A 115,343-nucleotide genomic window follows, 5' to 3' on the forward strand; every position below is an offset into this window, starting at 1 on the left:
TACTTTAACTGGAGGTACAAGTCTTACTAAATACTCTACTGGAGATAAAATCTTATTAGATTCTGGTCAAGGTGGTCTTAGGTTTTCGAATGAGTTTACTATAGCTAATTTTGAGCAAACTAATAATATCTCTCAATCTGTTTCTAATAGAGAAGTTCAATCTGTTTTTGGAGCTGCAAATATTGGTTATAAAAACATGCTATACTTGGATGTAACAGGCAGAACCGATTGGTCTTCTACTCTTGTTAACACAGCATCTTCTTCTTTCTTCTATCCTTCAGTTGGTTTAACTGGCGTATTATCTGAAATGTTTGAAATGCCAGAATATATCTCTTTTGCTAAAATAAGAGCTTCTTATGCAGAAGTGGGTAAAGATATTCCTGCATACGCAACAATACCTTTAAGAACAATAGGTGTAACTGGTTCTGCAGACCAAGCGGTTTTTGCACCTAGAATTGGTGAAACCTTAGAGCCTGAAAAACAAAAATCATTCGAAATTGGTACAGAATGGCGTTTCTTTGGAAACAGATTAGGTTTAGACTTAACATACTATAGCTCTACAACTGAAAATCAAATTTTCTTTATAGCAGCAGAACCAAATACTTTTGGTTATACACAAAACATAGTAAACGCTGGTGAGATTACAAATAAAGGAATTGAATTAGTTTTAAATGCAAAACCAATAGTTAATGATGATTTTAAATGGAATACAACTCTAAATTTCGCACAAAATAAAAATGAAGTAATATCAGTACATCCAGATTTAGAAAATGGAACAGCAGTTATAACTGCTCCTGGAGTTAATGGTTATGGTTATGCATTAGTAGAAGGTGAAGATTTTGGAAGTATTCAAGGTCGCTCTATACGAAGAGATGCAAATGGAACGCCTATAGTTACAAATGATGGAGGTGCTTTAACAATTGAAACTACAGATTTTGAAACTATAGCACACGCTCAACCAGATTTTACTTTAGGTTTTAGCAATACATTTAACTACAAAAATTTATCATTAAACATATTAATTGACGGGAAATTTGGAGGAGATGTAGTAAGTGTAACTGAAGCTGTAAATGATTTTTATGGTGTTTCTCAAGCTTCTGCAGATGCAAGAAATACTAATGGAGGAATGATAAATGTAGTAGACACTAATGGAAATCCATTACAGATGAGTGCCCAAGAGTACTACACTAAAATTGGAGGACGAGCTGGTTTATTAGGAGAATATGTTTATGATGCTACCAATGTTAGTTTACGAGAACTCTCTCTAGCATACAAGTTACCTACTAAAAGTAAGTACTTTGAGTCTATCGATTTATCATTAATTGCAAATAATCTTTTCTTTATATATAAAGATGCACCTTTTGACCCCAATATTGCTTCAAGTACTGGAATTGGGCTGCAAGGAGTTGATATCTTTGGTCAACCCTCAACAAGAAGTATAGGATTAAATCTTAACGTAAATTTCTAAGAAAATGAAAAAAATACTAAAATATACTCTAGCCACGTTTATGGTTGTTAGTTTTACGAATTGTACAGATGACTTTGAAAATGTAAATACTAATCCACATGGCATTACTGAACAAAGTTTAACGCAAATGTTTAATCACATAGGAAACGAATTTCAACCTATGTTTTTAAATGTATTTAATGTTACTCCAGCATGGAATTATCAATTACAACAAGGTCTAATAGGTGACGTTTATTCTGGTTACATGACTCCTCCAACACCGTTTGCAGGTAATGTAAATAATATGACATATTCATTAGTTGATGGATGGAACGGTTTTCCATGGTCTGATGCATATGGTAACGTAATGCCGCAAACATTAAATATTAAGAACTCTGTAGCTTTGCTAGATGGAAATAGTGCAGAAAAATTCACGCATATAGCTAACATCATTAAGGTAACAGCAATGCATCGCGTCTCAGACATCTACGGACCAATACGTTATACTAAATTTGAAGATCAAGCTACTACAGGTGAATATGATCCTCAGGATGTAGCATACCAAGCCTTTTTTGATGATTTAGCAACAGCAATTAATGAACTAGAACAATATGAAGGAGAAGGACAATTTACAAACTTTGATAAATCAAATTTAAATGGTAGTGTTGCTAAATGGAGACAATTTGCAAATAGTTTAAGATTAAGACTAGCAATACGTGTCGTTAAAGTAAATCCTTCACTTGCGCAAACACAAGGTGAATTAGCGCTAGCAAGTAATGCTGGTTTAATGCTAACAAATGATATGGTTATTAATACTGGATTTGTTCATCCTATTTCTGTAATTAGCAATTCATGGGGAGATATTAGAATGGGTGCAGAAATGGAATCTATTTTAACTGGTTATAATGATGGTAGAATGGAAGCCTATTTTAACCCTTCTGCAGACTCTTCTTTATCAGGAGATTATAAAGGCATAAGAATGGGAATAGATATTACAGCTAAATCTCAATATGTAGACCATGCTTCAATTGGAAGCGTAATTAATGATGAAACCTTAACTTGGATGACAGCAGCTGAAGTACATTTCTTAAAAGCTGAAGCAGCTTTAAGAGGTTGGGCCGGAGCTGGAACAGCCCAAGAAAACTACGAAGCTGGTGTGACCGCTTCTTTTACCCAACATAGTGTTTCTGGAGTAGGCGCATATCTTGCAGACAACTCTAGTACACCAGCAGATTTTGTTGATGCTTTATTTCCTGTTAATGATATTGCTTATGCAAGCGATGTAAAAATTGCATACAATCCAGCAGGAACAAACGAAGAGCAATTAGAGCAAATTATCACTCAAAAATGGATTGCTATGTTTCCTGACGGTCAAGAAGCCTGGAGTGAGTTTAGACGAACCGGTTATCCAAGAATTTTTCCTGTAGTTGTAAATAATAGTGGTGGAACTATTGATACAAACACGCAAATTAGAAGAATAAATTTTGTTGCCAATGAATTGAATACTAATGCTGCGAATGTAGCTACTGCTGTAGGCTATTTAGGTGGCCCAGATGATGGTGGAACAAGACTTTGGTGGGATACTGGAGGTCCAAATTTTTAATGACAAATAATTTATTTAATAGTTATTTTTTTGATTAGTTCTTAGAACAAGCGGGAGAACTACTTTTTCCCGCTTGTTCTTAATTAAAGTATTAAACAATATAAGAATGAGTATACAAATTGCTGATTATAACAGTATTTCATACAACAAGGCAGGGAAATTTGAAGACACACGTTTTGAGAAAATTCATAATGTTATATTCAAATCATCATTAAATGCTTCAATATTAGTGGCACAAGAAATTGCCACTTTAATTCGCTCTAAAGATTTAGCAAATGAAAATTGTGTTTTAGGTCTAGCAACTGGTTCTTCCCCTATAAAAGTATACGAAGAATTAGTTAGAATGCATAAGGAAGAAGGATTAAGTTTTGCAAACGTAATCACCTTTAATCTAGATGAATATTATCCAATGGATAAAAATAATATTCAAAGTTATTACTATTTTATGCATGAGCATTTATTTAATCATGTTGATATATTACCAGAACACATTAATATTCCAAATGGAAAAGTAAGTAATGAAAATCTTTATCAATATTGTATTGATTATGAAATGAAAATTAAAGAAGCTGGTGGTATAGATTTTCAGCTTCTTGGAATAGGAAGAACTGGTCATATTGGTTTTAATGAACCTGGTTCGCATTTAAACTCAGGTACTAGAATAATTACTTTAGATCACATAACAAGAATAGATGCAGCTCCTGTTTTTTTAGGAATAGATAATGTTCCTAGAAAAGCTATAACCATGGGTATTGGAACCGTCATGAGTGCAAAGAGAATTGTTTTACTAGCTTGGGGTCTCAATAAAGGAGAAATAATTAAAGAAACTGTTGAAAGTAAAATAAGTTCTAATGTTCCTGCCACATACTTACAGCAACATAACAATTGTACATTTGTATTGGATAGAGAAGCCTCATCAGAACTTACAAGAGTAAAAACACCTTGGTTAGTTACCTCGTGTATTTGGACAGATGCTTTAAAACTTAAAGCTGTTGTTTGGTTAAGTGAATTACTTAATAAACCTATTTTAAAACTTACAGACAAAGATTATAATGATAATAGTATGTCTGGTCTTTTAACAGAAGAAGGTACTGCCTACGATTTAAACATTAAGATGTTTAATAAACTTCAACACACTATTACTGGTTGGCCAGGAGGAAAACCAAATGCTGATGATTCTAATAGACCAGAAAGAACTAACCCCACAAAAAAAAGGGTTATTATTTTTAGTCCACATCCTGATGATGATGTTATTTCAATGGGTGGAACTTTTGATCGATTAGTAGATCAAGGTCATGAAGTACATATAGCTTATCAAACGTCTGGTAATATTGCAGTTTCAGATGAAGAAGCTCTAAAGTATGCAGAAATCTCTAATGAAATCAACACCAATTCAGACAAAGCAAATAGTATTATAAATTTCATTAAAAATAAAAAGGGAAATGATATTATTGACCCTATTGAAGTTAGAAATCTTAAAGGGCTTATACGTAAGAGCGAATCTCTTGCAGCAACAAGATATTTAGGTCTTCCAGATGAAAATGTTCATTTTTTAAATCTTCCATTTTATGAAACTGGTACTATTAAAAAAGGAGAACTTACTCAAGATGATATTAATCTAATGTGTAATATGATTGAGACAATAAAACCTCATCAAATATATGCTGCTGGTGATTTAGCAGATCCTCACGGAACACATAAAGTTTGTTTAGATGTTCTTTTTCTAGCTATTGAAGCCTTAAAAACACAAGTCTTTATGCAAGATTGTTGGGTATGGTTATACAGAGGTGCTTGGCATGAATGGGAATCCTATGAAATAGAAATGGCTGTTCCAATGAGTCCAGATCAAGTATTAAAGAAGAGACACGCTATATTTTTTCACCAATCTCAAAAAGATGGTGTTATGTTTCAAGGAGATGATTCTAGAGAATTTTGGGTAAGAGTAGAAGATAGAAATAGATTAACTGCAAAAAAATATAACGATTTTGGTTTAGCAAACTATGCTGCTATAGAAGCTTTTAAACGTTATCATTTTTAAAATGAGAAGAATAGTGTTCATCATTATTTTTACTCTTGGTTCTATTATATATTTTCTATTTATAAATAAAATAACAACATATACTACAACTCAAGCTATAGATGGAACTTGGAAAATGATATATGCTGAAATTAAAGAAAATGATTCAATAAAAATAAAGGATTTAACGCATACGAGTTTTATTAAAATTTTAAATAAAACACATTTCTCCTTTCTTAATCAAAATGATTTTGACTCAAAACAATTTTATAGTGGTGCTGGAATATACAGTCTAAATGGAAATAAGTATACAGAAACAATAACCCATACACCTATGGAAAACATTAGGGGTGTAAAATATACTTTTCTATTAAAATTTAAAGGAGATACTTTAATTCAATCCGGTATTGAAGAAATAAAAGGAGTAAAACGTAAGATTTTAGAAAAATATGTAAGATTGGATAATTCTATGTCTTTAAAAAAATGAAAAAAATGAAAAAACACATATTTCTATTAATACTACTTGGTGGGATTCAATTCACTTTATCGCAAAACGAGCTATCTAAGCGATATAATCTTATGCCATGGCCTCATAAAATACAAGAAAGTCATTCTAATTTTTTAATAAATAATGATATTACTCTTTCTATTAATGCAAATGATGAAGGCAGAGTATATAGTGCAGGTGTTAGGTTTTTAAGAAGACTTTCAAATAGGTCAGGTATTTTTATAGATAGAGGTTTTCCTTTAAAAAATACTTCTGCTTCAATAGAAATTAATTTCGATACTCTATCTAATCTTGATTTATCTGACGATGAATCCTATAATTTAAATATTACAAAAGATAAAGTTTTAATAAATACTATTACAGATGTTGGAGCACTACGTGCGCTTGAAACATTATTGCAATTAGTAAATTTTAATGAAACTGGATACTATTTTGAAGGTGTTATAATAAATGATACACCAAGATTTATTTGGAGAGGTTTAATGATTGATACAGCCAGACATTTTCAACCAATAGATGTTATAAAACGAAATTTAGATGCTATGGCATCTGTAAAATTAAATGTATTTCATTGGCACTTAACAGATGATCAAGGATTTAGAGTAGAATCTAAAATTTATCCAAAGTTACAAGAATTAGCTTCAGATGGATTGTATTACTCACAAGAACAAATAAAGGGTATTGTAGCATATGCTTCAAATTTAGGGATTAGAGTTATTCCTGAATTCGATGTACCTGGTCATGCTTCAGCAATTTTAACAGCTTATCCTAATTTAGGGAGTAAGGACAATTACAATTATACCATTGAACGTTACGCAGGTGTTTTCGATCCTACTATGGATCCAACAAACGAAGAAACCTATGTGTTTTTAGATCATTTGTTTACGGAAATGGCTGCTTTGTTTCCAGATAAATACTTCCATATTGGTGGAGATGAAAATGAAGGAAAACATTGGACAGAGAATAAAAAAATAGAGCGTTTTAAAGAAAAACATAAATTAAAAGATAATCACGAATTACAAACCTATTTTAATATTAGATTAGAAAAGATACTTAATAAATTAGGGAAGCATTTAATGGGATGGGATGAAATAATGACTCCAAACATGCCAACAACAGCAGTAATTCACTCTTGGCGAGGTAAAAATGAAGGCTTAAAAAGTAGCACTTTAATAGAAGCTGCAAAAAAAGGATATCAAACGGTGCTCTCAAATGGCTATTATATTGATAGAATGTTATCAGTAAAGCACCATTATAGTGTAGACCCTATTGGTGATGCAAAACTTACTCAAGAAGAACAAAAACGTATTCTGGGTGCCGAGGCAACTATGTGGAGTGAATTAGTAACTCCAGAGACTATAGATTCTAGAATATGGCCTAGAACAGCTGCAATAGCCGAACGTTTTTGGTCCGCTAAAGAAATAAATGATATTGATAACATGTTACACCGTTTACAAAGTGTAAATAATAGATTAGAAGAATTAGGAATTACTCATATAAAAAATAGAGCTGTTATTTTAAGAAACATTGCAAACTACCAAGATATAAGTGCATTACAAACATTAGCGGACCTATGTGAACCATTAAAAGTTTATTCTAGAAATGCTGGAGGCACTGAATACAAAACATTTTCACCATTTACATTATTTGCTGATGCTTGCACAGCAGACGCTATAAAAGCTGTTTCCTTTAACAATCTTGTAAAGAGCTATAATAAAACATACGACAAAGTCTTCTTAAACTTAATAATACAAGACCTTGAGACATGGTCTAAACATTATAATTGCTTTCTTAAAATAAGTAACAACCCTAATGTAAAACCTTTAGAATTATTATCTGAAAATTTATCGAAAATTTCTAAATTGTTAAGTAGTGCATTAGACAAAAAAACTATAAATAAAAAGGAGTTAAATGAATTAAACACTTGTATTTCTGTTTTAAGAACACCTTTTTTAGATACAGAATTAGCAATTGTTGACTCATTAGAAACATTAATAAAATACTGTGAAGCTAATTATCTAATTCAATAAAATTATGGGAACAAATACAATTAAATTAAAAGATATAGCCGCTATTTTAGGCGTTTCTGTTTCTACTGTTTCTAAAGCATTAAATAATAGTATAGATATAAGCGAATCTACAAAAAACAAAGTATTAGAACTTGCAGAATCACTTAACTATAAGCCAAATTTTCACGCTTCAGCATTAAGAAATAATAGAAGTTTAATACTGGGTGTACTCCTACCCGATTTAAAAGATAATTTCTTTTTAGATTCTTTAAATGGAATTACAGAAGAATCTATAAAAAACGATTATAAAATAATGGTATATCAATCTTGTAACGATTACAATAAAGAGATTACTTATGCTAATCTTTTAGCAGATAGTAATATTATAGATGGTTTAATTTTTTCTTCTACAAAAAATATAATTATACATAAAAAGGAAGAAAACCATATAAATAATTTTATAACTAAAGGTGTTCCTGTTATATATATAAATAAACAGAAAAAATCTAGTGTAAACAGCACCTATAAAGAAAGTGGTTTCAAAATAGGAAAAGAATGTGTTAAAGAACTACTTTCAAAAATAGAGCATACTAATTTAAGCGCATAAAAAACTATATATGTTATTAATTGCAGATAGTGGCTCAACAAAATGTGATTGGGTTATATACAAAGACATAAATCAAGAACCTTTTAAAATTAGGACAAAAGGTATAAATCCTGCAGTTTTAAGTAAAAAGAAATTAAAAGGTATAATTATAAAGAACTTAGAGCTTTATAAATACAAAGATTTAATAACCTCTATTTACTTTTTTGGAGCTGGTTGTGGCACTAAAAAAAATCAAAACAAAATAGATAATATATTAACCTCATTTTTTAAAAAAGCAAAATCAAATACAAAAGAAGATATTATGGCTGCAGTATATGCCACGACTAATACTCCAGCAGTAGTTTGCATATTAGGTACTGGCTCTAATTGTTGCTATTTTGATGGTACTAATATAACTTTAAAAACACCTGCGTTAGGTTATATTATTATGGATGAAGGAAGTGGTAATCATCTAGGAAAAAACCTTTTACAATCTTACTATTATAAAAAAATGCCTATAGAATTAAGGTTGAAATTTGAAAAAAAATTTAATTTAAAAGAAAAAAAGGTTATTAAAAAACTATACCATTCCTCTACTCCAAATAAATATTTAGCAGAGTTTTCTCTATTTTTATTTGAAAATAAAGACAACCCATTTATTAAAAATTTAATTATTGATGCGATGGATAAATTTATTGAAAATCACATCTTACAATATTCTGAAGAATTAAAAACTGTTCCTTTACATTTTGTTGGATCTATAGCATACTTTGCTAAAGATTATATTGAAATAGCTTTAAATAAAAAAGGATTAAAAGCCTCAAGTTTTATTAGAAGACCAATAGATAATTTAATTAATCATATAAAAACAGAAGGTGTAGCATAGTTTTAAGATTACTTAATATAAAAATGAAATTAACAACAACATACACTAACATAATATATTATTTAATTATACCAATATTACTATTTTCGGCTTGTAACAAGGCCGAAACAAAAACAAATGAATCCCTTTTTAGTTTATTAGATAGTAGCATATCTAATATACATTTTACAAATGAAGTAAAAGAAGATTTATACTTCAATTTTTTAAACTACCCGTATATCTATAATGGTGGTGGCGTTGCTTCTGGTGATATTAATAATGATGGATTAGAAGATTTATATTTTACTTCTAACCAAAACTCTAATAAACTCTACTTAAACAACGGCGCTTTTAAATTTCAAGATATTACAGAAACAGCTAATGTAGCAGATAAAAATGGTTGGACTACAGGCGTTACAATGATAGATATTAATAACGATGGCTGGCTAGATATTTATGTTTGTAAATCTGGTTCATTACAAAATAATGATGCTAGAAAAAACAAGTTATTTATAAATCAAAAAGATAATACTTTTAAAGAAAGTGCTTCACAATACGGACTAGATTTCTATGGTTTCTCTGTACAGTCCTATTTCTTTGATATGGATAATGATGGTGATTTAGATATGTATTTAGTTAATCATAGAGCAGACTTTAGAAATAATACAACTATTGATTTAAAAAGAGATGAACAGATTGAAGATTATGGTTCAGATCAATTATACAAAAATGAAAATGGAACATTTATTAATATAACCAAGAGTTCTGGCATAGCTAATAAAGCTTGGAGTTTATCTGCATCTATAGGTGATTTTAATAATGATGGTTGGTTAGATGTTTTTATAGCAAACGATTTTCTCCAACCAGATTATCTCTACATAAATAATAAAAACGGAACCTTTACAGATAAAGCTATAGAAACATTTAACCATATTTCTAATAATAGTATGGGTTCAGATTTTGAAGACATTAATAACGATTCAAAACCAGATTTATTAGTACTAGATATGATGGCAGAAGACCATGTAAGAAGCAAAGAAAATATGGCAACTATGAATACTCATAGTTTTAATACTATGGTTAATGCTAACTATCACTATCAATACATGTCTAATACTTTACAATTAAACAATGGCAATACTACTTTTAGTGAAATAGCGCAATTAGCTGGTATTGCAAAAACAGATTGGTCTTGGGCGCCTTTAATTGCAGATTTTGATAACGATGGTTTTAAAGATGTTTTTATTACTAATGGAATACAACACGATCTTTCTAATCAAGATTTTAGAACGCAAATGCGTCAAAATATAATGAATAGAAAAAAAGTAAGTTTAGAGCAAGCAATTGCAATGATGCCTTCAGAAAAATTACAAAACTACATTTATAAAAACAATGGAGATTTAACTTTTACAAAAACATCTAAAACTTGGGGTTTAGAACAAAAAACAAACTCAAATGGTGCCATCTATACAGATTTAGATAATGATGGAGATTTAGATATAATTACTAATAATCAAGCAGATAAAGCTTCTATATACAAAAACAACACTCGTAATAATTCGATTTCCTTTTCTCTTAAAGGTCCTGAACAAAATAAAAATGGAATTGGTAGTATAATTAATCTATATACTAAAAACTCACAGCAATCTAAAACTCTTTTTACTAGTAGAGGCTACCAATCTTCAGTTAGTAATAAGTTACACTTCGGTATAAAAGACATTACCTCTGTAGATAGTGCAGAAATTATATGGCCAAATGGAACAAAGCAATTACTTACCAATATTAAAGCTAATCAGACATTATATGTGGATTACAAAAAATCAAATATTGAAAAGCATATAAAAAAATCTAACGCTCTATTTCAAACCATAAATCCAACAGACATAGGTATAAACTATATACAAAAGGAAAATCAATTCAACGATTTTGATTTACAGCTTTTATTACCGCAAAAACAATCGGAAATGAGTTCTGCATTGACTGTAGGTGATGTTAATAATGATGGGATAGAAGACTTTTTTGTTGGTAATGCAAAGGACGCTTCTGCTAGTCTATATGTTCAAAATAAAGATGGCGGTTTTATTGAAACAAATAAAGAATTATTTGAATTAGATAAATCTTTTGAAGATACCAACGCAAAATTTATAGATATTGATAATGATGGTGATTTAGATTTGTATGTCGCTTCTGGCGGCTATGAAATTAAAGAAGGTAATCCCTTATTACAAGATAGGTTGTATATAAATAATGGACAAGGACTTTTCCATAGAGGTAATAATTTACCAAAAACATTAGTAAACTCTAAAAGCATTACTGTAGCAGATTACGATAATGATGGAGATTCAGATATTTTTATTGGAGCTCATGTAAAATATGCTAAATATCCTCTAGCCTATCCATCATATTTACTTGAAAATAAAAATGGTAAATTTATAGATGTTACTGATCCAAAAATAAATAGTATTTCTGAATTAAAAATAATTAATGATGCTGTTTTCTCAGATTTTGACAAGGATGGTGATCTAGACTTAATTGTTGTTGGAGAATGGATGTCAATCACCGTATTTGAAAATAACAATCAGCAATTTTATAAAAAAGAGATTGATATACTTAAAGATTTTAATGGTTGGTATCAAACCATTAAAGAAATTGATTTAAATAATGATGGGTATCCAGATTATATTGTAGGAAATTGGGGAGCAAATAATAAGTTTCACCCTTCCAAAACAAAACCTCTACATGTTTATGCAGATTATCTTGATACAAATAAAACGTTTGATATTGTTCTTAGCAAAGTATCAAAAACAGGACATTTAATCCCTGTAAGAGGTAAAGAATGTTCTTCACAACAAACACCTTTTATAAACAATAACGTAAATACATTTAAAGCATTTGCAGCTTCTACTCTACCAGAAATATATGGTTCCAACAAATTAGCTAATGCAACACATTATACGGCTCATAATTTTGAATCTTTAGCCTTAATTAATAATAAAAATGGTGGCTTTAAAATACAAAAGCTTCCAATTAGATCTCAATTCGGGCCCATTTTAAGTATAGATACCTATGATATTAATAACGATGGCTATTTGGATGTTTTTGGCGTTGGTAATGTGTTTGATTCTGAAGTAGAAACCATTCGCTATGATGCTTCAAAAGGCTTTATTCTTATGGGGAATAATAAAGGCACACTCAAATTTAAAGAAGATAGTAGTTATTTTAATAACCATGAAGCTAAGGCTATTAAAAAAATTATAATAAACGAAATTGTACACTTTATTATTTTAAACAAAAATAGTACGTTAAACATTTTAAAATTAAAATCATCTTGATAACTAATCTAGACATAGGTAACAAGATTCAATATTCATCAATAATGAATTCAAGAATAAACAACTTTTTTTCTAAACATTATTACGAATGGAGTTATATCGAGTCTTTTGCTGACTCTAAACTTTACAAGAAATTTTTAAACTGGATTAGTGGAGAATTTGATTTATTCTTGCAAGAGGAAAAAAATGGCTTGCAAATATTTTTTCCAAATGGATTCTTTTATATAAAAAAGCAAATTACAAGTTCTAAAGCCATTACAGTAGAAATTAGTATTAAAAGTAAATCTTCTACTATAGGAAATAATATATTTAATCAAATAATTTCTATTTCTAATCATTTAAACGAAGTATATTAGTTCAATTAATCATAACTATTATTTATGAGTCAAATTCAAATAAATTCTTTTCAAGACTATCAAGAAGCCTATCAAAAAAGCATTGAAAACCCTAGCCTATTTTGGGGGGAAATAGCAGAACATTTTGAATGGAATAAGAAATGGGATAACGTTTTAGAATATGATTGGCAAAAACCAGAAACAAAATGGTTTGTTGGTGGTAAATTAAATATTACAGAAAACTGTTTAGATAGACATTTAGCAACTAAAGGAGATCAAACAGCCATTATATGGGAACCTAATGATCCCAAAGAAGCTACACAACATGTGTCTTATAAAGAATTACACAGTAGAGTTTGTGCTTTTGCTAATGTTTTAAAAAATAATAATGTAAAAAAAGGAGATCGTGTGTGTATCTACATGCCTATGGTTTTAGAGTTATCTATTGCTGTATTAGCATGTGCAAGAATTGGTGCCATACACTCTGTTGTTTTTGCAGGATTTTCTGCCACAGCGTTGGCGGCTAGAATAAATGATGCTACGTGTACTGTTTTATTAACTGCAGATGGAGGCTTTAGAGGAAAAAAAACAACTCCGTTAAAAGATATAGCTGATGAAGCATTAAAAGAATGTCCAAGTATAAAAAGAACCATAGTATACCAAAGAACACATCAAAAAATTTCTTGGAATACAAAAATAGATACATGGTGGCATGAAGAATTAAAGAAAGTAGATGATGACTGCCCTGCAGAAATCATGGATTCTGAAGATATGCTTTTCATTTTATACACTTCTGGGTCTACTGGAAAACCAAAAGGCATGGTACATACTTGTGGTGGTTATATGGTCTATGCTACATATTCTTTTCAAAATGTCTTTCAATATAAAAACAATGATATCTATTGGTGCACTGCAGATATTGGTTGGATTACAGGTCACAGTTACATTGTATACGGCCCTTTATGTTCTGGAGCCACTACTGTAATGTTTGAAGGTGTACCTAGTTACCCAGATTTTGGCCGTTTTTGGGAGATTTGTGAGAAACTTAAAGTGACTCAATTCTATACTGCACCAACTGCAATTCGCGCTTTAGCAAAACACCCTAGTGAATTTGTAACTAAATATGATTTATCTAATTTAAAGGTTCTTGGTACTGTTGGAGAACCCATTAATGAAGAAGCATGGCATTGGTATGATGATAATGTTGGTAAAAATAATTGCCCAATAGTAGACACGTGGTGGCAAACAGAAACTGGAGGTATGATGATTTCTTCTTTAGCTGGTATAACTAAAGACAAGCCTACATTTGCTACGTTACCTTTACCTGGTATTCAACCCATTTTATTAGATGATAATGGCAATGAGTTAACTGAAACTAAGGCAGAAGGAATTTTAGCAATTAAATATCCTTGGCCATCATTAGCAAGAACTATTTATGGTAATCATGAACGCTATAAAAATGTTTATTTTTCGGCTTACCCAAATCATTATTTTCCTGGAGATGGCGCATTGAGAGATGCTCAAGGAAATTATAGAATTACTGGTCGTGTTGATGACGTAGTAATTGTTTCTGGGCATAATTTAGGAACAGCTCCTATAGAAAACGCAATAAATGAACATGAAAGCATTGTTGAAAGTGCTGTTGTAGGTTTTCCTCATGATATAAAAGGAAATGCCTTATATGCCTATGTTATAACTTATAATAATGTAGAAGAAAATGAAGATTTAACTAACGAAATTAGAACACTAGTTGCAAAAACAATTGGAGCAATAGCTAAACCTGATAAGATTCAATTTGTAAAAGGACTACCAAAAACACGTTCTGGCAAAATTATGCGTCGTATTTTACGTAAAATTGCTTCTAATGATATTTCAAATCTTGGAGATGTTTCAACATTATTAAATCCAGAAATAGTAAAAAGTATTATTGATGAAAAACTATAAATAGTAACTAATTAAAGGATTATCAAATAAACTATTAAAATTATTATCGATTCAAAATTAAACGCCTTGTTTCAATAAAACTGCCTACTTTAAAAACGCAGAAATATAAACCGCTATTTAAATTTTCGCCATTAAATACAACCTTATATTCTCCTGCTGGTTGCTTTTTATTAACTAAAGTAGATATCTCTTTCCCTAAAACATCATATACTTTTATTGATACTAAGCCTGTATCTCTTAATGAGTAACTAATAGTACTGGTCGAAGTAAAAGGATTAGGATAATTTTGATCTAAATGAAAATCATCAATAGATAATACATCTCCAAAATCTATATCACTTGTTGAATAAAATGCTTCTTGACTATCTGATCGCTGCCAAATACTATAAATAACATGTTTCCCTGTTCTAAAAGGTAATACAACTGGTATATCTACTATATATTCTGCTACACTTGCGCTGGTAGTAACAAGCGGTGTTAGGCTTTCCCATGTTAATACTTGATCTGGTGTCCAATCATCTTTTGTAATATAAACAGAATAGTAGGATGTTGCATGTGGCGCAGAATTTGTCCAGGTAACTGTATATGGTCCTGGTGAAACTGGAGTTGCTACCCAATCTGTTCTTACTTGATCCATTCCTCCATATTTGTCTGGTCTTCCTCCACTAGGTAAATTACCATTCATTACATATAACATATGTTCACTATTAGCATTGGCTTGGTTAATTTCATTCCAATCATAAAGTGGTTGAGTTCCATGAGATGCAACAGCATCTATACAGGCAGCAGAATCTGGACTCTCTGGTCCTTCTTGATAGCAATTCCAAACACGACTAGGAGGACTTGTTACTGTACCGTGAGGAAAAACATATTGAATAATAGTTAATACAAATATTATACAAATTATTTGTTGCTTTATTAATTTACTTCTATTAAAATCTATTGATTTTGAAATGCTTTTGGGTAATGTATTTTTTTTCATAATTAAAATAATTGATACTTTTCTTTATAATATTTTATCTCATTATAAAGCTTAGTAATAAACTCCCTTTTCCATAAAATTATATACGATAATCTATATAGCTATAGACTTCGAAGCATAAAATAATTACCTTCTTTACTAATAGAAATGAATTAAATTTTTAATAGCTACAATCTCTTAGCTAGATAAATTTATTAATATATAAGAATGCCTAGAATGCGTTTCCAATAAGAAAAGTTGAAGAATAAATAATTTAACTTTGAGCTTTAGCAAATTCACCTTTAAAGTCTAGGGTGATAATAAATTTAGTACCAACACCTAATTCACTCTCACAATGAATTTTACCATTCATAGCTTCTACATATTTTTTCACAATAGACAGACCAAGTCCTGTTGATGCTTCTCCAGCTGTAGGTTTTGCCGAGAGTTTCTGAAATCTTCCGAATAATTTTTTCTGATCATTTTCACTTATCCCAGGTCCATTGTCTTGAACCACAACATAAGTCTTTTCTTCTTGAGATTTTACATGCAATACTATTTTGCTTCCGCTTTCAGAAAATTTGATTGCATTAGAAATCAAATTTTCTAAAATCTGAATCATATAGTTTTTATCTATTTCTACTAAATGATCTCCGTCTTCAATTTCTAATATTATTTTAATATTTTTTCCTGATGAAGTAACATGAAAAGATTGGGCTACATACTCAACAACCTCGCCTAAGTTAACAACTTCATTAACTAATTGAATTTGTTTTGTTTCTAAGGCATGTACATTCAAAATACGACTAGTCATTTGTATTAATCGATCTGAAGAATTCTCTATTTCTGTTAGATATACTTCTTGATCCTCAGTCAATTTAGTTGGTGTCATATTAAATAACTGCACTAACATTTTAATTTGCCCCAAAGGTGTTCTAAGATCATGAGAAACGATATTTACTAACATATCTTTCTCCTTATTCAAATTAACTAATTCTTTATTTCTTATAGCAATCATAGCCGTTCTTTCCTCTACCTTCTTTTCCAATACTATGTTTTGCTCCTTAATTAATTTTTCATTTGCTTTAGCAGATAATAAAGCGTTTGCTTGTGCTTCTTCTTTTTCCTTTTTATACATATTAATTCTGTCACCTAAAGCAAAAGAAAGTAATAAGACTTCCATTGCAGAACCAATCTGCATAGCATTTAAATATGGCATTACAAAAACTAGATTTAAGGATTCTAGTATGGCAAAACAAATACCAATAATAAGCGCTCCCCATGCAAATAAATAGTACTTAGCTGGGCGATAACCTTTTAATTTAAATTGTACTCCAAGAATAAGAAAATATGCAGCCATAATTAGTAAACCGCCTTGAGCTAACTTAAGACCTTCTATTCTATATCCAAACACAACAAGTACACATACTAAAAGACCTACAACCAGAAATGCCATAGCACCTTTGTGCATCATAGGAGCAGATTTTTTAGTGTTTAAAAACTTTTGGGTAAATAACGTAGCGGTGATCATAGTCAATCCAGAACTTACCACTACTACTTTATTAATATAAGGAGCATTAGGCCAAAAGTATTCAAAGAAATAACCAAATACAGAAGCCATAAACCATGTAATGCTAAATACATATGAAATGTAGTAAAGGTATATTTTCTCTCTAGTTGAAAAATACAAGAAAAGGTTATAGAGAAAAATAAGAAGCATAAAACCAAAATAGATACCTTGGAGAAAGTCAAAATCATGTCCATATGCTACAAAATTAGAAAGAGCACCTACATTAAGAGGAAAAAATAATGGTTGATCACTCTTTACTCTAAGGTAAAATGTTCGTGTAACATCCTTATCAAAATCAAGTGCAAATAAATAATTACTAACTTCAATTTCTCGAGTATTAAAAGGTAAATCATCACCGGTATGACGCTTAGATATAAGTTTGTTTTCTTCATCAAATTCATAAAGACAGATAGAATCAATATAGGCAGAACCAACATTAAGATAAAAATTATCTGCTATTACCTTCGTAACTTTAAATTTTACCCAGTAAGCAGATGCAGTACTAGCAAAGTTTAAAGTTTCTTGAGCATATGCTTTAAACTTAATCTCTAGGTTTTCGTTTACAATGTCTTCTATAGACAATTCTAGAGAGGCATCTTCAAAATAATGGGTTTGTTTTCCAATATCACGTATTTCAGTTGTATTATCTAGGAGAATCTCTGCCTGCCCAAATGAGCAAAGAGGAAATACTAACATAATCGATAAAAATCCTAAATAATATTTGAAATATGATACCATTCTCAATACTTAATATTTTTAATAAATGAGCAAAATTATAAATTAAACCAATAGGATTTCCTAAAAAATTTGTTGTAGTTTTAGGTTGTAACTCGTAAGCAAATTAATGAATGCATGAACAAACTTAAAATACTGGAACAAAAAGCCAAGGATATTGTATCTAAAGTTTCTAATCACCCACAAGGTCGCTATCAATTACGTTATGAATTCTATCAAAAGTACGGAAATCCTCTCATTAAAGGAAAAGAAGGCTTAGGAAATTCTGAATTAGCTTTTATTAACTGGGAAATAAAAAGAGGAACACTTAATTCTATGAGTGACTCAAAACCTGGCAGCCTATGGTGGAGAGAAGTTAACAGTCATTTTCTTTACTTAGCAACACTAGCCCAATTGATTAAAGAATCTGGTAGTACTTTTCAAGAATTACCCATTCCTGTTAACTTTTGGTTAGATTACATTAATTCACCTAATGAGCAAACATGGTATCGCGCACACAATTCAAGTATAATTTCTGGATATTATGCAGCAGATGCTCTAGCTTTTAATGAAAATATTTATGAACAATATTTTATGAATATCGTTCTATATCGTGTGCTTTATGCGCAATCAATGGTTGAAGGTGTAAGTTTTGGCATATTGGGAAAAATATTTGGTAACCCTAGAGGTTGCGCCGTTTCAATAATCACACATATAGAATCTTTTTATCCAAGTCATTATCCGCTATCTAAAGAAGACATTAAATATGTTACTCATAATGCCCATAATTTCTTAGGATTGATTGAAGATGTTTTTGATAAAATATTTATTCTACCCCATTTAGATAAACTTTATGCAGAAGCTTCTCAATGGAATAGCTCTCCTGTTCTAAAAATGTTTATTAAAAATAATAAGCCAATCTATCCAATTACTCAAAGTGAATTAAATAAAAACCATTTCAATAAAAAAATAAAGACAAAAGAAATCCCTACGCTTTAAAACAACAAATCAATGCAAAACAAAGAACAAAACAGAAAGAAAATAGCCGTACTAGGCAGTGGTATGTCTGCTCTAGCAAGTGTTTATGAACTTACTTCTTACGAAAACTGGCAAGATCATTATGATATCACTATATATCAAATGGGCTGGAGACTAGGAGGCAAAACCGCAACTGGTAGAGGTCCAAAAGAAAGAATTCAAGAACATGGCATTCATATTGCGCAAGGTTGGTATGAAAATGCCTTTCGTTTAATACAAGATTCTTATAAAGAATGTGAAAAGCACAATTTAATGCCAAATAGCCCTTTCAAATCATGGGAAGATGGTTTTGATAGAGAAGACACTACATTATTAACTCATTTCGACCCTAAGACCAATCAATGGATTAAAAAGAATATTATTTTTCCTTCAAACGATTATATCCCTGGTCAAGGTGGACCATTGCCATTTTCAGCAATCGTACATAAAGCTCTAGGTCTTGTTATTGAAATTTTATTTGGAATAGACCCAAACAAAGATAGTCTCATGAGCATGGCTTCAGAATCTGCAAAAGATATAAAAGCGCCTGAACATCATTCGCTTTGGGGAGATTTTAAAGCTAAATTTGAAGCCTTTGGAAAAAATGCCCTTAAACATGAAGGTGAAAAGTTATTGAATTATTTAGCCGAATTAATTCAGAACATGAGCAACATGGAAGATCATGACCATGCTAAACGAAAAGAGCATCACTCTTTGATTAAAGAACTATTCGACTTGATTTCTAAATGGGTTACTAAGCTTATTAATTCAATAGCCGAACATAATGAATACTTTTATTGGCTAGCCGTATTTGTAGAATTTGGCTTAGTTAACATGAAAGGAACATTTGAAGATGTATATAACCCTGAAACTCATGAGCTGGATTATGAACGTATCAATGATTTAGATTACCGTGCATGGCTTAAAAAACATGGCGCAAGTGATCGACTATTAAGCTCTGCAATGGTAAGGTTTCTTTACACGGGAACATTTCATAATTTAACTGGAGCTGACAAACAAGGTAGCCTGGCTGCTGGAGTTGGACTTCACTTTTTAACAAATTCTGCAGGTTACAAAGGTTCTTTCGTCTGGAAGTTTAAAGCGGGAACTGCAGATACTATGATTACTCCAATTTATTTAGTATTAAAGAATAGAGGTGTAAATTTCAAGTTCTTCCATAAAGTAGAACAAGTACACTATTCAGATTCTGGTAACATTGAAAAAATATCTATGGCAGAACAAGTGACATTAAAAAACGGCACATATAACCCTACATACCCGCTCAAAGGTTTAGATGTTTGGCCTGGAGAACCGCTTTACGACCAAATAGATGATGAACAAGCGAAAGCTCTAAAAGAAGGCAAGTATGACATAGAAGAGTCTTGGTGTGCTTGGAAGAATGTAGGGCAAATTTCTTTAGAAAAAGGGACAGACTTTGATTATGTTATTTTAGGTATACCCATTGATGTTTTAGGAGGTAATGAAGGGATTTGTAAAGAAATTATTGCTAATAACGACGCTTGGAAGAATATGTACAATAATGTTAAAAGTATTCCTACAATGTCTATGCAATTATGGATTAAACCAACATTAAAAGAATTAGGTATGAACTTACCAGATTGGGGCTTTCCTGAAGGATCATTACCTAATTTAGTTACTTATGCAGATCCTCAATATTCATTTATAGATATGTCTCAAGTAATGCCTTATGAAGATTGGAATGAAGACGAACCTGGTGTATTAATATACTATACAGGCTCGTTCCTAGACCCAGAAATTATTCCTCCATTCTCGGATCATAACTATCCACATGAGCAACTAGAACGTATTATGCGTGTTTCAGAACAATGGCTAAAAGATAAAATGGGTTGGTTCTTCCCTAATGCTACGACATTAGAGTATCCAGAAGGCATGAAACTAGATGTCATTCATGATTTTTCAAAAAGTGCCAAAACTGATTATGCAAGATTAAAAACACAATTCTTTAGAGCTAATGTAAATCCAACAGATAGGTACACTCTATCGCTTCCTGGTTCCAACAAATACCGTCTAAAAGCTAACGAATCTGGCTTTGACAATCTTATTATTACTGGAGATTGGATTAATTTTGGTGTTAATGTAGGGTATTATGAAGGTGCAATTGTTTCTGGTCTTCAAGCTGGACAAGTAATGAGAGATAAACTTGGTTTGCCTTCTGAAACGGAAATTTTTAGTGGCGTGAAAATGAAGTAATAATAATAAAATGAAATAAGAGGGATTTTATCCCTCTTATTTCATTTTATTCTAAAACATAAACAATAGTTATCAAAGTGATATCTATAAGTTATAGAATATACTTAATCATTATTATTTTCAATAATCGCTATATTAGGTTTCATATTTAATAATGCTTCTATCTTACTCAATCTAGCTTCCAATGCTTTGTTCTCCTTAGATTTAATACCATTGATTGCTTTTAAGTCTTCAATTTCATTTTGTTGCTCTTTTACAGCTTCTAACAAAACTGCCGTAAGCGACATATAATCCATAGATTTATAACCTTCTTCATTAGTTTTCACTAACTCAGGATATACTTTTTCAACTTCTTGAGCTATTAAACCTATTTGCTTATCTGAAGTAAAGTTTTGATCGGGAAAATCTTCTGTTTTCCAGAAATAAGAAACACCTCTCATTTGTTTTATATTCTCAATAACATTAGGTAGTGTTCTAATGTTTTTTTTCCATCTTTCATCAGAGCTGCAAGTACCACCTGTACAATTTACAGAACCATTTACATCTAACTTTACAGATGGATTATTTCTTCCTATACCTACTTCTCCAGCGGCATCTATAACAAATCTTCTAGCTCCCGCTGTATTATCATATATATGAAATTCTCCAGGATTAGCATCAAAAGCACCTTGAACACCAACAAAAATTTCTCTTACACTATTTTTAGATACTATTCCTGCCCAACCATTACCTGTATTTTCTGTTCTTACTCGCGTACCATTACCTCCACTTGAAATATGAAGCATATCATCAGGACTAGTTTCATTAATTCCAACTTCTCCTCCTTGGTTAATAATCAATTGCGTATTCCAAGAGATTGGATCACCTGCATTACTAGATGCTCCATCTGCATGTTTAAACTCTATCCAAGCATCATTATTAGTACTAGCAGTACCATTAATATCAATAAAGGCAGCATCTTCATTCCCTTTAATATAAGTTTCATTAATTCCATAACTAGCATTCCATTTATGTTGTACTCTTCCATTTCCATCTTGAACACTAACAATATAATCTGAGGTACTTCCTGACATTATAATACCTTCTGCTCCATTAGGTACCATAGTGTTAACCGTTGCATTTGCTGCAGTTGAAAAGATGGTACCTGTAGTTAGAGTATTTGTACCAATTAAATTGTTATTTGCAAGATTTAAATCTTGTGTTGCTATATGGTTGCCAAGATTGTCTCCAATTTCTGTTGTTTTAGAATGCAGTGCATATGGTACACTTAGTAATTGTTGCGTACCAAGAGTTGTATAAGTTGTTCCTCCTGTAATATCTACACCAACCTTAAGAAAATAAGTGTTTGTAGACCAAGTAATAGTTGAAAAATCATCCATAGTTGTTCCTTGTCCCAACGCAAGTGTAACCATACCTATATCTGTTGTAGTCACATTTTGCGTTTCGGTGTATACTACGGTTCCTGATGCGCTTCCTTGATGGATTACAAATTGTAGTGCAATATCTGTATTTGTAATTGAGTTTCCAGAACTATCTTTTATTACAGCTTGATAGTTAACTTGTTGTGGCGTTTGAGCATAAAGTTTACATGCTAGCAAAAGGAGCATAGTAAAGAGTACTTTTTTCATATCATTAATAAGTTATAAGTTAATTATGATGCAAATATAGAGTACTAACTATTTATTATTGACATGGTTTTTATATTGTTATATATTAGGTAATAAAAAAACCACCCTTTTCAGGGTGGCCATAATAAGTAAAATGAACTGCTATTAATCAATCTACTTAAAAAAAGAATAAGTAAGAGTATATTCTTTTTTTAATCTTTCTAATGTTATTATTTATTTTTCATATTAAAACAATACTAAAGATATTTAGTTTCCTCCTTCAGGTAACTGTTGTATAAATAAGTATGTTGATGTTGGTGGCCCTCCAAAAACAGAGTTAGATGGATTATTAAATATATTGTTTCTAATATGCAATACATCACTAGTTCCTCCAGAATACACGGTTACGCCATCCATATCTATATCTGTTGTATTGTAGCCTGCAGATTGGTAACTTGCTACTGGTGGTCCTCCAAAAACTGAATTATCAGGATCATTAAATACTTGACTTCTTATGTTTGGCACATCAGATTCTCCTCCAGAATAATTTAGTTTCCCATCGCCATTGGCATCTCCTGCCCACATCGCTACGACTCCACTTGGCATATTAAAAGTAGTTTGAGCATCGGTACCATAAGTAATTTGATTATTAGCATCTGTAAAATCTACAGTAGTAACAGATTTTGATAATGCTATAACATTAGAACTCATAATTCCTAAATGATTTCTATGCTTGATTGTTACATAATAATTATCTTCAGAGGCACTAAAACTTAAAGCAGAAGTCCCATCTACATCTACTACATCTCCATCTCTTTGTAATAAAGCTGACTGACTATATAACACTGAAGTATTATCGTTTTTATCTCTTAATTCTACCCATATCCAATCTACAATAGCATCGCTGCCAGTAACTGTAAATACACTTGTATTACAAGTTAAGTTATCTACATATGGACTCTCTGTTGGTATATAGTTGGTCAAACGTAAATCATCACGCATTAAACTCTCTTCCCCTATATTAGGGTTTAAAATAGCTCCCTGTAACATTACTTTTGGTGACAGGTAAATAACATCACAACTAACATCATTAAAACTGGCGGTTCCATCTACATTACTTGTCCAGTTATTAGTACTCCATAAAGCGTCATCTACTAAAATACAAGTCAAACTTGGATTATTTAAAGCATTGAATACAGTAAAATTGATATTATTTCCGTTTTTGGAATTTAAACTAGTTAACAGATTATTAGATACATCTATGTATGTTAATACTGAATTCAAACTCAAATCTAAGTCTACGATATCATTGTTTTGACACAATACACTTTCAAGATTTACATTATTACTAAGATCTAAAGCTACTAGGTTATTATTAAAAATAGTTAAAATTTTTAATAATACATTATTACTAAAATCCACTACTGTTAATCCACTATTAGATGCAAATAATTCTTCTAAAACTGTATTACTTGTTATATTAATAGTTGTAAGATTTGCGTTATCTGTAATGTCTAGTATTTTTAGATTTAGATTAGTGCTTAAATTTAATGATGTCAATGCATTATCACCTACATACAAATTCTCTAATGCCACAAAATCTTCGATACCTGTTAAACTTGCAATATCCTGACTTGTAGCGTTTAAATTAGTTACTACCTCAATTAAAGCAGTAGGAACCAGACCATCATTATTAATATCGTCGTAACCCAAAGTACCTAACCATGCTTCAAAATTAGTATCTGGAATAGCTGTATAACGACAATAGGTATCAGAGAAAATTGCTGTAGCATCTTTAGTCCACCCACTATAATCATTTGCTAAATCATCTACTAAAATACAAGCTAAATTAGTGTTACCTAAAGCATTAAAATTTGTTACATTATTATTATTACCGTTTTTAATAGTTAAGTTTTCCAATTCATTGTTATATACATGTATTATTTCTAATGCTGTATTTAAGGAAAGATCTAAGGTTGATAGGTTTGTATTGTAGCTATATAGATCTTCTAATAAAAGATTCTGTGATAGATCTAAAGTAACAATATCTGTATCAAAACATATTAACCTTTTTAATAGCGTATTGTTAGTAAGGTCTAAAGTTGTTATATCTGTACTTCTACAATTTAACTCTTCCAATTGTGTATTGTTTGCCAAATTTAGAATTGTTATAGGATTTGCAGTACATTGTAACGCTGTTAAATTAACATTATTACTAACATCCAACGCAGCTATATTATTAAGATTACAATTAAATGTTTGTAAAGCTATAAAGTCTTCGATTCCAGTGATATCTGAAATACTTTTGTTTCTTACATCTAAGTCTGTAACAACTTCTATTAAAGCAGTTGGTACTTTTCCGTCATTTGTTGTACTATCGTCGTAACCTAACAATCTTAATTCTGCTTCGAAATTTGCATCTGGTATTAGAGTATAACGGCAATACGTATCTGAGAAACTTGTTGAAGCGTCTTTAGTCCATGTACTATAATCATTTGATAAATCATCTACTAAAATACATGATAAACTAGGGTTATTGTTCGCTGCAAAATTGGTGACATTCGTGTTATTGCCATTATTAACATTTAAGAAACTTAAATTACTGTTATTCTGACAGGTTAATTCTAGCAATGCAATATTACTACTCAAATCTAGATTTGAAATATTGTTATCTTCAACAAATAGTGTTTGCAATAAGACATTATTTGCTAAGTCTAATGCAGTTAGATCATTTGCAGCAAGGTCTAAATCTATTAACTGTGTATTCAATGAAACGTCTATGTTTGTTATTGAATTGCCATATACTTTCAAACTTTGTAAACTTGTATTATTTGTTACGCCTAGACTTGTTAAGCCACAATTGAAAGCACTTAATGATAGTAAATTTAAATTGTTAGAAAGATCTATAGATGTCAACGAATTATTATTTGTAGATAATAAAACTTCTAGGGCAGTAAAATCTTCTATTCCTGTTAAATCTGCAATTGATTGATTTGAAACATTTAGATTGGTTACAACTTCAATTAATCGTGTTGGTACTCTTCCATCTGCAGAAGCATCATCATAACCTAAAGCCTCTAATCTAGCTTCAAAATTAGCATCTGGAATTAATGTGTAATCACAATCTGTATCACTAAAGTTTACATTCCCGTCTATAATCAACCAATTAGTTGTTGAATATGCTGCATCATCTACTAAAACACATGCTAAATCTGCATTTCCTGTTAATTGGAAATTGGTACCTCCAGTAATATTTGTATTCGTACCATTTTTAAGGTTCAATGAGGCTAAACTATTACTGCTTGCTCTAAATGAATTTAGCGCTGGATTATTGGTTAAATCCAGTGTAACAAAGTCATTACCACTTCCCCAAAAAGAGGTTAAAGCAACATTATTACTTAAATCTATTGCAGTTAAATCATTACCTGAAAGCCATAACACCTTTAAATCTAGGTTATTTGTAATGTCTAAACTAGTTAGTGAGCAGTTTTCCGCTTTGAAGCCTACCAATAAGGTATTTGCTGAAAGGTCTATTGTAGTAAGGTTATTACTCCTAATAATTAACTGTCTTAATTCAATATTATTAGTAACATCTATAGTGCTTAGCGAGTTATAACCTACATCTAAACTTTTTAATGCTCGGAAATCTTCAATACCAGTTAAGTCTGCAATGCCTTTGCTTTCTACATTTAATGTTTCTATAACTTCAATAAGCTGTGTGGGTACTTGTCCGTCTCCAGAAATATCATCATAGCCCTGAGCTTCTAACTCTGCTTCAAAATTAGTATCAGGAATTGCTGTGTAACGACAATATGTACCATCATTAAAGGTTACTCCCGAATCAATATCAGTCCAGTTAGTTGTACTATATGTTGCGTCATCAACTAAAATACAGGTTAAATCTGGATTATTGTTGACTCTAAATGTAGTTACATTTGTATTATTTCCATTTTGGACATTTAAATAAGTTAACTCACAATCGACACATTCTAAATCTTCTAATAGTGTATGATTACTAAAATCTATATTGGCAATGGTATTATAAGATAAATACACTGCCCATAATTGAAGGTTATTTGATACATCTATCTCTACTAATGAATTGTTTATGACATCTAATGTCTCTAATACTGTATTTGCACTAATATCTAATGAGGTAAGAAAATTTGTATCAATATCTAAATCTACTAAATCCGTATTTTGAGATACATCAATCGTTATTAAGCTATTCTCGAAAGCAAATATTTGTTCTAAAGCCACATTGTTTGAAACATCTATAGATGCAATGCTATTTTTTGAAAAATTAAGGCTTTCTAAAGCTGTATTTGAAGTGATATTTAAAGCTGTTAATATATTTGACGAACAGTTTAAATTTGTAAGTGCTGTAAAATCTTCTATACCCGTTAAATCTGCAATAGATTTACTAGAGACACCTAAAGAAGTTACCACCTCTATTAAGACTGTTGGTACTTGTCCATCTGCAGTAATATCATCATAACCTAAGGCTTCTAAAGCTGCTTCAAAATTGACATCTGGTGTAGCTGTATAACGACAATACGTATCACTAAAGTTTGTTGTAACATCTTTAGTCCATGTGCTATAATCATTAGCAAGATCATCTACGACAATACAACTTAAGCTTGAATTTCCTGATGAATTATAATACGTAACATTAGTATTGTTTCCGTTTTTTACATTTAATCCAGTAAGATCGTTATCCTCAAAAGCTAGTATTGTTAACTGTGTATGGCTACTTAAATCAATAGATCCTGAAACATTATTTCTTTCAAAAGCAAGAAACGTTAAAGCTGTATTATTGGTAACGTCTAAACTAGTTAATTCGTTATCACTTAAATCTAATAACGTCAATGCTGTATTTTGAGATACATCTAGAGTTGTTAACGTGTTTTCATCTAAGTCTAATTCTTTTAAAGCGGTGTTTTGAGATACATCGATACTTGCAAGTCCATTATTTTCATAAAATAATTTTTCGAGTAAAAGATTATTACTAATATCAATAGTAAGTATACTGTTATCCGAAATATCTAAATCTACTAAGGCTGCAAAATCCTCAATTCCTGTTATAGCTGAAATATTTTCATTACGCACATCTAAGGATGTTACTACTTCAATAAGCGCTGTTGGTACTTGACCATCTGCTGAAATATCATCGTAGCCTAAAGCTTCTAAAGCAGCTTCAAAATTAGCATCTGGAATAGCTGTATAACGACAATATGTATCGCTAAAACTTGTTGTTGTATCTTTTATCCAGAAAGTATAATCTTTATTTAAATCATCAATCAAAATACAGCTTAGATTTGCATTTCCAGATGCATCAAAATCGGTTATAATTTGATTAAATCCGTTTTTAAAATTAAAAGAGATCAAATCATTGTCTGCACATTCAACTTGTGTCAAGGCAACGTTTGTGTTAAGATTTAATGTGGTTAAATTATTTCCCGAAAGTCTTAATATTCTTAACACTGTTTGATTTGATAAATCTATTGTAGTTAGATCATTATTGGTTAAGTTAATATTTTCTATTAACGGATTTTGTGAAATATCTAAACTTGTTAATGAATTATCAAGTAAATAAACATGTGACAAACTTGTATTATTAGTTATGTCTAGACTTGTTATACCTGTTTGATTAAGATTAAGAACAGTTAAGTTTGTATTGTTAGCAACATCTACAGTTGTAAAAGTATTGTTTCTTAAATTTAGATTATCTAAAGCAATATTAGCACTTACATCTACAGAAGTTAGTTGATTGTATCTTCCAGACACATCAGTTAAGTTTGTATTTGCACCAAGATTTAAAGTTGCTACATCATTATTATCAAAATTTATGATTTCTAGGTTTACATTATTACTAACATCTAAACTGGTTAACGTATTACCATTTAGATTTAAATCTATTAAAGCCGTAAAATCTTGAATTCCTGTTAAATCTGCTATAGATTGAGTATTTACATCCAAACTCGTTACTACTTCTATTAAAGCTGTTGGCACTTGACCATCATTTGTTGCACTGTCGTCGTAACCTAATGTTCTTAAAGCGGTTTCAAAATTTGCATCTGGTATAAGTGTATAATTACCACAGTATAAACTAAAATTAGAGGCCGCATCTATATTGGTCCAATTGAGAGCACTCCATGCAGGGTCATCAACTAAAATACAATTTACGGGTGTTCCTGACGTATTGAAACCTGTAATACTAGTATTCGTTCCGTTTTGAATGTTTAAACTTGATAAAGTTGTTATATCATTAGCTATTAAATTAGTTAAAGATGTATTATTGGATAAATCTAGCGCTGTAAGGTTAGTTGAATAAACATCTAGTACTTCAAGATTACTATTTAAGCTTAAATCTAGCGATGTGATTTTAGAATCCCATAAATCTAAGTTCACTAAGTTTGTGTTAGAGCTGGTATCTACAGTTAAAAAATCACAACTTGTACAGTTAAAACGGGTTAAAGCTGTATTTGCTGATAAATCTACTGTAGTTCCTGAATATTGTCGTAATCTAAAGTCTTCGAGTAGCGTATTATTACTCACATCTATTGTACTAAAAACATTTCCACTAGCTGCCCAAAGCGTTTTTAAATTTATAAGATTCGATACATCTAAGGATGTTAAGCTATTATTATTCAATTTTAATGATTCTAGAGCTACAAAATCCTGGATTCCGGTTAAATTAGCAATACCTTCATTAGATACATCCAAGCTCGTTAACACCTCTATTAAAGAAGTTGGCACTTGTCCATCACTAGAAATATCGTCATAGCCTAAAGCTTCTAGAGCAGCTTCAAAATTGGCATCTGGTATAAGTGTATAATCACAAAATGTACTGCTAAAAGTAGCGCCACCATCATTAGTCCAATTAGTAGTACTCCATACGGCATCATCTACTAAAATACATGTTAAGTTTGAATTTCCTCGTGCATCAAAATAAGTAAAATTGGTGTTATTTCCGTTTTGAATGTTTAGATCTGTTAGATCATTATTTTGAACGCTGAAATTGACTAATGCTGTATAACCTGAAAAATCGTAATCTCCTGATAAATTACAACCAGACAATGTAACTCTTGTTATTATTGAGGGATTTGCTACTGTAAAAGAAGATAAGTTAGCATTATTATAAGCTATTAACTGCTTAAGTGCCATATTACTACTAACATCAAGTGTCGTTAAATTATTATTATCTACATATAAATCTTCAAGAGCGGTAAATGCTTCAATACCTGTCAAATCAGTAATATTTTCTAACCGTACATTTAAAGAAGTGGCTGTATTAATTAGTGCTGTAGGTACTTTGTTATCTCCTAAATAATTATCATAAGTCAAATTATTTAATGCATTTTCAAAATTAGTGTCTGGTATTTGGGTATAAGCCATTTCATTCACCGTAAAGCTTCCCAGGCTTTTAGCACAAGATTCATCTCCAAACGCTACCCATACATCATATGTATCGGCAGCTAAACCTGTTAATTCTCCGGTACCTAAACTATCATTAAATACAAAAGCATATGAAACTCCTCCATCTATACTAAATTTTACATTTGTTTGTGTTGGCTCATCATTGAAGCTAACTTGTATAATTCCATCAATTTCAGCAATATCAGCTTCTATAATAGCATCTACCGTTGCAGTTACAGTAGGAACTGAAGTTATTGTGTAAATTCCTAATTGTCTAGGGCAATCATTATTTCCTCTTCTAACCCAAACATCATAATCACCTGCTGCCAAACCTGAAATTGTTTGTGAACTTGTAGTATCGTCATAGTTATAAGGATAACTAGCTCCACCATCTATACTAAACTCAAGGCTTGTCATGCCAGAAACATCATCAAAATTCACTATTAATGAACCATCCGTAGTACTTGAGCATCCTGCTCCATTTGAGACTATACTCGTCACATTAGGAAGTGTATCTACATAAAGATACCTGTTATTTGTTGTTGATTCTGTACCACAATCATTCGAAAATTCTAATCTAAAACGAACACCATCTAATGTTTCACTTGGATTTGTAATGGTTAAACTATTAGTTGTTACTCCTGCATAAGTTGAATCATCACTTAAATCTGCCCAACTACCACTTGCATCGTTTTGCCATATCATAGTATTAGCATAATCTGCTTCGGCAAAAAATGTTGCTGTTTGGTCTGTACAAACCGTTTGATTAGAGGTATCTGTAGTGATAGATGGAGTTTGCGAGCTATATACCGTTCCTACTCCAACAGCATAAAATGCATTGGTTACAGACTCTTCTTCTGGAGAGCAAAAACCATATAAGTCTTGAGATGCTTGTATAGCAGCATCTCTAGCTGCAGCATAATCTGATGTACTAGTTAAATAAATACTTTCCATTCTATATGCTATAGCTGCAGCTTTATCTATTCCTAACCCCGAAACAGAAAAAGCATTACCTATATCATTTGTTCCAGACCCACCATTTACTAATAAATAAAACCAATAATTTAAAACACCACTATTGGTATGTATGCCACAATAATCATTATTAGTGCCATTAGGTGTGCAACCTGCAACATCATACCAATATGTACCACCATAGGTATCTGGTTGTCCATAAGCGTTAGGATTTGACATAGATCTAATCACTCCACCTCCATTTTCATCATTAATTAACCAAGCATTTTTTGTTGTTCCATGATTAGCTGTAGCATAAGTATCTATTGCAGCTGCCCATATATCTGACATTCCTTCATTTAATGCTCCAGATTCTAATTCATAATCTAAATTAGAGTTTGCATTGGTAACACCATGTCCAATTTCATGACCAACAACATCTAAATTTGTTAAAGGTGTAAATGAACCTGCTCCATCACCGTAAATCATAAAACCTCTTTGACTATTAAAAGAAAGCCAAGCAGCATTAGTATAATTTGTATCAAAATGCACATAAGAAACTATGGCAGCATCGGCAGCATCATAACTATCTCTACTGTGTTCGTTTTTCCAATAATCATAAACTACTTGCGCACCCCAATGTGCATCTAAAGCATATTGATCTTCGTTAGCACTCATTTCTCCTGCTGTCCAATTATTATCATTATCTGTAAAATCTGAAACAAAAGCAGAATTGTAATCATTTACATCATCATGATTATTAAAATTAACAGTCACAACCCCATTACGCGTTCCTGCACCATGATTATGACCTTGCCCTGTATTCGCCCTAGTTTGATCGTATAATATATAATCTGTATCTAAAGTTGTTTCTATAGTTTGTGATCCTGAATATACTGTAGCAGCAGTTCCTGAAACAAATGGTCTAGCTAAATCATCTTCTAATTTATGGTCATGATTGGTAGGGTCGTGACTTTCATCACTGCTATCGAAACAATTGTAGACTTGATTTTTAAATTTTAATACTTCTCCTGATTGTGCATCAACATACACAATACCCATCTTTAATTCTGGTTTCGAGGCTCCAATTCCAATAGCATAAACCAAATGCATTGTTTTTTTTCTCCTATTAGGCAGAATCAATAATTCAGGCTCTGGAATAACAGTTTTTGAGATATCATTTTCACCTATCCAAAACACATCATTGCCTCTCATATATGTTTGAGCAATATTTTTAATACTCGAAATTGGAATACTTGGACTAGTTCTAACTTCATTTGGATTAAAATATGCGCCACCAAAAGTTTCTCTTACTCCATTTCTTTCATGCATTTTTAATATTCCGAAATGAACTTTAATACCATTATAATATTGTTGGTATGTTCGATGCCTCATTCCTAGCTTATCGGTTTCAGTTTTTATTAGTCGAAATTCTGTTCCTCCAACAGGCTTTAATTCAGAATTAAAAATACTTTGGTCAGTAGATTTTTGATTTAGTTCATCTACCTTTTTTAATCTTATCTGTCCAAAATTGTCTTGAGCTTTAATTAAATTAAAACTTAATAGTAATAACAATAGTAATACTCTATTCATAAGTTAGTTATTTTAGATCCTCTAATTCTTTTTATAAAAAAGGAAAATCAATATCGTTTATCTTGAAATCTATTTTTCAACTTTAATGGTAATGCTATTTTTTAGCCATTATTAACTCTTTAATTAATTTTATTTCTTTTTTTAAATTTTCTATTTCTACATTTTGATTATCTATTAGCTTCTGCTGTTCTTTAATTCCTTCTAATAAAGCGGGTATTAATTGTATATAATTAACACCATAATAGCCTTCTTTATCTTTAAGTTCTTTAACCATTTCTGGAAACACTTTTAGAACATCTTGAGCCATTACTCCATATTCACGTTGTTTACTTTTATCATTAATCATATTGTAGCTATAGCCATTAATTTGATTTAATTTATCTAAAACCTTTTCTACTGGCTTAATATTCTCTTTCAATCTCCTGTCTGAAACGTCTGTTATTGTTCCCGTGTATTCTATACTTCCTGCTACATATAATAAACCATCTGTGATATTAACTTGAGAATCGCCATCGGTAACAAAATGAATTTCATCATTTGCTCCATAATTCCCATCATTCCCTATAATTATAGATGTTGAACCTGTTCCTCTTTCACTTTGTGCTTCAATGGCATTTGTATAAATCCAAGGTGTTGTTATATATCCTAAACCACTATTGCCTGATGCTGCTTGATCTGTACTTTCTGATCCTATACTTATGTTTCCAATAACAGCCGTATCTACAACATCTAAACTTGTTTGCGGTACTGATTCTCCTATTCCAACATACCCATTAGCATCTATATACAATGCGTCTGCTCTAGCACCACTTTCTATTCTAAATGGTGAATTATCATTAAGACTATCATAAAAATTAAAACTATCATCAGTACTATTCGATCCTATATTCCAAGACACTGTACTTGTACCATCATCTTTATCAAACAAAATGCGTGGGTTATATCCAGCAGAAGGCGTTATTCTAATAGCAGTATTATTGGCAGCTGATGATACAACATGTAATTCTTCAGATGGAGAGTCGGTTCCTACACCAATGTTTCCTTCTGTATCTACATACATACCTTCATCTTCTCCATCACCAGAAATCCAATTTCCATTCATTTCTGAATTATGCTCTACAGTTCCTGGATGCGTTTGAGTTTGTATTGGAATAAAGTATACTGCACCAGAATCATTTGGGAAATTAGTATACTTCGCTCCTACTACTAATGTTCCGCTTGAAAAAGCAATAGCTTTCCCTCCAAACCATGTAAAATAGCCTGCTCCGTGAGTTATTTTTGCTATTTGAGCCCAATTATGATTACCATCATTTTCAAATACATAAACCGCATCTCCTTCTGTTCCAGAACCACCTCCAAAACAAGATACATACAGATAGTTACCATCTAAAACTACATCTGAAGCGAACTGTTGATTATTAAAACTATCTTTATCATCGTTTTGTACCATTACACGATTGGTATCTAAATAATCGCCATTTTCATCGGCTTTATAAATATATACTCGTCCGTCACAACTATCAGATTGACAAGCTGCACCTACTGCCATATATTCGCCATCTATTGCTATACTAGTTCCAAAAAAACGATAGCTAGCACTTCCTCTTAAATCTTGAGTTATGGACCAAGTACCATCTCCAGCTTGTTCGAATATTTGAACTGCACCTACTTGTGCACTACCGCTATTATAACGATCTGGTCCTCCTAGGTAAGCTTTTCCATTAGACAATACAACGGCTTCCCCAAATCGTGTTTGGTCATAGTTAGATGCTATGGTTGGCTCTAATGCGTTTTCTGTCCAGGTACCATTACCATTATCTTTATAAGAATAAGCACCTCCACCAACATAAGCATTTCGAGCACCTACTAATACCATATCTCCTTCTATATCAATATCTTCACCAAATCGATCTCCATCTGCTCCGTCACTTGGCTCAAAAATTGCTGTTTCAGTCCACGTACCTGCACCGTCATATTCAAATAAATAAGCTTTTCCACTAGCTATTCCGCTTGTATTGGTTTGAGATATTGCTCCAACTACTAATTTATTCCCTTCTATAGCTACACTTCTACCAAAATCATCATTTGCAAAAGCATCGCTTGCAGATAAAATGGTTTGTTCTGTCCAGTTCCCAACTCCATCATTTACAAAAATATAGACTTGACCTGCTATAGATGAATCAGCATATGCCGTTACAGCCGCTATATCGCCATCTATAGCAACACGATCACCAAAACGATCGTTAGTAGTCTCATTACTAGCTTGAACTTCTGAGGCTCCTAATACTAGGGCTGTCTGAGTTCCAGATAAGTTATTACTACCTAAAGAATATCCAGTTAATGAATACCATTTACCATTTTTATAGCCTTCAAAATCTTCTGTGTCTGGATTGTAACGAACAGAACCGACAGCATCACTTTCTACTTGGTTTTCTCCTAAAGTAATGACATTACTGGTTAGTACTCTACCTTCATCATCTATAGTTAAACCTTCATCATCTCCATCATTAGAGATATAATAGCTTCCCAATTGCACATTTTCTGTAGCTGTATGACTTCCTAAATCATCTCCATTTTCTACAGTTTTAGCATGTATTGCATAAGGTACACTTTGCAATTGTGTGGTTCCCATACTTACATATGAAGTTCCGCCAGACACATCTATACTAATTTCTATAAAGTATAAATCTGAAGACCAATCTATTGCTGTAAAATCATCTGAAGTTGTGCCTTGACCTACAATAGTTGACATCACACCATAAGTATTTGTTGTTAGCGTATGACTTTCAGTGTAAACAACTGTTCCTGTTACCGTAGCTTGACGTAATTCAAACTGAACACCAATTGTTGTATTAGGTAAAACATCACCTAAAGCATCTCTTATTACAGATTGATAATTAAAACCTTGCGGGGTTTGAGAAAAACTGATAATTGGAATTAGTATTATTAATATAATTATTGCTCTTTTCATTTTTTATTCTAGTTATTTTATATAACATTAACCTTCTGTTAATTAACATTATACTTTTTAGTATTTATTTTATCTTCTGGAAGTCTTTACCTAGTTAATGAATTATGGTTAATGACTAAAAAAGTTTATTATCTAATGAATGAATTTTGGAAATACTTTGGTCTTTATAAATATCTTTTAGATTCTATTGCCTTTTCAACTACACCAAAAGAATCTTGAGAATGAGATTTACATAAAAACATAAAAGAAAAAGGGAACAAAATTAGTTTCATATTTATAAGATTTGGGTTCTTAAAATTTATAAAGCGTAAAGACCTAAAAGAATTAAGTTCTAAAAAAGTATAATTGTACATGTGTAGGTTTTTATAATATTTAATGAATTTGGGAAAAATTTTAACTCAAAAGCCAAACATACTTTAATAGGTTAAAAATCTTATAGTGAACAAATAAAACCAAATATTAAATATTTGATTACTTTTTAAAGGGTACTAATGGGGTTTTACAACTTATCAACCTATCAAAACCCTTAAAAAATAAGAGTTTTGATATAAAATTAGTTTTAAATAAAAAAACACAAATTTTCATAAATCCTCATAAAAACAAGACTTCATAAGGGGTTTTAAAAGGGTATTTTAAAATAAAAAAACTTATTATTTTAAAATTCAATTTATTATTTGTTTTATTGTAGTGCATTTATGGCTTTTAAACCCAACATCTATTTTAATTTAAGAAGTGTACCAAAAACACTTGTTATATTATTCTTTTTATTTGCAAAACATACGCTGGCAAATACACAAGAGATTGATTTCTGTAAAATACCAAACCTTACTATAGAAGAATTAAATAGCTATGTTAATAAGGACTGGTTTAAAGTATTACACGAGGAGCTAGAAATAGTAAAACGAGAAAGGCAAAATACGTATACGTACCTTCAAGAAAATACAGCTACTAATATCGATGATTTTAAAACCATTGTACTCTACGTTTGGTACGCAGAACTTAGCAATAGAGTACAAGAATTTGAAGACACTAACCTTTATTTTCATAAAGCGTTATCTCTAGCATTAAAAAAGAACTCTAATCGTTACATCTATTTTGTTACTGTAAATTATGTAAGACACCTAAGAACACAAAAAATTTACCAACCTGCTCAAAAAATGCTGGAGGAACTTTTGGACATTTTTAATAACAACTGTAGTAATGATGATTTAATTAACTCTCTAAGAACTATGGAATTATTAAGTTCTATAGCTAATGAAACTGGTAAATGGACTACTTGTGAATCTTTACTCAAAGAGATGATTACTATTATAGAAGGAAAACAACTCAAATCGTTCAGGCTCTCTACTTTTTATAACAATCTTGGATATCTTCAGCTAAAACAATTACAAAATATAGTAAAAGCAGAAACTTACTTTAATAAGTCGCTAGAAACCTTATCACTTATGCCGCCTTCAAAAAATCCGCAAAGAGATACACTAGCTATGTGGAATGTAAGAGAGAACTTAGCACATGTTTATGTCAAGAAAAAAAACTATAAAGCGGCAGAAGACTTATATATTAATACGCAACGTTATAGAACTAAGCACAATATTAAATCTATTCGCGCTAAACTGTATTTAGCAGAATTATATTTAAACTATTACTCCGATTCCACATTTATTAATTACATGAATGACTTACTATTAACTTATAAAGACACACCTAATGTTATTAGTAAAAGCGATAAACTTAAGTTTAGTAATTTACTAAATTCATATTCAAAAAAGGATTTAAAGGATGAATCTAAAAGCAGTGCTTTAGATTTAAGTGCTGTATTGCTTCAGTCCTATTATGAAGAAAAATCTAAGGCACAAATCTCATTTTCTAAATCCTATTTTAGTACCATACAAAAAGATGTTGCCGAAAAACTAAAAATTGAATCTCAATTATTAAAAAATGAGAAAAGAAATAGTGATCAATCAAAAGTTATCTTAATACTACTTATAATTATTTTAATAAGTATTGCAATTGCAGCAAGAATTTATATTACAAGAATTAGAACACAAAAAAACAGTCAAAAAATAAAAGCTGAGCTTGCAGAAATGAAATTAGTACAATCAAAATTAGAATTGGATGCTAACAAATCTCTTTTAGACAATATTAAATCTGATAATTTAGTAAAAAATCAATTACTTAAAACTTGGTTAAAAGAACTTAAAGACATTGGTCGTACTAAAGATATTTTAGACATAAAAAAACATGTTAAATCTTTAATAATCAACACTAATGAACGTTTAAACGACACTAGCGCCTACAACCATATTATTGAAAATTTAGATGAAGCTAATCCTTTATTTCAAAAAAAATTAATTAGTAAATTCCCAAATCTTACAAAACGTGAGATTCAATTTTGTTTACTTATTCATTTAGATAGAAGTCGTAGTGAAATCATGAGTTTAATGAATGTAAATTTAAACGCCTATAAATCAACTCAAAATAGAATACGACGCAAATTAGAATTGGATAAATCTATTACGCTTAGAGATTTTATAAAAGACTTTTAATTTGGAATATTTTTTTAAATATTGAAGAAATACTGCTGTTACTAATAATGATTAATTAAGCTACTTACCAATACAATAAATAATAACACCCACTTTTAAAGACTTTACAGAGTTCGAGGTGTAAATATGGTGTAATCGTTTAGTTTCTTTTGTTAGTCTTTTGTTTGTTGATAAGTTATTTAGTATCGTTACACCATATAACAAAAAAATTGTTAAATATTATACTAATAACTCTTCCCGTTATAAAAGCTTTTATTTATTCCTTTATTTACTTCCTTAAACCTACACAATTTGCAAACTTTATGAAGCAATTCACAGTTTCGTATAAATTATTTAAATAGGATTAATAACTCTATCTATATCAATATTTATAGAGAAATACGCTCCTGATAACTTACTAGATTTACTGCCTTCAAATTTAAAAAATGGTGTTAATCCATAGTCAAATTTTAATTCAGCTTCTAAAAATTTCAAAAAACGTTGACCTATAGCCAATTCTAGACCTATGCTCATGTTTTCGAAATCAGACTTTACATCTTTTCCATTAAATTCAGCTTTACTTAATAATGCAAACTTAGGACCTAACAACATATAAAAACCTCTTCTGTATTCTTCTCCAAAATCGTATTTAAAATTAGGATTAATATCTATATAACTTAAATTATATATTTCATCTAGACTAGCATTAGCAAAACCTTTTTCAAAAGATTTTTTATTAAAAGATAATTCTAGTTTTACCCCGATATTCTTATTAAATCCATACTCAAAATAAGCTCCTAAATTTGGCACTACAAAATCACCATTTCCAGAATCGAAAAACACATCGTTTGGTCCTCCGCTTGAAAACTGATCATTGTATATATTAGCTCCTAAAATAACACCATAAGATAAGTCTTGCGCTTTACTAATTGCAATTGAAAATAAAAAAATGAGACCAAATAATACTTTTTTCATGTTGTAATTTTGTTTTTATTAAAATGTTTAATTATCGTGTAAACTTAATATTTATTTGGGATTATTATGTTTTATTTATTAAAGAATTGTTTAATAGTATACTTTCTTTTAAAAGCACTATTTTCTCCATTACTATATTCCTTTATAAAATCTTTCCTAAGTTGTTTTACTTACTCAAAAAATCGCAATAAGTATTTGTACACTTGCGTTAGCAATTGCTTTTTACACAAACTTAATTGCTCCATTTTTGGGGTTATTATCTTCTAAACACCTGAATATTAATTTAAACCCAACACTTGTATGAATTATTTTCCGTACCATATTTATTACTATACTAATTATTTTGCGTCTATTTTTAATAACACTAAGTCTTCACTACTATTAATACCTAAAACATAATAAGAATCACCTTTTTGTATTACTTTTAAATTAGGTATACCTTCTTCATTTATAATTTTATTCTTTTCTAAAGTAAATTCGTTTCCTATATATATATCTTTATTTAATTTATAGGTTTTTCTATCAAAAAAATAAAGTTTACTTCTATTGTCATAATAAAAGCCAATTATAAAATTTCGTGACATATATGCAATATGAAAGTTTTCAATATCATCTATACCTTTCATATATTCTAAAGGCCTTTGTTTTGTTAATTTTATTTTATTATTTCTAATAGAAAAATTATTTAAAGAATCAGTCACACTTTCAAAATAACTAAAACCAAAATTTGATTTTATATAAGATGTATCAATAAAATCCATTTTTATAGAATCAATTACTTCTAAATTTTTATTTAACAATTTCACTCCATTATAATCACATATAAGGCTATACTCATTTTCTAAAAAACTATATACAATATTTTCTTGTTGATAAACTTTATTCTTTGTATTTGTTTTTTCATTATATAAAACGACAGAATTAAAATTCTGAATTGTATAATCATCTTTCAAACCTTTATTAAAATTAAATATATAATCAAGATTATTCGTATTATCAAAAATAGATGGTCTAAAACTTAACTCACTATAAGTAGTGTTTTTAATATCTATTTTCATAATATGATTATTAATAACAAAAGATAAAGTATCTTTCTCTACCTCAAAATCATTTAAATTTTCTATAGAAAATTTTTCATTTTTGATTTTAATTCTAAATAATTCTTTACTTTTCAAATCATTACTTGGCTTCTTTTCAGTAGTACTAATTTTACTAATGTTTATTTCTTTTTTAGAAGAAATATTTTCCTTGATTATTCTTTTTTTACAAGATAAAGCAATAAAAAAGATAATGATAAGTCCTGTTTTTTTCATAAATATTTTAACGTCTTCCTAAACCAACAAATGGTTGATTAAACCCTCTCATTTCTCCATTTTTCATTAATCTCTGCACTTTTATTGATCCAGGTTTATAATTATTTTTTTGAGCTTGAATAACTTTTATCTTAACTCCATTAGCAGTAGTAGTAACACTCAAAACTATACCAGTATGATATGCTTTTTTTCCTCTTTTCCAAAATATATGGTCTCCAGGACTAGCGTTAGATAGATTATCTGACCAAACACCATTTTTTTGATACCAAACAGCTTGGTCAAATGCAACTCTAGGTATTGAATACCCTGCTTGACATGCTACATCTTGTGTAAATCTTGAACAATCAACTGTACCCTTTTTATTACTCATAGAATATATTCTTTGATCTCCTTTATAGAGTGCTGCAATAGATGATTCCGAGTTAGGAGGTTCAACACCTTCTTGCATAGGACCGACGAAATCATTTACTAATTTAGATTTAGAACTTGTTTGAGAAGGTGAAAACCAATTTGGAGGTTTACTATTGCCTACAATAGGTTGCATTATAACAGGTTGCACAACTATAGCTTTAAAATAACTCCCAGTATAACTATTTGAACCATCTAACCCTCCATAAAATTGATGCTCAATTATAGCTGGTGTACCCAGTGCAGCATTAATTTGTGCTCCTATAGGATCTGGGTCTGTCATACCTCCTGTAGGGTCTACTTTACTTATAGGGTTATTACCCATTCCTAAATATGGGCTATAAAATTCGTCCATTGGATCTGTCGTTAACCATCTCCCTATTCTACTATCCCATAAACGTAATTCAAAACCTTCCATTCCTGTTTCAGTATCTTCCTCTGCAAATTCGCCTTGGTAACCATAACGGTAATCTCCTTCGACATTTCTATCAGGCATTGATGAACCAAAAGGATAATAATCTGTTTTAGCAATTAAAGATACAGCATTTGTTCCATTTTTAGCTATTACTGCTCTTACATTTCCTAAATGATCTGTAATTTGATACACATAATTACCTCCTGTTTTACTACCACTTTCTCTATTAAAAACTCCAATTCTACTTAGTCCATATAATGGTAGAGGTGTAAATTTGGTGTAATGAAAGTACTAAAAAGAGATAAGCAAAGGCAAACTGAAAGCCCTATAGTTATTAACAAAATGAGTGATAGCAACCAAAGGAAAACTTTATACCATTAAAGGAAAACAACTCTACTTCCCAATACAGAAATTAGCAAAAATATTACCTAATAAATCATCACTTGTAATTTCTCCGGTAATTTCTCCAAAGTGATACAACGCCTGACGAATATCTATAGCCATTAAATCTCCTGAGAGCCCCATTTCGAGGCCAGATTTTACTTTATTCACTTCTTCAAAGGCTTTTAAAAGTGAATCGTAATGGCGTGTATTTGTTACAATCGTTTCATTATTACGAAGCGCTCCTGTATTTACAAAACCTATCAATTTTTCTTTAAGTTCTTCTACGCCTACTCCAGATTTAGCAGAGAGCAAATGGAGGTTTTCAAATTCAGATTTAAGAGTGTTTAATTCTGAATCATTTAAAGTATCAATCTTATTAGCAATAATAATTAAAGGTTTTAGTGGAAAACGATTTTTAATTTTTTCTATTTCTACTTTAAGACGTTTGCTTTCTGTTTTAAATTCTTCTGCAGAAAATAATAATACAACGACTTGCGCTTGTTCCATTTTCTCGAAAGTCTTTTTAATACCTATACTTTCTACAACATCTTTAGTTTCGCGTATTCCAGCAGTATCTATAAAACGAAATCCAATACCATCGATTACCAACTCGTCTTCAATAGTATCTCGTGTTGTCCCGGCAATATCACTAACTATAGCTCGTTCTTCATTTAAAAGCGCATTTAATAAGGTCGATTTACCAACGTTCGGCTCTCCAACAATTGCTACAGGAATCCCATTTTTAATAACATTACCAACGGCAAAAGAATCTATTAATCTTTTTAATACAAATATAATTCTGTTTATTAGTTCTTTAAACTGTGTTCTATCTGCAAATTCGACATCTTCTTCGGCAAAATCAAGTTCTAACTCTATTAACGATGCAAAATTCATTAATTCCTCACGAAGTTTAGCTATCTCACTTGAAAAACCACCACGCATTTGTTGCATCGCTATTTGATGTGATGCTTCATTATCACTAGCTATTAAATCGGCAACAGCCTCTGCTTGACTTAAATCTAATTTTCCATTTAAGAATGCTCTTAATGTAAACTCTCCTGCATCTGCCATGCGGCATCCTTTTCTAAGAAATAATTGTATTATTTCTTGTTGAATATATATAGATCCATGACACGATATTTCAACAACATTTTCGCCTGTGTAAGAATTAGGGTTTTTAAAAATGGACACTAAAACTTCATCAATAGTACGATCATTATCAATAATATGCCCTAAGTGAATTGTATGGGTTTTTTGATTACTAAGCGACTTTTTACTTTTAACAGACTTAAAATTAGCATCTGCAAACGCTATTGCTTTAGGTCCAGAAAGTCTAATTATAGCTACAGCTCCTGCTCCAGAAGCAGTAGCTAGTGCTACTATAGTGTCGTCATTATAATTCATAGCTGCAAAAATAGCGAATTGTTAATGAAATTTAATTTATACTTCAATTCAAAAATTGAATAAAAATGATAATATCTCTTATATTTGCGAAAAAAACAGAAACCTATTATGATTAAAAAGATCATCCTATTAACTCTAATTTCATTCATGTTTGCTTGTCAACAAGAACAAGACAATTTTCATATTGATGCAACTATAGATAGTAACTATAATAACAAAAAAGTAACTATATATAGAATGGAGAAACGCAATAAAATTGTATTAGATTCTGCAATAGTAAAAGACGGAAAATTCACTTTTGACGGTAAAGTAGATCTTATTGATGCCTACGCACTTAGAGTTGATAGTATAAGAGGTATGTTACCAGTTATAATGGAAAATGCAAACATGACTATTGAAATCTATGCAGACAGTATATATGCTTCAAAGATTACTGGAAGTAAAGAGAATGATATTACAAATATATATAAAGATAAAACTAAGGCGTATAGTCGCTTAAATAAAAAGCTTATAATGCGTTCTAAAGATTCATTAACGCATAGAAATGAAATCATTGGAATAAGAGCATCTTATGACAGCTTAATGCAAGTAGTTAAAGGATTTAACAAAGAATTTATAGCCGATTATAATGATTCTGCTTTTTCTGTTTTCACACTTGAAAGAATGGTTTATAATAAACAAATCTCTAAAGAAGTCGCTTTAAAACTTTATGAAAAATTAAGTGATAAAATGAAAAACTTAAGATCTGCAAAAGAGACTTTAAAATATATTAATGAGAAAATGTAATACTATATTTTTCCCATTCTTTTCATTACAAATAAAATAACGATAGGAATTGCTAAAAGAATTATCATTGTAAAACTAGATTGAAAAAGCCAAGTTGCTAATAAGAGCGTAAGAATATAACCTCCTATAGCTCCACCAAAATGTGCATCATGACCTATATTATCGTTTCTTGCTTTCATTCCATAAATAGAATATAATAAATACCCTATTCCAAATACATATGCAGGAATTGGGATTGGTATAAAAAACAAATACAAGCTCATACCTGGCTGTAATAATATAGCAGAATATATTATTCCCATTACTGCTCCACTAGCTCCTACTGCTGTATAATGGTATTCATTTTTATGAAAATAGTACGACAATATATTTCCTAACAAAAGGCTACCCAGATAAATAATTAAAAAATTCATTTCGCCTAATGTTCTTACTACTACCGGAGCAAAAAAGTATAATGAAAACATATTAAAAAATAAATGTTGTGGATTTACATGCAAAAACCCAGAGCTTACCATTCTTATTTTTTCTCCTCTATTAATTGCGCCAACACTAAATTTATATTTTTCAAAAAATGAGAAATCATTAAATCCTTTTATAGAAGCTAATACATTAGCACCAATAATAACAAGTGTTATAATATTTATATCCATTAAGTCTAAACGTTTATTTTAAATATAGCATATATTTGCAGCTGTAAATCTAAAACTTATTGATGCAACTTTTAGCATATATTCTAATTTATCCATTTTTATGGCTTATTTCCATACTGCCTTTTAGGTTATTGTATGCGTTTTCCGACTTTGTCTTTATTATCATATTTCGTGTCTTTAAGTACAGAAAAAAGGTTGTAAAGCAGAATTTAAGATTAGTATATCCAGAAAAATCTAACGAAGATATAGAGGAAATTACTCGAAAATTCTATCATCATTTATGCGATATGATTTTTGAATCTATTAAGTCTATGACTATTTCTGAAGCTGAAATGAAAAAACGCTATGTTTTTACTAACCTTGATGTTATACATGATATTGAGGCTAAAAATAGAAGTACTATTTTAATGTGCGCGCATTATGGTAGTTGGGAATGGATTTTCATTCTTCAAACTTATATAAAATCAAGAGGAAATGCTGTTTACAAACGTTTATCTAACAAATATTTTGATGCCTTAGTAAAACGTATTAGAGCACGTTATAACTCTTATTTAGTTACTACAAAAGAAACAATACCTGTACTTACTGAGTTAAAAGAGAAAGGTATATTAACCATTAACGGTTTTGTTTCCGATCAATCACCAAAACCAGACAAAGCACATCACTGGAATGAATTTATGGGTATAAAAGTACCTATACATACTGGAGCAGAAATGTTAGCAAAAAAACTAGACATGTCTGTTGTCTATTTTAGTGTTAAAAGATTAAAACGTGGCTATTATAAAACGACTTTTAAAACTTTAGCTGAGTATCCTAATGAGTATAAGAACTATGAAATAACAGATCAGTTTTTAAAACTCGTAGAACAACAAATTCATGAAGCACCAGAATATTATTTATGGACACATAAACGATGGAAACATCGTGATAAAGTACCTGTAGAATTCCTTTAAGAAATTCTTAATAATTAAAATTTTGAATACTCAATCAAAATTTCATTTTTATTATCTAATAAACTTAAATCACCATTACTTTTTAATTCATAACTCCAATCAAAAGGCTCCTTTTCTATACGGTAAAATTTAGAATCTGCTTGAGATTTTATGAACTCTAATTTTTGTAACCTCTTGTTTTTTCTATAGTATAGAGAATTATCAGACATTTTTACAAATTCAAAAAAACCATCTTCAATTACATCTTTAAAAAGTTCTCTTTGCCACTTTCCTATAACATTTACTTCTTTTAAGTTATTAATTTTTGTTTGATATTTTAAAGCCTCAAAAAGAGTTTTACTAACAGAGTCACTTTCAATTTTATTAAGTGTATTTAATAACTCATTATGCTTTAATTCCTGACTAGATACTGTATAATCATAAAAGGTTAAAGCCATCCCTTCCAATTGATATGCTGGATATAGTATAACTCGCTTTTCCCCTTTTACTTTTACACATTCTTTTATTATTGGCCAAAAAGCAATGTTTGATACTCCAAAGTAATTATGAGTAAAATGCAGCTCTGCAACTATATTATTATATTTATATGTCTTACTTCCATGAATTTCAAACATTAAAGCAGTTCTCAGCATATGAGTTATAGAAACAGAATCATGATATCTAACATCTTGTTTTTCTTTTTCAAGTGCTTTTTGGTCCATTTCATGTAGTTTCTTCCAATAAGCATCAATTTCTTCTTCTGTTTTAAGCGCAGAGATTTCAGCTTTGTATTGTTCTATAAGTGTTGGTTGTTGAGAACAACTAATTAATACAATCAAAGCAAGGCTAATAAACAGTTTTTTTGTCATGAATTTTAATTAACTGAGTTATAACTCAAACCAATCACTAACACGAGTATCTTGTTTAGGCACAAACGTTTTATGTATAAACTCATTATTAGCTTTATTGTATTCATAATCTTTAGCCCATTCTTCATGATTTTCAGCTAAAGCAATTAAACTTTCACAGACATAATCAATCTCATTACAAGTTGTTGTTGGATGAATAGACATACGTATCCAACCTGGTTTATGAGCTAGTTCACCTGCTGTTATCTCACAAGTTAATTGATTAGAAGTTTCGCGATCTACATTAAGTAAGAAATGACCATAAGTTCCAGCACAACTACAGCCTCCGCGTGTTTGTATTCCAAAACGATCATTTAATATTTTAACACCTAAATTAAAATGTAAATCTTCAATATAAAAAGACACTACACCTAATCTATCTTTTTGATTTGGCGCTAAAATTTTAATATTATCAATGTCGTCTAGATTATTAAATACTTGATGTAATAATTCATGTTCGCGATCCAACATGTTTTTTACACCCATTTGATCTTTAAGCTTAATAGCTAAAGCTGTTTTAATAGTTTGTAAAAAGCCTGGAGTACCTCCATCTTCTCTATCTTCAATACTATCAATATATTTATGTTCTCCCCAAGGGTTTGTCCATGATACAGTGCCTCCACCTGGACAATCTGGAATCATGTTTTTATATAATTTTTTATTAAATACTAACACACCAGATGTTCCTGGTCCACCCAAGAATTTATGAGGAGAAAAGAAAATAGCATCTAATGCTTCGTCTTCATTTTCCGGATGCATATTAATATCTACATACGGCGCAGAACAAGCAAAATCCACAAAACAAACACCTCCATGTTCATGCATTGTTTTCGCTATTTTATGATAAGGTGTTTGAATTCCTGTTACATTACTACCACCAATCACAGAAGCAATTTTAAGCGTACAATCTTTATACTTCTCTAATAGAATTTCTAAATTTTTCATACAAAACAAACCATCATCTCCTGCTGGAATCACTTCTACCTTAGCAATTGTTTCTAGCCATGACGTATGATTAGAATGATGCTCCATATGTGTTACAAAAACTACCGGACGAATAGCATCAGGAATATTAGCATATTGCGCTATATTCTCAGGCATTTTTAAACCTAAAATACGCTGAAACTTATTCACAACACTAGTCATTCCATTTCCTGCTACAATTAATACATCATCTGCATTACTATTAACATGTCCTTTAATAATATGCCTTGCTTTGTTATACGCATTAGTCATAGCTGTACCAGAAACGGTAGTTTCTGTATGTGTATTGGCAACAAAAGGCCCAAATTGATTTAATATTTTATCTTCAATTGGTCTATATAATCGTCCAGAAGCTGTCCAATCTGTATAGATAATTTTCTGTTTACCGTAAGGTGATTCAAATTCTTGATCTATACCAACAATATGTTTTCTAAATTGTAAAAAGTACTTTTCTAATTCAGAATGTCTTGCTCTTGGGGCTTTTGTGTTAATCATATTCTCCATTTTTGATACTGCTAAAATACTAAATATTAGCGATTTGTTTAATTTCTGAGATTATTTTATCTGCTAAATCATCTGCTATTTGTTGCGATTTTGCTTCGGTATATATTCTAATAATTGGTTCTGTATTACTTTTACGTAAGTGTACCCAATTTTCAGCAAAATCAATTTTAACACCATCAATAGTCGTTAAGTTTTCAGAGGCATATTTAGTTTCCATAGCTTTTAAAATAGCATCTACATCTATTTGAGGTGTTAATGCAATCTTCTTTTTACTCATAAAGTAACTAGTATACGTTTTTCTAAGCGCACTAACACTCATTTTCTTTTCTGCTAAAAGTGTTAAAAACAGAGCCACTCCTACTAAAGCATCACGTCCATAATGAGAAGCAGGATATATAATACCACCATTACCTTCTCCACCTATTACCGCATTATTCTTTTTCATTAGTGCTACTACATTTACTTCTCCTACAGCGCTCGCTTCATAAGTTCCCCCATGTTTTTCTGTAATATCTCTTAAAGCACGAGTAGAACTCATATTACTTACAGTATTTCCAGGGTTTTTACTTAATACATGATCTGCACAAGCGACCAAAGTATACTCTTCTCCAAACATCTCACCTGTCTCATCCATAAACGCTAATCTATCTACATCTGGATCTACTACAATTCCAAAATCTGCACGCTCTTTTTTAACTTCAGCAGACAAATCAGTTAAATGCTCTTTTAATGGTTCTGGATTATGAGGAAAATGACCATTAGGCTCACAATACAATTTTACAGCGTGCACACCTAATCGTTCTAACAATAAAGGAATAGCTATGCCGCCTGTAGAATTTACACCATCGACTACAACTTTAAAATTAGCAGCTTCAATAGCAGCTTTATCTACATATTCTAATTCTAAAACCTCATCAATATGCATATCAATATAAGCTTCATTTTTAGTTATTTTTCCTAAATCATCAACTTCCGCAAACTGCATAGCATCACTTTCTGCAATGTCTAAAATCTTTGCTCCTTCAACCGCATCTAAAAACTCTCCTTTCGCATTTAATAACTTTAGAGCATTCCATTGTTTTGGGTTATGACTAGCTGTTAAAATAATTCCACCATCTGCATGCTCCATTGGCACAGCTATCTCCACCGTTGGCGTTGTAGATAGTCCTAAATCAACTACATGTATCCCTAAACCAACTAATGTATTCATGACTAAATTTTGAATCATCTCTCCAGAAATTCTAGCATCACGACCAACTACAACTCTATAGTTTTCTTTACTACGTTGTGATTTTAACCATGTACCATATGCAGATGCAAATTTTACAGCATCTATTGGCGTTAAATTATCGCCAACGTTTCCGCCAATTGTACCTCTAATTCCTGAAATTGATTTTATAAGTGTCATTAACTGTATTTTAAAATTGAAGTACAAATATAGTATTTCAAAAGCGGAAAAATCTATTCTGAATTCGTAAATTCGGCTTATGAATTTTCTAGCTCACATTTATCTTTCTGGAGATAATGATAATATTACAATTGGCAATTTTATAGCTGATGGCATCCGTGGTAAAAAGTATTTAAAATACCCTAAAGATATTCAAGTTGGTATACTGCTCCATAGACATATTGACACATTTACAGATGCGCATAAAACAGTAAGATTAAGTACCAAAAGATTACACAAAAACTACGGCCATTATTCTGGTGTTATTGTAGACATTTTATACGATCATTTTTTAGCAAAAAACTGGAGTAATTATTCTAATATTCCTTTAGAAGAATACATTGATCATTTTTATGATATTTTAGAAGATAATTTTAAAATATTACCAGAGCGTATTCAAAAAATGATGCCCTATATGATAGCTGACAACTGGTTATTAAGCTACGCCTCTATTAATGGCATAGCTAAGGTTTTAGATGGCATGAATCGCCGTACAAAGAATAGATCTCAAATGAATTTAGCAATCAATGAGCTTCAAGAATTTTACAACGAGTTTGAAGATGAATTTACTCGATTTTTTGAAGAATTAATTCAGTCATCTAACGAAAAATTAACCGAATTACAACAATGAAAAAACTAATAACACTTCTTTTATTTATAGCATTTATTAGCTGTAAAAAAGAAGCACCAAAACATGGTTTAATAACTAAAAACGCTATGGTAGTTTCTGCCAGAGTTGAAGCTTCGAATATTGGGAAACAAATTTTACAACAAGGCGGAAATGTATTTGATGCTATGCTTGCTACAGATTTAGCACTAGCAGTTGCTTATCCATATGCTGGGAATCTTGGCGGTGGTGGCTTTATGATCTATAGGTTAAATAATGGAGATATTGGAGCCATAGATTATAGAGAAAAAGCACCTTTAGCTGCAACAAAAAACATGTATTTAGATTCTATTGGAAATGTTATTCCAGATATGAGTACTAGAGGTGCTATGGCCGTTGGCGTCCCTGGAACAATTGCAGGTATTTTTGAAGTACATAAAAGATTTGGAACATTACCGCTTGAAAAAATAATGCAACCAGTTATTGACCTAGCTAGAAAAGGTATTATTGTTACTAAAAAACAAGAAGACAGATTACTTGAAAAACGCCCAGATTTTCTTAACACAAATAAAGACACTATTCTTTTTGCTAAAGATTGGAAAGAAAATAATATTATTGTTCAAAATAACTTAGCAAACACCTTAACTGCGATCATGCAAAATGGTAGTGATGAGTTTTATAAAGGAGAAACTGCAAAAAAAATAGCAAAATTTATTCAAGCCAATGGCGGTATTATTACTGAAAATGATTTAGCTAATTACAAACCAAAATGGCGTACACCTATTACTTTTAACTATGATGATTTAAGAGTTATATCTATGTCTCCTCCTTCAAGCGGAGGAATTGCGATGGCTCAAGTACTTAAGTCAGTTGAGAATTATGACTTAAATACATTTGGACATAATTCTGTGAAAACAATCCAAGTTTTAGCAGAAGCTGAACGTCGTGCTTATGCAGATAGAAGTTATTATTTAGGAGATCCAGATTTTGTAAATGTACCACAAAACAAACTAATAAGTGATGCCTATTTAAGCAAAAGAATGAGTGACTTTTCATTTGAAAAAGCAACACCTTCTACAGCAATTTCCCATGGCACTGTAGCTATAGTAGAAAGTGATGAAACCACTCATTATTCAATCGTAGATCAATTTGGAAATGCTATTGCCGTAACAACTACATTAAATTCTGGTTATGGCTCAAAGCTATACTCTGAAGAATTAGGTTTTTTCTTTAACAATGAAATGGATGATTTTTCTAGTAAACCTGGAGTACCAAATGTTTATGGCTTAATTGGAGCTGAAGCAAATGCTATCCTACCAGAAAAACGAATGTTAAGTTCTATGACACCAACCATAGTTGAAAAAGACGGCAAGTTATTAATGAGTCTTGGAACACCTGGCGGTTCTACAATTATAACCTCTGTATTACAAACCATTCTAAATGTACACGAGTTCGATATGACTATGCAAGAAGCCGTTAATGCACCACGTTTTCATCATCAATGGCTACCAGACGAAATTAGAATGGAACCAAATCGTTTTAGCAAGGAAACTATAAAAGCACTAAAACAAAAAGGATACATTATAAACGAAGAGCGCTCACCTGTTATTGGTATAGTAGATGGTATTTTAGTTTTACCAGATGGCAAGCTAGAAGGTGGAGCAGATACACGAGGTGATGATACTGCTGCTGGATTTTAAATTATTCATTAAATCAAAAATAAGAATCAAATCAAAAAAACATGAAAAACAATTTTCTTTTACTTACACTTATATTTACTTCTATTGCCTTTTCCCAAGGCACGCAATTACTTAGACAACCAACAATATCAGATACTCATGTTGTTTTTGTATACGCCAACGATCTATGGAAAGCGCCAATAAATGGTGGAAATGCAATTAGATTAACCAGTGATGAAGGTGCAGAATATGAACCACATTTTTCTAATGATGGAAAACATATAGCTTTCACAGCTCAATATGATGGAAACTCAGACGTATATGTAATTCCAAGCGAAGGTGGAGAGCCAAAACGATTAACTTTTCACCCCAGTACTGATGCGGTTCAAGGCTGGACAAATGATAATAAAATACTGTTTAGATCTAGCAGAGCATCAAAACCAACAAAATCTAATAAATTTTACACTATAGGTATTGATGATAGTTTCCCAAATGATATTGACTTACCAAGAGCTGCTTACGGTGAAATGTCTTCAGATGGTAAATATATGGCGTACACTCCTATAACATCTTGGGATTCGGAATGGCGTAATTACAGAGGTGGTCAAGCCATGCCTATTTGGATTGTTAATTTAGAAACTAAAGATTTAATTACTACGCCTCAACCAACAAAGGAGCGCCATTTAACTCCTATTTGGTTAAATGATATTGTCTATTATATTTCTGAACGTGATTATACTAGTAACATTTGGTCTTTCAATCCAAATACAAAAGAAGAACAACAAATTACTTTTCACAAAAAGTTTGACGTAAAAAGTTTAGACGCTAACCAAAATAAAATTGTTTATGAGCAAGGCGGCTATTTACATCTTTTAGATCCAAATACTAAAACATCTAAACAGTTAAACATAAATGTTGCTGCAGATTTAAATTTTGCGCGTTCTAAATGGCAAAAAATTGAAGGTTCAGATTTAATTCACCCAAATATTTCGCCAAATGGAAAACGTGCGATTTTCGAACATAGAGGTGAGATTTTTACAGTTCCTAAAGAAAACGGAACATGGAGAAACATTACTAATTCTTCTGGAACTGCAGATAGAGATCCGATCTGGTCTCCAAAAGGCGACAAAATTGCATGGTTTTCTGATGCTAGTGATAATTATAAACTAGTTGTTGCAGATCAAAATGGGCAAAATAAACTACAAATCACATTACCAAACCCTACATTTTATTTTAAACCAGAATGGTCACCAGATGGCGAACATATTGCTTACACAGATACCGACTTTAATATTTGGATTATTAATCTAGCAACAAAATTATCTATCAAAGTAGACTCTGATAATTATGCACACCCAAATAGAAGTATGAATCCTGTGTGGTCTCCTGACAGTAAATGGATAGCTTATAGTAAGCAAAGTAAAAGTCATTTTAAAGCCATACATGTTTACAATATTACGACTAAAGAAATCATACAAATAACAGACGGAATTGCAGATGCAATTACACCAGTTTGGGACGCTTCAGGTAAATATATTTATACTTTAGCAAGTACTAATTATGGTCTAGCCAGTGGTTGGTTAGATATGAGCTCTTATGACCCAGAGACAACAAGAAGTCTGTATGCAATTGTTTTAAATAGTAAGGATAAAGCACCAAACCTTCCAAAAACTGATGAAGAGGTTAAAGACGAAGCGAATAAAGAAGATAAAAAGAAAGACAAAAAGAAGGGCAAGGACAAAAACTCTGATGAAAACAAAGAAAAAGTAAAAATTACAATCGTAGATAAAACTAATATTTTTGATCGAATAATTCCATTAAAATTACCCGAAGGCAATTATATTGCTTTAGAAAAGGCAAAAACAAATTTTGTTTATGTATTTGAAAATATAGATGATGAAAACGGCATTAAAGTTCATCAATACGACGTTGAGAAAAGCGAATCAAAAGATTTTGCATTAGGTGTTTCAGAATTAGTAGTATCTCAAGATCGTAAAAATATATTATTACAACAATCTGGTTCTTGGAAAATAACAAACTCTGAAGCTCCAATAACTCCAGAAACTAAAGCAATCAATACCAATTTAAAAATTAAAATAGATCCAAAAGCAGAATACCATCAAATTTTTAAAGAAGGCTGGCGCTTTATGCGTGATTTTCTTTATGTAAAAAATACTCATGGAGCACCTTGGGATGAAGTGTATAGTTGGTACTCTCCATGGATAAACCACGTAAGGCATCGTACAGATTTAAATTACGTTGTAGATATTATGAGTGGTGAAATTGCAATTGGTCATTCTTATGTTTATGGTGGAGATTTACCAGATATTAATCGTGTTCCTATCGGTCTATTAGGTTGTGATTTTAAAATTGAAAACAATAACTATCGTATCTCAAAAATCTTTAATGGAGAACGCTGGAACCCTGATATATATTCACCATTAAATTTACAAGATGTAAAAGAAGGCGATTATATTATAGCTATAAACGGAAAGTCATTAGACGCATCAACAAATATTTATAAACTATTAGAGCAAACTGCGGATAGAGAAATAACTATTACAGTAAACAGTACTAGTTTAAAAACTGGTGCTAGAACTATTTTAGTAAAACCTGTATCTAATGAATTTCAATTACGTTATATTGATTGGGTAGAGGAAAACCGTAGAAAAGTAGATAAGCTTTCTAACGGCAAACTAGCATATGTTTATGTTCCAAATACTTCTGGAAATGGCTTTGCTTCTTTCAATAGATATTATTTTTCGCAACAAGACAAGAAAGGCGTTATTATTGATGAACGTAACAATGGTGGTGGTTCTGCTGCAGATTATATGATAGACATTATGTCTAGAGAATTATTTGGCTATTTTAATAGTAAATCACATGACAATAGACCATGGACAACTCCTATGGCTGGAATATGGGGACCAAAAGTGATGATTATTAATGAACGAGCAGGCTCTGGTGGAGACTTACTACCGTACATGTTTAAAGCAAAGAAAATAGGTCCATTAATTGGAACCAGAACTTGGGGAGGATTAGTAGGTACTTGGGATACGCCTCGTTTTATTGATGGTGGTAGTATGGTCGCTCCAAGAGGAGGTTTTTATGACATTAATGGTAATTGGGCTGTAGAAGGTGATGGTGTTGCTCCTGATATAGAAGTTATTCAACATCCAAAGCAATCTTTAAATGATAGAGACCCACAACTAGAACGTGCTGTTGAAGAAGCTTTAAAACTACTTAAAACAAAAGAATTTCAATTAAAGCCTGAACCAAAAGCTCCTATAAAATTCAAAAGACCTATTGGTTATGAAAAAGAAAATTAAAAAGTATAAAGGTAGTCGTTGGCTACATAATACTTACTAAGTCTACTTTAGACTACCTTTAAAAACATAGGTAAACTTATAATAATGAGCTCGATATTGAATCGGGCTCATTATTTTTTAGATCTTAAAAAATAAACCTGCACTTAATGCAGCTTGCTTTGCTACGTTATTAGCCGAAAAAGCACCTCCAAAACCAACACTAAAACCTAAGTTATCTGTCAAACTATATAATCCTTTTAAACCATAAGCAGCATAGTCTTGATTATTAATATATAATGCCGTTTCTAAAGATGTTTGAGGTAAAATTATATCTCCATTATTAAATGATTCGATAATATCAACAAAAACAATTAATGTGGTCTTTTTTATAGAAGTTAAACCAAATTCTCCTCCAATTCTAAAATTAGAACTATAGTCATTAGTTCTTATATCTGCTCCTATAAAACCTTGAAAATAGTAGTTTTCATAACCTTTACCTACATTAACTGTTGGTGTAAACGTCCAAGCATCATATCCTGATCTTATACCAGATGTTTTATCGAAAAAAGAGGTATTAGCTTCTACTGTTAATTGACCAGAAACTATCATCTTACCTCTATATATGTTATGTTTTAGACCTATTTGTATATTACCAAATCCACTTTTTCTAGTTGAAACAATAGAAAGTGGTACTGTAGAGTTTTCAATTGCATCTCCTGTTTTTATTAATTTAAATGGAACATTAACTAGTAAAGTTAAATTATCATTTACTCCATATTCTCCATACAATTGAAGTGTGTTATCTGAAATACTTCTACTTGTTATATAATCTTTATCATTAAATATTTCACTATAATTAGGAATGGTAGAATATGAAATTTGAGAAAATAATTTCCCTTTCTTTTTTGTCCAAGCACTTTGTGCTTTAGCGTTTTGAATTGAGAAACAAAAAAAGGATAGAGATAAAACGAAAATACAATAGAGTTTAAAGTTATTCATTGTTAGAAAAAATTAAAATGCAAAATCATAAAAACAATTACTCCATTTGTCTCTAATTTTATCTAATGCTTACTAAGTTGTTTTAATAATACATTCATGACTTTAATTCGTAGATTTGTGTTGGTAATCAAAAAATAAAATGAGGAAAAGAAAGAAGCTAACACCAAAAAGAGTATTTAAATTTATTATAGGAGCAATTATATTTATAACACTACCAACACTACTCCTATTTGGTTTCTTATACTTTAAATACAACGAAGACTTACCAATTGGAGAAGAAACAGCACAAGCAGATATTTTAGCAAAAAACATGTTAGAATCTTTAAATTACGACGCCTACAAAGCCACAGACTATATAGAATGGACCTTTAAAAAGCGTCATCATTTTAAATGGAATAAAACAGAAAACACTTGTGAAGTCTACTGGAAGAATTACAAAGTCAATTTAGATTTAAACGATAATAGTAAAAGTGAAGCCTTTCAAAACGACATAAAAATAGAAACAGATCAAGCTAAGTACATAAAAAAAGCTACCAATCTATTTAATAATGATTCCTTTTGGGTTGTTGCGCCATACAAAGTATTTGATAAAGGTGTAAAGCGAAGTGTAGTGACTTTAAATAACAATGAAAAAGCTCTACTTGTAACCTATACTTCTGGAGGCTCAACTCCTGGAGATTCTTATTTATGGCAATTTGCTAAGGACGGAAAACCTAAAAGTTTTAAAATGTGGACGTCTCTTTTACCTATAGATGGTTTAGAAGCATCATGGAATGATTGGACAACTACTGAAACTGGAGCAATATTGCCAACATTTCACAAATTAATGGTTTTAGGATTAGAAATAAACAATATTAAAGGAATTAATCTAAACTAAAATCCTGTTCAAAAACCTAACATACATAACAATCACTATAACCATCTTCTTTTTATATTTTTTTTTAAACTCCTCTTTTTCAATAAAACTCAAAATAAGCAACTACTTAACTGGTTATTATGTTAAATTAGCCAAAGCTAATTACCATAACTAAACGCCCTAAAAAGATGAATAAAATTAAACTATTGTTTCTAATTTTAATATTAACCTATACATCACAAGCTCAAATATACCTACCAAATGAAACTTTCGATACAGGACTAGGAGCCTGGACCACTACAGACTTAGGAGGTGCTAATGGTGACACTTGGGCTTCGGGTTTTATTGATATTGATGCTAGCACAACTTTAAATGGATCTAATTGTGCATTTGTAGACAGTTTTAATAACGGGACGGGTACTCCTGCATTATTAGAGGTTTTAACTTCTCCTGTTTTTAATACAACCGGCAGCACAGTCCTTTTACTAGAATTCGAGCAATATTATAGGACCTCTTTACCTAATGATCCTGATGTAGGATATGTAGAAGTATGGGATGGGGTTACCTGGCAACAAGTATTACTAAATGATAATGAAAGTATTGGTGCTTTTTCTGCACCAAATATACAATCTATTGATATTTCAGCACATAGTAATGCTGAAATGCAAATACGTTTTATATATGATGATGGCGGTGAGTCTGGCTTTTATTGGGCCATAGATAATGTAAAAGTTATTGAACAAATAACTTGTGCTGCGCCAAATACTCTAAATGCTATTAATATAACCGATAATTCTGCAAATTTATCTTGGACAGAAACCGGAACTGCAACTTCATGGAATGTAGAGTTAGTAAATATTTCTGCCGGAGAAACAGTAACAGGTACTGCTACTACCACAAGTGTAACAAACACGTATGCAGCGACTAGCTTGTTATCTGGTAGCACTTACGAGTTTTATGTTCAAGCAGATTGTACTACTGGAGATTTTTCAACTTGGTCAGGTCCATTTATATTTACAACAGTAATTACTTGCCCAACACCTACAAATTTAGATGCTACAAATATAACAACAAGTTCTGCAAATTTATCTTGGACTCCTGGTAGTACCGAAACACTTTGGAATGTAGAACTTGTAAATATCACTGCTGGCGGTTTACAAACGCGCATAGCAACAAATGCGGGTGTTACAAGCCCTTTATTACTTACTGAGTTACCCGAAAACAATACTTATGAATACTATGTACAAGTAGATTGTGGTAGTGGAGATTTCTCAACTTGGTCGGGCCCATTTACATTTAGTACAGTAGCTAACTGTATAGCCCCTATTAATCTAGACGTTAGTTTTGCCTTTGGTAATGTAACTATGTCTTGGACAGAAGGTGGTGTAGCTACGCTATGGAATTTTCAGTTAATTGACATTACTACAGGAGGAACTGTAGTTGGTGCAAGTTATGATATTAACAATACTCAAAGTTTTGTTGCCGATTATACAATAGTCACTCCTAATCACGAGTATGAATTTTTAGTACAAGCAAATTGTGCTGCAAATGGTTTATCATCATGGGTAGGACTTCAGTTTACTCCTCCATACATATGCCTAACACCTCCTAATACTTTAACAGCTAATAATATTTCTAATAATACTGCAAATTTAAGTTGGACAGAAACTGGAACTGCAACATCATGGAATGTTGAGTTAGTTGACTTAACTGCAGGAAGTACTGCAACAGGAGTACCTACAGCTACGAATGTTACTAACTCATATAACGCAATGGGCTTAACAGGGGATAACAATTATGAATTTTATGTGCAAGCAATTTGTAATGTTAATGACGGACCATCAGTTTGGTCTGGACCTTTTGCTTTTAAAACTTTATGTGATCCTTTTACAATACCATATACAGAAAATTTTGAACAGTTTATAACAAGTCCGTCAGCTTTTAAAAAATATAATTGTTGGACAGCAGGTACAACGACGAATCCTACTAATCATTTTTGGGAATCTGCACCAGGAACAGATACTGGTTCAGCACAAACAGGACCATCTCCAGCAATTACCACAGGAAATTATTTTTATACTGAAAATTTAAGTTTAAATAGTACTGCTGGTGATACTGCAGAATTAAACTCACCTTTTATTGATTTATCTGCAACAACCGCACCAGTATTAATATTTGATTATCATATGTTTGGAACTCAAATAGGAACTTTAGATGTTATTGTAAATAGCACAGATAATATATTTTCTATTTCTGGACAACAACAAGCTACAGAAACTGATCCTTGGATTAATCAAATAGTAGATTTATCCTCTTACATAGGTCAAACTATAACAATAACTTTTAGAACGACAGCCAATAATGTAGCATTTACTACTAGAGGAGATATAGCTATTGATAATGTTTCTTTTGAAGAAGCTCCAACATGCCTTAAACCTTCTACATTAACAACTACTAATATTACTAATAATACTACCAACTTAGGTTGGACAGAAACCAGTTCCGCAACTTTATGGAATATTGAGTTAGTTGACTTAACAGCTGGGGATAGTGCAACTGGTATAGCTACAACTTATGACATCACTAATAATCAATACACAGAAACAAGTTTAGCAGCTAATAATGATTACGCATTTTATGTGCAGACAAATTGTGGAGCTGGTGATTTATCAACTTGGGTGGGGCCTCATTTTTTCACTACATTATGTGATCCTTTTTCTACACCTTATACAGAAGATTTTGAAACATTTACTGTAAGCACAAATCCCTTTACTAATGAAAACTGTTGGCTAGCAGACGCTATTTATACTAATTATTTTTGGGAATCTGCACCAGGAACCGATACTGGTTCAGCACAAACAGGACCGTCTCCTACAATTACTACAGGAAACTACTTTTATATTGAAGCTTCAAATAGTACTGTTGGAGATATTGCAGAATTAAACTTACCATTTATTGACTTATCAGACTTAACTACACCTTCATTAGTATTTGATTATCACATGTTTGGAACTCAAATAGGAACTTTAGATGTTATTGTAAACGGTACAGATAATGTGTTTTCCATTTCTGGAGAACAACAAGTTACAGAAACTGAACCTTGGGTAAGGCGAATAATTGATTTAACAGCATATACAGGTCAGACCGTTTTAATAACTTTTAGAGGTACTAGTAATGGAAGTTTTAGAGGTGATATCGCTATAGATAATGTCTCTTTTATAGAGCGTCCTTGTTTTGAACCTACAACATTAACAGCTTCTAATATTACAGATAACTCTGCTGATTTAAATTGGTTAGAAGCAGGTATAGCTATGCTATGGAATATTGAGTTAGTTAACGTTACTGCTGGCGATACTCCAACAGGTATAGCAACAGTAACTAGCGCTACTATTCCGTACATGGCTACTAATTTAACGCAAAACAATAATTACGAGTTTTATGTACAAACAGATTGTGGTACTAGTGGATTATCTAATTGGGCTGGACCATTTGCATTTACAACTTTAGAATCATGTCCTGCTCCTACCACATTAACAGCTACTAATATTACAAGTAGCTCTGCTACTTTAGGTTGGACAGAATCAGGAATTGCTACATTATGGAATATAGAGTTAGTAAATATTACTACAGGTGAATCTGTAACTGGTAACGCTACGCATACTGGTGTAACTAACTCCTTTTCTATAACTAATTTAACAAATGAAAATGCTTATGCATATTATGTGCAATCGAATTGTGGCTTAGGCGGTGTTTCTACATGGACTGGGCCCTTTAATTTTAGCACAGAGTACCTAGCTGTATCAGCAGATTGTACTTCTGCCATCTTTTTAGATGCTGGTGGTATGACAGGAAGTTACACTGCTAATTCTAATGAAACTACAACAATATTACCAGACATTACAGGTAATTCGGTTACACTTACATTTACCTATGTAGATATTGAAATTTCTGATTTTGCTGGATCTCAAGATGGATGTTGGGATTACTTAACAATTTATAATGGTCCAGATACAACTTATCCCGTTTTAGCGCAAACATTATGTGGTGAAGAAAGTGGTGACGGTGGCATTCCATCTGTTGGAACAAGTGAATTAAATATTGGTGATTCTTATACATCAACAGATGCCTCAGGAGCGTTAACTGTTGTGTTTTTCTCTGACGGAAGCATACAAGAAACAGGTTGGGCCGCAGACGTTACATGTGCCCCGACGCCTCCTGCAAATGACGATTGCTCAAGTGCAGAAGCACTTACTTTAGGTGTTATGGCTACAGGAAATACTATTAATGCTACAGATTCTGGTATTAGTCCAGGCTCTTGTGGTCCTACTGGTGGAGACGATGATATCTGGTATTCCTTTGTTTCCCCTGTAACTGAAGAAGTTATTGTAACAACAGATGCAGATGTTGTAGTTATATATGATGCCTGTACTGGTAATGAAATAACTTGTATTGGGACTGGAGTAACAAATGTCATAGGACTTACAAGTGGTACTACATACTACACAAGAGTTTATAACACTGGAGTTGCTAAAGTTGCTGGGCCAATTGAATTAACAATTTCGGAGTCTACATTAGCAACTACAAGTTTAATTAATAGCTCTGTATTCTCATATTATCCTAACCCAGTAAATAACACCTTAATACTAAACGCTCAGACTAAAATAACAAATGTTACTGTATTTAATATATTAGGTCAAGAAGTCATTCGTAACACTCCAAATAGAATATCTAGCGACATTGATATGTCTCACTTACAATCTGGCTCATACTTTGTAAAAGTAACTGTCGGCAATGTTACTGAAACTGTTTGGGTGATTAAAAACTAAATACGTTAAGATTTTAAAAAATATATTTAATATAAAAGGGCTATCTAAAAAAATCAAACTACTATGACTTTTTAGATAGCTTTTTTTTAAGTAAGCCAATTCGATGCAAACTTATGAAACATTCAACTTAAGAAAGTTTCTCATATTTCTATCATTAAATCAAAAGTTGAATTTCGGAAAATTATTTTAGATTAAACTGAAAAATATTTAAAACTACTACTTACTCTTCTGCCCTACAAAATGTTGTTCTTTCAACTTAAACAACACATTAAATGTGGTTAAACTCCCATAAATACGAGTTATATATTGTTGTAAATCTATCTTTCCTTGTTCGTCTAAATTACTAGAATTTACTTTTTGTTCCATAACACGCAAACGATCACGAACCATAGTAATTTTATGAAAGAAATCGTCAATTTTAATTTCTTTACTTTTTAAGTTAGTATCACCAGGTTCTAAAATTAATTTCCCACCTTTCCATTTATCTCCAATATGGACAATTTCAGACACATCACTATACTTCTTAAGCAAACGCATTACACTTTGTTCAACATCAAAAAAACTTACAGTATCTACATCTCCGTCTGCAGCTTCTATCACTTCTATTTCATCATCTAATGGAATTGTTTCTAATCCATTATCAATAAATGTTACCCAATATTGTTGATTATCAACATTAGTAACCACTCCTTTTCCATATTCATTGTGACTTATTCTTGAACCTATTCCTAATATTTTCATTTAAAATTTGTGTTTTTGTATTTCCGAAAAAACGAAAAATTATTTATTAAACTATAAAACTCTGTTTGTACAGAAGTCATAAAAAAAATCAATATCGAAGTTAAAAATATAATATTAAAACTCAACTTTATTTTAATAAAATCCGAATACAATCTACTTCATTTTTTGGGGTTAAAAACGTATCTTCGCAACTTTGCCATTCTATGACTAATTTCGAAGAAAACATTGAGGTACAAGGTGCCAGAGTACATAATCTAAAAAATATAGATGTAACAATTCCTCGTGAAAAACTAGTAGTTATTACTGGTTTATCTGGTAGCGGAAAATCATCATTAGCCTTCGATACTATTTATGCAGAAGGACAACGTCGCTATATAGAAACCTTTTCTGCTTATGCCAGACAATTTTTAGGTGGACTAGAACGACCAGATGTAGATAAAATAGACGGTTTATCTCCTGTAATTGCTATTGAACAAAAAACAACTAGTAAATCGCCTCGTTCTACGGTGGGAACTATTACAGAAATCTACGATTTTCTACGTTTATTATTTGCTCGTGCCAGCGATGCTTATAGTTACAATACTGGTCAAAAAATGGTAAGCTATAGTGATGAGCAAATTAAACAATTAATTATTCAAGATTTTAAAGGTAAACGTATTAATGTTTTAGCGCCTGTTGTTCGCTCTAGAAAAGGCCATTATCGTGAATTATTTGAACAAATTGCAAAACAAGGTTTTGTAAAAGTACGTACAGATGGAGAAATAAAAGATCTAGTAAAAGGCATGAAACTAGATCGCTACAAAAATCATGATATAGAAATAGTTATTGATAGATTAAAAATTGATGATTCCATAGAAAATGACAAGCGCTTAGACGAGACTATAAATACCGCAATGTATCATGGCGATGATGTATTAATGATTATCGATCAAGACACTCAAGACACACGCTATTTTAGCCGTAGTTTAATGTGCCCAACTTCTGGAATCTCTTATCCAAATCCAGAACCTAACAATTTTTCTTTTAATTCACCTAAAGGTGCATGTAACCATTGTAATGGTATTGGTGATTTATATCAGGTTAATGAAGAGAAAATTATACCAGATGATACTTTATCTATTAAAAATGGAGCCTTAGCACCTCATGGTCCAGAAAAGAAAAGTTGGATTTTTAAGCAGTTAGAGCTAATAGCTGAACGTTTTGAGTTTAAAATGACCGATGCGTATAAAGATATTCCAGAGGAAGCCAAACAGATTATTCTATATGGAGGAAATGACAAATTCTCTGTAGAAAGTAAAACATTAGGCATTACAAGAGATTATAAAATAGATTTTGAAGGCGTTGCTAACTTTATAGATAATCAATATAAAAATGCAGAATCTACTTCTCTTAAGCGCTGGGCTAAAGAATATATGGACAAAATTAAATGTCCTGTGTGTGAAGGTTCTCGTTTACGTAAAGAATCGCTATATTTTAAAGTTAACGGTAAAAATATAGCAGAACTAGCACATAAAGATATTGTTGATTTAGCAGAATGGTTTAGCGATATTACTAATCACTTGTCTGAAAAACAATATAAAATTGCTGAAGAGATAATAAAAGAGATTAAAACCAGACTTCAGTTTCTATTAGATGTTGGACTTAATTATCTATCATTAAACCGAAGTTCCAAGTCCCTGTCTGGTGGAGAAGCGCAACGTATTCGATTAGCGACGCAAATTGGCTCTCAATTAGTTGGCGTACTTTATATTTTAGATGAACCTAGTATTGGTTTACACCAGCGTGATAATGAAAAACTAATTAATTCATTAATTTCTCTTCGTGATATCGGAAATTCAGTTATTGTTGTAGAACATGATAAAGATATGATAGAACGAGCAGATCATGTAATAGATATTGGTCCTAGAGCAGGAAAGCATGGTGGTGAAATTATTAGTCAAGGCACACCAAAACAACTTTTAAAAGAACGTACTTTAACAGCCGAATACCTTAATGGTAAAAAAGAAATTGAAATTCCCAAAATACGCCGTAAAGGCAATGGAAAACATATAGAATTAAAAGGCTGCACAGGAAACAACTTAAAAAATGTAAACTTAAAAGTTCCCTTAGGAAAAATGATTGGCGTTACTGGTGTTTCTGGTAGTGGCAAGTCTACATTAATTAACGAAACACTCTACCCTATCCTTAATGCTTATTATTTTAATGGTGTAAAAAAGCCAATGCCATATAAAAGCATTAAAGGACTAGAACATTGTGATAAAGTGATAGATATTAATCAATCACCAATTGGTAGAACACCTCGTAGTAATCCAGCAACGTACACTGGAACTTTTAGCGAGATTAGAAGTTTATTTGCAAAAATCCCTGAAGCCATGATTCGGGGTTATAAACCTGGACGTTTTAGTTTTAATGTCGCTGGTGGACGTTGCGAAACCTGTAAAGGTGGTGGATTACGTGTTATTGAAATGAATTTTCTACCAGATGTCTATGTTGAATGTGAAACCTGTCAAGGCAAACGTTTTAATCGGGAAACATTAGAAATTAGATATAAAGGAAAAAGTATTAGTGATGTTTTAAACATGACCATTAATGAAAGTGTTGATTTCTTTGAGAATATCCCCAAAATCTTTAAAAAATTAAAAACGATTAAAGATGTTGGCTTAGGTTATATTACGCTTGGTCAACAAAGCACAACATTATCTGGCGGAGAAGCGCAACGCATAAAACTAGCTACAGAACTAAGTAAACGAGATACAGGAAACACTTTTTATATTCTAGATGAACCAACTACAGGACTGCATTTTGAAGACATTCGTGTACTTATGATTGTGCTTAATAAATTAGCAGATAAAGGTAATACTGTTCTTATAATAGAACATAATCTTGACGTTATAAAAACAGTAGATCATATTATAGATATTGGATATGAAGGTGGTCAAGGTGGCGGAGAAATCATTACTCAAGGCACTCCAGAACAAGTTGCAAAACATAAAAAAAGTTATACCGCTAAATTCTTAAAAAAAGAACTACATTAGCAAGCTTGTCTTTTGACAAAAAATTAAATTAAAAATTAAAATAAGTTTATAAATAATGAGAAAAGAACAACACCCTAAAGGTTGGAATGAAAATAAAACAAATGATTCTTGGGCAATCTTCAAGATTATGGGAGAATTTGTTAATGGATTTGAAAAAATGAGTCAAATAGGACCTTGTGTTTCTATTTTTGGATCTGCAAGAACAAAACCAGATCATAAATATTATAAATTAGCAGAAAGTGTTGCTAAAAGTATTTGCGAAGCGGGATATGGAGTTATTACTGGTGGTGGACCTGGTATAATGGAAGCGGGAAATAAAGGAGCGCATTTAGCAGGTGGTACTTCTGTTGGATTAAATATAGAATTACCTTTTGAACAACACGATAACCCATACATCGACAATGATAAAAGCCTAGATTTTGATTATTTCTTTGTTAGAAAAGTAATGTTTGTTAAATATTCTCAAGGATTTGTAGTAATGCCAGGAGGTTTTGGAACTTTAGATGAATTATTTGAAGCTATTACTCTAATTCAAACCAACAAAATTGAAAAATTCCCAATTATTTTAGTAGGAACAGATTTTTGGTCTGGTCTTATGGATTGGATAAAAGCAACAATGTTAGACAGATTTGCTAATGTAAGCCCTGGTGATTTAGATCTAATTCACTTGGTCGATACAGAAGATGAAGTTGTTAGCATATTAGATGCATTCTATAAAGAATATGGTTTAAGTCCTAATTTTTAAAAGTTAAACTATCTTAATAGTGTACATATCTAACAAATATTTGCGTTATTAGTAAAAAAAGCGCTGTAAATCCTTTGAGAAAGAATTTTACATTACATTTTCTATGCTTAATGTTTAGTGTTTTGGCTTATAGTCAAAACAGCATCGATATTAAAGCTTATTTTGATATTGAAACTAGAAGCATCAGTATTACGCAAAACATTGAATATTTCAATGCAACTAATACTGTTTTAGATACTGTATATCTCAATGATTGGAGTCACAGTTACTCTACCAAAACAACTCCTCTCGCAACAAGATTTGCTGAGGAGTTTAAAAATACGTTTCATTTTGCTAAGAATGAAGACCGTGGTTTTACAGTTATTACTTCTATAAAAGAAGATAATAGTGAAACTTTTTTCTCTAGACTTAAAGCGCATCCTGATGTCATTAAAGTTGCATTAAACAAACCTTTAGCTCCTAACAACTCATATAAGTTACAACTTACTTATAAAGTTCAAGTCCCTAATGATAAGTTTACCCGTTATGGTTTTACTCGCTATAATGATTTTGAATTACGTTATTGGTATATTACACCTGCTGTATTTAATGGCGAATGGCAATACTACAGTAATAAAGATTTAAACGACGCATTTATTCCAAAAGCCGATATAACTATTGAGGCAAACTTTGATCCAGTATATAATTTAATTTCCGAATTAGACGAAGTTAGTACAGTAGAATCTAACAAAAGAAGAATTACTAGACTAAACGGAAAAGACAGAGTAAATACTAAATTAATTTTAAGACGAATAAATGATTTTAATACTGTAGAAACAGACTTTTTTAGTATTCAATCTAATATAGATACAGAAAATCTTGAAAGTACTAAAGTAGCAATTGTTACAGATAGAATAGCAGGTTTTATAACTAAAAACATTGGCACATATCCTCATAAAAAACTTCTATTAACTTATATAGATTATAAGAAAGAGCCTATTTATGGACTAAATTTATTACCAGATTTCCTTCGCCCGTTTCCTGATACTTTTCAATATGAATTGAAAATTTTAAAAACAGCTCTACGTAATTCATTAGAGAATACCGTTTTAATTAACCCAAGAAAAAACCAATGGGTTATTGATGGTATACAAACATATTACTTAATGAAATATGTTAACGAATACTACCCTGAAACAAAATTAACTGGAACATTAGGAAACATATGGGGACTTAAATCTTTTTATGCTGCAGGTTTAAAATTTAATGAGCAATATAACTTTGCCTATTTACACATGGCTAGAACTAATTTAGACCAACCATTAACGATGGCTAAAGATTCTTTATTAAAATTCAATAAGAATATTGGTAATAAATATAAAGCTGGTGTTGGCCTACGTTATTTAAATGATTATACTGAAGGTAAAACTGTTGAAACTGCTATAAAAGCATTTATAAAAGATAAATCTTTATTACAAACAAATGATACAGAGTTTCAGGAGTATTTAAAACGTAATACAACAAAAAACATTGATTGGTTTTTTGATGATTATTTAACAACAAGTAAAAAAATAGATTATAGAATTAGTACTATTAAAAAGAAAGGTGATTCACTAGTAGTTACGCTAGAAAATGAATTAGACAATATTATGCCTGTCTCTCTTTATGCTATAAAAAATGATTCCGTTGTTTTAAAACAATGGGTTGACGGTTTTAAGGATAAAAAGACAATTACAATTAAAGGATCGGACGTTGATCGATTAGCTTTAAACTATGATAAAATCATCCCAGAAATTAAAGGTCGAAACAATTGGAAAAAAGTAAACAAGTTACTAAACAGACCTGTACAGTTTAGATTGTTTAAAGATGTAGAAGATCCAGATCAGGCCCAAGTTTTCTTTATGCCTGAGTTTGCATATAATATTTACGATGGTTTCTCTCCTGGTTTAAAACTATATAATAAAACTATTTTATCTAAAAACTTCCTATACAAATTTAGCCCAAAATACGGTTTAAGGAGTAATAGATTAGTTGGTAGCGCTTTTTTAAGTTACAAACACAGAAAAGAAAATGTAAGAAACTACACAACACGATATACTATTCGAGGAGAACAATACAATTATGCTAGGGACTTACTCTATACAACATTTACGCCTTCAATAAATTTTGCTTTTAGAGACCCAACAGACTTAAGAAAAAATGATAGACAGTATTTAAATTTTAGATATTTAAGTATTGATCGTGAAGTAGACCCAACTGGTGAATTTGAAACGGAAGGCGAACCAAAATACGGTGTTTTTAATGCAAGTTACGCTTCTATAAAACCTGATTTAAAAAGCTTTAGCTCAGTTATAACCGATCTACAACTCGCAAAAAACTTTGGTAAAATATCTGCCACTTTAGAATTTAGAAAATTAACCGAAAATAACAGACAATATAATTTACGTGCCTATATTGGTTCTTTCTTATATAATAAAACATACCAAGACACCGACTTCTTTAGCTTTGCTTTAGACAGACCAACAGATTATTTATTTGACTATGATTATATAGGTAGAACTGAAGATGAAGGCGTAACTAGCCAACAGCTTATATTAGCCGAGGGTGGTTTTAAATCTCAATTAGAGCCTGCTTTCGCAAACCAATGGATTTCTACTGTTAATACAAGTACAACTATATGGCGCTATATTATGGCATATGGAGATGTTGGACTTGTAAAAAACCACAATACTAGCCCTAAATTTGTATACGACGCAGGTATTCGTTTAAATCTTGTTGAAGATTATTTCGAATTGTATTTACCTGTATATTCAAATCTTGGTTGGGAAATTGCTCAACCTGAATACGATAAAAGCATTCGTTTTATAATTACCTTATCTCCAAATACTCTAATAAAGCTATTTACAAGACGTTGGTATTAGTAAAAAAGAACCCCTAAAGTCTTTGAATTATTTTCAACACATTTCTCTATTTGAATAAAAAAATAAATAATTCACAACAATAAACCTTTTTTACTATTAAATTATCATTTTTTTAAGATATTCCCCTGTTGCAAAACAGACATTTTTTTGCTAAATTTGCTAGAAATAAATCCACCAAAATGAGCACAAAATCCGACTTAAAAAACGACCTTTCTTTTCAAGACTTTAAAACTCAAGTTTTAGATGATTATAAGATAGCCGTAACTAGTCGTGAATGTAGCTTACTAGGGCGTAGAGAAGTACTTACTGGCAAAGCTAAGTTTGGTATTTTTGGTGATGGTAAAGAAGTGCCTCAATTAGCAATGGCCAAAGCTTTTCAAAATGGTGATTTTCGTTCTGGATATTACCGTGATCAAACATTTATGATGGCTATTGGAGCATTAACTATAGAACAGTTTTTCTCAGGCTTATATGCAAATACAGACATTACCTTAGAACCTATGTCTGCCGGTCGCCAAATGGGTGGTCATTTCTCTACTTTTAGCTTAGATGAGAACGGTAATTGGAACAATTTAACAAAACAAAAGAATTCTAGTTCTGACATTTCTCCTACTGCCGGACAAATGCCTAGATTATTAGGTTTAGCACAAGCCTCAAAAATCTACAGAAATGTAAAAGGTATTGATACTACAAAGTTCTCTATAGAGGGTAATGAAGTTGCTTGGGGAACTATAGGAAATGCAAGTACTAGTGAAGGCTTGTTTTTTGAAACTATAAACGCAGCTGGTGTTTTACAAGTTCCAATGGTAATTAGTGTTTGGGATGATGAATATGGAATATCAGTTCACGCAAAACATCAAACAACAAAAGAAAATATTTCTGAAATTCTTAGTGGTTTTCAACGTAATAAAGACTCTAAAGGCTATGAAATTCTACGCGTAAAAGGCTGGGATTATGTATCATTAATTGAAACTTATCAAGAAGCTTCAAAAATTGCTAGAACAGAGCATGTTCCAGTTTTAATTCATGTAAATGAATTAACACAACCTCAGGGTCATTCAACTTCTGGATCGCACGAGCGTTATAAAAATGCAGATCGATTAGCATGGGAAGCATCTAATGATTGTAATGTAAAGCTACGTGAATGGATGATAGAAACTGGTATTTCTACAGATGAAGAATTAGTAGTAATAGAAAAATCAATCAAAAAAAGTGTTCGTGAAGGGAAAAAAACGGCATGGAATAATTACTTAAACCCAATTCTAAAAGAAAGAAACGAAGCTTCTAGCATTATTTTGAATGTTGCAGCTTCTAGTAATAATAAAGTATTTATTGAAAAAATAAATACAGATTTAATGGCTATTGATGAGCCAACTAGACGAGATATTGCTTCTGCGACAAGACGCGCATTACGCTATGTTGTTTCTGAAGAATCTTCAGCTAAAACTCAACTATCTCAATGGATTGATGGTTTTTTCAATGTTATCCAGCCAAAATATAGCTCGCATTTACATAACGAGACCCAATCTGCAGCCACAAATATAAAAGAAGTAAAACCTACATATAGTACAGAAAATGAAGAAGTAGATGGGCGTATTGTATTAAGAGATAACTTCGATAAAATCTTTAGTAAATATCCTGAATCTTTAATTTTTGGAGAAGACTCAGGAACCATTGGAGATGTTAATCAAGGTTTAGAAGGTTTACAAGAAAAGTATGGAGAGCTAAGAATTAGCGATGCTGGTATTAGAGAAGCTACTATTCTAGGACAAGGAATAGGAATGGCTATGAGAGGCTTACGTCCTATTGCTGAAATTCAATACCTAGACTATATAATGTATGCTTTACAAATCATGAGTGATGATTTAGCTACGCTTTTATATAGAACTAAAGGAAGGCAAAAAGCGCCTTTAATTATACGTACACGTGGCCATCGATTAGAAGGTATTTGGCATTCTGGATCGCAAATGGGAGGTGTTTTAAATTTAATTCGTGGTATACATGTACTTGTCCCAAGAAATATGACTAAAGCCGCTGGTTTTTATAATACACTTTTAGAAAGTGATGAACCTGCTTTAGTAGTAGAGTGTTTAAATGGCTACCGTTTAAAAGAACAGAAACCAACAAACTTTGGTGAATTCAAAACTCCAATTGGTGTTGTTGAAATAGTAAAAGCAGGTAAAGACATTACTATATTATCTTATGGATCTACATTAAGAATAGTAGAAGAAGTTGCTAAAGAATTATTACAAGTAGGTATTGACATAGAAGTGATTGATGCTCAATCTCTATTACCTTTTGATTTAAATCATGATGTTGTAAAAAGTATTGCTAAAACGAATCGTTTAATGATTATTGATGAGGATGTTCCTGGTGGTGCCTCTGCATATCTTTTAGATAAAGTATTGAATGAACAAAATGCATACAATTATTTAGATAGCAAACCAAAAACATTGACAGCTAAGTCACACAGACCGGCATATGGTACAGACGGAGACTATTTCTCTAAACCTTCTTCTGAAGATATTTTTGAAGCCATATACGAAGTTATGCATGAAGTTAACCCTATTGACTATCCAAAATTAAGATAAAGCAATTAAACTTTTTTTATTATTTTTGGCAACTAACTAAGCTAACCTCTTTTGTTTAAGATAATTGAATAGCAAATTAATCAATGGAGACTTATAGTAAAATCAGCATAAATTTATCAATTATACTGTGCGCTATAAAATGATTGTTTATCAAATTAGTTAAAGTAGTTTTAGTCTACTTTTAGCGCTTACATTCTTGTAAGCGCTTTTTTATTCTATCTAAATTAAACCTTTTTCTTTTTATGCAGTCTTAGTAATTATAACATAAACCCCAATCTAATATGAGAAAATTGTTTTTTGTTTTAATTCTAATAACTTTAGCTGCATGTTCTAGTGATGAAACTACTTCAAATCAAGGCACAGAATTGGGAGAAACACCTGTAAATACTTTAGATTTTTCAGATATATTAAATATAAACTTCAACTCGCTTTTAAACTATAGCGAACAGTATATACCTGTATACATCACAAAAGATAATTTACCTGCAAATAATTTAATAACTAATGAAGGTGCAACTTTAGGCCGTGTACTATTTTATGATAAAAATCTATCTGTTAATAATACTATTTCTTGCGCTAGCTGCCATAAACAAGAATTTGCATTTGGAGATGATGATGCTGTAAGTACTGGTGTAAATGGCGTTACAGGAAGACATTCAATGCGTTTAATTAACACGCGTTTTTCTGATGAAGTTCAATTCTTTTGGGATGAGCGAGCAAATTCTCTAGAAGAACAAACTACAATGCCAATTCAAGACCATATAGAAATGGGGTTTAGTGGAGAAAATGGAGATTTAAGCTTTAATGATCTTATTGCAAAATTAGAAACAACGAGTTACTATCCAGATTTATTCAATTTTGCATTTGGAAGTACAGAGATATCAGAAGTAAGAATTCAAAATGCATTATCTCAATTTATAAGAAGTATTCAGTCTTTTGACAGTAAATTTGATACTGGTAGACTGCAAGCTAATAATAACGGGCAACCATTTACAAACTTTACAGACCAAGAAAATCAAGGCAAACAATTATTTTTACAACCACCAAGCTTTGACAATCAAGGCATTAGAACATCTGGAGGAATAGGTTGCGCAGGCTGTCACCAAGCGCCAGAATTTGATATAAATCCAATTTCTAGAAATAATGGTGTTGTTGAAAATGCAAATGGTATTGGTACAGATTTTACAAACACAAGATCTCCAAGTTTAAGAGATGTAGTAAAAGCTAATGGTGAAAGTAATGGGCCTTTTATGCATACAGGTACGAGTAATAATTTAACAGCTGTATTAAACCATTATAATAGTATTGAGATTAATGGGAATACAAATCTTGATCCAATATTAAGGCCAAATGGAAATGGTCAACAATTAAATTTAACGCAAGTAGAAATAGACGCAGTTATAGCCTTTATGCAAACCTTAGGTGGTACTGAAGTTTATACAGATGAAAAATGGAGTGATCCCTTTATAAATTAATAATAATTTATATAAACTGAAGAAGCGCTTACACCTAATAAGCGCTTTTTTTTATATCTTTAATTCAAACCAAAAGAAGATGCTAACTAAACAAGATAAAGTAAGATTAAGAGGTTCAATTTTTAGGCATTTAGACGGCATTGCTACTGCCACTACAGTGTTAGCACTATATAAAAAAGGCATTTTAAATTATCTCTTAAAAAACAAAGAAATAACACTAACTGAACTAACAAAGGCTTTTAATGCTAACGAAGGCTATTTAAATGTTGCATTACGTATTTTATGTTCTCAAGGATGGCTTACTCAAGATTTAAATAATCAAAAAAATATAGCAACCTATAGAATTAATAAAAAAAGTGAAACTGCTTTTTCTTTAGCTCACTTATATGAAGAAGCCGTAAACATATTAAATTATGCTGTACGTTTTCCAGAAGAACGTATTGGTAGTGATGCTTTTATAGTATTAGAGCGTATTTTTAAAAAATATGAAAAACGATATGATTTAAATATTACTAATGAAGATAGTGTTGAATTTCAATTATTAAAACATATTGAAGGCTGTATTGTTGCTCCAATTATTGTTCTATTAGGAGTTAATGGTATGTTTCATAAATATTTTATGGAAGCATCTTTTGCTGCTGAAGAGTATCATAAAGACCCAGAAAGTTTTAAAAAAATACTAGATTTTTTAGCACATTTGGGTTGGTTTAAAAAGAAAAATGGCAATTATCAATTTACAGATGAAGGCTTGTTCTTTGCAAAACGTGCTTCTGCATATGGTGTTACAGTCTCTTATTTACCTACTTTTTTACAGTTAGATGAATTATTGTTTGGTAATCCACTAATTTTAAATACTTCTGAAGGAGATACCGAAAAACATGTGCATAGAGAAATGAATGTATGGGGAAGCGGTGGCGCACACTCCACTTATTTTAAGGTTATAGATCAAGTTATTATTAAACTCTTTAATAAACCAATAGATGAGCAACCTAAAGGGATTCTAGATATGGGTTGCGGTAATGGGGCTTTTATTCAACATATTTTTGATGTCATTGAGCATCAAACAATACGAGGCAAAATGCTTGAAGAACATCCATTATTATTAGTAGGAGCAGATTTTAATAAAGCCGCGTTAAAAGTTACTAGAGCTAATTTAATTAAAGCAGATATATGGGCGAAAGTAATTTGGGGAGATATAGGTAGACCAGATTTATTAGCAAAAGATTTACGAGAAGATTATAATATAGAACTAAAAGACTTGCTCAATGTCCGTACCTTTTTAGACCATAATCGCATCTGGGAAACGCCAAAACAACCAACAAATAGAATAAGTGATTCTTCTGGTGCTTTTGCTCATAAAGGACACTATATTAGCAATGATTTAGTTGAAGACTCTCTATTAGAACATTTACAAAAATGGAAGCCGTATGTTGAACAATTTGGACTATTAATTATAGAATTGCATACTATAAACCCCAAACTAACATCTAATAATATTGGAAAAACTGCCGCCACTGCATACGATGCTACTCACGGTTATAGTGACCAATATATTTTAGAGGTAGATGTTTTTAATAAAATCGCTAATGAAGCAGGTTTAAAACCTGATCCCAATCATTTTTCAAGATTTCCAGATAACGAGTTAGCTACTGTTAGTGTTAATTTATTAAAAGGGTAATTATATGATAAAAGAAAATGACCTCACAACTAGAGATTGGTTAGCTATAGAACGCACAAAATTAGCAAACGAACGTACTTTTTTAGCTTATTTTAGAACATTTATAGTCTTTTTAGGTTCTGGTATAACAATATTAAAATTAGAATTTTTAACCGAGCTTAAAACATTTGGAATTATTTTAACTGCTATTTCACCTATAATACTCATTATTGGTTTATTTAGATTATTTAAAGTAAAAAAGACCATTAAAAAACATTATAAACTATAAACTTGTTATTCCTGCGAAAAGCAGGAATCCAAAAATAAAAGCCCTTTTTTTTAAAGGAATAAATATGAAAGCAGTCTCTGTAGTTACTATAAGAAAAGAATTAAAACATAAATCTAGTGAAGAATTGGCAGAGTTATGCTTACGATTATCTCGATTTAAAAAAGAAAATAAAGAGTTACTCACCTATTTATTATTTGAAGCCGATAGCGAAGCTGGTTACATAGAAACCGTAAAACAAGAAATGGATGAGCAATTTGAATTGATAAATACAGATAGCTATTTCTACATAAAAAAAAGTGTTCGTAAAATATTACGAAACACTAAAAAGTATATTCGTTATTCGCTTAATAAAGAAACTGAAGTAGAGCTACTACTCTACTTTTGTAAAAAACTGAAAGCGATGTCTCCTTCAATTAAAAACAATACAACACTACAAAATATTTACAATCGTAATATTGAAGCCGTAACCAAAAAAGTACTCAACTTACATGAAGATTTACAATATGATTTTAATATAGAATTAGAAGAATTAAACTAATATATAATGGAAAAACTAAACCTACCAACAGTATTCCTAAGAGTAAAAGCCGCTTTTATTGATACAATATTAATCATGATGATTATCTATACCGCTGCCTTTTTCTTAGGTATGTTTAACACTATAGATGCAACAGTAAAAGGTGTTATATATGTTTTCATTTTTATACTATACGAACCTCTTTTTGTAAGCTTATTTGGGGCTAGTTTAGGACATATATTTTGTGATTTAAGAGTACAAAAAGATGATAAAACTAAAAAGAACATAAGTCTACCAATGGCTATTATACGTTTTTTTCTTAAAACTTTTTTAGGCTGGATTTCCTTATTAAGTATAAATAGTGATTCTAAAAAAAGAGCGATTCACGATAAGGTAGTAAAGTCTGTTGTAATATATCTTGGTAAAGAGAACATCTAATTTATATTAGCTTACTAAAAACACCTAAAAGAACAAAAGCGTTATTTTTAATAATTAAAATACTAATTCAAAATCTTAACTAATAACTCCTTCAATAAATCTGCCTGAGGTACTGCATTAGAATTCACACCTTTTCCTTTAACATCAAATTCGCGAAGCGTAGCAATTATACCACTTACTTTTCGCATAGGAAAATTACGAGCTGCATCTAAATATTCGTTTACAAAATAAGGGTTTACACGTAAAGCAGAAGCCACACTTCTAGGCGATTTATCATTCATACCATGCAATTGCAATAATTGAGAGAAGAAATTAAACAATAAAGATACAGTAACAACCATTGGATTGTCTTTTGGGTTTTCACCAAAATAATTAACTATTTTAAAAGCTTTAGCATCGTTTCTAGAACCAATTGCCTTTCTTAACTCAAAATTATTGTAATCTTTACTTATACCAATATTTTCTTCTATATGCGAAGGAGAGATTTCTGTGCCTTCTGGTAATATAATTTGTAATTTTTCTAATTCATTATTTATTTTACTTAAATCTGTACCCAAAAACTCTACAAGCATTTGTGATGCTTTAGGAGCTATCTTATAGCCTTTTGTACTTAAAACTCGTCTTATCCAATCTGGAACTTGATTGTCATATAGACGTTTACTTTCAAAAACAACACCAGATTTCTTTATCTTTTTATAAACAGCTTTACGCTTATCTACAGTTTTATATTTATAGCAAAGAACTAATACTGTAGATGGTTGTGGATTTTCTGCGTAACTAGCCAATTTATCTATAGTACGTGCCAAATCTTGCGCTTCTTTTACAATCACAACTTGTCTATCTGCCATCATTGGAAAACGCTTGGCATTGCCAACTATATCTTCGACTGTAACATCACGGCCATATAGAACCATTTGATTAAAACCTTTTTCTTCTTCAGCAAGTACATTATTTTCAATAAAATCGCTAATCTTATCTATATAATAGGCTTCTTCGCCCATTAATAGATAAATAGGCTTTAAATTTTTATTTTTTATGTCGGTAACAAGCTGTTTGACTTCGTCCATTGAAAAAAAATCACCAAATTTGTGTAGTGCAAAAATTAAATTTCCCTACATATTCGTTTCGATTCAAAAATAGCGAAAATAAAGTATCTATATTCGATGCTATTCGTAAAAAATTTGTGGTTTTACAACCAGAAGAATGGGTACGCCAACATTGTGTAAACTATTTAATCGAAGAAAAAAAATATCCAAAATCATTAATAAACGTTGAAAAAGAACTAAAAATCAACGATTTAAAAAAACGCTATGATATTGTTATTTATAATCCAGATGGTAGTATACATTTAATTGTAGAGTGTAAATCTCCAAAAATTAAAATTAACCAAGCCACATTCGATCAAGTAGCGCGTTATAATTTAGCTTTAAATGCAAGTTATTTAATGGTGACTAATGGATTAAATCATTATTATTGCGTGATGGATTTTAAAGCAGAACAATATAATTTCTTACAAGATATTCCTGAGTATAATAAATGAAAATAGCTGTAGTTATATTAAATTGGAATGGAAAAGCGCTTTTAGAAAAGTTCTTACCTTCAATTATTATGCATTCGCAAGAAGCAATTGTTTATGTTGCCGATAATGCCTCAATAGACAATTCTGTGGCTTTTGTAAAAACCACTTTTCCTTCTGTAAAAATAATTCAAAATAAAAGTAACGGCGGTTATGCTAAAGGCTACAATGATGCTTTAAAATCTATTGATGCAGATATTTTCTGCTTAGTTAACAGTGATATCGAAGTCACTCCAAACTGGCTCTCTCCTATTGTAAAAACTTTTGAAAACGAACCAAATACAGCTATTATTCAACCTAAAATTTTAGACTATAAACAAAAAACAGATTTTGAATACGCTGGTGCAGCTGGAGGCTATATAGACAAATACGGCTATCCTTTTTGTCGTGGTCGCATCTTTGATACTATTGAAAAAGATAAAGGACAATACGACAATGACAAAGCTATTTTTTGGGCAACTGGCGCTTGTTTTTTTATAAGAAAAAATAGTTTTAACAACTTGAATGGTTTTGATGAATCTTTTTTCGCACATATGGAAGAAATAGATTTGTGTTGGAGAGCGTTTAATTTAGGTTATATATCTAAGTATATATATAAGTCTACTGTTTATCACGTAGGTGGTGCTACATTAAATGCTAGCAACCCTAAAAAAACATACCTCAACTTTAGAAATAGCCTATTTACCCTTACAAAAAATGCAAAAGGAGCAATATTTCTATTAATTTTTACGCGTTTAATTCTTGATGGCATAGCTGGTATAAAATTTTTATTAGAATTTAAATTAGGCCATATAATTGCTATTTTTAAAGCCCATTTTAATTTCTATTATAACCTACCAAGACTATTAAAGCAACGAAAACAATTAACACAAAAAGAAAACTACTACATAACAAAATCCATTGTATGGCGTTATTTCGTAAATAAAAAGAAGGTTTTTAATAGTTTATAAATTAGTTAGTAAAAGTTTTGTTAATGCTGCCATTAGCATACTAAAATTAGCTACTTTTGAAGTGTTAAAATTTAATTTTATCCATACAATAATTATGAAAAGAATAATCCTACTTGGTGCAGTAGCACTACTTACTTTAGGTTCTTGTGTTTCTAAAAAAGATTTTTTAGCACTAGAAGAAAAGCAAAAAACAACTCAAGATTTACTAAATAGCGCAACTATTAAACTTAATAAATGTTTAGCAGATGAAGCTGCTTCTGCTGCACGTTTACAAGAACTAAAACAACGTTTGGCAGATATGAAGTCTACCAACAAAGACTTGATTGAAAGTACAAAAGACATGACTGTATTGACTACAAAAGGTGCAGAAAACTTAGAAAAGTCTTTAGAAAGTTTAAAAGAAAAAGATTTAAAAATATCACGTTTACAAGACGCTTTAACTAAAAAAGATAGTGTAACATTAGCATTAGTTACTAGCTTGAAAAAAGAAGTTGGTTTAAATGATGAAGACATTGAAATTAATGTAGAAAAAAGTGTAGTGTTTATCTCTTTATCTGATAAATTATTATTTACTACTGGAAGCTATAATATTACTTCTAGAGCTAACGAAATTTTAGGTAAAGTTGCCACTGTAATTAATAGCAAACCTAATTTTGAAGCTATGGTGGAAGGTCACACGGATAACGTACCATATAAAAAAGGCGTTTTAATTGATAATTGGGATTTAAGTGTAAAGCGTAGTACTGCAATTGTTAGAGCATTACAAAGTTTAGGTGTAAAACCAGAACAACTTATAGCTGCAGGACGAGGAGATCATTTACCTTTAGTTGCTAATGACACGCCAGAAAATAGAGCTACAAACCGTAGAACAAAAATATATATCTTACCAAAAATCGATCAGTTCTACGAAATGATAGAAACAGAAATGAAAACACTTTCTGAAAACTAAAAAATATTAAACGAATCCTTAAAAGCTCAATCTCTCGATTGGGCTTTTTTTGTTAATAAATGACTCCTAGGTAACTATTTTTAAACGATGTAAACTTGTATTTAATCTAAAAAAAAAGAATAACCATAAATAAAATAATTAGATTTAAGCCTTAATAAAAATTACGCTATTTTTCAATTAAAACTATATAAGTCTGTCTATGCCTAAAAGTAAAATTCTCCATACCATATTAGTATCAACTATTATTTTGTCTTGTGCAAATGAACCCTATTATGAAGATGCTTCTAATATTGACAACCAATTATTAGCTTTAATTGATGAAAATTCAAATGGTATAGGAGTAGATTATTTCACACTACCAAGCTCAAACGATTACTTAAGTATTCCTCAAGATCCATTAAATCCATTAAATAATGCTAAAGTTGAATTAGGAAAAATGCTTGTACACGAGACGGCAACAGGCGGTAATCCTAAAATGAATAGCGTAATAAACACGTATTCATGTGCAAGCTGTCATCCCGTAGCTTCTGGTTTCTTCTCTGGAAATCGTCAAGGTATTGGTGAAGGCGGTACTGGGTTTGGTAGTCAAGGAGAAACAAGAACAGTAAATCTAGATATGCCTTTAGATTCTGTAGATATATTACCAATTAAAGTCCCTTCTCTTTTAAATACTGCTTATCAAAAAGTAATGTTATGGAATGGTGCTTTAGGTGGTACCGATATAAATGCCCCATTTACAACATTATACCCAGATGATATACCAGAAAACGCCTTAGGTTACCAAGGCTTAGAAGTGCAAGGAATGAATGGTCAAACTGCCCATAGATTAAAAATAGATGAAGAATTTGTTACTACATATGGTTACAAAGACTTATTTGATGCTGCATTTCCAGATTTTAATGAGAATGACCGTTATTCTAAACTTACGGGCGGCTTAGCTATAGCTGCTTTTAATAGAACATTATTGGCTAACGAAGCACCTTGGCAAGATTGGTTAAAAGGTAATTATAATGCTATGTCTACACAAGAAAAAAGAGGTGCTATCTTGTTTTTAGACAGAGCATTGTGTGTTAATTGTCATACTGGCCCATCGTTAAATTCTAATAATTTTTATGCTTTAGGTCTAAACGATATGGATGCTAGTGGAGCCATAGTTGTTAATCAAGAGCAATTAGCGGTCATGAAAAAAGGAAGAGGTGGTTTTACCAATAACTCTGAAGATGATTATAAATTTAAAGTCCCTAGTTTGTACAATTTAAAAGACAATCCAATATATGGACATGGTGGTTCTTACTCTTCTTTAAATGGTATTATAAGCTATATTGTTTCTGGAAATAAAGAAAATGATATAGTTCCTAATTCTCAATTAGCAGAAGAATTTATTAATTTAAATTTAACAACTCAAGAGATTAATGATATTACTGCTTTTGTTGAACATGCATTGTATGATAATAATCTAGAACGCTATGTACCAACATCTGTTTTTTCTGGAAATTGCATACCCAATGGTGATACACAATCACAAATAGATTTAGGTTGCAATTAATAAAAATAAGCCCAATCGAAAGATTGGGCTTATTTTTATTTAGTTTTCAAAATTACTTTTGTCAATAAAATCAAAAATTGTAATATTATCATTAAAATCAAAAGGTCTATCTGCAATATCTGTTGTCAATATTGGCTCAAATAATGTCTCATCATCTAATAAATTACAAGCATCTACATTAAAAGTATATTTCTCTTCTGATGTTTCAAATAAAAATTCCAATGTATTTTCTAAAACATCTTCTTCTTTTACAACATTGTATAAATTTATAAAATAAGATTCATCAAATGCCATTTCTTCTTCTGGAACTATATCTTTAATACTATTCTCAATATGCATATTAAATTCTTCAATAACCTTATCTATATTAGATTGATTATTAGGTGTTTCAAACAATGTATATTTTAATTTGCCAAGTAATACTTCAGAATTTTCTATAAATATATTTAAAGCTAAATGTTCTTTCAATAGCCCAGGCGCCATAAGAGGATTTCCTATTTCTGCTTTTAAATCGTGCAAAGCATGCTCTATATAATTAATACCGCTATTATGTCTACCTGCTTCACTTAACGGAATTAAAACATCTTCTATAGATTCTATAGTTATTTTTAATACTATTGTAATTGTGGCACTTGCTCCAGCATCTCCTCCACTAGCATTAACGATAAATTGTATCTGTTCTTCTTTTGTTTGAGTTTTATTATCAAACTTTATTGTTTTGGTTGTTGATCCATGATCATCGTATACTGGATCTTTTTCAGTTGCAGATATTTTTATCGTTTTTCCAATAGTTTTTAATTTGTTAGAAACAACTTCCTCTAAAATAGTAGCCTGATCGATATTTGTTTTTCTATTCCCTCTTCGTTTAATATCTAACTCTAATACAGTTTCTCCAATAGAAACATTTAAAAGCCAATCATTACCTATACCTTTACCTGAAATAGAGACAGATTCTACACTAATATTTATTGAATTAGTACTAGTAAACATGTTATTATCCATATCTGGATTCTGTACTAGACTAAGTCCGTTTTTAAGTTTATATAAGGAATTAGGAATTCTAAACCCAAAAAACCATTTTAAAACTGCTATCAATCTTAATAACCCACTTAAATTAGTCAAGATATTCCATAGGTCTCTTAAATCTTTAAAAAGTTGTTTAATATCATCTAGTATTTTCTTAAAATCTTTAACCAATTCTAATATAGCTCCAGTTATTTGCTTCAATCCTTTAGCCAAACCATCAATAATTCCTGTTTTATCTACTAGCCATTTTAATAAATCTTTAACTCCTGTTTTATCTACGAGCCAGTCTATAAACCTTCCTAACAATGCTAAAACATTAATTACGAAACCAATACCAGGAATTTTTTTTAAGAATTTTTCTATTTCCTCTAATATCCAATTAACTGTATCTGTAACCTCACTAACTTTTTTAAGAAAATCTTCTACTGCTTTAAATTGTTCTTTTAAATCATCTACTATTTCCTGTAACCCTAAAAGCTTTTTAATAAAAGCTTTTAAGGCCTCTACTATTTTTTTTGTTATTTTTTTAATTCGATCTAAAGGTTTTGAAATAGCTTTAACCAAATCCCACAACTTTTTTATAAATGCTGGAGGCAATATTTTTTCTAACCATTTTTGTTGTTTCTCTAGTTCCTTAGCTAATTCTTCTATTTCTTGTGCCTTTTTTCTTAATTTTTCAATAAACTCTCCTAACCTTTTTTTTAATGAACGAATATTTTCGTTAAGTATAAAAAGTAGTTTAAATGTTTGAACAGCCTCTGCTAAACTGCGCACAATTGTTTCAAATTGTTTTAATGCGTCTTGTAATGCCGATAAAATTATTCTAAGTGGTTTTATAATGACTTTTAATGGTCCCGCAAATTTCCCTGCTCGTTTTAATACGCTTAAAATAGCTCTAATAATTTTCCGTATTATTATTAAAACTCTACGACTCTTATTTAATAAAAATTCTATTCCTTTTAAGAATAACTTTATTAAAGAAAATACTTTTGTTAAATGTTTTACAATGAGTTCTACATTAAGTAAGATATTACTTATTGTATTCATTTTTTTTTCGATTGCTTTAAAGACTGCCATGATGTTTTTAGTTTAATTACCCAAAATTACAGTCCTAACAACCTGATTTCAAGAGGAAAAACACTATTTACCTGGCGGTAAAAACACTATTTATAACATTCGTATGTTTTGTATTAAATAAAAAACCACCTCTGACATGCTCTGTCGAAGTCCCAGATATATTTGTGGTATTATTAATTAATATCATACAAACATGAAAAATGCAATCAACTGGTTTGAAATACCGGTAAACAATTACGAAAGAGCTAAAAAATTCTATTCAGAAATCTTAGGTGTAGAGATTATAGATCATCACATGGAAGATAAAAATGTGAAATACGGTATTTTCCCATACGATATGGAAAACAATAATATTGGTGGTGCCATAATGCAAATGGAAGGCATGAATCCTTCTACAGATGGTTCTACCGTCTATTTAAATGGTGGAGAAGACTTAAGTATTCCTCTATCTAAAGTTGAAGCAGCTGGTGGCAAAATTATTATGCCAAAAATGGATATTCAAGAGAATGGATTTATAGCACAGTTTACAGATACAGAAGGAAATCGTGTAGCATTTCATTCTATGGGCTAATGTTTTAAATAGCGAATCCTATATGGGTTCGCTATATTTGTTTTTATATGTTACAATTACAGAGACTTATATCTATGTTGACCTTGTTAAAATCGAAGCGATTATTAACGGCTACTGAGTTGGCGAAAAAATACGATGTTAGTGTTAGAACGATCTATAGAGATATTAGGAAACTAGAAGAAGCTGGTGTTCCTGTATATACAATTGAAGGTAGAGGCTATAGTTTAGTAGACAACTACACTATTGCTCCTGTACAATTCACAGAGAAACAAGCTAATGCATTAGTTACTGCTCAACATATTATTAGTCAATCTAAAGATGTGTCTTTTGTTAGTGACTTTAATGATGCTTTAACCAAAATAAAATCTGTTTTTAGAACCTCAGTTCAAGAAAAAAGCGAATTATTAAGTGATAAAATTCATGTCTTTAACTGGAGTTATGAAGACTTTACTAGTGACGCATTATCAGAAATACAGTTAGCAATTACTAATTTTAATTTTATAGAAATAAATTATAAAAAAGCTAATGATCCAACAATCTCCTTCAGAAAAATAGAACCTTGTGCTATGTATTCTACAAATAATAAGTGGATTCTAATCGCTTGGTGTCATTTAAGAAATGAATTAAGAGCTTTTAGGATTGATAGGATTCAGTACTTTAAAATTTTAGAAGAGCAATTTGAAGATAGGCAATTTAATATTCAGGATTATTTTGCTTCTTGCCCTTATGATCATAAATAATTAAAGTTCTATTATACCTCATCTGCATGAGTCCATACTGCAAGTTCATTACCAGATGGATCTTTAAATTGAAAACGACTGCCTCCAGGAAAAGAGAATATATCTACAGTAATTTCACCTCCAGCTTCAATGATCGATTTCTTAATATTATTTAAGTTATCATGATAAAGAACAACTAAAGCGCCATTTATAATAGATTCCTCTGTTTTTTCAAAACCACCATCTAAACCAGATTCAGAAAAAGAAATATAACTATCACCATAATCAGTAAAACCCCAACCAAAAACTCTACTATAAAAAGTCTTAATTATATTTAAATCATGTGCTTTAAATTCAACGTAGTTTATTGTATTATTTTGAGGTGTTTTCATTCTTAAAAAATATTTAAATCGCCTTTACCTTCTCTAATAACTTCGGGTTCGCCATTAGACAAATCAATAATAGTAGATCCTTCATTACCTCCATAACCTCCATCTATTACCATATCTACTAAATTGTCCCATTTCTCTAATATCAATTCCGGATCTGTAGTATATTCTAAAATAACATCTTCATCACGAATTGACGTTGAAATTATAGGATTACCTAATGCTTTTACAATATCTAAAGTGATATTATTATCTGGAATACGAATCCCAACTTCTTTTTTCTTCTTAAAAACTGACGGTAAAGACCTAGATCCTGGCAAAATAAAAGTATATGGCCCAGGTAAAGCGCGTTTTAATATTTTAAACGTAGACGTATCTATCTGTTTGACATAATCACTTAAATTACTTAAATCGTGACATATAAATGATAAATTGGCTTTTTCCAACTTCACACCTTTTATTCTAGCAATTCGTTCTAAAGCTTTATTATTATTTATATCACACCCCAAACCATAAACCGTATCTGTTGGATAAATAATGAGACCGCCCCTTTTTAGAACGTCAATTACCTTTTTTATCTCTTTAGGATTCGGGTTTTCTTCATAAATCTTAATAAAGTCTGCCATAATAAGTATCTTACATTACCGTTTTATAAAGTAAACACAATTTTTTAGTATGCTAAAGTTTTCTAAACTCTTTTTTATAGGTTTCTTAATAATTTTTGGGTTAACTGGCTGTTCTGATGATGACACAAATCCCGAACCTCAAACGATTATTGATCCGTCTGAAAGTTATCAACTTTTAAATGTTTCTTATGGTAATGATAGCGATCAAGTTTATGACATTTATCTTCCTCCCAATAGGGATTTAAATACTAAAGTAATTGTATTAGTTCACGGTGGTGGTTGGACTTCTGGAGACAAAGCAGATATGGATGATATAAAAGATAGACTATTAATTGATTTACCAGAATATGCTATAGTAAATATAAATTACCGTTTGGCATCTCAAGGTGTATCTCCGTTTCCTATGCAATTAAATGATATTACGACAGTAATTAGTGAACTTAAAACAAAACAAACAGATTATACTATTTCTCAAGATTATGGTTTTTTAGGTATTAGTGCTGGTGCTCATTTATCAATGCTTTGGTCTTACAGTTATGATACTAATAATGATGTAAATATGGTTGGCAGTATTGTTGGGCCAACTAATTTCACAGATCCAGCGTATTCTTCTATAGTTAATCCTGCTTTTCTATTTTTTGGAGTTGCACCTTCAGTTGAATTTGCAGAACAATACAGTCCTTTTCATCAAGTACAAACGACTTCTCCACCAACTATTTTGTTTTACGGCGGTATGGATAATTTAATACCAACATCGCAAGGTGTAGATATGGATGCTAAACTAACAACTCTAAATGTACCTCATCAATTTACACTATACCCTAATGAAGGTCATGGTTGGGAAGGCACAAATTTATTAGATACTTGGACTAAGCTAAAAGCTTTTGTTGAAATACATCATTAGAAAAGTATAAATACATGTTTCTTTAATAAAACCCCATTTTTTATAATAAAAAGAACAGAATAAGCTCCGGCACCATCACTATTATGCATAACAATTATTATTCTTCCATCTTTTGTGCTATAAACCGAAGTTAAACCAAAATTTGGTTCGTACAAATCTTCTGTTTTTTCTTTAGGAATTTTAAATAAAATATTATTTTGAACAATCTCAAATGCTGAGTATTTCATATTAGGAAGATTACCATCTGCTCCATAAAACTCTTTACCATCTATAGATTCGACAATATTATTGTACTTTTCATTATACCCAATTTTATGGTTCGAAACATCAAAACTTGTTTTAGAAATATGCACACTAATATCTTCTTTTTTAAAAACAACAGAAGATTTGTCTTTATGAACTAATTTAATTTCATCATAATTAAAACTAGTATCCTGATACTCAAAATCAAAAAAAGAATCTAAGTCCTCAAGTCTAACAATTGTGTCTTTAGTTTTTTCTTCAGTAATCGAATTTATTGAATACGATTCATTAGTAGAAATAATCTTATTTATAGATAAACTATATAGCTTATCACTGTTCATTTTTTTTATTCTGTTTTTATATACGAACCCTACATTGCCATGCAAATCCTTTACTAAAAACCAATTTGAGTTAGTACTTTTATTATAGAAAAAATATTCGTTTTCTTTTATTATACTAATAATTTTAGAACTACTATTTTGTTGTTCTCTAATATTTGTATAACCATCCTTATCGTCAATTAATCCAATTTCAGTATCATTATTTTGAATAAAAACCGGTGTTATGTTTTTTTTAATTTTAAAAATAGAAAGCTGATTACCTATGTATTCTGTATATAGATAATCAGCTTTATTAATGGTTAAAACACTATCTGTTTTAGCCTCTATAATATATGAACAAAAAAGTAGAATTAAAATTAAGAAAAAACCTTTTTTCATAATCCTAACATTTACCCTATCAGCTCCAACTTAGCAAAACGTAATAACAATTTCTTTTTTCCACCAAATTCAAAATTAATTTCGGCTTTAACATCACTACCTTTACCTTCTATTTTAAGTACTTCTCCTCTACCAAACTTTAAATGCTTTACTCTATTACCCTCAACAAGTTCTCCTCCAAATAAATTGGCTTCTATTGGTGCTTCTATTTCTGAAGCTTTTTTCATTTTTTTTGGTGCACTTATTTCGAAATTTATCGGTTCTTTCTTTTTTGCCACTTTCTTTTGAAATTTTGGTTGTACTGGTTTTTTAAATCTTATTTTATTTGGTTGAACATCTCCAAAAATATCTGCAGATAACATTGGATTTATTCGGCGTTCTTCTATTGGAGTTATTATATCTAAAAACTCATCATCTATTTCTTCTATAAATCGACTTGGTTCAGAATCTACTAATTTCCCCCAACGATACCTTGATAATGCGTATGTTAAATACGCTTGTTTTTCCGCTCTTGTCAAAGCTACATAAAATAATCGTCTTTCTTCTTCTAGCTCGCTACGCGTATTCATACTCATAGCACTTGGAAATAAATCTTCCTCTAAGCCTACTATAAATACGTGATTGAACTCTAAGCCTTTAGATGAGTGAATGGTCATTAATGCCACGTGATTTGGATCTCCTTTATCTCCATCTAAATCTGTCGCTAAAGCGACATCTTCTAAAAACTCTGCTAAATCATCTTTAGAATCTGCAATTTCTAATTGACCTTCAACAAAATCTTTAATCCCATTTAAGAGCTCTTCTACATTTTCAAGTCTCATAACACCTTCAGGTGTTCCATCTTTGTTAAACTCTTTAATTAAGCCACTAGTTTTGGTAACATGTTCTGCCAAATCAAAAGCATTAGCTGTTTGATTCATGACTTGATAACTTTCAATTAAAGTAACAAAATCTCTAAGTTTATTTTTGGTACCATTATTTATATTAATAGCAATAGTATCAATTTCTTTTAAAAGAGCAAAAATAGTTTTTCCACTAGCATTAGCCGCTATAATTAATCGATCTATGGTTGTTTGACCAATACCACGCGCAGGATAATTAATAATACGTTTTAAAGCTTCTTCATCTGCTGAATTAAGTATTAAACGCAAATATGCTGTAACATCTTTTATTTCTTTACGTTGGTAGAATGACGTACCACCATAAATACGATAAGGAATATCCCGTTTACGCAAAGCGTCTTCCATAGCACGCGATTGTGAATTGGTACGATATAAAATTGCAAAATCACTATTTAGCAATTGATTGTTCATCTTTTCTTCCCAAATGGCACTGGCAACATAACGTCCTTCATCTCCATCTGTTAATGAGCGGTGTACTTTTACCTTTTCACCTTCATCATTAGCTGTCCAAACTATTTTATCTAACTTCGTTTTATTGTGCTCGATGACCGAGTTTGCTGCGCCAACGATATTTTTTGTTGAACGATAGTTTTGCTCTAATCGATACATTTTAACATCATCATAATCTTTCTGAAAATTCAAGATATTATTAATGTTCGCACCACGAAACGCATAAATACTTTGCGCATCATCTCCAACAACACAAATGTTTTGAAAACGATCTGCCAAGGCACGTACAATTAAATACTGTGAGTGATTTGTATCTTGATACTCATCAACTAATATATAACGAAACCTATCCTGATATTGCGCTAAAACTGATGGAAACCTAGTTAACAATTCATTAGTTCTCAACAATAAATCATCAAAATCCATTGCTCCAGCTTTAAAACATCGATCTACATATTCTGCATATATTTCTCCCATTTTTGGTCTGCGTGCCATAGCATCAGCTTCCATAAGTTCTGGGTTTTTAAAATAGGCTTTAACCGTTATTAAGCTGTTTTTATAAGAAGAGATTCTACCATAAACTTGTTTTGTTTTATAAATATCTTTCTCTAAACCCATCTCTTTAATAATAGACCCTAGAAGTTTTTGAGAATCTTGAGTATCATAAATAGTGAAGTTACTTGGAAATCCTAAATGATGTCCTTCAAAACGAAGTATTTTAGCAAAAACCGAGTGAAACGTTCCCATCCAAAGGTTCTTTGTTTCACTATCACCAACAATATCGGCAATTCTGCCTTTCATTTCTTTGGCCGCTTTATTGGTAAAGGTTAGTGCCAAAATATTAAAAGCATCTATACCTTGACTCATTAAATAAGCTATACGATAAGTTAACACACGCGTTTTACCAGAACCGGCGCCTGCAATTATAATCATAGGGCCATCTTTCTGTACTGTAGGCTCGTATTGTGCTTCGTTTAACTGACTTAAATACTTTTCCAAATTCGCTATCTTTTATAAGGGCATAAAAATACGTATTGTCACGGTTTTACGCCATCCGTTTTATTAATAATTATAAACAATTATCTATAATCTTTTACTTACTTTTTTTTGAATATATTTACAAGGCTATTACAAAAAACTAAATCTTAATAAAGTCTCAATGAATAAAAGTATTCTATACTTACTATTCTTTTATACAATTGTATCGTTTTCACAATCTAACAAACTGTACCATAAAACCTATACAAAGCAAGATGGTTTAGAATTAGACAATATAAATAGTTTATGTTTTGATAACGATGGTTTTTTATGGTTAGGTGGTAAAGATATAGATATTAGAACCATTATAGTTAACAATAAGAAATTAGCTTTACAGCGTTTTAATGGATTTAATTTTCATAGTATTCCACTTCCAGACTATGGTTTTGATTATACCGAAGTACATCAAATTTACAAACGTAAAGATGGGCTTTTTTACATAAAAACAGCTTTTAAGCCTAAACATGCACTGCTCCTATTCAATCCAAAAACAAGCGAATTTACACCTATAAAATTTTATGGTAATTTAAAAACCGACGCCTTATCAGATATTATAAATTATAATGGTAAAGATTATATTTTGTCTCAAAATAAAAGAACGATTACACTTAATATTTTAAATGAAGATTTAAGTATTAAAACTCTTTTCAGCTTTACAAGTAATGAAAATAAATTTTTACTTGATTCTTCAACTAAGCTTATTCCTTTTAAAGATTTCTGTATTATTGGTGATGATAATTTTCCAATTACTATTTTAGATTGGAATGGAACTATTATAAAACGATACTCACCAGATTCTTTTAAGAGAGATAGAGATTCTAAAAAGAATAAATTTTGGATTGATGAGTGTTTTGTAAAAAACAATATACTATATGCTTTTATAAATGGTACTCCAATTTTACATCGTTTTAATACAGAGAATTTTCAATTTACACCTTTAGATTCTGAAAAAACAACTCTAAATAACGAGCACTTAAATTGCTATACAGATACTAATAATAAGACCATAATTTTTGCTTCAGAAAATCAAACTATTAGTTTTAATGCTTTTAAAAATGATGTTTTTAAAACAATAGAATCTACAAACTATGATAAAGTTGGTCGTATAGAAGTAATTTCTAAAGATTTAAATGATGATTTATGGCTAAGCACAAATGGTGAATTACATTACTATAAATTTCCTAAAAAAACGATTAAAACATATTTAAAAGACAAACAATTAAGAGCCATTAAACCTTTAGATTCAACAAACTACATTATTGCTACAGACAATAATGGCTGGTATAAATTTAATACTATTAATGATTCTTTAACGTCTTTTAAAATTATAGAAAATGAAGAAGCTATTCTTCCACATTCATCAAGAAACTTTATTGTAGAAGACAGTATTATATGGAGTAATAGTGGCGGCAATATCTTGAAAGTAAATAAAAACACACATAAAGCAGATGCTTACAGACATTATCCCATTAATTGTTTAGAAAAAGTAAATGACAGCATTATTATTTATGGAACCAATGGCTACCATTTAATGCAGTTTAATAGCAATACAAACCAACATACATCTCTTGCTAAAACAGATTCTTTAGAAATTCATGATATTGAATTAAGTAAAGACAAACAATTTTTAGTTGCTGGAACACATAAAGGTCTACTAACCTATAATCTAAAAAATTCTGAAACAAAATTCTATACTAATTTAGAAGACTCCTTTATTTTAATGACAGATTACCATGAAGATTATGGCTATTTATTAGGAACACGTTCTGGACACATTATAGCATTTAAGCCAGAAAACAACAGCCTAAAAACTATATATCGTGATAATTTAAAAGCAGGTATTGCCACTATCTTATTTGAAGATGATTTATGGTGGATTAATACATTTAACGGCGTCGTCGCTTTTAACCCTGAAGACAAAACAACAACGCGCTTTTCTGAAAAAGATGGCTTTAGTCATTATGAAGGTAATAGATACAGTGCTATTAAAGCTGGCAAAAATTTCCTTATTGGCATGATAAAAGGGCTGAATTATTTTAACCCAAAAGCGTTAAAAAAACTAAATGATTCTGCCACATTAACACTACTAAAGGTAAAGCATTATGATAAAACTAAAAAAACGTTTGTAAACAACTTTAGTCAAGAGTTATTCAATAAAAACCATACTATTACTTTGCCTAGTGAAAATCGTGCTTTAGATATAGATTTTGGTTTAAAATATATTAATGCCGTTGATAAAGGTTACAATTACAAATACCGATTAAATAATAAAGACTGGGTAGCGCTAAAAGGCAAGAATAGTATCCAATTTCCAAATCTTGCAGCTGGATATTACACACTTGAAATTGAAGCTAAAGATTTTTCAGGACACAAAATTGGTAATTCCTTATTTGTAGATATAAACAGTAAAGCATTATTTTATAAAACATGGTGGTTTTACCTAATTATATCCTTAGCTGTTATCTCTTTTTTACTCTGGATGCTTAATCAAACTAATACTAGAAAGCGTTTACAAGAAGAGTTTTCTCAAGGCTTAATACAATCTCAAGAAAATGAACGTAAACGTATTGCTAAAGAGCTACATGATAGTATTAGTCAACAACTCACACTTATAAAAAAGAAGGCGCAACATACAGATCAAAAAGAAATTACGACATTAACTCATAATACTTTAGAAGAAGTACGTTCTATTTCTCGAGGTTTATATCCACCATTATTAAGACAATTAGGCTTAAGTGAAAGTATTGAGCAGTTGCTTCTTGAAGTAGACGAGCAAACCGAATTATTTGTATCTGTAGATATTGATAATATTGATCGTTTTTTTAACGAAGACCAAACATTAAATTGTTACAGGTTTATTCAAGAATGTATTAATAACTGTTTAAAACATTCGCAAGCTAAAGCTATAACTGTTAGTGCAATTATAGAAAACAATAGTGTCGATATTTCTATTCAAGACAATGGTAAAGGTTTTGATGCTATTAATGCACAAAAACAATATAGTTTAGGTTTAAAAACAATATCCGAACGTATTCGCATTTTAAAAGGCGAGCTTATTATAGATAGTAAACCTAATAATGGCACAAAAATCATTGCTAAAATCCCTATAAAACATGGCTAAAAATCTTAACATAATAGTAGCAGATGATCACCCAATGCTATTAAAAGGCTTAATAGAAGAACTCACAACTAATGGATACAAGGTTATTGATAGTGCTGGAAATGGAGCCATAGCCTTAGAATTGATTACAAAGCTAAACCCAGATATTGCTATTTTAGATATAGAAATGCCTTTACTTACTGGTTTTGAAGTTATAAAAAAATGCGAGGATAAAAACTTAAAAACTAAATTTATTGTACTAACCTCTCATAAAGAAAGCCGCTTTATATATAAAGCTAAGTCTTTAAACATTTCTGGTTATTTATTAAAAGATGAGCCTTTTATAGAAATACAAAAATGCATTGAAACCATACATAATGGCGGTCAATATTTTAGTTCTGTTTTTAATGCTATTTTTGAAACAGAAATCTCTCCCGAATTAGAAAAAATAAAGCGTTTATCTCCTTCCGAAAGAACCATTATTAGACTTATAGCTCAAGGTAAAACTTCTAATGACATTTCTGAATTACTCTTAATCTCTCCTAGAACAGTTCAAAAACATCGCGCAAATATTTTAAATAAACTTAATATTGAATCTTCTACAGATGCTTTATCCGTTTGGGCAAACGATAATAAAGAATTAATACTTACCCTTTAATTTGTTTTCATAAATACTCGTAAAATGTTGTCCGGTTAAATTAAAAATAAATCAAAAAATCATACAAATACATCTAAACAACTAATATTCAAGTAATTAAACAAAAGCCAACACTACGTACCCCTACGTATTTTTTGACACGACTACGTATTTCATAATTCCATAAGACACTATATCTTGCATTTGTAAATTAAGGCTATTAATCAATTATCTATAATCTATAAAAGCCATTGTTGACTTTAAAAGGTTTAATAGTGGCTTTTATTTTTTTTAAGTTAATAGCTGCTCCAAAAAAAACTGACTCATGAAAAGTATCAAACTATTATTTCTTTTATTTATCAGTAGTATTGTTAATAATACTTATGCCCAACAATCAAAACATTTTAACTATCAAACAGTAGTTCGTGAAATTTCGGGAACTGTAATTCAAAACGAACAAATTGGTGTTAAAATAAGTATCCTCAAGCAAGGAGGAATTGTACAATATACCGAGACTTTTAATCCAACAACAAACAATAGCGGTATTATATCACTAGCTATTGGAAACGGCACACCTACAGTAAGTAATTATCATGCTATTAATTGGGGATCTGGACTTCATTTTTTTGAGATATCTATCGATCGATCTGGAGGTACAAACTATGAAATTTACCAAACTGAGCTTATTACTGCTTCACCACATTCTAAATTTGCAATTACTACCAAAGGAGTTGTTCCTTATTCAGAATTACAGAGAGATCAAATATTAGCACCAGAAACTGGACAAGTTATTTTCTGTTCTAATTGTGGGACTAATGGTGAATTTCAAGTTTTTAATGGTACGAGTTGGACTAATGCACTTGGAGCACCAACAACAGATGGGCCAATTTTAGTAAACTCTATTACAGTAAATCTAGATTTTGACGACACAGCTACAGATCCAAACAATGCCTTTTCTTTATCCACTATAATTACTCCTGCAAATGCAGCAAACCAAACAGTAACATGGACGTCTAGTGATGAAAGTGTTATTACTATAGATGCTTCTGGAAATATAACACCTATTAGCAACGGCCCTGTGGTTGTTACTGCTACTTCAACAGATGGTGGTAATGTAACAGGCACCTTAGACTTAAATTTCACTACTACTCCAGGAGATCTAGAACCTACAAGCATAGAAATATACGGGCTTGTTCAAGTCTATGAAGACAACACCATAGAACTAACAGCAACATCTATTCCTTTAAATATTGAAGATGAAAACGCCACTTGGGTAAGTAGTGATACTGCTATTGCTACAATAGATAGTAACGGTATAGTAACAGGTGTTAGCCCTGGAGAAGTAACCATTACAGCTACTTCCAGTATTGTAAATACACTTACAGCTACATACCAAGTCACTGTGTCTGAAGTTATGGATGTAACTGCTCCAGTAATTGATATAGAAGGCAATACAGGAGATCCTATTCTTATATTACAACGTAGTCCAACAACAACAATACCAAATGCCACTGCCACAGACGATGTAGATGGCACTTTACCTGTTACCGTAACAAACACTAGTTTTAATGGTAATGTTTTTGGGGATTATCCTGCAAGTTATAAAGCAACAGATTCTTCAAATAATGAAACCTTAATAGAATTAACGCTTAGAGTACAAGATAGTGTTGCTCCAGTTATTACTGTAGAAACGTATGAATACGGAGCAACCATTTCTGCCGTTCAAGGTGCTGGTTTAACTATACCTACTGCAACAGCCGTTGATGATAATGGTGATACGATTCCTGTTATTGTTGCTAATGATGGTTTCGATCCAAATACTATAGGAGAATATAATATTACGTATACAGCTACAGATCCTTCAAATAATGCAGAAACGTTTATACTAACACTTGCTATTTTACGTGGAGACCCACCAACTATTGCTATAGATGGAGGAATAGTCAATGGAGATACTGTTAACACCGTACAGTTTCAACCATTCACTACGCCAATCGCAACAGCTACTGATGCTTTAGGAAATCCAGTAAACGTAATTATTGATGATAGTACTATAGACTTAAACACCGTAGGAGCTTACACTGCGACCTATACCGCTACAGATAGTTTTTTAGAAGAAACTACAAATCAAATTACTGTAAATGTAACAGATGGAGAAGCACCAATAATATTAAAAGAAAATACAGATCTTAGTATTGTAGCAGGCATACTAGATACACCTACTTTTATTAAACAAGTAATAGCTACAGACAATGTTGGTGTAACCAATTATACGATTACAGAGATTACAGAAGATGAAATACATGGTGGTCCGTTGTTGTTTCCAGATTTAATGTACGAATTCTTAACAAATAATGGAGGTACTATTACCATTGATAATAACGGAAATATACAGGCCACAAAACCTAGTTTTGAAGCACAATTCTATTTTAAAATTGAAGCTATTGATGCTGCTGGTAATTTAGACACGTCTTATATCTCAATAATACATTCTGAACTTATATTAAATGATGTTCGCGTATCTGAGGTATACAATGGAGACTGGATTCAAATAGGTTATAATGCAGGATACAATTATGGCATAGAGAAACAACCAGAATTATCTGTAGGGCAAGAGTTATTATATCTTACTAGTGCAGGTGCTGGTAGTGTTAATTACGAAGGATATGAAATCAATGCACAACCCAATGACGGTAGTGAAGATTTTCAAATTGTTCAAGATATTACCAATCCGGACATATACACACTAAAATTGGTAAATAGTTTTAATATAGCTATTAGACCCAATTACACATTAAACTTAAATCTATTAGGAAGACTCGATGGTACTACAACTAATATAGTTGTGCAAACCCTTACTATTAACATTAATCTTAAAAGCGTTACTGAAATTGATTCTGATTTCGCAGATATTATTACTAAACTAAATGGAGCACCAGCCACATTAAGAAACCTTTTTAGCTCCTGCTCTGTTGGTGTACCAACAACAGCCAGCAATACTGTTTTTGGACCTATAGACTCTGTTTTAGATGAAATTATAACAGCAGTACCTATTATTCCAGAAGGTATTACAGAAATAGCAGCAAAAGCGTTAATTGGCCTATCGCCTTATGTTATATGGGTAAGAAAAGATAATAGTATTTTACGTGTATTCTTTAAATTTACAAAAGCAAATAAAGTTGTAGAAATAGAATACATAGACAACCCAACAAGAGGTTGTTACTGGGCAGTTGCACTAAAATCCACACTTAAAGGTTCTGGGTTTGCTGCGTCTGATATTAGTTCTAACCTTTCATTCTTAGATCCTGGCATCGCTGCTATAGTGACTACCAATACAACAGTAACGTCTTCCGATTTCGATTGCGTTAAAATCCCCAATAATATTAGCCTATTAGCAGGAACACATTTGGTCGCAAGAACAAAACTATTAGGAAATGGTGTAGGCCTTAACTTACTCCTTAATCCTGAAGTAACCATAAGTATTGGAGTAACTCCTACTGGTTGGGCAGATCAAAACTTATCTATGAATGTTGCTTTAAACACCAATTTTTTAGAAGCTTTCGATGAAGCACTTCTAGACTATATTGTTATTGGAACCGATGCTGCACAACAAGGTATAGGTCAAGCTATTAATGGTCTACGAGCTGCAGAAGACGCTCTTCAACAAGCACAATGGGTGTTTGATCAAGCAAATAATCAATTTGTTAATGCACAAAATGCCATAGCTGTTTTTCAAGATCGTGTAAACTATCTACAAGGTCTAATTAATAACTACAATACAGATATTACAAATCTTGAAACAAATATTAATTATTTACTTAGTCAGGAAATCTGTACGCCTGCCGGTTGTATTCCATGTTATTATCCAAGTTTTTGTGGTTATAGTTGTGGTTTCTTTACCTGTTATTTCCCATGTATAAGATCTTGTGGTTGCGCAGAGTTTCCAGCTGTATGTGTACCAGATCCTGCAGCATTAATACAAGTACCGCCATTAGCAATAAGTTTAGCTGTTCTTCAATCTGCAAGATTAAGTACTATTGCTGCATTAGCTTCTGCAAATGCAACATTAACAGCTGTCTCTGTAAGTTTAAGTGGATTACAAGCTGCCGTTAATGCTTCGCAAATTTCCTTAGATGCTGCTTCACTTGCTTTTGATGCCGCAGAGGCTAATTTAAATGCAGTACAAGCTGGATTTGGTTATATTGGGGATGTTGCTAGATTTATATTAGATAATACAGGAAAACTTGTAGAAACTTCAAGCGCTTCTTTTCAAACAACTATTGGTTCTGCCAATAGTGGTAATTGGTCTGGAACTTTAACCTTTGGATTAAAATTTAGAGGAGGACCAAATAATACAATAAGTACTGGTTTTTCTTTTAGTGATGTTCCTGGATCTATTGGAAGTATTGGTGATTCCTTATTAAACCCATAAAAAGTAAAAAAATCAATTTTTTAAAAACTATTAAAATTAGCAGTTATGAAACTATATATATTAAGCATACTATCTTTATTTTTATTTGCCAGCGAGTTAAGCGCACAAACTAATAACGGTTTTAAATACCAAGGAGTTTTAAGAGATGCCTCTGGTAATATATTAGATGGACAAAACGTCAATTTAAATTTCTCGATAAGACAACAAACCATTAATGGTACTATTATTTACCAACAAACCATTAACCAAACAGTAAATGCCATAGGAGCTGTTACTGTTATAATTGGTGATGGCACAGCAACTATTGGTGATTTTAAAACTATAGATTGGAGTCAAGGGCCTTATTTTCTTGAAACTGCTGTAGATATTACTGGTGGTACAAACTATTCTACACTAGGAACAACAGAACTATTAAGCGTGCCTTACGCATTACACTCTAATACCGCAAGTAAAGTCCAAAATGTAACTGCTAGTGAGCGTATTGCTATTACAACACCAACACAAGGGCAGCTTGTTTTCTGTACAGATTGTGGTGCTAATGGAGAATTACAAGTATATAATGGTACGCTATGGACTAATATGGTTGGTGGTAGTATTCAAACGCCTTAGTATTTATAGTACTACTTAATTATAAGTACTTTAAACAAGGAGCAACACAAACAATAATAGAATAGATATATCATATTTGCTATTTTAAAATTGAAAGACAAAACTTTAGAATCGTATTAAAAACTAATTCCCTATGAAAACGAAACTACTTCTAACACTAGCATTACTAATAAATTTTGCAATACAAGCGCAAACAACATTTACAGCAATTGATGGCCCAGGCGAAGATTTGTGGTCAGAAGTAGAAAGCTGGCAGGGAGGTGTCATACCGGGCAGTATCATTGGTCCTGGGGATAGTGTTGTTATTCCTGTTGGGGTACTAACAACAATAGATATATCGATAACCAATAATGGAACTTTAACAAACCAAGGGACTTTAACAAATAATGAGACTTTAACAAACAATGGCAATTTAAACTTAACTCAAGATTCTCGGTTGCGTTTAGTAGATAATAGTACATTTACCAATACTAGTATAGTATTAGCCTCAAACACTTCTGTTATAGTAATAGAAGACGCAAATTCAAGTTTAACTAACGCAGCTACAGGCACATTAACTTTAGATAATTCTTCTGAAATACTAGCATTCGGGGGACAACTAATAAACAATGGGACACTAATACTAAATGATACCTCAGCGTTTAATCAATTTGAGGGGTTTTCTGGTTTTATTACGACTAATAATAACCTATTAACTATTACTAGTAGTGCAGTTTTTAGAGCAGGTATTCTAAATAATAATGGTAATTTAACAAATAATGGGGTATTAGAAATAGACAATAATTCAACAAATGCAGGAACTCTAACAAATACGGGGACTTTTGAAAATACTCAAACCCTAACAAATACTAGCAGTGCAAGCTTAATTAATACTAGCGCAGGTAGTTTTTATCTAAAATTTGGAGCTACACTTAGTAATACTGGTTTATTAGACAATAGTGGTTCATTAATTATTGAGGACAACCCTAGTAATGGTAGTGTTATAAACAACTCAGGCAATTTTAATAACTCAGGAATATTTCAAGATATTAATGGTTATAGCACATTGTCAGGAACTAATACAAGCCATACAGGAGATTTTAGTAATGCAGGTACATTAAGTCCTGGTAACTCAACAGGCACTTATACTTTTAACAATAACTATACACAACAAAGTACTGCAACCTTAACCACAGAACTAGAAACCACAAGTTCTTTTGATGTTGTAACAATTAATGGCACAGCAACCTTAGCTGGAACGTTAGATGTTAGCTTAGTAAATGGCTTTACACCAAGTGTCGGAGATACATTTACAATTTTAACAGCTAATTCTATATCTGGCACGTTTGATACCGTTAACTTACCAACTGGAACTGGTTATGATTGGAATATTAACTACACAGCAACAGAAGTTATTTTAGAAGTTGCACCCACATTTACAGCTCCAGCAGATGTCTGCGAGCAAACAGGAATACAAAATGGTCTCGATGGTGGTTTGCCTATAGGAGGCGTGTACTCAGGACCAGGAGTAACAGATGATGGTAACGGGATGACCTATAGCTTTAACCCAACAACATCAGGAGTTGGAACTCATACTATAACATACACGCAAAGTGGAACTAGTGCGATGGATGATATAGAAGTCTTTGCTGCACCAACAGTAGCCTTTACAGCACCAGAAGATCTATGTATTGATACAGGCATACAAACAGGGCTTAGTGGAGGAACTCCTGCGGTAAGTATTACAACAACTACAGTTACAGTAAATATTGGTTATGATGAAGTTGGCTTTTCAGGTTTTATAGGAGGAGATATCGTATTTAATAGCTCTGGAGCTATGCAATCAACAAACGTAACTGCTAGTAGTGGTGTTGCTGGCATAACAATTAATTTAACGAATGCAACTGCTTCGGGTGATACTATAACACTAACGTTTGATAATGGGCAAACACCAACTATCGTAGCAAATACTACTATTATAGGAGCTTCAGGAAATTTAAATTTCACCTCAGGTACTAGCTTCACTATTGATGGAGATTCTCAAGATTTTGTATCAGGTACAGGTACAGTAAGTACAGATATCCTAGGTTCTGGCGTATATTCTGGACCAGGTGTTATTGATGATGGTAATGTAGTGTCCTATAGTTTTGATCCAGCCGCAGCTGGTGTAGGAACACATACTATTACATATATATATACAAACGATAATGGTTGTGTTTCTAGTGCTAGTGATACCATAGAAATATTTGCTTTACCTACAATAACTTTTACTGCACCAGAAGATGTATGCCTAAGTGCTGGTGTGCAAATTGGTCTTGGCAACGCTACTCCATCTGGTGGTATCTATTCAGGACCAGGAGTTACCGACGATGGTAACGGGATGACCTATAGTTTTGACCCAGCAATAGCAGGCGCAGGTGTACACACTATAACTTACGATGTTACAATAGGCAATGGTTGCTCAAATTCAGCGTCAGATACAATAGAAGTCATTGCTCTTGATGATGCTTCTTTTAGCTATAGTGCTTCGGTGTATGGGTGTGATGTCACATATCCTACACCTACAATTACTGGCTTAACAGGTGGACTGTTTTCTTCAGGTACTGGACTTGCAATAGATCCTAACACAGGCGAAATTGATACAGCTGCAACACTAGCAGGAACCTATACCGTAACCTATACTACAACAGGAAATTGCGTTAATAGTTCGAGTGTTAGTATTACGTTTACTACAAGTTGTATGCCAGCAACAGCCTTTAACTTTGATGGTATAGATGATTATGCTGTAGCTGTTAATCCTTCTATTTTAGATATAACTACTGGTACTATAGAAATGCGTATTAAACCTCTAACTAAAACGACTAAGCAAACCATTTTAGGCTATCGCAGTAGTACTGGAGGTAGTACTAAATATCTATTCAATTTATTAGAAAACTTATCTGGTATTGGTTTCTGGAACGGAAGTAGTTTCTTAACAATTCCCTTTGCTTTTAACGAAGATCAATGGTATAACATTACCGTGACCGATGATGATTCTGGTAGTTCAAACCTGTATATAGATGGTCAATTCGTAGGTGCTTTTGCATCAGAGTTTGGTACAGCAACAGGAGCTGACCTCAACCTTTATGTTGGTGTCGCTTTTCCTGGAAGTGAATATTTTAAAGGCGATATTGGCGATATACGCATATGGAACACTGTTAAAGCAAACGGTACAGCTAGCTGTACACCTGGAGCATCTGGAGCAGATTTAATAGCTTATTATAATTTTAATCAAGGGTTTGAAAATTCAGACAATAGTTCTGTTGACAACATTTTAGATGCTACAAGCAACGCCAATAATTTACAATTAACCAATGTGGCGTTAACAAGTGCTACAAGTAACTGGGTAAATACAGACAATACTATTTTCGACACTGTTTTTCCAACAGTAATAACCCAAGACATTACCATAAACTTAACCTGTAGTGCATCTACAACAATAACCGCAGCAAACATAGATAATGGTTCTTTTGATAATTGTGGGATCGCATCACTAGCGATAGACATAGATACTTTTGACATTTCTATGCTAGGTGCTAATACAGTAACACTAACCGTGACAGATTTTTATGGAAACGAAAGCTCGCAAACAGCTCAAGTAACAGTTGTAGATAATATTCAGACCAGATTATATGTTAATCAATTCGCTACAAGTAATTTTGATGGAACCAGCTGGGAAACTGGTTTTTTTAATCTACAAGACGCTATTATTGCTTCACTTAGCTGTTCAACAATAACCGAAATTTGGGTAGCTAGCGGGACTTATTCCCCTAGTGCACTTCCAAGAAATAACACAATTACAGCTGGTATAAGTACTCGTGATAATACGTTTCATTTACCTAATGGCATAAAAATATATGGTGGCTTTAATGCTACTGACACCTCAATTGATCAACGCGATATTGCTGCAAACCCAACCATACTAAGTGGTAATATAGGCAATCCGTCATCTTCCACAGATAATACCTATCATGTGGTAACGTCGGTTTTAGACAATGCAGAAACACGACTTGACGGTTTTATTATAGAAGGTGGACTAACCACATTTAATGACGTAACCGGCCTTACTATTGAAGGGATAGATGTAAGACGACGACTTGGTGCTGGTATTAGTAACCATAATTCTAGTACAGTATTTGCTAATTTAATTATTCGTGATAACACTGCAGATATTGGTGCAGGTATTTATAATAAAGAAACCATTAATACGAGTTATACTAATATTGTAATACATAACAATAATACAGTAGGCTTTGGTATTGGCGGCGGTATGTACAACAAAGCTGCATCTTTTACTGCAACTAATGTATTAATAGCCAATAACTTTTCTGATGCAGGTCCAGCAATTTATAATGATTCATCAAGTAGTGCTACATTAACCAATCTTACTGTTTTTAATAATACCTCACCATCTACTTTTTTAAATGGGTCTGCACTTATTGCTAATAGTAATAGTACAATTACAATTACAAATACTGTAATGTATAACAATACCAGAGACATTGGTTTAGTAAATAACTCTACAGTATCAGGCACTAATAATTATGTTTTAACAGACCCAGCACAATTTGGTTCGCCTGCAGGTTTCACACAACTTATAGCAGACCCATTCATAAATAGTGCTGATATTGATGGTTTAGATGATATTTTTGGCACACCAGACGATGGATTAATGCCTTTAGAAACTGGAGTTTTAGTAGATGCTGGTAATACTTCTTTAAATGCTACTACAACAGATATCACAGGACACATAAGAAATCTTGGTGCCAATATAGATGTTGGTACTTATGAGTACCAATCTAAACTTATGGTAGCACCAAAAGTATTTTTACAAGGCGCTTTATTAGGCAACACTAACGGTTTAATGCGAGACGATTTACGTACTAATAACTACTTACCTACTACTTCGCCTTATGCAGATGGTTTAACTTGCGATGCTTCGGTATTTAATACTGGAGGAACTAGCGCAACAGGTTTACTAGAAGATGATATTGTAGATTGGATTTGGGTAGAATTAAGAGATGAAACAGATAATACCGCAGTTATAGTAAGTACTTCTGCCCTATTACAACGTGATGGCGATGTGGTTGCTGTAGATGGTGTTTCTAATCCAGACTTTTTAATCCCTTATAAAAATCATTATGTGACTTTAAAACATCGCAATCATTTAGGTGTAATGACAGCTAATACAATTGCTCTAAATGGCACGGCCGTACCAATAAATTTTACAGATGCTACTATGCCTATTACTTTTGGGACCAATGCACAAACTACTTTTGGAATACCAACAAACACTTTAGCAATGTGGGCTGGAGATAGTAATGGTGATGGTCGCATAAATTATTCTGGAGCTATAAGTGATGTTCCTTTTATAAGAAGTCAGGTTTTTAACGATCCCAATAACTCTGTGTTTGGTGGTCCACCAGTAGCGAGTTATTCTTCTGAAGGTTATTTTGGTACAGATGTTAATATGGACAGTAATTCGGTATATTCAGGAACTACCAGTGATGTATTGGAGGTAAGAAACAATATTTTTAATAACCCTTCAAATTCTGTTTTTGGTGGTCCACCAACATCAACTTATTTGTTTACACAACAATTACCTGAAGGTGCTAATGATTAGCAATTAGTGTAATTATCTAACATTAAAACGTCAAAACTATTAGTTTTGGCGTTTTTTTATTTTTAATGAAATGCATTAGAAATGAATTACAGATAATTCTTATTTTTGATAAAAATATTTTATCAAAATATGGATACCATTCTAACTTTTCTTTCCAACATTTCTTGGTGGCTTTGGATAATCATTGTTCTAGCCATTATTGCCATTAGAGATATTATTCAAAAAAAACATACTATAAGTCATAACTTTCCTATTGTTGGGCATGTTCGCTATATGTTTGAAAGTATTGGTCCAGAAATACGCCAATATTTTGTAGCAAATAATAGAGAAGAGTTACCATTTAACAGGATAGAACGTGGTTGGATTTATGCATCAGCTAAAAAAGAAAATAACTACGAAGGTTTTGGTACAGATCGCGATATTTATGCACACCAGCATATATTTATTAATAACGCGATGATGCCTTATCAAGTAAAAGAGAATCACCCAAACATAGCAGACAAAAGTTTTTTACCATGCGCTAAAGTTATGGGAGAATATAATAAACGTAAGCGACCATATCGTCCTGCATCTATAATAAATATTTCGGCAATGAGTTTTGGTTCATTATCAGCAAAAGCAGTAGAAAGTTTAAACAAAGGTGTAAAAATAGCAGATGCCTACCATAATACAGGCGAAGGTGGTTTATCTCCTTATCATAGCCATGGTGGCGATGTTGTGTTTCATTTTGGAACGGGCTATTTTGGTGTGCGTGCAGAAGATGGTGGTTTTTCTATGGAAAAAATGATAAAACTGGTTGATGACAATCCTTTTATTCGTGCTATAGAAGTAAAACTATCTCAAGGTGCAAAACCTGGCAAAGGTGGTGTATTACCAGGTGCAAAAATCACTCCTGAAATTGCTAAAATTAGAGGTGTTGAAATTGGAAAAGATGTATTATCACCTCCAAATCATAAAGCCTTTTCTAATGTACCAGAATTAGTAGATTTTATTGAAGCTATTGCTGAAAAAACAGGGTTACCTGTTGGTATAAAAGCGGCTATTGGTAAACTTGAACAATGGGAAGAGTTGGCAAACATTATGAAAACCACAGGAAAAGGGCCAGATTTTATAGCTGTTGATGGTGGCGAAGGTGGAACTGGCGCTGCGCCTCCAAGTTTTGCAGATCATGTAAGTTTACCGTGGGTGTATGGGTTTAGTGATTTGTATAGATTATTTCAGAAAAAAGGATTAAGCGAACGTATTGTATTTATTGGTAGCGGGAAACTTGGTTTTCCTGCTAAAGCAGCTATGGCATTCGCTATGGGAGCAGATTGTATAAATGTAGCCCGTGAAGCCATGATGAGTATTGGTTGTATACAAGCACAAATTTGCCATACTAATCGTTGCCCTGCTGGTATAGCTACGCAAAAGAAATGGACGCAGAATGGTATAAACATCCCTTTAAAATCTGAACGTTTAGCACAGTACTTTAAAACCTTTAAAAAAGAATTAGTCGAAATCACACACGCTGCTGGTTACGAGCATCCTTGTGAATTTAAAATGAGTGATATTGAAGTTAATGTAGACGACCATAACTTATCTAAAGAGTTAGATGGTACTTATGGTTATGTAAAAACACCTGTACCTTTTAATGGTATGGAAAGCTTAAAATCTTGCAGCCATCTGGGTGGTTCTAAAAAATAAAACAAAGAGGCTGTCTAAAAAGTCATTATAATTTTAATTGTCAAGTTGAGCTTGTCGAAACTGATATTGTTTACCAGTAGTTTAAAATATTTCGACAAGCTCAATATGACATTGAATTATTCTTTTAGACAGCCTCTTTGTGTTTTATAAAATATAATTTATTAATTATCTCTTATTACATGGATTGTTGCTGATAGATTTCTTATGTTACCACTAGTATCTGTATAAGTTCCTGTCACAGTCATATCTATATAACCACTTACTGCACCAAAGCTATTTAAGGTATACACTAAGTTATTTGGGATATTAAAATTCATATCTATTGTTGAAGATTCTAACCAAAAATTAGGAGCTGTATATGTTCCTGGCACAGTAGAATCGCCTCCTACATAAAAACCATTTCCATTAGAAGATTGAGATGAGATATTAAAATATCCTAATACAGATCCATTGGCTTCTGCATCAATATTAGTTAAATAATACTCTACAGGATTATTATCGACTTGTATTGTAACGAATTCTGTTATCGCATTACATGCTATAATGTTACCTACGTTTGTACTGCTAAAATTAAAAGGTAATACCGTTGTTGTTTGAAATGCATCATAATCAAACCCTTCTAAAGAAAATGTATTTAAAGAAGCACATTTAATAACACTCATATTAAACACGCCATTACTAACTGCTACTGTTGCATATTGACTTCCATAGGTTAAATTAACATAACCATTTACAACATTTGCATTAGAACAATCTACCAAATTTCCTGTTATTACTTCGGTTAAAACCCCTGGCATAGATAGGTTTCCAAAATTAGTATCTGAAGAAAAAGGGCCTATAGATGTTGTGTGTACTTCTACTCCACATTGATCATATGCTTTTAAAGTTAAAGTTTCATTAGAAGGAATCAATCCACAAATTTCACCATTACCATTTGAGTATCCAATTCTAGGATACGTAGCACCACTTCTCCACAATTCTACTTTCACATTAGATAATGGTGTATTTAAATTATCAACTACTGTCATACACAATGTTACTGTAGGAAACTGAGCATCACAATTCCACCATGAAAAGTGAGATACTTCACCTATGTACTTACCTCCTATTAAATTTGCTTCACCATCTTCAATCCAGTGACCAGCAACCTCATCAAAATGCCATAATGGTATCGTTGATGGCGCTACGCCACTTTGTGCTGGATCTAATGGTAATTCAATTTCTGCAACATGACCATCTGCTATATTTAGTTTTTGACCAGCATCTCCTTTTAATTCAACATTTAGCATACCATAAGTTTCAAGAACACGTTCTTCTTCATTAGCATTCTCTGCTTGTAAACTTCCAGGCATAAGCTCATTAACAGATGCGTTTGCTGGATCTAAATGATACATATATACTGCTACATTTCCAGAATACGCATTACCATTATCATCTTTAAAAGCACCATCAAAACTTACTTTTGTACCATTGCTTAAAGACACTTCACTTGCTATTCCAGAGGCTACAGTTCCTGCTAAATTCTCTGTAATAAGCATGATATTAACCATATTAGTATCTTGAGTTGGTACTATAGATCGCATCCCTTTTAAAAACCCTGGTTTTTCTGCAGTTATAAAAGCTTGTCTTTCTTTAACAGTTACATTATTAATAATGAAAATGCCGTTATTGTCTGTAATCGCTGTTTCATTTCCAATAGTAATATTCACATTATCTAATGGTAATGACGATTCATTAACAATTCGTCCCATAAAATCTCTTTGAATGTTTGCGCCTTGATCTAAAGTAGATTGTATTACATCATTCTGGTTGTTTTGATTGTTGTTGTTAAAGTCATCAATACCTTCATTTTTTTCACAAGAATTAAATAATGCACTAAACATTAGCATTAATGCTAATATAATTTTTGAAGTTGTTTTTTTTGTTTTCATAATTTATTGATTTAAAATATTTTTATTTTCTATTCAACCTTATATAAAAACAAGCCCTTTTTTGTTACCTCTTTATTTTATTTTTTTTTAAATTCTAAAAAAACAATAGTATTTACCAACTATTAGTACTTAGCTTGTACAATAAAATAAAACGTGTTAAGTTTGTTTAATTGTAAAAACTAAACTTAATGGAAGATCAATTATTAAATTTACTTATGTATGCCGTACCATCACTTATAGTGGGATCGGTTGCCTTTTTATTTTTTAGAGAGCATGTTCAAAATGAAGATGATAGACGTAAATTTTTAATACACAAACAACTACAAAGAGAATCTTTACCTCAAAGATTACAAGCTTACGAACGTTTGTCGTTGTTTTTAGAACGCATCAATCCCAATAAATTATTATTAAGAGTTGCTCCTGCTTCTACTAATAAGAATGATTACGAAACGCTTTTAATTAATACTATTGAAAATGAATTTGATCATAACCTCTCACAACAAATTTATTTAAGCGATAGCTGTTGGAGCATTATTAATGCATCTAAAAATGCCACAGTACAACTTATAAGAAAAGTTGCTATGAGCGACAAAATAGATACAGCATCAAAATTAAGAGAAGCTATAATAACAGAAATGATGGATAAATCTGCTCCTAGTAATGCTGGATTATCTTATATAAAAAAAGAAGTTAGTGAGCTGTGGTAATAGAATTTAATGGATCGCTTTCGTCCATAGATTGTCCTTTTTCATGTTTGCTTTCTGCATAATGATAACCTTCTTGCCACCATTTTTCCATTAAGCTTTTATTGAAAATAAGTGAGTTTTCTGTAAGCTTTGATGGTGTATAGTATAAATTAAGTTTTACGTTTCTATGCTCTGCTGCTAGTTTTCCAATAGCAATATCTCCTTTTTCTACTTGATCTAATAAATGACCAAATAGACTTATCATTAAAGAGAATGGGTTTTTACCTAATACTTTATTATAATCTAAATCTTCACTTTCTAAAACAATGGCGTCAACTTCTGTTGCACCACGTTTAATAGCTTCACGAATAGGTATTACACAACCTAAACCACCATCTGCATAGTCAAAACCATTTTTTTTAACTAAAGACATGAAAGGAATATAATTACAAGATATCCATATCCAGTCGCAAAATTCTTCGTAACTATAATCGTTAATAGACTTATATTCTGTTCTATTTTTAGACAAATTAGCTACAGTAACAACGACATCTTCCTTAGTATCACGAATACGATTAAATTCGTCTTTAGTAAAATGCTTCTTTATATGCCTTCTTAAAGCTTTACTCTCTCCAAATGTTCGTCGCTTCTTAATAAACTGAAGCATCGTATTAAAATAGTTAATAGAAACATATTCTCTTCCTTTTTTCTTTTTTACAACAAAAGGATTAATACTAAAAATTGAATGTTGATTTACATGAGTATAGATATCATAAAGTTTACCAATATCTTGAGTTGCTAAATGTGGAATTAACAAACTACCTGTAGATGTTCCTAAAAACATATCGTAATTTTTACCTTGTTGTTCTATAAGGTATTGTGCTACACCACCTGCAAATGCACCTTTACTACCACCTCCAGAAATTACTAATGCTTTCAAATTACTATTTATCTTTTGACTGCAAATTAGTAATTATCTTTTTATATTTTTCATTTTCAGATAGCGATTTTAGTAAATCTCTTGCAAAGCTTTTAAATCTCCAGTTATGGTGTTTAGATGCATTTATTAAATTGGTTAAAGCTGTTTCATTAAAAGCATTTATAGAATTTAAATACGAAAATGTATTTTGCCTTAGTTGAAAACCGTTTTTTGAAGACGTGTAATCTACTAATTCATTATAATAGAACTGTTTCTCTTGATCTCTATAACCTTGCGTATTTAAAGCCAAAACAAGCCACAGTGTCTTTATATTTTTATTATTAAAACCAATGATGTCTTTTGTTTTATCTAAGTATTTTTTACGCTCTTTTGGAAAGTTTAACCATAAATGATACAACGCAGCTTCTATTGTTAGATAAGATTTATCATTTAAAAGACTTTCATATTGCGCTTTAAGCTCTAAAGGTATTTTAGTAACGTTTTGTGCTATAGCTTGCCTAACTTTAATTGAATTTTTAAAATCTTTAGATTGAATTTTATTTGGCATTTGTTCAATTACCTTAACTTTAGATTCATCAAAAAGATATGAGGTTAGATACTCTGAACACTTTGAAGAATAGCCTTCACAATCTATTTTTAAATATCCATTTACTGCATTAGAAACCGTAGACAAATGTGTTTCCATTTCATTATAAAGCAGTGTATCAGAAAGTAACCAATCGTCAACAAACTTTGTTAAAGATATCCCTGAAGTATCTTCTATTTCCTGTATAAAATAATTAGTTTTTACATTCTTAAATTTATATTTCTGCAAATAGCTTTTTACTGCCTTTTTAAAAGCTTCATCACCTACTTTATCACGTAACATATGTAAAAGCCAAGCACCTTTTTTATAAAACGTTGCACTACTCGCTTTTGGATCCATTAAAGGTGTATTTTGACCTGCTTGCTCCTGCGCTAATAGTTCTAGAGCATACTCATATAATCTCCAATAGTAGTAGTCGTCTCCAAAAATATCGCGTTCTGCCAATAAAGCATAATACGTAGCAAAGCCTTCTTGCAGCCAATGATGTTTTCCTTCAGTTTCGGTTACTAGATCTCCAAACCATTGGTGTGCCAATTCGTGAGCATTAACGTTAACGTAATTTTTATCTATAAATGCTGTCTCATCAATCATGAAATCATCACTAAAAATAGTGAGACTCGTATTCTCCATCCCTGAATATAAAAAGTCTTTTACAGGCACTTGTTTATAGTTTTGCCATGGATATGGCACGCCTATTTCTTCTTCCAAGAAATCAAACATCTGCTTAGTATAACGATAGGTTGGCTCTACTTTTGAAGAGTCTTCAGGATAGTAATATAATTCTATTGGAATACCACTTTTAGAGGTTAACTCTTTTTTATCATATTTTCCAATAGCTAATGCCACTAAATAGCTGGACATTGGTTTTTGCATTTGAAAGTGCCATTTTACCATACCTGGCAAAGGAATATTTGCTGTTTGTAATCCATTAGAAATAACCTTATAATCTTCATTAAAAGTTAATGATATATTAAATATCATTTTCTCGTTCATATCATCAATACTAGGCAACCAATTGCTGGTATATTTACCTTGCCCTTGGGTCCATATTTGGTGAGTGCTTTCTCTTTCAACAAAATAAAGGGCCTTTTTAGGAATTACCTCATAATCAAAATATACTGTATATTTTTTATTTTTTTTAAAATCATGAATTAACCACAAACGTTTATTATCGTAATAAAAATCTAAATCTTGAGTATTAGAGTTTTCATATCTTATTTCAACATTCTTTATATCCATATTAACAGCATCAATGTATATTGAATCTGTTTCTTTTATTACATCTAAAACATACCAAACTTTTCCGCCTATACTTGAGTTATTGGGATTAATACCAAGAAGCGCGTTTGCTTTTTTAAAATCAACAAAATCAGTCTGTTGTGCTTGTGTAGAAAAGCACATTAAAGTAATTAATATATAAAGCAAGTGTTTCATAAATAATATATTGCAAATGCTAAGCCAAAATACAATTTTTAATGGTCTTATTATTTTGAATAAGTCTACAAATAGATCATTAAATCGAACAAATAGTACACTTCCACTTAAATTACTGCTTTTCAACGAAATATAGACAACAATGCTTTAGAATCTATCTATTAGGAGTACTTTTGCGCAAATTTTATCCTTTAAACAAAATAATATGAAAACATTCTTAGTGCCTATTAGCTCTTTAAAAGAGAAAAAAGCAACTATTATTTATGCTATTGACTATGCAAAATTAGTTGGAGCAGAAATGATTTATGGTATTCAACTTAACGAAATAAGAGAAGAAGACCACATAGAAGATATTATGTCTTATGCCAAAACACAAGGTATAGACATTAACTTTAGATTCTTTGAAGGCGATACTATAGAGTATATCAAAGAATTTTGTATAGATTTTAATGTAGATCTTATTATTGCTTCTGCCAGAGCTCCAAAAACTAACGATAAATTATTTTTAGACGATTTATCTGGTAGTATCGTTAGAAAAACAGACATGCCAGTTTTATTAATACCTGATAATTACGAATTTAAGGACGTAAACACTGTTTTGACGGCTGTAAAATCTGGGATAATAAAAATGGAAGGTGCTTTAGATCCATTAGAACACACATTAACACATTTAAAAGCATATATGACATTATTACAAGTAAAAACACCAACGTTTTTACCTGAAGATTTAATGTTTGATAAAGATTTAGCTAGAATAACGTCTAAATATTACTCTTCGGAAAACGCAACAGTATTTCAAGGTGTTTTAGAGTACATTCATGAGATTAAACCAGATATGATTTGCGTATTTAGACGTAAACGTGGTTTCTTCAAGAAATTATGGAGTGATGCAACATTAGATAATAGCGTTAGTAAATCTGATTTTGAAAGCCGTGTACCACTTTTAGTACTTAAAGGCGAACAATAATATATTAACAACATAAACATATAAAGGCTACCAGTAATGGTAGCCTTTTCTTTTTACTTTAAAGAGAAATGCATTAAATTCGTTCTCTTATGGCTACCAACCTTCAAACCCCTATAGATTATTTAAAAGGCGTTGGACCAAATCGTGCCGATTTGCTCCGCAAGGAACTTGGTATTCATACCTATCAAGATCTCATAAACCTATTCCCAAATCGCTATTTAGATCGCACCAAATATTATAAAATAAACCAATTACAAGCTAATAGTGCCGAAGTACAGATTATAGGAAAAATCACCAATTTTAAAGAAGTCGCTCAAAAAAGAGGCAAACGATTAGTAGCCACATTTCAAGACGATACAGGAGTGATGGAACTGGTTTGGTTTCGAGGTCAAAAATGGATTCGTGAGAGTTTAAAACTGAATACGGTTTACGTTATTTTTGGGAAAGTAAATAGATTTGGGGGTAAGTTTAATATGCCACATCCAGATGCCGAATTATTAGTCGAGCATGAGAAAAATTTACGTTCTTCTATGCAGGCCATTTATCCGTCTACAGAGAAATTATCTAACAAGGGAATCACCAATCGTGTGATGACAAAAATAATGCAAAATCTCTTCCTAGAAACTGGTGGGAAATTTGCAGAAACCTTACCAAAAAAATTACGCTTAGAATTAAAAATTATTTCAAAATCTGAAGCCCTTTTTAATGTGCATTTCCCTAAAGATTCTCAGTCACTTTTTAAAGCTCAATTTAGGTTGAAATTTGAAGAATTATTTTACATACAATTACAGCTCATTCTTAAAAATTTAATTCATAAATCTAAGATAAAAGGATTTCCTTTTGAAACCGTTGGAGCGCATTTTAATAGCTTTTTTAAAAACCATTTACCATTCGAATTAACTGGAGCACAAAAAAGAGTATTAAAAGAAATTCGTCACGATTTGGGTAGTAATGCCCAAATGAATCGCTTATTACAAGGTGATGTAGGCTCTGGAAAGACAATAGTAGCTCTAATGTCAATGTTAATAGCACTTGACAATGGATTCCAAGCTTGTTTAATGGCGCCGACTGAAATTTTGTCAGTTCAACACTACAACGGATTAGTTGAGTTATGTAAAGATTTAAAAATCAGCATTGAAATACTCACAGGTTCAAGTAAAACTTCAAAACGAAAAGAAATACATAAAATGCTTGAAAATGGTGATTTAGACATCCTAATTGGCACACATGCATTACTAGAAGATAAAGTTAAATTTAAAAACTTAGGTCTTGCCATTATTGATGAGCAACATAGATTTGGCGTTAAGCAACGCTCTAAGTTATGGAAAAAAAATAACTTTCCGCCACACGTTTTGGTCATGACCGCTACTCCAATTCCGCGTACATTAGCCATGTCTGTTTATGGTGATTTAGACATCTCTATAATTGACGAATTACCACCTGGTAGAAAGGCTATAAAAACAGTACATAGATACGACTCAAATCGACTCAAAGTTTTCCGTTTTATTCGTGAAGAAATTAACAAAGGAAGACAAGTCTATATCGTCTATCCTTTAATACAGGAAAGTGCTCAAATGGACTATAAAGATTTAATGGATGGTTACGAAAGTATTGCTCGAGATTTCCCTATGCCAGAGTATCAAATTTCGATTGTACATGGTAAAATGAAACCTGCAGATAAAGAGTTCGAAATGCAACGTTTTATAAAAGGAGAAACACAAATTATGGTTGCCACTACAGTTATAGAAGTTGGTGTAAATGTTCCTAATGCTTCTGTTATGATTATTGAAAGCGCAGAACGTTTTGGCTTATCTCAATTACACCAATTAAGAGGACGTGTTGGCCGCGGTGCAGAACAAAGTTATTGTATTTTAATGACCAGCCATAAACTCTCTGAAAATAGTAAAACACGTTTAGAAACAATGGTAAGAACTAATGATGGCTTCGAAATTGCCGAAGTAGATTTAAAACTACGTGGACCAGGAGATATTATGGGCACTCAACAAAGCGGTGTTTTAAACCTTCGCATTGCAGATATTATAAAAGATAACGACATCTTACAACATGCCCGTTATCACGCCAAACAATTACTAGAAAAAGATCCTTCTCTTGGTCACCCAGAAAATGAAGTAGTTTTAGAAACCTACAGACAAATGAGTAAATACAAGAACATCTGGAATTATATTAGTTGAGTTAATAGATTTTTTTCTGAAAAACTTATATCAAAAACAACTACTTATATATCAAAAAACAGCTTATTTAAATCATAATTATATAATTTTAAGCTTAATAACGCATCTTATAAAAATCATTTATTTTACTTACTGTAACAAAACAGAAATAAAACGCTTCATTAGGTAAATATGATAATTATTACTTTATATTTTTAATATGACTATTCTAATTGTAGACGACGAAGCTTTAGCAAGGCAACGTATTTTAAAACTCTTAAACACTACAGATTATTTTTCTAAAATAATAGAAGCATCATCTGGAAAAGAAGCAATAGAATCAATAAACAAACTACAAATTGATCTTGTTTTCTTAGATATTAAAATGACAGATTTGAATGGGTTTGACGTTTTAAAAAAGATTGATTCTAAGACAATGCCAATCATAATTTTTGTAACGGCTTTTGATAGTTTTGCCGTAAAAGCTTTTGAAGTAAAAGCTATTGATTTTTTATTAAAACCATATAAAACAGAACGCTTTTATGAGGCTTTAAATCGTGCTATTACTAAAATATCGCAAAAAGACTTAAAGCAACAATACAAATCTAAAATTGCTAATCTTATAAACTATATTGGAGAAATTGATACTAATATCAATACATCTCCAAGCAGCTACATAGAAAAAGTTGTACTAAAAACTGGTAAGAAATTCTATTTTATTAAAACAGAAACCATAAAATATATTACTTCTTCTGCTTATTATGCCGAAATATTTACAAAGGACAACAGTAAGCACATCTACAGAATTTCGATGAGTGACTTTATAAAAAAACTAGACCCTAATACATTTAATAGA

Annotated in this window: 70 protein-coding genes (2 of these 70 only partly in view); 46 read left to right on the top strand and 24 right to left on the bottom strand. The window is 31.3% G+C overall.

The features are described 5' to 3' along the window. From Q0997_RS06135 to acs, 10 genes are all read left to right on the top strand, one after another. A protein-coding gene (locus tag Q0997_RS06135) for a SusC/RagA family TonB-linked outer membrane protein (protein ID WP_299886118.1) crosses the window boundary here: on the top strand, positions 1-1,468 show its 3' portion. The gene continues 1,613 nt to the left of window position 1, outside the view; only the last 1,468 of its 3,081 coding nucleotides appear in the window; its start codon lies beyond the left edge, outside the window; it ends in the stop codon at positions 1,466-1,468. 4 nt (positions 1,469-1,472) lie between these two features. Next, positions 1,473-3,050, top strand: a complete 1,578-nt coding sequence (locus tag Q0997_RS06140; protein ID WP_299886120.1) for a RagB/SusD family nutrient uptake outer membrane protein — start codon at positions 1,473-1,475, stop codon at positions 3,048-3,050. Between the two features lie 106 nt (positions 3,051-3,156). Continuing rightward, the gene (gene nagB, locus Q0997_RS06145) at positions 3,157-5,088 is read left to right on the top strand and encodes a glucosamine-6-phosphate deaminase (RefSeq protein WP_299886123.1); all 1,932 of its coding nucleotides are present in this window, start codon (positions 3,157-3,159) and stop codon (positions 5,086-5,088) included. A 1-nt stretch (position 5,089) separates the two neighbouring features. Next, a complete protein-coding gene (locus Q0997_RS06150) occupies positions 5,090-5,554 on the top strand; it encodes a hypothetical protein (protein ID WP_299886126.1) in 465 nt (154 codons plus the stop codon). Between the two features lie 5 nt (positions 5,555-5,559). Next, positions 5,560-7,605, top strand: a complete 2,046-nt coding sequence (locus tag Q0997_RS06155; RefSeq protein WP_299886129.1) for a family 20 glycosylhydrolase — start codon at positions 5,560-5,562, stop codon at positions 7,603-7,605. 4 nt (positions 7,606-7,609) lie between these two features. Continuing rightward, complete coding sequence (locus Q0997_RS06160) at positions 7,610-8,191, top strand: LacI family DNA-binding transcriptional regulator (protein ID WP_299886132.1); 582 nt, start codon at positions 7,610-7,612, stop codon at positions 8,189-8,191. 10 nt (positions 8,192-8,201) lie between these two features. Beyond that, entirely contained in the window at positions 8,202-9,056 is an 855-nt protein-coding gene (locus tag Q0997_RS06165) for an N-acetylglucosamine kinase (protein WP_299886135.1), read from the top strand. 23 nt (positions 9,057-9,079) lie between these two features. Continuing rightward, positions 9,080-12,367: a VCBS repeat-containing protein gene (locus Q0997_RS06170; protein ID WP_299886138.1), complete on the top strand. Its 3,288-nt coding sequence runs from the start codon at positions 9,080-9,082 to the stop codon at positions 12,365-12,367. A gap of 44 nt (positions 12,368-12,411) precedes the next feature. Beyond that, on the top strand, positions 12,412-12,723 hold the full coding sequence (locus Q0997_RS06175; RefSeq protein ID WP_299886140.1) for a hypothetical protein: 312 nt from the start codon (positions 12,412-12,414) through the stop codon (positions 12,721-12,723). A 24-nt stretch (positions 12,724-12,747) separates the two neighbouring features. Continuing rightward, complete coding sequence (acs, locus tag Q0997_RS06180) at positions 12,748-14,646, top strand: acetate--CoA ligase (protein WP_299886142.1); 1,899 nt, start codon at positions 12,748-12,750, stop codon at positions 14,644-14,646. A 43-nt stretch (positions 14,647-14,689) separates the two neighbouring features. Here the strand turns inward: acs and Q0997_RS06185 are convergent, their stop codons facing one another. Both Q0997_RS06185 and Q0997_RS06190 read right to left on the bottom strand, forming a co-directional pair. Then, positions 14,690-15,628, bottom strand: coding sequence for a lytic polysaccharide monooxygenase (locus tag Q0997_RS06185; RefSeq protein ID WP_299886147.1), 939 nt, complete (start codon positions 15,626-15,628; stop codon positions 14,690-14,692). A gap of 253 nt (positions 15,629-15,881) precedes the next feature. Further along, entirely contained in the window at positions 15,882-17,915 is a 2,034-nt protein-coding gene (locus Q0997_RS06190; RefSeq protein WP_299886150.1) for a sensor histidine kinase, read from the bottom strand. A gap of 114 nt (positions 17,916-18,029) precedes the next feature. Here Q0997_RS06190 and Q0997_RS06195 point away from each other — a divergent pair, with 114 nt between their 5' ends. Together Q0997_RS06195 and Q0997_RS06200 are read left to right on the top strand one after the other, a co-directional pair. Further along, positions 18,030-18,890 carry a hypothetical protein gene (locus Q0997_RS06195; protein ID WP_299886152.1) on the top strand — a complete coding sequence of 287 codons (861 nt, stop codon included), beginning with the start codon at positions 18,030-18,032 and terminating at the stop codon, positions 18,888-18,890. Positions 18,891-18,902: 12 nt separating this feature from the next. After that, on the top strand, positions 18,903-21,140 hold the full coding sequence (locus Q0997_RS06200) for an NAD(P)-binding protein (protein ID WP_299886155.1): 2,238 nt from the start codon (positions 18,903-18,905) through the stop codon (positions 21,138-21,140). Positions 21,141-21,244: 104 nt separating this feature from the next. On the opposite strand, the gene Q0997_RS06205 is transcribed toward Q0997_RS06200, so the two are convergent. The 3 genes from Q0997_RS06205 to Q0997_RS06215 all read right to left on the bottom strand — a co-directional run bounded on the left by Q0997_RS06205 (position 21,245) and on the right by Q0997_RS06215 (position 35,684). Then, complete coding sequence (locus tag Q0997_RS06205) at positions 21,245-22,768, bottom strand: tail fiber domain-containing protein (RefSeq protein ID WP_299886158.1); 1,524 nt, start codon at positions 22,766-22,768, stop codon at positions 21,245-21,247. 246 nt (positions 22,769-23,014) lie between these two features. Next, entirely contained in the window at positions 23,015-32,713 is a 9,699-nt protein-coding gene (locus Q0997_RS06210; RefSeq protein WP_299886160.1) for a M4 family metallopeptidase, read from the bottom strand. A gap of 94 nt (positions 32,714-32,807) precedes the next feature. Then, positions 32,808-35,684: a tail fiber domain-containing protein gene (locus tag Q0997_RS06215; RefSeq protein WP_299886163.1), complete on the bottom strand. Its 2,877-nt coding sequence runs from the start codon at positions 35,682-35,684 to the stop codon at positions 32,808-32,810. Positions 35,685-36,379: 695 nt separating this feature from the next. Between Q0997_RS06215 and Q0997_RS06220 the strand changes: the two genes are divergently transcribed. Further along, positions 36,380-38,230, top strand: a complete 1,851-nt coding sequence (locus Q0997_RS06220) for a hypothetical protein (protein ID WP_299886166.1) — start codon at positions 36,380-36,382, stop codon at positions 38,228-38,230. A gap of 333 nt (positions 38,231-38,563) precedes the next feature. Here Q0997_RS06220 and Q0997_RS06225 read toward each other — a convergent pair whose 3' ends face one another. The 4 genes from Q0997_RS06225 to mnmE all read right to left on the bottom strand — a co-directional run bounded on the left by Q0997_RS06225 (position 38,564) and on the right by mnmE (position 43,108). After that, positions 38,564-39,184: an outer membrane beta-barrel protein gene (locus tag Q0997_RS06225; protein ID WP_299886169.1), complete on the bottom strand. Its 621-nt coding sequence runs from the start codon at positions 39,182-39,184 to the stop codon at positions 38,564-38,566. Between the two features lie 338 nt (positions 39,185-39,522). Beyond that, positions 39,523-40,497 (bottom strand): hypothetical protein, encoded by a 975-nt coding sequence (locus tag Q0997_RS06230; RefSeq protein ID WP_299886170.1) that lies wholly within the window; start codon positions 40,495-40,497, stop codon positions 39,523-39,525. Between the two features lie 7 nt (positions 40,498-40,504). After that, positions 40,505-41,512: an RHS repeat-associated core domain-containing protein gene (locus tag Q0997_RS06235; RefSeq protein WP_299886173.1), complete on the bottom strand. Its 1,008-nt coding sequence runs from the start codon at positions 41,510-41,512 to the stop codon at positions 40,505-40,507. Positions 41,513-41,713: 201 nt separating this feature from the next. Next, positions 41,714-43,108: a tRNA uridine-5-carboxymethylaminomethyl(34) synthesis GTPase MnmE gene (gene mnmE, locus Q0997_RS06240; RefSeq protein ID WP_299886176.1), complete on the bottom strand. Its 1,395-nt coding sequence runs from the start codon at positions 43,106-43,108 to the stop codon at positions 41,714-41,716. Positions 43,109-43,216: 108 nt separating this feature from the next. Here mnmE and Q0997_RS06245 point away from each other — a divergent pair, with 108 nt between their 5' ends. Next, the gene (locus Q0997_RS06245; RefSeq protein ID WP_299886179.1) at positions 43,217-43,894 is read left to right on the top strand and encodes a DUF4369 domain-containing protein; all 678 of its coding nucleotides are present in this window, start codon (positions 43,217-43,219) and stop codon (positions 43,892-43,894) included. 2 nt (positions 43,895-43,896) lie between these two features. On the opposite strand, the gene Q0997_RS06250 is transcribed toward Q0997_RS06245, so the two are convergent. Beyond that, positions 43,897-44,544, bottom strand: coding sequence for a rhomboid family intramembrane serine protease (locus tag Q0997_RS06250; protein WP_299886182.1), 648 nt, complete (start codon positions 44,542-44,544; stop codon positions 43,897-43,899). Between the two features lie 62 nt (positions 44,545-44,606). On the opposite strand from Q0997_RS06250, the gene Q0997_RS06255 reads away from it, so the two are divergent. Then, positions 44,607-45,497, top strand: coding sequence for a lysophospholipid acyltransferase family protein (locus tag Q0997_RS06255; RefSeq protein WP_299886185.1), 891 nt, complete (start codon positions 44,607-44,609; stop codon positions 45,495-45,497). A gap of 14 nt (positions 45,498-45,511) precedes the next feature. Here Q0997_RS06255 and Q0997_RS06260 read toward each other — a convergent pair whose 3' ends face one another. The 3 genes from Q0997_RS06260 to glmM are packed head-to-tail and all read right to left on the bottom strand — an operon-like array spanning position 45,512 to position 49,280. Continuing rightward, complete coding sequence (locus tag Q0997_RS06260; RefSeq protein WP_299886188.1) at positions 45,512-46,345, bottom strand: hypothetical protein; 834 nt, start codon at positions 46,343-46,345, stop codon at positions 45,512-45,514. 18 nt (positions 46,346-46,363) lie between these two features. Continuing rightward, a complete protein-coding gene (locus Q0997_RS06265; protein WP_299886191.1) occupies positions 46,364-47,863 on the bottom strand; it encodes an aminotransferase class V-fold PLP-dependent enzyme in 1,500 nt (499 codons plus the stop codon). A 28-nt stretch (positions 47,864-47,891) separates the two neighbouring features. Further along, positions 47,892-49,280 carry a phosphoglucosamine mutase gene (gene glmM / locus Q0997_RS06270; RefSeq protein WP_299886194.1) on the bottom strand — a complete coding sequence of 463 codons (1,389 nt, stop codon included), beginning with the start codon at positions 49,278-49,280 and terminating at the stop codon, positions 47,892-47,894. Positions 49,281-49,359: 79 nt separating this feature from the next. Between glmM and Q0997_RS06275 the strand changes: the two genes are divergently transcribed. From Q0997_RS06275 to Q0997_RS06285, 3 genes are read left to right on the top strand one after another with little or no spacing between them, the layout of a single operon-like run. Then, positions 49,360-49,950 (top strand): acyl carrier protein phosphodiesterase, encoded by a 591-nt coding sequence (locus Q0997_RS06275; RefSeq protein ID WP_299886197.1) that lies wholly within the window; start codon positions 49,360-49,362, stop codon positions 49,948-49,950. Continuing rightward, entirely contained in the window at positions 49,947-51,626 is a 1,680-nt protein-coding gene (ggt, locus tag Q0997_RS06280) for a gamma-glutamyltransferase (protein ID WP_299886200.1), read from the top strand. The genes Q0997_RS06275 and ggt overlap by 4 nt, the downstream gene beginning before the upstream one ends. 41 nt (positions 51,627-51,667) lie before the next feature. After that, positions 51,668-54,934 (top strand): S41 family peptidase, encoded by a 3,267-nt coding sequence (locus tag Q0997_RS06285; RefSeq protein ID WP_299886203.1) that lies wholly within the window; start codon positions 51,668-51,670, stop codon positions 54,932-54,934. 117 nt (positions 54,935-55,051) lie between these two features. Here Q0997_RS06285 and Q0997_RS06290 read toward each other — a convergent pair whose 3' ends face one another. After that, positions 55,052-55,912, bottom strand: a complete 861-nt coding sequence (locus tag Q0997_RS06290; protein WP_299886206.1) for a hypothetical protein — start codon at positions 55,910-55,912, stop codon at positions 55,052-55,054. A 139-nt stretch (positions 55,913-56,051) separates the two neighbouring features. Between Q0997_RS06290 and Q0997_RS06295 the strand changes: the two genes are divergently transcribed. Next, positions 56,052-56,789, top strand: a complete 738-nt coding sequence (locus Q0997_RS06295) for a hypothetical protein (protein WP_299886208.1) — start codon at positions 56,052-56,054, stop codon at positions 56,787-56,789. Between the two features lie 167 nt (positions 56,790-56,956). Continuing rightward, positions 56,957-61,594, top strand: coding sequence for a fibronectin type III domain-containing protein (locus Q0997_RS06300; protein ID WP_299886210.1), 4,638 nt, complete (start codon positions 56,957-56,959; stop codon positions 61,592-61,594). 216 nt (positions 61,595-61,810) lie between these two features. On the opposite strand, the gene Q0997_RS06305 is transcribed toward Q0997_RS06300, so the two are convergent. Beyond that, on the bottom strand, positions 61,811-62,335 hold the full coding sequence (locus Q0997_RS06305; RefSeq protein WP_299886213.1) for a hypothetical protein: 525 nt from the start codon (positions 62,333-62,335) through the stop codon (positions 61,811-61,813). 203 nt (positions 62,336-62,538) lie between these two features. On the opposite strand from Q0997_RS06305, the gene uvrA reads away from it, so the two are divergent. The 9 genes from uvrA to Q0997_RS06350 all read left to right on the top strand — a co-directional run bounded on the left by uvrA (position 62,539) and on the right by Q0997_RS06350 (position 75,982). Next, a complete protein-coding gene (gene uvrA, locus Q0997_RS06310; protein ID WP_299886216.1) occupies positions 62,539-65,370 on the top strand; it encodes an excinuclease ABC subunit UvrA in 2,832 nt (943 codons plus the stop codon). Positions 65,371-65,425: 55 nt separating this feature from the next. Beyond that, on the top strand, positions 65,426-66,115 hold the full coding sequence (locus tag Q0997_RS06315; RefSeq protein ID WP_299886219.1) for a TIGR00730 family Rossman fold protein: 690 nt from the start codon (positions 65,426-65,428) through the stop codon (positions 66,113-66,115). Between the two features lie 74 nt (positions 66,116-66,189). Beyond that, positions 66,190-69,015 carry a metalloprotease gene (locus Q0997_RS06320; RefSeq protein WP_299886221.1) on the top strand — a complete coding sequence of 942 codons (2,826 nt, stop codon included), beginning with the start codon at positions 66,190-66,192 and terminating at the stop codon, positions 69,013-69,015. Between the two features lie 179 nt (positions 69,016-69,194). Then, complete coding sequence (locus Q0997_RS06325; RefSeq protein ID WP_299886224.1) at positions 69,195-71,606, top strand: thiamine pyrophosphate-dependent enzyme; 2,412 nt, start codon at positions 69,195-69,197, stop codon at positions 71,604-71,606. Positions 71,607-71,887: 281 nt separating this feature from the next. After that, entirely contained in the window at positions 71,888-73,081 is a 1,194-nt protein-coding gene (locus Q0997_RS06330; protein WP_299886227.1) for a cytochrome c peroxidase, read from the top strand. Positions 73,082-73,160: 79 nt separating this feature from the next. Continuing rightward, the gene (locus tag Q0997_RS06335) at positions 73,161-74,759 is read left to right on the top strand and encodes a class I SAM-dependent methyltransferase (RefSeq protein ID WP_299886230.1); all 1,599 of its coding nucleotides are present in this window, start codon (positions 73,161-73,163) and stop codon (positions 74,757-74,759) included. A 4-nt stretch (positions 74,760-74,763) separates the two neighbouring features. Continuing rightward, positions 74,764-75,027, top strand: a complete 264-nt coding sequence (locus Q0997_RS06340; RefSeq protein ID WP_299886233.1) for a DUF202 domain-containing protein — start codon at positions 74,764-74,766, stop codon at positions 75,025-75,027. A gap of 64 nt (positions 75,028-75,091) precedes the next feature. Continuing rightward, positions 75,092-75,565 carry a hypothetical protein gene (locus Q0997_RS06345; RefSeq protein ID WP_299886236.1) on the top strand — a complete coding sequence of 158 codons (474 nt, stop codon included), beginning with the start codon at positions 75,092-75,094 and terminating at the stop codon, positions 75,563-75,565. 6 nt (positions 75,566-75,571) lie between these two features. After that, the gene (locus Q0997_RS06350) at positions 75,572-75,982 is read left to right on the top strand and encodes an RDD family protein (RefSeq protein WP_299886239.1); all 411 of its coding nucleotides are present in this window, start codon (positions 75,572-75,574) and stop codon (positions 75,980-75,982) included. Positions 75,983-76,044: 62 nt separating this feature from the next. Here the strand turns inward: Q0997_RS06350 and holA are convergent, their stop codons facing one another. Continuing rightward, a complete protein-coding gene (gene holA / locus Q0997_RS06355; protein ID WP_299886242.1) occupies positions 76,045-77,049 on the bottom strand; it encodes a DNA polymerase III subunit delta in 1,005 nt (334 codons plus the stop codon). Between the two features lie 26 nt (positions 77,050-77,075). On the opposite strand from holA, the gene Q0997_RS06360 reads away from it, so the two are divergent. From Q0997_RS06360 to Q0997_RS06375, 4 genes are all read left to right on the top strand, one after another. After that, positions 77,076-77,522, top strand: coding sequence for a type I restriction enzyme HsdR N-terminal domain-containing protein (locus Q0997_RS06360; protein WP_299886244.1), 447 nt, complete (start codon positions 77,076-77,078; stop codon positions 77,520-77,522). After that, complete coding sequence (locus Q0997_RS06365) at positions 77,519-78,508, top strand: glycosyltransferase family 2 protein (protein WP_299886247.1); 990 nt, start codon at positions 77,519-77,521, stop codon at positions 78,506-78,508. The genes Q0997_RS06360 and Q0997_RS06365 overlap by 4 nt, the downstream gene beginning before the upstream one ends. 94 nt (positions 78,509-78,602) lie before the next feature. Then, positions 78,603-79,457: an OmpA family protein gene (locus Q0997_RS06370; protein ID WP_299886250.1), complete on the top strand. Its 855-nt coding sequence runs from the start codon at positions 78,603-78,605 to the stop codon at positions 79,455-79,457. A gap of 199 nt (positions 79,458-79,656) precedes the next feature. Next, complete coding sequence (locus Q0997_RS06375; protein ID WP_299886253.1) at positions 79,657-81,003, top strand: cytochrome c peroxidase; 1,347 nt, start codon at positions 79,657-79,659, stop codon at positions 81,001-81,003. Between the two features lie 39 nt (positions 81,004-81,042). On the opposite strand, the gene Q0997_RS06380 is transcribed toward Q0997_RS06375, so the two are convergent. Beyond that, a complete protein-coding gene (locus Q0997_RS06380; protein ID WP_299886255.1) occupies positions 81,043-83,106 on the bottom strand; it encodes a hypothetical protein in 2,064 nt (687 codons plus the stop codon). 193 nt (positions 83,107-83,299) lie between these two features. Here Q0997_RS06380 and Q0997_RS06385 point away from each other — a divergent pair, with 193 nt between their 5' ends. Beyond that, positions 83,300-83,677 (top strand): VOC family protein, encoded by a 378-nt coding sequence (locus Q0997_RS06385; RefSeq protein WP_299886258.1) that lies wholly within the window; start codon positions 83,300-83,302, stop codon positions 83,675-83,677. A 47-nt stretch (positions 83,678-83,724) separates the two neighbouring features. Then, positions 83,725-84,417 (top strand): YafY family protein, encoded by a 693-nt coding sequence (locus Q0997_RS06390; protein ID WP_299886261.1) that lies wholly within the window; start codon positions 83,725-83,727, stop codon positions 84,415-84,417. A gap of 11 nt (positions 84,418-84,428) precedes the next feature. Here Q0997_RS06390 and Q0997_RS06395 read toward each other — a convergent pair whose 3' ends face one another. Then, positions 84,429-84,788, bottom strand: a complete 360-nt coding sequence (locus Q0997_RS06395) for a VOC family protein (protein WP_299886264.1) — start codon at positions 84,786-84,788, stop codon at positions 84,429-84,431. A 2-nt stretch (positions 84,789-84,790) separates the two neighbouring features. Further along, positions 84,791-85,411 carry an L-threonylcarbamoyladenylate synthase gene (locus Q0997_RS06400; RefSeq protein WP_299886267.1) on the bottom strand — a complete coding sequence of 207 codons (621 nt, stop codon included), beginning with the start codon at positions 85,409-85,411 and terminating at the stop codon, positions 84,791-84,793. A 49-nt stretch (positions 85,412-85,460) separates the two neighbouring features. Between Q0997_RS06400 and Q0997_RS06405 the strand changes: the two genes are divergently transcribed. After that, positions 85,461-86,315, top strand: a complete 855-nt coding sequence (locus tag Q0997_RS06405) for an alpha/beta hydrolase (protein ID WP_299886270.1) — start codon at positions 85,461-85,463, stop codon at positions 86,313-86,315. Here the strand turns inward: Q0997_RS06405 and Q0997_RS06410 are convergent. Together Q0997_RS06410 and Q0997_RS06415 are read right to left on the bottom strand one after the other, a co-directional pair. Next, the gene (locus Q0997_RS06410) at positions 86,312-87,277 is read right to left on the bottom strand and encodes a hypothetical protein (protein ID WP_299886273.1); all 966 of its coding nucleotides are present in this window, start codon (positions 87,275-87,277) and stop codon (positions 86,312-86,314) included. The two genes, Q0997_RS06405 and Q0997_RS06410, sit on opposite strands and share 4 nt — an antisense overlap. A gap of 11 nt (positions 87,278-87,288) precedes the next feature. Then, on the bottom strand, positions 87,289-89,628 hold the full coding sequence (locus Q0997_RS06415) for an ATP-dependent helicase (RefSeq protein ID WP_299886276.1): 2,340 nt from the start codon (positions 89,626-89,628) through the stop codon (positions 87,289-87,291). Between the two features lie 160 nt (positions 89,629-89,788). Between Q0997_RS06415 and Q0997_RS06420 the strand changes: the two genes are divergently transcribed. The 6 genes from Q0997_RS06420 to Q0997_RS06445 all read left to right on the top strand — a co-directional run bounded on the left by Q0997_RS06420 (position 89,789) and on the right by Q0997_RS06445 (position 105,772). Continuing rightward, complete coding sequence (locus tag Q0997_RS06420) at positions 89,789-92,788, top strand: ATP-binding protein (RefSeq protein ID WP_299886278.1); 3,000 nt, start codon at positions 89,789-89,791, stop codon at positions 92,786-92,788. Then, positions 92,781-93,425 (top strand): response regulator transcription factor, encoded by a 645-nt coding sequence (locus tag Q0997_RS06425; protein WP_299886281.1) that lies wholly within the window; start codon positions 92,781-92,783, stop codon positions 93,423-93,425. Before Q0997_RS06420 ends, Q0997_RS06425 begins: the two co-directional genes overlap by 8 nt. Before the next feature lie 304 nt (positions 93,426-93,729). Beyond that, positions 93,730-97,836 (top strand): Ig-like domain-containing protein, encoded by a 4,107-nt coding sequence (locus Q0997_RS06430; protein WP_299886284.1) that lies wholly within the window; start codon positions 93,730-93,732, stop codon positions 97,834-97,836. A gap of 45 nt (positions 97,837-97,881) precedes the next feature. Continuing rightward, positions 97,882-98,445, top strand: a complete 564-nt coding sequence (locus Q0997_RS06435) for a hypothetical protein (RefSeq protein ID WP_299886286.1) — start codon at positions 97,882-97,884, stop codon at positions 98,443-98,445. Positions 98,446-98,578: 133 nt separating this feature from the next. Further along, positions 98,579-104,086 (top strand): LamG domain-containing protein, encoded by a 5,508-nt coding sequence (locus Q0997_RS06440; protein WP_299886289.1) that lies wholly within the window; start codon positions 98,579-98,581, stop codon positions 104,084-104,086. Between the two features lie 129 nt (positions 104,087-104,215). Further along, entirely contained in the window at positions 104,216-105,772 is a 1,557-nt protein-coding gene (locus tag Q0997_RS06445) for an FMN-binding glutamate synthase family protein (RefSeq protein ID WP_299886292.1), read from the top strand. Positions 105,773-105,933: 161 nt separating this feature from the next. Here the strand turns inward: Q0997_RS06445 and Q0997_RS06450 are convergent, their stop codons facing one another. Beyond that, the gene (locus Q0997_RS06450) at positions 105,934-107,703 is read right to left on the bottom strand and encodes a carboxypeptidase-like regulatory domain-containing protein (protein ID WP_299886295.1); all 1,770 of its coding nucleotides are present in this window, start codon (positions 107,701-107,703) and stop codon (positions 105,934-105,936) included. Positions 107,704-107,891: 188 nt separating this feature from the next. Between Q0997_RS06450 and Q0997_RS06455 the strand changes: the two genes are divergently transcribed. Then, a complete protein-coding gene (locus Q0997_RS06455; RefSeq protein WP_299886298.1) occupies positions 107,892-108,410 on the top strand; it encodes a hypothetical protein in 519 nt (172 codons plus the stop codon). On the opposite strand, the gene Q0997_RS06460 is transcribed toward Q0997_RS06455, so the two are convergent. Both Q0997_RS06460 and Q0997_RS06465 read right to left on the bottom strand, forming a co-directional pair. Then, entirely contained in the window at positions 108,394-109,329 is a 936-nt protein-coding gene (locus Q0997_RS06460; RefSeq protein ID WP_299886300.1) for a patatin family protein, read from the bottom strand. The two genes, Q0997_RS06455 and Q0997_RS06460, sit on opposite strands and share 17 nt — an antisense overlap. Positions 109,330-109,333: 4 nt before the next feature. Further along, positions 109,334-111,349: a M1 family metallopeptidase gene (locus Q0997_RS06465; protein WP_299886303.1), complete on the bottom strand. Its 2,016-nt coding sequence runs from the start codon at positions 111,347-111,349 to the stop codon at positions 109,334-109,336. A gap of 205 nt (positions 111,350-111,554) precedes the next feature. On the opposite strand from Q0997_RS06465, the gene Q0997_RS06470 reads away from it, so the two are divergent. From Q0997_RS06470 to Q0997_RS06480, 3 genes are all read left to right on the top strand, one after another. Next, positions 111,555-112,316 carry a universal stress protein gene (locus tag Q0997_RS06470; protein WP_299886306.1) on the top strand — a complete coding sequence of 254 codons (762 nt, stop codon included), beginning with the start codon at positions 111,555-111,557 and terminating at the stop codon, positions 112,314-112,316. Between the two features lie 89 nt (positions 112,317-112,405). Then, the gene (gene recG / locus Q0997_RS06475) at positions 112,406-114,508 is read left to right on the top strand and encodes an ATP-dependent DNA helicase RecG (RefSeq protein ID WP_299886307.1); all 2,103 of its coding nucleotides are present in this window, start codon (positions 112,406-112,408) and stop codon (positions 114,506-114,508) included. A 199-nt stretch (positions 114,509-114,707) separates the two neighbouring features. Then, on the top strand, positions 114,708-115,343 hold the 5' portion of the coding sequence (locus Q0997_RS06480) for a LytTR family DNA-binding domain-containing protein (RefSeq protein WP_299886310.1). The gene runs 153 nt beyond the window's last position; only the first 636 of its 789 coding nucleotides appear in the window; it begins with the start codon at positions 114,708-114,710; the stop codon falls past the right edge of the window.

Origin of the sequence: uncultured Lacinutrix sp., from assembly GCF_947500325.1 — a bacterium.
Taxonomy (GTDB): Bacteria; Bacteroidota; Bacteroidia; order Flavobacteriales; family Flavobacteriaceae; genus Lacinutrix.

Coding starts and splice junctions, on each gene's coding strand:
- Q0997_RS06260 (WP_299886188.1), bottom strand. CDS start 46,345: ATGACAAAAAAACTGTTTATTAGCCTTGCTTTGATTGTATTAATTAGT.
- ggt (WP_299886200.1), top strand. CDS start 49,947: ATGAAAAAACTAATAACACTTCTTTTATTTATAGCATTTATTAGCTGT.
- recG (WP_299886307.1), top strand. CDS start 112,406: ATGGCTACCAACCTTCAAACCCCTATAGATTATTTAAAAGGCGTTGGA.
- Q0997_RS06190 (WP_299886150.1), bottom strand. CDS start 17,915: ATGGTATCATATTTCAAATATTATTTAGGATTTTTATCGATTATGTTA.
- Q0997_RS06465 (WP_299886303.1), bottom strand. CDS start 111,349: ATGAAACACTTGCTTTATATATTAATTACTTTAATGTGCTTTTCTACA.
- Q0997_RS06340 (WP_299886233.1), top strand. CDS start 74,764: ATGATAAAAGAAAATGACCTCACAACTAGAGATTGGTTAGCTATAGAA.
- mnmE (WP_299886176.1), bottom strand. CDS start 43,108: ATGAATTATAATGACGACACTATAGTAGCACTAGCTACTGCTTCTGGA.
- Q0997_RS06410 (WP_299886273.1), bottom strand. CDS start 87,277: ATGAAAAAAGGTTTTTTCTTAATTTTAATTCTACTTTTTTGTTCATAT.
- Q0997_RS06330 (WP_299886227.1), top strand. CDS start 71,888: ATGAGAAAATTGTTTTTTGTTTTAATTCTAATAACTTTAGCTGCATGT.
- glmM (WP_299886194.1), bottom strand. CDS start 49,280: ATGACACTTATAAAATCAATTTCAGGAATTAGAGGTACAATTGGCGGA.
- Q0997_RS06405 (WP_299886270.1), top strand. CDS start 85,461: ATGCTAAAGTTTTCTAAACTCTTTTTTATAGGTTTCTTAATAATTTTT.
- Q0997_RS06250 (WP_299886182.1), bottom strand. CDS start 44,544: ATGGATATAAATATTATAACACTTGTTATTATTGGTGCTAATGTATTA.
- Q0997_RS06170 (WP_299886138.1), top strand. CDS start 9,080: ATGAAATTAACAACAACATACACTAACATAATATATTATTTAATTATA.
- Q0997_RS06305 (WP_299886213.1), bottom strand. CDS start 62,335: ATGAAAATATTAGGAATAGGTTCAAGAATAAGTCACAATGAATATGGA.
- acs (WP_299886142.1), top strand. CDS start 12,748: ATGAGTCAAATTCAAATAAATTCTTTTCAAGACTATCAAGAAGCCTAT.
- Q0997_RS06470 (WP_299886306.1), top strand. CDS start 111,555: ATGAAAACATTCTTAGTGCCTATTAGCTCTTTAAAAGAGAAAAAAGCA.
- Q0997_RS06160 (WP_299886132.1), top strand. CDS start 7,610: ATGGGAACAAATACAATTAAATTAAAAGATATAGCCGCTATTTTAGGC.
- Q0997_RS06325 (WP_299886224.1), top strand. CDS start 69,195: ATGAGCACAAAATCCGACTTAAAAAACGACCTTTCTTTTCAAGACTTT.
- Q0997_RS06390 (WP_299886261.1), top strand. CDS start 83,725: ATGTTACAATTACAGAGACTTATATCTATGTTGACCTTGTTAAAATCG.
- Q0997_RS06175 (WP_299886140.1), top strand. CDS start 12,412: ATGAATTCAAGAATAAACAACTTTTTTTCTAAACATTATTACGAATGG.
- Q0997_RS06155 (WP_299886129.1), top strand. CDS start 5,560: ATGAAAAAACACATATTTCTATTAATACTACTTGGTGGGATTCAATTC.
- Q0997_RS06425 (WP_299886281.1), top strand. CDS start 92,781: ATGGCTAAAAATCTTAACATAATAGTAGCAGATGATCACCCAATGCTA.
- Q0997_RS06335 (WP_299886230.1), top strand. CDS start 73,161: ATGCTAACTAAACAAGATAAAGTAAGATTAAGAGGTTCAATTTTTAGG.
- Q0997_RS06230 (WP_299886170.1), bottom strand. CDS start 40,497: ATGAAAAAAACAGGACTTATCATTATCTTTTTTATTGCTTTATCTTGT.
- Q0997_RS06395 (WP_299886264.1), bottom strand. CDS start 84,788: ATGAAAACACCTCAAAATAATACAATAAACTACGTTGAATTTAAAGCA.
- Q0997_RS06290 (WP_299886206.1), bottom strand. CDS start 55,912: ATGAATAACTTTAAACTCTATTGTATTTTCGTTTTATCTCTATCCTTT.
- holA (WP_299886242.1), bottom strand. CDS start 77,049: ATGGACGAAGTCAAACAGCTTGTTACCGACATAAAAAATAAAAATTTA.
- Q0997_RS06210 (WP_299886160.1), bottom strand. CDS start 32,713: ATGAATAGAGTATTACTATTGTTATTACTATTAAGTTTTAATTTAATT.
- Q0997_RS06450 (WP_299886295.1), bottom strand. CDS start 107,703: ATGAAAACAAAAAAAACAACTTCAAAAATTATATTAGCATTAATGCTA.
- Q0997_RS06150 (WP_299886126.1), top strand. CDS start 5,090: ATGAGAAGAATAGTGTTCATCATTATTTTTACTCTTGGTTCTATTATA.
- Q0997_RS06440 (WP_299886289.1), top strand. CDS start 98,579: ATGAAAACGAAACTACTTCTAACACTAGCATTACTAATAAATTTTGCA.
- Q0997_RS06365 (WP_299886247.1), top strand. CDS start 77,519: ATGAAAATAGCTGTAGTTATATTAAATTGGAATGGAAAAGCGCTTTTA.
- Q0997_RS06315 (WP_299886219.1), top strand. CDS start 65,426: ATGAGAAAAGAACAACACCCTAAAGGTTGGAATGAAAATAAAACAAAT.
- uvrA (WP_299886216.1), top strand. CDS start 62,539: ATGACTAATTTCGAAGAAAACATTGAGGTACAAGGTGCCAGAGTACAT.
- Q0997_RS06435 (WP_299886286.1), top strand. CDS start 97,882: ATGAAACTATATATATTAAGCATACTATCTTTATTTTTATTTGCCAGC.
- Q0997_RS06200 (WP_299886155.1), top strand. CDS start 18,903: ATGCAAAACAAAGAACAAAACAGAAAGAAAATAGCCGTACTAGGCAGT.
- Q0997_RS06225 (WP_299886169.1), bottom strand. CDS start 39,184: ATGAAAAAAGTATTATTTGGTCTCATTTTTTTATTTTCAATTGCAATT.
- Q0997_RS06300 (WP_299886210.1), top strand. CDS start 56,957: ATGAATAAAATTAAACTATTGTTTCTAATTTTAATATTAACCTATACA.
- Q0997_RS06275 (WP_299886197.1), top strand. CDS start 49,360: ATGAATTTTCTAGCTCACATTTATCTTTCTGGAGATAATGATAATATT.
- Q0997_RS06285 (WP_299886203.1), top strand. CDS start 51,668: ATGAAAAACAATTTTCTTTTACTTACACTTATATTTACTTCTATTGCC.
- Q0997_RS06350 (WP_299886239.1), top strand. CDS start 75,572: ATGGAAAAACTAAACCTACCAACAGTATTCCTAAGAGTAAAAGCCGCT.
- Q0997_RS06430 (WP_299886284.1), top strand. CDS start 93,730: ATGAAAAGTATCAAACTATTATTTCTTTTATTTATCAGTAGTATTGTT.
- Q0997_RS06345 (WP_299886236.1), top strand. CDS start 75,092: ATGAAAGCAGTCTCTGTAGTTACTATAAGAAAAGAATTAAAACATAAA.
- Q0997_RS06400 (WP_299886267.1), bottom strand. CDS start 85,411: ATGGCAGACTTTATTAAGATTTATGAAGAAAACCCGAATCCTAAAGAG.
- Q0997_RS06140 (WP_299886120.1), top strand. CDS start 1,473: ATGAAAAAAATACTAAAATATACTCTAGCCACGTTTATGGTTGTTAGT.
- Q0997_RS06375 (WP_299886253.1), top strand. CDS start 79,657: ATGCCTAAAAGTAAAATTCTCCATACCATATTAGTATCAACTATTATT.
- Q0997_RS06195 (WP_299886152.1), top strand. CDS start 18,030: ATGAACAAACTTAAAATACTGGAACAAAAAGCCAAGGATATTGTATCT.
- Q0997_RS06165 (WP_299886135.1), top strand. CDS start 8,202: ATGTTATTAATTGCAGATAGTGGCTCAACAAAATGTGATTGGGTTATA.
- Q0997_RS06455 (WP_299886298.1), top strand. CDS start 107,892: ATGGAAGATCAATTATTAAATTTACTTATGTATGCCGTACCATCACTT.
- Q0997_RS06370 (WP_299886250.1), top strand. CDS start 78,603: ATGAAAAGAATAATCCTACTTGGTGCAGTAGCACTACTTACTTTAGGT.
- Q0997_RS06205 (WP_299886158.1), bottom strand. CDS start 22,768: ATGAAAAAAGTACTCTTTACTATGCTCCTTTTGCTAGCATGTAAACTT.
- Q0997_RS06445 (WP_299886292.1), top strand. CDS start 104,216: ATGGATACCATTCTAACTTTTCTTTCCAACATTTCTTGGTGGCTTTGG.
- Q0997_RS06185 (WP_299886147.1), bottom strand. CDS start 15,628: ATGAAAAAAAATACATTACCCAAAAGCATTTCAAAATCAATAGATTTT.
- Q0997_RS06265 (WP_299886191.1), bottom strand. CDS start 47,863: ATGATTAACACAAAAGCCCCAAGAGCAAGACATTCTGAATTAGAAAAG.
- Q0997_RS06245 (WP_299886179.1), top strand. CDS start 43,217: ATGATTAAAAAGATCATCCTATTAACTCTAATTTCATTCATGTTTGCT.
- nagB (WP_299886123.1), top strand. CDS start 3,157: ATGAGTATACAAATTGCTGATTATAACAGTATTTCATACAACAAGGCA.
- Q0997_RS06215 (WP_299886163.1), bottom strand. CDS start 35,684: ATGAAAAGAGCAATAATTATATTAATAATACTAATTCCAATTATCAGT.
- Q0997_RS06255 (WP_299886185.1), top strand. CDS start 44,607: ATGCAACTTTTAGCATATATTCTAATTTATCCATTTTTATGGCTTATT.
- Q0997_RS06380 (WP_299886255.1), bottom strand. CDS start 83,106: ATGGCAGTCTTTAAAGCAATCGAAAAAAAAATGAATACAATAAGTAAT.
- Q0997_RS06420 (WP_299886278.1), top strand. CDS start 89,789: ATGAATAAAAGTATTCTATACTTACTATTCTTTTATACAATTGTATCG.
- Q0997_RS06295 (WP_299886208.1), top strand. CDS start 56,052: ATGAGGAAAAGAAAGAAGCTAACACCAAAAAGAGTATTTAAATTTATT.
- Q0997_RS06385 (WP_299886258.1), top strand. CDS start 83,300: ATGAAAAATGCAATCAACTGGTTTGAAATACCGGTAAACAATTACGAA.
- Q0997_RS06220 (WP_299886166.1), top strand. CDS start 36,380: ATGGCTTTTAAACCCAACATCTATTTTAATTTAAGAAGTGTACCAAAA.